This is a genomic window from Endozoicomonas montiporae CL-33, assembly GCF_001583435.1.
Lineage (GTDB): Bacteria > Pseudomonadota > Gammaproteobacteria > Pseudomonadales > Endozoicomonadaceae > Endozoicomonas_A > Endozoicomonas_A montiporae.
Window position 1 is genome coordinate 1,622,117 of the sequence record NZ_CP013251.1, and the last position, 110,718, is coordinate 1,732,834.

Sequence of the window (110,718 nt, forward strand, 5' to 3'; positions counted from 1 at the left end):
CAATCTGTCGCCGGACAGATCACTTTTCAGATGTTTGATGAAGTTCTCATCCTGTCCTCTTGGACAGTAAAGCTCTTCATAAATTACCTCTGGAGAAGCTTCCTTCATCGACGTCACAATGAAACGAGGGTTGTCGCCTTTTTGGTTGACCTCCGCCTTGTAAATTATCCGGGTATCGAGACCTTTCCAGCTCTTGGCCTGGTATTCTGCTTCCCCGTAAAGTCTGAGCCGATCAGGTTCTGGCATGTTGTTCAGTCTTGCCAGCTCAGTCTTGACCTTCAGAGCTTGACGCGCTTCATCCAACAACTCTTTGGCTTTTGGCCGCAAAGCCGTTTTGTGGCCTGCACCTTTGCCCAAGACATAATCCGAATGAGGGGCATTCTGAACCACCCACATTAACTCTGGTTGAGCGAAGTGGCTGTCTCCCCGAACCAGTAGATGGGTTTTCGGCCACTTTTTCCGAAGCAGCCGAATGACCCGTTCGAGAATAGCTGCATTTTCCTTGCCCGTTGGGGTTTTCCCCGGACGAAGAATCGCCGTAATCAGCTTGCCGCTGAGTCCCTCAAAAATCATCAGGGGCAAGTAGCAGTAGTCCTGATATTTGGCATTAAACAGGTTCATCTGCTGGCCACCATGAGTAATGGCCGGTGTATGATCAAGATCGATAACGATCACCGGAGGTGGCAGCTTGTAACTGCTGATAAAGTGATGCACAAATGCTTCAGCCATCCTGTAAATGTCGGAGCGGGTCATAGATTGTCCCAGCCGGGTAAAAGTGGGCGCTGATGCGAGATGGTTATCGCTGTCCAACGGATTGCGACCAGTGGCCAGTTTGAACATAGGGTCTTTACGCAAACGGTTACTGTCGTTGGCATCTTCATAGCCGCAGGCCATTTGCAGAACCCGCTGAACCAGAAGTTCTTTCAGGGAGTGGTCGATATAGGATTGATGGCGTCTGTCATTGATGGCATCAGTCATTTTGCAGATAAGACCGCTCTGCAGAATGGTTTCCCGTAGCAGCAGAGTGCCAAAGTCAGAAGATAACTCCCCACCATTGAAGTCTGCCCGGATGGTTTTTCCATTTGAGGGATGAAAACGAAGCTGTTCTTGTGTAGATTTGGGCATGGCAAGTTCCGGTTTGCTTCTTCCGAAGCTTTCTTTTGGTCGACCCAATTATATCAAGTGATTGGGCGGAACTTGCCTCCTTTTATGAAATATTCGGGCTAGCGAAGCACAAGGTTTGTATCGCGAGGTGCAGACTGAAGGCAGTGTGGAGCAAAACTGCGAGCTGACGAATAGAAATCGGATATGAGGCTGTCTGCGTGAGGACGAGTCAGCATGTGATGACGAAGTCCCATACTCATCCGGACACTCGGACAGTAAATCCGGCAGTTGTGCAGGGAAGGCGGTGTAACTTACCTCGGGAGGTCTGTCTGGTGTCTGATATTTCAGACTGAGGTCATCGTAAGATGTCCTGATCGCCATACAGAAGTCAGCAGACGGCATAGTAGCTGGCGAAGTCAGTGAAGGCCTGAACGGTTAGAGCGGTGATTAGTTTCTGTTTCTCGATATATCGGACGCAGACAAAGGCCAGCAAACACTGGTGCTCATGCCAAGCGGTGACGGCGGAACCGAAAGCTGCAAGGTCATAAGAGCTGAGACTATATCGGCATTACAGGATTACAAAAGCCCGGCGGGTGGTGTGAGTCATATGTCTTGTATCACTGACCCTTCCATTGTCATGTTTGTGCTGATGGTAGACGCTTAACTAACCGAAACGCCCAGTACGGACCCGTACGCTGGGTGTTGTGGGAGGAGTGGAGCCGCGAGGCTCCACCCTATCCCGATTAATCTGGGCAAGGCCATTTATTCAAGTCTGCTGAACTGGGGGAGAGCCATTTTAGGTACAGTGCCTTTTGTCTGGCTTGTTGCACACTGGTATGGCGCTATTGGTGTTCTTCTCGGGCAAGCATTTGGTGGCGTTGTTTTTGCCATTGTCTCTTTAGTGTGTGGTTTTCTGTATATTCGCAGGGTTGAACGTAAAGTGCTTTCTGCACAGGCTGAGGAGTCAGCCGTATTACCTTGCAGTATGAACCTGATGTCATCGGAATGCTCACAGGTTGGTCAGCTTGCAGAAGAAGCTGAGCTGATTGAGAAGTGCCATTCAGAAGCTATTACTGCCCGATAAGCGGCTTATATATAGATGAAGCAATACGCTCAACATCAGTAAAAGGGCACTGATCATCTGAATTATTCATTTTTTTCGGTTAATACTTTTGTAATACGTAAATCATTTTGATAGATTAGCCGCCGTTGTCGAGCAGGGCTTGGTTTCTGAAGACAAATACGGGGTATAGCGCAGTCTGGTAGCGCGCCTGCTTTGGGAGCAGGATGTCGGGAGTTCGAATCTCTCTACCCCGACCATTTTCTCTTTCCGGGATTACTCGTGGTTCGAGTTTAAATAAACCGCACAATTCGGGGTATAGCGCAGTCTGGTAGCGCGCCTGCTTTGGGAGCAGGATGTCGGGAGTTCGAATCTCTCTACCCCGACCACTTTCTCTTTCCGGGATTGCTCATGGTTCGAGTCTAAACAAACCGCACAGTTCGGGGTATAGCGCAGTCTGGTAGCGCGCCTGCTTTGGGAGCAGGATGTCGGGAGTTCGAATCTCTCTACCCCGACCATTTTCTCCTTACGGGATTACTCGTGGTTCGAGTCTAAATAAGCCGTACAATTCGGGGTATAGCGCAGTCTGGTAGCGCGCCTGCTTTGGGAGCAGGATGTCGGGAGTTCGAATCTCTCTACCCCGACCATTTTCTCTTGCTGAGATTGCTCGTGGTTCGAGTCTAAATAAGCCGTACATTTCGGGGTATAGCGCAGTCTGGTAGCGCGCCTGCTTTGGGAGCAGGATGTCGGGAGTTCGAATCTCTCTACCCCGACCATTTTGAAAAGCCTGCAGTTTTGCAGGCTTTTTTTATGCCTTACGTTCAAGTTTTGCCTTTCGCTCCTCTCTAAAAAGATTGATACGTATCTAGTGCCTGTCAGAAAACCTCTGAAAAATGGCAGTCGTTCCTGGCCGACAGAAGTTGATAACGGCTGGATTTCAGTTACCAGACGAACAAAGGATGTTTTTTGTACTGCGCTGCTCAAAATACAACCTGATTCGACTATCTACGAGCACAGTAATCTCTCATGCTTGGCATGATCAAAAGTAAACTGACGGGAGCCTGACTGAAAGGCTACTGACGATCTCTGGTCAGCAGAATTTTACCCAACCGCTTCAGGTTGCTGGCGACAACAGCCAGTGCGACATACCGCTCAAAGCCTTCTATCCCTTTATCCGGGCATTTGTCGAGACCATTCGCTTCCAGTGCGTTGATATCGGATTCAACGGCTGAGTGCTTCCTTCTTGCCCGGATAAATTCCGGGTGGCATTCCCGTTTTTTGTCATTGGCTGACAGCCTGCCTTTCTTGGGAAGAACTGAATGCTCCAGAAGAACTTCCAGCTTTTCAAGATTGCCCGGACTCCAGAAGCCTTTGTCGTAGCTCACCTGGCTTAATGTCGGGAACCGCTTTTTGGCAGCCTCGGCCATAGGTACTGTAACCTGGTCGTCTGTTTGTTTTTGCATGACCTGATGATGCAAAGTAAAACCGAACTGATCCTGCAACACGCAGACCCGTAACCCCAGTTCAACCGGAGTTCCGGCTTTGCCTTTGCTGATCCATTCTGTATGAGGCTCAAAGATTGAGAACACCTTCTCATTATGGGGAATCTGCTCATGTTCTATCACCCGTCGGTAAATCAGGTTTATCTGGTGACGGCTGTGGGCTATGTGGTATTTGAGGTTTTCCAGCCTTGGCTCATCCGGTTGTTTTTTTCAACAGCAAGGACAAGGTCGTTTCAGCTTTGCGGACAATTGAAAGGCTGTACTTTATGTACTCAAGGTGAGCCATTTCAATGTCGTGCTGCCGCTGCTGTTGTTTCAGTTCACAGGTTGCGCTGGAATGCTTCAGGTTTCGAGCCTTGTTGTAGCGTTTGCGATGCTGGTCTTTAAGATATTTGCTCTGACGCCAGCCCGGAAGCTGGTACTGATTGGAGAGAGCGTATGCAAACTCAATGCTTTTACGGCAAGCGTCGCTCAGAAGGCTGATATCCGTGGGGAAATGGACATCGGTTTTGACTACGAAGGAATCGGCACGGCCATGTAGCGGCTCATCTTTTTTTTAACCAGCTGGTGACCTGCATCCACCGTGACCTGGTTAATCTGATCCAGTATCTCCGGTGTGAAGAGGCTGATGTTATCCTGCAATGTTTGTATGTGGTAGGAATGGGTACAATATGGGCCGTGACCGAGCATTTTCCGTAATGTCCCATGTTCATTAGCCAACTCTTGCAAGCGGTCATAGTCACAATTAGTGACAAGGCGCAGAGTGCCGAAAACCAGAATGTTCCAGAGGTCCATACCGGGACGACCGTTGTGCCGACTGGCAGGAATCATGTTCTCAAGCACCTGAAAAACCCTGTGTCGCAGATCAGGTGTTATCCAGATATGTTGCAGCCCCCGAAGCAGACGGGGAATGTCGTCTCTGGACTTGGGATTAAACGTGATGGCGGAGATATCAACTTCGCCCAACTGCATTTGTGGGTTGATGGTTTGGCGCATAAATGTGGAAACAGCCTGTTTTGGAAAATCTTCGAGTACTATATGGGGCTACAGGCTGCTGTTTTCAAGTGTTTGTGGGTTTTCGGACAGGCACTATCTACTCCATCCCTTTTTTCTTCTGCAACTGGTCTTTCAGGGTCGTCAACGGATTTTATTAGGCGTTACAATGCACCGAGCTGATCATCTGTCTCTGGAGTTGTTTGTGGTAGCGCTCGTTGCGTTTGTAGCGATTGCCCTGGTGGTATCGTTTTTCTGTTCCGTGTTCGAATCGGTTCTTCATCATCTCACCCCGGCTTACGTCATTAATCTGGAAAAAAAGCAAAGCTGCTGGGCTGGCAAGGTCAGATGGTTGCACGATAATCTGGATCGTTCTCTGGCTGCAGTGTTGACCCTTAATACCATTGCTCACACGTTTGGTGCAGCCGGGGCAGGGGCGCAGACTGCCACCGTGTTTGGTGATGCATCCGTAGGCTTGTTTGCTGCGATTCTGACAGTGCTGATTTTGTTTGTGTCGGAAATTATCCCTAAAACCCTTGGCACCAACGGCTGGCATAAGCTGGCACCTTATACTGCTGTCTGTGTCGGTTTTCTGGTCAAGTTGCAGATGCCGTTAATCTGGCTGGCAGAACAGGTGACCCGGCAGTTGACGCCTAAGCACAAAAAGAACGATTACCTGCGCGAAGAAATCAGCGCCATGGCTGATATTGGTGAGGAGGAAGGGGCGCTTCTGGGCACCGGGTCGGATTTGTTGAAAAACATGCTTCGGTTCAGGGATCTGAAAATCATTGAGATCATGACGCCTCGCTCTGTGCTGTTTACTCTGCCTGAATCTATGGATGCAGAAACCTATTTGCAAACTTGTCCTGATAATGCGTTCTCCAGAGTCCCTGTCTATAGCGATGAGCCGGATGACATCAATGGCTTTGTTATGAAAAACGATATTCTCATGGCCTATCATCAACGCGGTGGAAGCATAACCCTGGGTGAGCTCAAACGCCCGATCATTGCCGTACTGGAAAACGAATCCCTGCCCAGACTGATGTCGACCTTGCTGGAACAGCGCAACCATATTGCCATGGTTGTCACGGAATACGGCGATATCAGGGGTATTGTCACTCTGGAAGATATGATCGAAACGCTGCTGGGGCGTGAAATTGTTGATGAAAGCGATGAAGTGGTGGATATGCAGCAGGTGGCTCGACAGAAATGGGCAGAGCGCCTGCCGTCGCAGTTGCACTGAGTCAATATAACATGCACATTCAGGTAGCCTGTCTATAGTTGTGTAGTGATTATCTCGGGAAACTGGCAGAAGAATACAAATGGCTTTATTACAACTGGTGGATGAGTCTCACCCCAACCTGAGACGACCGACAAAACCTGTTTCGGACTTTGGCGCAGACCTTCAGCAGATCATCGATGACATGCTGGAAACCATGTATGAGGTGAATGGTGCCGGTCTGGCTGCCACCCAGGTGGGGCTGGATATCCGTGTTGCAGTGATTGATGTAACCTCTGATCACACTCAGCCACTGGTGCTGGTTAATCCCGAGATCATTGATTCAGCCAGTGAACAGACGATGGAGATGGGTTGCCTGTCTCTGCCTGGTTGCTGGGCGGCGGTCAAGCGGGCCGGTTGGGTTAAGGTTCGGGCGCAGGATCGTCATGGTGAGTTTTATGAAATGGAAGGGGAAGGTATTCTCGCTGAAGCTTTTCAGCACGAAATAGATCATCTCGACGGCATACTCTTCATTGACAAGCTATCCCCTCTGAAACAGAAAATGGTGCGTCAACGTGCTAAAAAAGCACTGAAAAAGCAACAGCGACGCAGTTGATATCAGTATCTGGTTGCAGCAATAAGGGAAGGGCAAGCCCTTCCTGTGCATCTCAGGGCTTCAGGTGACGTTTAAAAAAATCAGAAAGCCGTTGGTAGCTGCTTATCCAGGGCTTGTGGGTCAGAAATGTATGAACTTCGTCAGGAATCGCCAGCCCTTCGACTTCAACATTCCGTTCTCTCAAGGCGTGATAAAGCCTTTGAGACTCTTCAAAATGGACACTGCGATCATCATCCGGATGAATCAGCAATGCCGGCGATGTCCAGCCGTCAAGGTAGTGCCAGGGCGAGCTTTCCAAAGCACGCTGTGATCGGGCGCGAATCTCATCCATATCCTCCGGTGCGGTCAGCTCAAACTTGCTGGAGTTCCAGTGTTTTTGCCGAAACTCCCGGGGGAAGTGATGGCAGCCTTCAATATCGACTCCGGCTTTAAACAGATTGCTGTTTCGAGCCAGTCCCATAGCGGTAAGATAACCGCCATAGGATTTCCCCCACAAACCAATACGGTTAGCATCTATATTGCCCTGCCTGCGAGCCACTCACCGGCCGCCACAATATCCTGATATTCAGAATTGCCGTTCCAGCAATAATTGACAGGGTGTCTGAATGCTCTGCCGTAGCCTGAACTGGCGCGGTAGTTTACCGCCAATACGGCAAACCCCCTGCTGGCAAGATACTGGCAGCAGGCGTAAACATAAGATAAGCCAACCTAGGAGCCTGTCGGACTTACCACTGACCTACTGCGAAAAAGCCGGATTTGGCCATTTTTGACGATCCTTTTCGTTGAATAGCTCGCTATTCGCCTCAAATGATCGTCAAAACTGTCTCAAACCGGTCTTTTTCTCGCTACGGTCGGCTAAGTCCGACAGGCTCCTAGTTGCTGAAACCGGTCAGAGTCTGACACCAGGGGCCGCCATGCATAGTCACCAGCCCTGGGAAAGGGCCTGCCCCTTGCGGCATAAACAGCTGACAGGGAATCTCAAGGCCATCTCTGGAAGTAATGCTCAGCCCTTCGACGTCGGTAAAGCGTGTGCAGCCAGATTCATAAACCGGTTGCCCAAAACGTTGCAGCGATGATTCATCCATTTTAACAACAGAGGCAATCAGTGGTTGTCTGGGACCCGACAGGATAAAACCAAGGGCAGAGCCCGAAGCGACGGGTGTGGGATTAAATACAATGCTGTTATCGGGCAGCATGGAATGCAGGCTTTCAGTATGTCCGGAATTCAGGTTCAAACGGGACAGGCAGTAACCATGCGGCGTGTTGTCGTTATGGGTGAAATACAACCAGCCGCTGTTCCGGTCAGCTGCGTAACTGTGCACCAGATATTTGCCACAGGTCAGGGCTGCAACTTGCCGTCGGTCGAGATCCAGGCGGTAGACATGGTCCCAGCCGCTGGCTTCGTGGCTGAATACCAGCTGAGTGTCGTTAATCCACAGGAGAGGTCGGCTGCCTTCCTGCAGAGATAGGCCATAGCCTTCGGGGCATTGCCAGTAAGACCGTGTTTTCATGGAATTGATATTAGCCACCATCAATTCGAAACGATCAGGGGCATCACTGAGCCAGAAATCAACAATATCGGGCTTGGTGCCATGACAGCGAAGAAAGGCCAGCTGTTGACCATCAGGTGACCAGACCGGATTAATATCACGGTCAAAGCTTGGGCTGAGCCATTGAATAGCCTCCTCATCCGGATAATGCAGCCCAATGAAGCCGTGACGATAGCGGTTGATCACCATAGCCAGACAGTCCCCCTGTTCCGACCAGCTCAGCTCTGCAATGGTTCCACGGGTTTCCAGAACCTGCTCTGGTTCTGTTGCTTCTGACTCCGGGTTTATGCGCATCAACTGGCGCTTGTTGTGGGTGTAATAGAGATAGGCAGAGCCGGGGCGAAAGCAGGCAAGCCCGGTTTCTGTCAACGCTTTCGGAGCGCTGTGGTTGTCTGACAGATTCAGGTACCAGAGAGTTTGTACCGGGGCTTGATTGAGCGATAGAGGGTTGGGGTATTCATTCAGCTCATTTTTGCCTTCCCCTCTGATAAACAATAATGCAGAGCCGTCGTCAGCCATCTGCAGGCTGACTATTCTCTGTCCGTCGTCTTCTCGAAAGGCAGTCACCTGAACAGGGTTATAGTCCGGTGAGGAGGCGACAAACACGTTGCGAATGCCCTTATTCATCTGAACCCAGGCGAAAGTGTCCCGGTGTCGGGCGCTGATCATGTGTTCGGTAAAGGTAAAGCTCAGGAACTCTTCAAGGCTGTGCATAGCCACTGACTCCTGCTGTTGGTGGGCAGAGATCCATTAGAATAGAAGCTCTTTCAGGGTTTTACCGAACGGGTCAGTTCCTCTTTCCAGAGTTGTTGCGCCATTACGGTAACATCGTAAGGCGTCCAGAAACCATGGGGCTTGTGAATGCCTTTGTGGTGCTGCTCTGGCAAGCCTGCCAGAAGCAGGTTGCCGACTTTGGTAGAGCAGTTATAACGGGTGAGGTTGTACCCTTTGTCCTTGGTTGAATTCATATGGCTGACCATTTTGTCCCGGTCCAGCCCTTTCAGCTCGACCACATAGTCAGGAATACCGAATTGCACGCAATCTTCCTGAAATGTATGACTGGCAGCCGTAATTGAAGAGCCGGGGAGGGTAGCTTTTATACCACTTAGTGCAGACTCCCTCATCCCCAGGTGTGAGACATACTGCGGCTTATTTCCTTGCCCACCTTTTCCTCCAATGACCAACGCTGCATGGCCGGAATTTTCCGGCGACCCATCCTGAAAAACGACAACATAAACAGATTCAGGGTTTGACAGCTTTTCACTCATCCTGACTAAGGCTTTGGTGAAAGCGGGGATATCATCAATTTTATGTCGTTTTGCTTTGCCATTAAATCGCCTTTTCTGTCCGGAGATAAGCTGACGTGTGCCTTTGAGTACACCGTGTTTTCGGGGAATAACAAGATTATCCTGCGTATGGAAATTTATCATTTCAGAAAGCGTTGCCCGATTGATCATAGCATTCATTGCAGTCAGTTGTTGCTCGGTTGTTTTGTTTTTTACAGGTTTTATTGTGAAGTCCGTGCGCTCTTTGTCTGAAGGTGTTGTATAAACTGCTAAACCATTAGCCACCAGAAAAGCGGAGGCTATGTTCTGGCTTTGTTCCTTTGAAAGGAAATAGGGGGTTTTGCTTTGTATCGTTGCTGTAGTTTGCTCCAACAGCTGTTTGAACGTTGTTTTGGAATTTGACGGATCAGTTTCAACCTTTGTGATTTGGTAAGAGCGAACAGGGCGCGAATTGCGAGAAGGTTTTATCTGCGGAAGAAATTTTTTTGCGAAAGAATCAAGCTTTATACGCCACCCTTGCCACCCTGCTTTTTTGGACTGAGCGCTTTTATTGGCTTGCTCTGGTGTTGGAGGCGTTTGTGTCGTCTGTAATGGCGCTTTTGGTTCTGTTTTCATTGGCTTCCCTGCCAGTCGTGTCTGATTTAAGCGTAGCTGGGGTTGGGAAGTGAGAGTATTTTGCGGGTGTTGTGTTGAGTGGCTGCAGCAATGTCTGCTGCTGTTTCAGAGCGAAGCTCTGCCAGAGCATCAAGTACTAAAGTCAGCCTTGTGGGTTCATTTCGTTGTCCCTGAAAGCCGTGCAGTGGCATATCGGGTGCGTCAGTTTCCAGTACTATGGCACTTAAAGGCAGGGAAGCTGCCAGAGCTCTTATTTTGCTGGCTCTGGGGTAGGTGATGCTGCCACCGAAGCCAAGACAGAAGCCCTGTTCAATGTACTGGTAAGCCTGTTGTTCACTGCCGGAAAAAGCATGCACAATGCCGCCCTGTTTGACCGGGTTTAGTCTCAGTTGTTTCAGTATCTGGTCGTGAGCTTTGCGGGCATGAAGAATCACCGGGCGACTGAATTGTCGGGCCAGTTCCAGCTGTTTACAGAACCAGACGGTCTGAAGGTCATGGCTGACGGTTTGCACGGCAAAATCCAGCCCGATTTCACCCACGGCAACAATCTGAGGGTTGGTCTTGAGGTTTTTTTCCAGCAGGAGCAGGTCATCCGGCTGATGCTGTTCCACAAACCATGGGTGTATTCCCAGTGCCGGAAAGAGTTGCACCGGATGCCTGTTTTCATGGCACAGCTGTAACAGTGATGACCAGCGTGCTGACTCAGTACCCGGTATGCAAATGCCCTTAATGCCTTGTTCAAAGGCGTTCGTGATGACTTGCCCCCGATCCGGATCAAATTCAGAAAAATCGAGATGGCAGTGGCTGTCGATTAAAGCGGGTTGCTGGTTCATGGTCGTTTAATGTTATGGGTATTTGTGCGTATAATCTACCGCATGAATTATAAGCAGTATGGATGTGCACTGCTGGTGCTGGCTTCGATGGCAGCGCTGGTGGTGGTTCCCGGATTATTACAACAACGAACACTGTTATCGTCAGAAGATAAAGCCAGAGAGTTCCACCGTACTTTCTGTCGTGTCTCGGCAGGATGCCGGCTGGATATTCATGATGGTACCATCGAACTGTTCATTGAGCCTTATACTATGCCAGTACTCCAACCCTTGCAGATTGATGTGAAGATTGTTGGGGTCAAGCCTGAATCGGTGAGTATGGAGTTTATTGGCAGGGATATGGCTATGGGGCTGATGCCTCATAATCTTGAGCTTCTGGAGCACTCCACAAATTTCTGGTTCTACAGGGGCGAAGCAATGATCACCTTTTGCCCCGTTGACCGGAATATGGTCTGGCTGGCTCGGGTAGTGGTGGAGTCCGATCAATTAATAAGAACAATGGTTTTTGAGTTGGAGAATCAGTAAATGATGGGTCTGGTTGGTTTATCTCGCTTTGTAAAAGCCTCCCTTTTGGGAATGCTGTTTTCTGTGTGCATCAGCTCGGTTAACGCTGCAGATGTGGTGATTTTAAATGCTATGGCCAGAGCTGTTCCGCCGACTTCAACCAATACCGCAGCGTTTATGACGCTGAAAAATGTTGGTAAAGACGATATCAGGCTGGTCAGTGTGGACAGTAGTGTCGCCGAAAGAGTGGAGATTCATGGTCATCGCCATGAAGGCAATAAGATGATGATGTATGAAGTAGAGGATTTGGTACTGCCAGCTGATAAAGTGGTGAAGCTGGAGTCCGGTGGGTATCACATTATGATCATGGGGCTGAAAAAGACATTGAAAGAGGGCGAGAAAGTGCCGCTGACACTGCATTTCTCAGATTCAGATGCCATTGATATTCTCGCGCCGGTCAAGCCGCTGATGGAGACGCTTTCCAAAGATCCTCATGGACATATGTCGCACTGATTGCCTTCGATTGAGGTGTGCGAAACGATCTCCCAACAATTTCCCAGCAATCTCTCAACAAGGTGAACGTCATAGAACACCTTGTTGAGAGTGACGAGAATGGTTTTGTGTCTTAATAATCAGAACAGGCTTTGGGTCAGCAGATAAATGTATCGGGCAGCAACACCGGCACAGAGTCCGCCAACGGTGTGAGCAATAATGGCTTTTGATGTCAGGTTTCGAAAACCCAGAGTGTCCAGCATGGCAGTATGAGTACTCAGGTAACCACTCCAGCACATGCCCATGGCGGTAAACACAGCAATATCACTTTCACTGATGATGCCCTGGGAAATAAAGTTTGGCACCAGTGACATGGCTGCACCCACGGCACCCAGCGAGGTAATCGGGAAGGCTACCAGCTCGGGGTGGTCAAAGCCGAACAGCAACTGGAACAGCCAGGACAGTTCGCCTGCCAGCTTAGGCAGCAGGGCAACCCCTTCGTAAGCAGCACCGGTATAACCTTCCGCAGACGGGCCAAAGGTCAGAACCATGACAACAGTACTGATAATCAGTACGCCGGGAATAATGGCCATGCCCATTTCCACGCCGCTTTTACCGCCGTCCAGAATGGAATTCAGACCACGCAGCCAGACAGGGCTGTTGTTGTGTTCTTCAAGCAACTCGGATTTTTGTGACTTCAGCTCATCCAGCTTGATGGCTTTTACGTCAGAAGCGGTCAGGCGTTGCATCAGACGGGTGGAAATGATGGCGCCGACCATAGCGCCTGCCAGTCCCACCAGGGCAGCCTGCAGGAAATTCTGATCCGAACCGCTTTCCAGCGTTGCCATAAAGGTGATGACGATCAAACCCATACCGAAAGCGGTACCAAAATTGGTCAGTGAGATCAGCTCGTGAGGTTTGAAGCTATTGCTAAAGCGTTTGTCTTTGGCAAGACTGATGATGGCCGGGTTGTCAGAAAAGAAGGTCATCATGGCGGCCATGGCGGCCCGGCCGGGTAAGTTGAACAGGGGGCGCATCAGTGGCATCAGCAGTCGCTCCAGCAGACCGATGACATGAAATTCAGTCAGGAGCCGGCTCAGGGCTCCGGCCAGAACGGTGATACCCATCAGGAACAGAACGGTATGCAGCAACAGGTCGTGGGCCGTGCTGAACAGCGTGTTGAACATATTGGTGAGACCCATTTCTGAGCCCACGTAACCGAAAAACAGAACCAGAAACAGTAGCAGGCCTAGCGGTTCGATGATCTGGCGAGCACCAAGGTTACTCGATTGGACTTTGTCTTTATCAGACACCGAGACAAATTCATTCATATAGGCTCCGGGAGGGGACTGGAGAGTAAAGATTAGGTGAAAACAGTCAGTGACGCAGAGTTTTGAACAGTTGTACTACATAAAACCATTATTGAATCAGTCAGGAACAGGCAGGAAAAGCCAGCCTGTTCCCTGCCATTATCAGTGCTCGCGAGTCGTTCGGAAGTTAACGTCCGGATAGCGCTCCTGCGACAGAGACAGGTTAACCCGTGTAGGTGCCAGGTAAGTCAGGTGTCCACCACCATCAATGGCCAGATTCTCGGCGCATTTGCGTTTGAATTCTTCCAGCTTCTTTTCATCGCTGCATTCAATCCAGCGTGCAGTATTAACATTCACCGGCTCGTACAGGGCTTCTACCTTGTATTCATCTTTCAGGCGACGCATAACCACATCGAACTGCAGAACACCCACCGCACCCAGAATCAGGTCATTATTATTGACCGGCATAAACAGCTGGGTGGCACCTTCTTCCGACAACTGCTGCAGACCTTTCTGCAACTGTTTCAGCTTCAACGGATCTTTCAGGCGCACCCGGCGGAACATTTCCGGAGCAAAGTGAGGAATACCGGTGAACTTCATCAGTTCACCCTGACTGAAGGTGTCACCAATCTGGATGGTGCCGTGGTTGTGCAGGCCGATGATATCACCGGACATCGCTTCTTCGACATGAGAACGGTCACCCGCCAGGAAGGTCACAGCGTCGGCGATTTTAACGTCTTTGCCAATACGCACATGCTTCATCTTCATGTTGCGGGTGTACTTACCGGAACAGATACGCAGGAAGGCGATGCGGTCACGGTGTTTCGGGTCCATGTTGGCCTGAATCTTGAAAACGAAGCCGGAGAATTTGTCTTCCGCAGGTTCAACAGCACGTTCGTCGGTATGACGTGGCAGCGGCGCGGGAGCCCAGCGGGCGAAGTCATCCAGCATTTCACGCACACCAAAGTTCGCCAGTGCGGTACCAAAGAAGACCGGTGTCATGCGGCCAGCCCGGTAGGCTTCCAGGTCGAATTCATGGCTGGCGCCCTGAACCAGTTCGATTTCTTCCACGAAGTCGTCGTAGATTTCATCCAGCAGTTCACGGGCTTCATCACTGTCCAGTCCCTGAATGCGGATGTCTTCCGGCACCGTGTGACCCTGACCGGGAGTAAATACATGAATGGTATCGGTGTAAAGGTTATAAACACCCTTGAAACTCTTGCCCATGCTGATGGGCCAGGTGATCGGCGCGCACTGGATTTTAAGGATGCTTTCGACTTCGTCCAGCACTTCGATCTGATCCCGTACTTCACGGTCCATCTTGTTGACGAAAGTGAAAATAGGGGTGTCGCGCAGTCGGCAGACTTCCATCAGCTTAATGGTGCGATCCTCGACACCTTTGGCGCCATCGATCACCATCAGGCAGCTGTCAACGGCTGTCAGTGTGCGATAGGTGTCTTCCGAGAAGTCTTCGTGCCCCGGTGTGTCCAGCAGGTTGACGGTGCAACCTTTGTAGGGAAACTGCATCACCGAGGTGGTGATGGAGATGCCGCGCTCCTGCTCCATCTTCATCCAGTCAGAAGTCGCCATACGTCCGGATTTTTTACCCTTAACGGTGCCTGCCATCTGAATAGCTCCGCCGAGAAGCAGCAGCTTTTCCGTAATGGTGGTCTTACCCGCATCAGGGTGGGAGATGATAGCAAATGTGCGTCTAAGCCTTATTTCATCGGCTAATGAGGTATTTGACATGACTCTAAATTCATACTGTGTACACAGGTATGTACACATAAAAAATATGAGACAAACCTGAAAAGAAAATTGGGCGCATATCTTATGAAACACGCCAGCTTCCGGCAAGAACTCATTTACGATCAGAGGCAAATGGCGATAGTAACTGCTTGCAAATACACCTTAACTCGTTGGCTCTTGGTCTTCGACACATATCTTTACTATCTTCGTGAGCCTTGGCTTCCGACTCTAATTCTCTTGCAGCTATTTTTAACAGGAATTCCATGCTCTCAATATAAATACTGAGACTCTTGGTATCCAACCGTTCGGCGCTATTATTATCCATCCTGTACTCCTGTTTTACCGAAACTACTGTATATAAAAACAGTATTATTTTCTACATTCTGTCGTATAACTTCGAATTGCTACCACTATCTCACAAGTTTCGAATCTATCAAGTTTTGACTATTTCTTAGTCAATTTGTAACTGAAGCCATAGTCACTATCACACATTCCCAGTTCAACCGACTGATCAAACGAGTCTTATTTTCCAGATTTCCCCGCCCATCTGGTTCTAAAGGGTTTTAGGGAAAACCTGATTTCACTTTTTACAAGACAAGCCTTCGGCGGCTCTCTAACAAGGCGTTAGAAAATTTCTCATCAATTAAATTAAGCTACCCTTGACGACTGTTTGGCCTATGCGCCAAACTGGCTCCCATCACCCCTGCGCTGCTGATAACAGTTGCTGGGTGGGAGCCACCCATCAGGACAAACGGCACTCTATGCCGGGCGTCCATGGATAAAAAACCGTGAACGGTGGGTCAAGCCGTGCCTTGCTGCTTTGCAGGGAGGCGGAAAGCAGTGGGGAGTGCTAGCAACTCTTATCAGCGTCCCGGCACCACTTTCTAACCAGCTCTGTTCCCCAGAGCTGAGGCTCCATGTTGAATACGATATGGACATCAGAACCGCACTCTTTGAGCTGCGGTTTTTTCGTTTCTGGAACATACGACACCTGTATTTGTTATGACGTCAGTGTCGCGAGGCCTGCGCGTAGTTACAGTGTGTCAACAAAGGAACGGAGAAATATTGATGTGAGTCAGTTTTCAAATCGTAGTTGCCAGGTTGGCAACTTTGGTGAAAAAGCTGACCCAGATCAAAGAAGAAAGGCAGTTCAGCCATTGACAAGACCATGTTTCCAAAAATAACAGATGGGGGCGGAGCTATGAATGTACAAACCGTTTACGCTGTCACTAAGAGTTATAATTCGGTCACGGAACTGGGAAGATCAGGATTTAGCCGAGGAGATAAACGTGGAGAAATCAACCGTTTCACGGTGGCTCAATGGAGAGAGAGAACCAAAGAACCTGACCGAGCTGGTTAAACTGGCTGATAGCCTTGACATTTCTCTGGACGAGCTGGTCGGGCGGGATCGGGAAAGGGCTAAGGCGATGAGTCGCTTGAGGCATATGGATAAGGGTATGTTTCGCAAGGCGAGGGAGTTGTTCAGTTATGCGGTTCACTTGCCTGATAAAGATCTGGCAGTATTGCTGGACAAAGCAAAGGCAATTCACGTGGAAGCCATGAACCTGGAACAATTAGACCAAAATGAATTCAAGCAACGACTGGCGATTTCACCGGGGCTGAAGCGAGATATCTCTGACGCGCCAGCTGTCATCAAATATCTAACAGCCGACGGCATCGTCAGGGCAGAGATCAGGCGGGATTACTGCATTATCAGGCAGGCATTCAAAGAACCAAGCTACTGGTTTGAAGAGTGGGTGGAGTGAGGAAAGGCCGGGCAGGATGCCCAGCGTTACAAGATGGGATCTTGCCGATTGGTGCCAACCTTTTCCGGTTTCAACAGCTCGTGCTTGCCATTAAACAGGTCTGAAGCAATGTAGCGGATAATGGCGTAGGTGTAGATCAGGCTGCCATTGATGAAGAAGCCGAATACCCAATTACTTAGCTGGAAGCCGAATGGTCTGAACCCTTGACATAACATAAGCAACATCAGGAAGCCCACTTGTATGCAGAGCAGGACGTAGATTTTTTTATCGAATTTTTCTCGGTGCTTCCTTCTGGATCGATGCCATTCAAGCTGTTCTTGCTGGATGCTTTTTAGTTCTGTTGATGCTTCTGCTTGAGCATTCTGTATCAGAGAGGTTCTGGCAGCTTGTGACTGTCTCTTAAGAGAAGAGAATAACGTATCCTTGTCGTTTACCTCAGCCAACCTTGGCCTCCTTAAAATTACATCAAACCGAGTACTCTGGCTCTTACTTCTGCAGCATATTCACTGACTGCAAAGTCGGCTGCTACCAGAGAAGCAATTCCAGACCAATGAGCCCAGCTGTTTATGAAATGCTGCTCTGGCATAAGCAGCTCAGCTGCAAACATATCAGCTTCTTTCTCTCTGGTGTTTTTTGGTCCGGGCGTCCGGTAGTCAACAAAGTTCTGGTCAGGATTGGTTGGATCAAAATGCAAGACAATGTGACCCAGCTCATGAGCAAGGGTGAAAAGCTGTCTACGGGCTGAGTCCTCATCATTGAGGTAAATCATTTTTTGCGAGTGGCTGACAGCACCAGCAACATTTCTGGTTGACTCATCAGGTAAGAAATTCTCGTAACCATATCCAAGGCGAGTTGCAACTTGTTCTATTGGAACGGGAATCTGATCGCCGATATCAAGGCTACGTATTAAACCGTTAGCCCGCTCCTTAATTTGCTCTCTTGTATAACTCATCGTACTCTCCCCAGGAAGGGCTATAGTACTTATAATTCTTCGACCGTCAATAATAATCCTTCCGAATTCAACTTATCAGCTTGACTTATTTCCTGTCTAGGATTATCGGCGTGAATTATTAAGATTACAGATTTCATTCAACAACCTCATCCGTTATGGTTGTAATTTGAACAGAAGGAAGGAACCTGACAATGAACCCAACTCAAATCATGGACAAGATTTACAAGCTGCTGGATCGAGTGGGTTTTCTGGCAGACAAGGCTTATCAGGAACATCTGAAGGCAGAAGAAGCAGCTGGTCAGCCAGTGGCGTTCAATATCAGTAAGGAAGCTGAAGAGGTAATCGCTTCATTCAGTCAGGAAGATGTTTCGAAAGTGGTTGAGCGTAAGAAGCGGTTGTACGGGTTGGGTTAAATGGAAGAGACACCGAAATGAATCACAAAGAGTTTGATACAGAGCTTTTGAAAGAGCTAAAAACTCTAAAGTCTATGTGGGCTAAAACCCTTGATAAGGTTGAGGCAACGGCTAAGAAAACTGAAAAAAGCAAGCAGCTTGATTGTTAAAAAGAAGCCCGGTTAGTTCCGGGCTTTTCTTTAACCCACACTCTCCGCCCGTATCGAAGTCACGAACCCACTCCTCCCCAGTTTATGTGTCACTTGGTTAATAACCCACTCCCCATCAACCCCATTGCGGAATCCTGTCAGGGTCAATTTCCCCTCTACTCGCAAAGATGGATTCCCCGGCAAGGTCAGGCTTGCAGTTTGGGTACCGCGCTGAAGGCTGTCCAGCTTGGAGCGGGCGGCTACTTTTGCCGCTTCTTCGTCAGGGTGCTGGCCTCTCAAGGTGTAAACGGGCTTGGTGTCCGGCTCTCCCACTCTAACGGGTACCCGTTGAGCCGTGGCGCTGTTATGCCAGTGTGCGATGACGGCAGTGTACTTGCCCCGGTCGGTCATGGTGAAGCGGTAACGGGTGAGTTGTTCGGGTGTCAGGCTAATGGCAGGCAGGTCTTTACCACTGGCGGTGCGGCCTTGTCCTTTGGGAACAAACAGTAATCGTCCTTCTTTTATTGTGCTGACCGCGTCGTACTGTCTGGCCAGTCGGGTGAGGAAGTGTAAGTCCGACTCTTCAGTCTGGTCGATGTGGGCAATGGTTTTGTCTTTCAATGTTTCAGCAATCACCGGCTCAAGTTGATGGTTGCCGGCAATGGTGCGGGTTAAGTCATCGAGGGTGACGTTCTCCCAGCTTCGGGTATTCTGGGATTTGAGGCTTTGTCTGAAATCAGCAGCCCTTGCCCGGATGGTGAGCGTGTCAGGTGGGCCTTCCATGTTGAGCTCGTCCACAATAAACAAACCCATCGGGCTGAGCTTGTCGTTACGGTAGCCCAGATGCAGGAACAGTTCGGCACCGGTTCTCGGTAAGCGTACAGATCGGTCACGGTCATCGAGCTTGATTTCAAGTGTGTCAGACTGGATACCTGATTCGTCTGTCACGCTCAGGGAGATAAGCCGATCCTTAATGGCATTGGTAATGTCCTGACGGTCGGCTTCAAGAGTAAATACGGGCTGCATCAGTCCCACAACCTCACTTCTTTCTCAGCTTTCGGCGCGGCAATATTAGGCAGGTTAATAACAACCCCTGCCGGCAACACAGCCCCCATCTGCGCCAGTCTGGGATTAGCCGCCAGCACTTGTGGTAATACGTCGGTGCGCTGGTAATACTTCAGGCAGATGTCGTCGAGCATATCGCCGTCGCGTGTACGGTAACGCATGGGGAGTCCCTGTAATTAATGGGTTTTCTTTTTACTGCGGCTTTTAAGAGACCGGTTCTTGTAGGCGTCGTGGGTCTCGACTGAAAAGACCTGATAGTGATTTTCTTCCAGCTTTCTGAGGTGTATTCGCCAGTAGAGGTTTACCCGGATTGTGTAACATTCAGGAAAACCGGTCATTGACTCAAAATTAAGGGAAGGGTATTGAGGGTTGGCAACAAATGTCTTCAACTTGTCTTTGACTTTGCTGTGTAAGCTTGAGGGTACGTGCTTCTTTAACTGCTTCTGAAACCTTGGATGAAAATCAAGTTTGATCATTGTTATAAGGAGTCAAATACTTCGTCAAAGTTGTCCCCTTCCCTGAAGGTGGCAACGGGAGGGTGGTCTTTTTGTCGTTCTGAAAGCACGCAAACAAGAGCCATTCGAGTATCCCGCATAATCTCAACAATGGAATAGCTATGGCTTAGGAAGTGGTTTAAAACAGACTCAACTTCCCCGCGTCGATGAGGACTATAAGAGGCAGCTTTGACTAATTTATTCTCTGCCCTTTTGCGAAGAGGCTTATAGGCCTTGTTGATCATCTTCTCATTGGCTTCAAGGTCATCAATCCTTTGCTCCAGATCCTCGTCAGATAGAACCGGAATGCTGATCATCAGGTTCTCAAGGCTGGATGTCATATGACGGTAGAAGTCCTGACAGGTATTGATCACATCTTCACTACGAGTCAGGTCGCCACCGACAAAAGCGGCAAAGTTATGCTCGAACCGTTCAAAGCGTTGTTGTGTATTCATAGTCATGAGTCTAAACCCCATTAGCTCCCTTGTCGATCCTCCCCATACTCCACCAGTTCCAGTCTGAACCGAATATGCCGGGGCGCGCCATTGGCTAGCAGGTCGCCCCGGGTTTCTTCGATGCGGGTGATACACCACTTGCCCCACACGTTACCCAAACCATCGGTCATGATTAAAGGCTCGCCCTTGCCTGCCTGTTCCCGCATAGCGTCAATCTGTTTCAGGCCGCCTTTATAGTGGGGCAGTATTTCACCTTCCAGGTGAACAGTGTCAGCATCGGGTCCGGTGAACTGTTGGGCGGGTTTCCGGTTGACTCGCTGTTGTGCCTGCCACTGGTAACGGCTGGAACGTTGCAGAGTTTTGTACGCTGCCGTGTTTACGCTGAAACGGTACTCGCCCAGAGTCATTAGTACATCACTCATCGTGCTGGGCTCCCTGTTCCTGATAGGCGTTCTTCTCGTCGATCCGTTCCATAATGCGCTCGGTCAGGGCTTCGGCGTCTTCGTCCGGTCGCTGGTAAATCTGGATGCGTTCGACGGTGGTCATTTGCTGCTGGGTAATAGGTGCTGGTGCAGCTACAGCGGGTGTTGCCACCAGTGCAGCGGTGACAGCTGCGGCGGCTCCCGTTTTGGGTAGATTACTGGCAACGGCTTTTTCAGGTTCGGTATCATCGCCGGTAAACAGACTGCCCACTTTATCACCCAGCATACTACCGCCAACGCCACCAATGATGGAGCCGAGTACGCCACCAACAGCAGTACCGATGCCGGGGGCGATGACTGTTCCCAAAGCGGCACCCAGTTTCGCACCACCTAAAGCACCGCCAATACTGCCTGCCGTGTTGCTAACATCGGCGGCTTTTTCTCCGGCACTCAGGTTGCTGTTCATCAGAGTAGAGCCAACACTTAACGCTCCAATCCCTGCGCCGACCAGTCCCAGTTTGCCACCCATGGCTTTACCGGCACGGGCAAGTCGCCCGCCTTTTCTTGCCTTGCCGCCAGCAGAGCCTATCCCTCCAACACCAGCCCCGCCCATTTGCAGACTGGCTTTTTTCGCTGTGAATCCGAGCATCGCTACTGCACCAGTCAATGCAGCAATGGCGGTAATCACCGGGGCAGTGATCAGGGCAATGGTACCAATGCCCCCGATCAGGCTGACAATACCTGTGGTCATGCCGGGGCTTTCTTCCACAAATTTGTTGATGCCTTCAATAATGTTCTCAATCTTGGGCATCAATCGTTCCAGTACCGGCAGCAGGGCTTGTCCGATGCGCTCCTGCAGGGCTTGCCAGCGTTGCTGCATCAGCTGGATCTTGTTGCCAGTAGTGTTGGAACGGTTATCAAACTCCCGCTGCATACTACCGGCAAACTGTGTTTCATCATTGGTTAGCCGGACGGCTTTTTGGTACTGCTCAAGGCTACCGGTTAGCAGTGATATGTCGTCTGCGTATTCGGTACCAAACAAGTTAGCCAGTACGCCTGCCCGTGACTGGTTATCCAGTTGTGACACGCTTTCCAGAAAATCACTCAGCGCTCCTTGAGCATCATCACCAATGGCCATTGACAAGTCGCTGGCCGAATAGCCCAGTTCTGCCAGTCCGTCCTGAAACTTTGCGCCCTGTTGCTCTGCTGTCTGGAGTTTAATTAACAGAGCATTGATAGCCGTACTGGCCACTTCAGGTGGTTTGCCCAGGGCAATAAAGGCATCGGCTAACGCAGCCGCTTCCCGGGCAGACAAGCCAAAGGTTTTTGCTGTACCACCAATACGCTGGAGTGCAGGCACAATATCGCGGGCTTTCGCTGCCGTGTTATCCGACAGGTGATTAATAACATCACCCAGCTTATCCATTTCAGAAATAGGGATCTGGTAAACGTTAGCCAGCTTCGCCATGGCGTCGCCTGCTTCTTCCGGCAGCATGTCAAAAGCGGTGGACATTTTCGCCACGGTTTCAACAAAGGTAGGCAAAGCATTGCGATTCACACCCAGCTGACCACCGGCGGCGGCAATCTCTGCCAAGCCTTCCTTGGTGATGGGAATGGTTTTGCTCATTTCCTTGAGCTGATTACCAAAGGCTTTAAATTGCTCCGGCGTGTCAAAGTCTACCACCTTGCGCACGTCTGCCATCGCCGACTCAAAATCAATGGCTTGCTGGAGTGGTGCTCTAAGAATGTTGGTAAAGCTTTGCCCGACACGCCTTGTAGCCTCTCCCACAAACATCATGTTGGCAGATCGTTGCAGACCACGGTCGTATTTCTCGGCGGCTTTGCTCAGGGCTTTGGATCGTTGTTCAATGGCCTTCATTCGGTCGCCGAGCTTACCCATTTTACCGGCGACCTGTTCGTTGGCCTGACCCAGATGTCGGGTGTCGATGCCTGCGCTGCGCAACTCGCCGCGCATCTCCCGGGTTTCATTGCGTAAGGTCTGGTGCAGCGTCGCCAACTTCTGGCATTTCTTCTTGGAGCGTTCAAACTCTTGCTGAAGTTTCTTGGTGGGCTTGCTGGTTTTTTGTAACTCTTTTGCCAGCTGCGAGGTTCTCAGTCGCGCCTTGTCCAGTTCCGACGCTGTAGACCCTAGCTTGCTCTGGAGTGCTTTCAGGGCATCAATGTTTTTTTGATGTCCTTTCAGTTGTGACAAGGCCTTTGTCTGCTTGCCCAGACTGTCAGAGAACTTGTCGGTACTGCGGGTAATTTTCCGAATTGGAGCCGTGACTTTATCCACCGCCTGAATAATCACGGAGAGCTTGGTATCGGCCATGCTATAATAATCCCTTAGTGTTCAGGCTCGTATTCAAACCTCGTATCAGACAAGGATGCCCGATGAATAAAGTGCTGACTGTCATTCGTTTTTTGTTCACCGTCGTTGCGGCGTATTTCCTTCTCTATGGCTTCAAGGAAATTGACTTCCTGTTTATTGTGTTGGGCTTTCTGGTTTATGGATTCGGTATTGGTTTGACACTGCTGGTAGACGGCAGCCTGAACGACGAAGGCTGTAAGGATCGAGGCGGGCCGACACACATTAGCCGATATTAACGATTGTGTTTTGGAGCCCTTTCCAGTGCCAGCTTGTGAAAGGCAACCAGTTCTTCCAGTGGCATCGACTTCATATCTGGCAGTGACCAGTGAAACAAGATCGCAAGGTTAGCCATTAATGGCCGGAATTCATCCGGCTTTAAACCAAAAAACCCGCCGCCTTTTCTGAGATTTTCTCAAAGTCAGCAACGTCCATGGTGCTCACTACTGCCGGTGGAATGTTCGCCAGCCTGGCGAGAATAGCTGTACCCCGTTTCAGTTCGTTTTTTTCATGCTCAACCGCTTCCAGATCCGCAACGGTCATCCGTCGTAAATGCAGAGTATCGGTTTCAATGCCATCCACTTCGATGGGGTATTGCAGTTTAAAGGCTTCTTTTTTGCTCATGTTGATAGTCTCGTTTAAAAGTAAAGAGAGATAGCTGCAATCACAGCCGCTGTACCAAATAACCAGGTGGACAAACTGACAATAAATCCAGCCCGGTCTGCGCCTTGGGGAGTCATATCGCCTTGTACCTTTAGTTGCCCGTTTGTTTTATACTCTTCCATATGGTTCATTCCTTTGGCTTGGAAAGGTTTGAATCAAAAGCCCGACTGTTTGCAGCAGCCGGGCTTTTGTTTTCAGGGTTTGTTAAATACCCAACGCGTCCCGCAACTCGGCGGTTTGATCCACACCATTGATAATGCAGACCAGGTTGACCGGATCAATCTCATGAATCACTTCACGATCAATGGTCAGCCGGTAGTAATGCAGGGTCATACCGACTTTCAGGGTGGTGTCGTCGCCGGGCTTCCAAGTACCATAGTCAGTTTCTTTGATCAAACCGCGCTGGGTAACAACGACCTTACCCTTGTTACCGTCCTGACTGACGGTTGCCCCACGGAATTCAAAAGGGACAGTTTCACCCGGTACCACTTTCAGCTGCTTCAATACCGAACGGCTGCAACTGTTGAGCGTGAACTCGCTTTCCATCTTTTCCACTTCACCAGTGGGAATATCCACCGGTGCGCCCATACCGCCCGCCATGTACTCCCGAAACTTCGGAGTGATTTTGGGCGGTGACAGTTCCTGCGCCTGACCGACGAAATCCTCGCCATCAAAGTACAGGTTCATATTGACCAGGATGTCCTTGATCATGCGACGATCTCCTCCAGGTAATCATTGTTCAGGTGGCTGCGGAAGGTAATGCGTTCTGCAGGGCTGAAAGGACCGAAGTCAAAGTCGAAGTAAACCTTACCCGCCTGAATCGATTCTTTGGTATTCAGTTCAGCATCTGCCCAGCACTTACCACCCTGAATGGCGCCCAATGCTTTCAGTTCACGCAGATAGGCATTGACGCCATCAGTGACGTTTTCCACATAGGTCTTGGTGATGTTGCGATCCACTGCCCACAGGTGCGCCCGCTGGATGCTGTCCTGAATAATGTCTGCCGTACGTCGTACAGACAGGAACGCCCACTGAGGATCAGCACCAAGAGTGCGGTTACCCCAGAGCCGGAAGCCGTTTTCACGGATGATGGTGCTGACGTTCTCTTCGTTCAGCAGGTTGGCCCGGCTGTTCACATCGCCCAACGCGAAATCAACCGGGCGGGCTGTGCCGATAATACCGCGCATTTCGGTATTGGACGGTGACCACCAGAAGCCGCGCTCGTTGTCGGAACGGGCAATCATACCCGCCACCCTGGCAGACGCAGGCTCAACGGTTTCGGCGTTCAGGCTGGTGTCCCAAACCCTTACCCACGGATCCACCAGATAAGCACGATGGGAGCCGAAGTTATCAGCGTACGTTTTGGCGGCTGCGTCGTCGGTGTTGGGTCCATCGATAATCGCTACAGCTCGCAAACGTTCTGCCACCACGACCAACTCGGCACCGCCAGCATCTTTATGGCTGAAGTTTGGCGCACAGAGAATACGGGGCTGAACACCCACAATACTCTTGGCACCCAGAAAGGCATGAACGCCCTCGTACTCACCGCCAGCACCTACACCGCCAATCACATTGGACAAAGTGTCAGCATCGTCTGACCCTTCTTCGACACGCACCACCACAACAGCAGCACCCACCTGATCGAAGATACCATCAATAGCAGACGGCAGTGTGCCACCGTCGCCCAGTGCGGCGGCTTCCGTGCGGTTACCGGCAATCAGTACCGGTGTATTGACCGGAAATTGAATCGGGTCGGCATTGGGCGCTGTACCAATCAGCCCGATCACGGAGCTTTTGACGGTGCGGATCGGCCGCGTTCCGCCATCAATCTCCACGACCTCAACGCCATGTAAAAAGTCCGTGGCCATAGGTTCTCTCCTTTGGAGTGTGGTTAATTCAGGACGACTTTCCTGAAGGCATAAAAAAACCTCCGGTTGGGAGGCTCTTCAATTCTGTGCAGGTAAAGCGAGCCTACAGCGCTCGCTTACCTTCATCTTCTTCTATGGATTTCTCGCAATGGTTGCTATCAAACCAGTCCAGCACCCGACACAGCACACAGCCCCAGCGCTGACCATTGCGGGCAGCTTTGGCGGCGCGGCTGCTGATGGTTTCGTCCGGGTCGCCTGCCAGCAGTGTGTTGGTTAACTGGTCGATGGCAATCAGCAGGTTCCAGAAATAACGGGTGATGTTATCCATCGGGGTTGAGTGCCTCCAGCTGCTCAACAAACGGCTGGGCGATGGCCATAAAATCGGCATCGTCCGGGGCGTTTTCTACCGCTTGTTTGCCTTTTAAACGGATGTTGCGGATCTCGTCCAGCTGGCTGAACCAGTAGTCGCCTGTCGCCTTGATGGTTTGGGCGGCGTCCTGTTCGGTTCTGCCGAAGGCTTCAGCGTCACTTTTGACGGGCTTGGGGGCTTCGCCCTGGTAGCCGGAATTGATCCACTGTACTGCTGTGTCGTAGGCGCGTTGGTATTCGGTTTCTATGAATGCTGAGTTGGTGGCGAATCGGGTTCTTGCGGCTCCGGCGGCGTTGTCGATGGCGGTGCAGGTAGATAGACGACGATCAGCTACCGAAGCAACTTTTTGTTGAGAGAGGATAGGCCGCCCTGTTTCAGATGCCTCTATCCGCTTTCCAGAGGACTGTCCTTCTAGTAAGGACTGGTACTCCTCATGTGTTATTTTAACCACATCATCCGGCATGTTGTTTCCATGCAGTACCGATGTGTAAAAACCGCCGGTTTGTTTACTGTAATAAGTATCCATATTAATGTCCTATCGCAAACCATCTTAATCCAATGATCACACCGCTGTTGTTACGTGCAATATAGAATTTGGCAGAAGTCTGAGTATATTCTCCGATTGATGTATACGTGTCGGTTGACACAAATCGCGCCTCAAATGAATTCATCAGTGTTATGAATGTGCTGGTAGGAAACGTAACCGGGAATGTGACAACTGATGTCCCGTCGGCACCTGTTACAGAAATCCCCCATTGAAAAATAAAACCACCCAACCACGACGGCAACGCCATGTAGCCATGATCACTCGAAAAATTGTAAGAAAAACCGGCACGCAACTTCTTTGGAGTGACGGCGTTACTGTCATTTGTTCCTGCATTCACTTCTGCCTGTGTGGCAATTTCCACAAACCCTTTTATGCTCTCTGTAGCATTACGCGCAAACGAATTTAACCGGCTCGCCAGTGTCTTAGGCGTCACCATCCGTGTATGAGTTGTTCCTGCATCCACCTCTGCCTGCGTCGCAATCTCCGCCTGCCCGCGTGTTGATTCTGTTGCCTGCCGTGTTCCGTCATCCCGTGCAACATCCACTGCTTTAGAAGTGGCAAGGGTTGTGCTTGATGTACTGGTTGCCGAGTCGCTGACGCCGGTGACCTTTGTGCCGCTGCTTAACTGGATACCGCCAAGTTTCAGGTTGGCGTTACCTTCCGAACCTTCCGACGCATCGGCAACCATGTGGAATTCATTGTCGCCATCGTCGTACCAAATGTGGTCTAAGTTGGTGCCAGAACCGCTGTAAACAATGGGTTTGCCGCCGGTGTTGATGCCTTCATTAAATTTTGGTCGTACATCGGTGCGGGCAAACTTCGACGTTAAAATGCTCCATAACTTCTTGGGTGTAATGATCCGACTGTCATCCGTTCCCGCATCGGCTTCTGCCTGTGTCGCTACTTCTGCCACGCCACGCCGACTTTCTGTAGCGGTGCGGCTGTTTAGCTTTTTAGGGGTGATGGCTTTGGTGTCATCGGTGCCGCCGTTCGCCTCTGTTTGAGTGGCGATTTCCACAAACCCCTTGATAGTTTCGGTAGCGTTTCGGGTGAACGACGCCAACCGGCTTTTCAGGGTTGCCGCTGTTATTACCCGACTGGTTGATGTGCCTGCATCGGTTTCTGATTGTGTCGCCAGTTCGACCACACCACGTCTGGAAGTGGTGGCGGTTCGGTTGTAGAGCTTCTTGGGCGTAATGAACCGGGTGTCGTCGGTTGATCCGTTGGCTTCGTCTTGTGTCGCAATCTCTGCCGTACCCAATAATGATTCAGTCGCCTGTGGCGCATAGATTGACACATCACCGGACGGCGCAACGGAACCCGGCGCGGCACTGAGGTTCAATTGTTCTGCCAGTATCAGGGTCGTGGTCGATCCTTTGCTCTGGATGACGGATCCGTCATCGTGCTGAACCGTGGCGAACAGCGCACCGCCATCGGTGATGAAGTCCATCTTTGTTACGTCGTAGCTTTCGGTGGTGCTGTCCTGGGCCACCACGTAAATGCGTGATGGTTCGATGACCTGAACGCCCACCAGGTCAAGCCGCTTTATTTTGTTGTTGCCATCAAACAGGTCAACGTAGCTGAGCGTCGCGCCCGAAAAGCCGTCAGCCTGAGCATTAATGGCCGCATCAATGCCGCTCTGGTGAATCATCATGCTCATTCCCATGTTCCTCTGTGAAGTACGGTGATTGATAGCTGTGACTGCAAATCAAACGGTGCGGTGTGAACTGTTCCGACGTTAAAAGTGAAGTCGCTGCGTAACGGCTTGGCCTGTTTGATGGCGTTGATGGTAGTGGGCCAGAACTGTTATATCGCGTGAATATTGACCCCAAACTCAACTTTATTAATCAATAATCCAATAACAATATCGTGCATCTTTTCGAGCTTTGAAAAACAAATTGTCTTTCTGGCCAACCGTTTAATCCAAGTCCGAAAATTAAGGTTTTTACGCTCTATCTTCTGAGTGTTTGCTTTACCAATAATATGCATGTTTTCATCAAGGTGTCGCTCATAGGCTCCCCAATCATCGGTGTAAAATTTATTAATACCAAATGGCTTCAGAAGTGTTTTGAGTTCTTTAAAAACTTCATCTTTCCGTTTTCCGAAAACATAAGCAAGCACGGTATTTGTAGCGTGATCAACAGCATACCAAAGCCAGCGTTGGTTCGATTTATCATGAACATACGACCACTGCTCATCTAGCTCAGCCTCTTGGCAGACAAGCCCTACATGAATAATTGCATCTGACTTGAGATCAATAGTTTGAATATTTGGGTTGACCTTTACCAGACCGCTTTCTTTTTTTTTAGAGTCTTTATTACTGTTGTCTTGCTTATTCCGAGTACTTTACTTGTATCCCTGATTCCGCTGCCATTTATTGCCATATCGATGATTTTTTCTTTAACGCCAGGCTCACAGGCCTTGTAGCGATATTCAAGCATGAAGGTTTTGATTTCACATTTGTCATTACAGCAATAGTATCGTGGAACATCATGAGTGCTGTATCCGAAAGGCCGAACTTGGTTACTGCCACATGTTGTACAGAGGACTTGCGTAAGGCACATTTTTAAACCGCATTTTTCAAAGTTGCCGAATGTCGTATTTTAGCAGACAGGGCTAGAATCACAGAACTGTGCCACTACCGCGTTGATGATGTCGTCCTGCAGGTCGGCGTCGGGTCGAAAGGCTGCGGTTTTGATGGTGCCGGGGGCGTTGTCGGGGACGGTTTCGCCTGCGTGGCTCCGGCTCCAGCCTTGTTTGCCGTTTTCAAACCGTGGGTTGGGGATTAGTTGTTTGTTTTCGAACAGGTCCCAGCATTCCAGTTCTGCGACCTGTGCGGTGCCGGTTCCGTCCCGGTAGTTGACGATAAACATGGGGCGTATGTAGGCCGTGCCGGGGCGAAATTCGTGATGGTCGTCACCAGTGCCGGTGATCTCGCCGTCAAACACCTGCCAGCCTGCAACGGTCAATTCATGACCACTGACCGCACAATAACGATAAGTACCTGCACCACCGCTTATATTCCTGAACGCCTTATCCAGCGTGGCAACACCTGCATAAACTTTATCCGGACCGGGACTGTCAACCGTCTGCCGAACCTTGAAACGTATGCGATAGACCCGACTGGTCTGCACGGGGATAGGTTCAGAACAGAACACCCATTCATCGTGGCCTGTACCGATTTCCAACACCGGCAACTGTCGCTCATTATCCTGCGCCGACAGATCCACGCTGAACGTGTGCGGTAATCCCTTCGGTGTTTGCTGCCACCACTCGGTAATGTTGGCCGTAGTACCGAATCGGGCAATGGCGTTTTCAACCGCTTTTAAACTGCCTTTAATGCGGTGTTGATAGAGTGCGTCTTTTAATGACTGGCGCTTGATGTGTTCCGGCCAGTCGTCGTTCCAGTCATCCACTGAGAACGCCCACGCGAGATAGGGCAAAAACTCAACCGGGCATTGATCAGGGTTCCAGAGCTGGCGGTAAATCACCGGCAACTGCTCAATGCGTTCGGTGACGCTGGCGAGAGCCCGTTCTTGTTGTGTAGCTGAAGGTGGTAGCAGGTCAGACACTTTCTGCTTCCTGCTTTTGTGTCAGTTCAATGGCTGAACAATAAGCCGCTTCGGTATCGGTCGGGGTGATGTCGGCTGCTGGTTCGTGCAGAACAACACGACTGACGCCTGCCTGTTGCAGTGCGCCGTAAATACCCGACACTGGCACAATAGCCCCGAGTCGGTGTCGCGTTTCTACAAACTGTTGAACCGCATCGCGGGCGGCATTCATTACCTGTTCTGCGCCTAAACCACTTTGGGTGTAGAGGTCAGCCCGGACACGGTAGGTGGTGATGGTCGCACCCTGTACGGTCAGCTCGTCAGTCAGCTGCCTGACGTGGGTCTGGTTTAAATGGTCGGTGACGGTTTGCAGCAGTTCGTCGGACGGTGTGCCGTCGCCCTGTCTTGAAAGGATGGTGTTGATAATGCTGGCGTCGCCCTGCCGTTTGGGTTGGGCGTCTTTCACCTGACCGTCTGCGCTGAGGCTTTGGAAGATGTACGAGCCTTCTGTTCCGGCGTTGGTTTGGCCTTCCATAGACAGTTGGATTCTGTAACGCAGATCGGTGTCACTTTCGTAGACAGGTTCACGGGGTGGTATGGCGTCCGGATCTCCGGCATCGATGACCAGCCGCTGGACATTCCAGAGTGCGCCCAGGTTGTCGAGGTCTGAACCGGTGGCATAAGGCAGCATCACCGCCTGTGCTTCGTCGTTGATCTTCGCCCGTAACAGCATTTCGCGGTAGGCGCAGACTTCGAGAATTTTGTAAGCCGGTTCGCTTTCCACCGGTGCATCAAAGTCGGGATAACGACGGCTCAACTCTGCCAGTATCTCGCTGAGGCTCTGCTCAAAGTCCAGCGCTTCCACCACTTTGGGCGGCGGTAACTGGCTGAGGTCGATTACCGTAAAAGCCATTAGATGATTAATCCTTCCAGTGTTACGGGTTTGCCATCCGGTAAATGTTCGCCTTCAATATCCAGCGTCACCTGACCACTGCTGACACTGACTACCTGTACTCTTTCGAGCTTTAACCGTGGCTCCCATTGATCAAGGGCTTCTGCCACAGCGGCATAGCATTCTGTTTTCCAGGCGGCGTTAACCGGCTCATCAATCAGGTCAAACAATCGGGAGCCGTAGTCACGTCGCATCACGCGGGAGCCGATAGGTGTTCGCAGAATGTCAGCAATACTCTGGCGCAGGTGTGCCTTACCGGACAGTGCTTTGCCGGTGTGTGCGTCGATGCCGTTCATGGTGTTTTATTGCTGCTGGCCAGTTGTGCCGGTAGTCGATGGACCGGACGCCACGCCGGAATGTTTATGGCTGTTATAAATGTCCCGGTCAGCCTGCATGCTGCGGGTCTGGTCGGTGATGTCTTCAGTGGCTTTGATATTGCCGTTTACGGTCAGGTCACCGGTAAAGTCGATGCCGCCAGTACTGACCAGTTCAGTGGTGGATCCGGACGGGAGCTGCACTTTCAAATGATGGTTTTTACGGTCGTACTCAAAGTGTGCGCCATCGGAGAAACGGTAAATCTCTTTATCGGGATCGCTGGACAATGCCGGTAGGTTTTCCTGATAACCACTACCCAACACCCACGCCTGCGCCGGATCGCCACAGGGGCACAACAAAATAACCTGTTCGCCCACTTCCAAGGGTTGCCAGTTGCGGTTATTACCTGCCCGCGAAGTAAGCCAAGGTAGCCACTGGGTTTTTAGCTTGCCAGTTTGTACTCGTACTTTTGCCTGCTGGTGATCCACTTCAGTAACAATACCCGGGCGTACGACGTTGGCTAACTGCCGTGCCAGCTCAACTACATCAAACGATTTGTTCATATTTATTTTCATTGTCTAAGCCGATGTCGGGATCAATGCCGACCATCACTGTGTCAGGCAGTAGGCTGTCGTCGGGTTCGGGTTCTCCGAGGTAGACGGTTTGTTCCCAACTGACGACCCAGGATTCGAAACCGGCTTTGCCGGGTTTGAAGTCGGCAGGCTGGGCACTGAGGTTATGAGGATGGCTGACTTCCGAACCCAGCCCCCAATGGTTGTAACGAATCTGGTGCAGAACTTCAGCGGCAAAGTTGGCAATGGCAATAGAGACTTTGTCAGCAGGTAAGCCCTTCTCCGGCAAAATGGCGCACAGTGAAAAGCTGCACTCGACAGCGGTGCGACCATCACCGGTTTCATTGCCACCGTTCATATGATCCAGAGCCAGAAGCAGTGCCGGTGCTTTGATGTCTTTCACCAGTGGACTGTGAACACGCAGCGTCTCGACTTTTTGGGCGAAAGGTTCCTGAAGGCTTTCAACAATAGCCTCGTGTACTTTGGTTAGGGTCAGACTCATATCAGCTTTTATCGTGATTCAATGCGTAGTTCAGTTCTTCATTGAGTCGGCTGAGGTAATAGCTTTCAGCTCTTTTTTCCAAACGTGCGATTACTTCAAATCCGGGCTCTTCAATATCAATCTGCACTTTTTCAATAGGAAGCCGTGATTCACCGGATCGTTTCCAGATATGAGGGGAGCCGCCATTAACAGAGGCTACAAAAGCACCGTCAAACCGATGCTTGCCAGCCCTTGCGCCGAACTTTGCCTGTTTGGGTTCTCCCGCCCTGCGTGCTGAAACAGGGTTAAGCCCGATCCATATGTTGCCGGTCAGATCACCGGCATCAAAGCTGGACATGACCCGATAGCGTATGTTCTTAAGGGGAATCAGGGTTTCTTTCGCAATGGCGCTGGCCAGCTGACGTGACAGCCAGTTATGGGTTTTACGCACAGCCCGCCGCATGGCCTTGGCCAGGGCAGAGCTTTTACTCAACATGAAGCCCTTTATTAAATCCTGATCTGCAGCAGACAAGTCGATATTGATCACAACCAGTTACCCGCCTCGGAAGACTGGGTATCAGCTAGCAGAATAACGGTGATGCCCGTACCATCAGGCAACTGTTTACCGGCTGTAAATTCTTTGCCCTTGATAACCAGCGTGTCGCTGTCGTTAATCAGGGCGGCATCTCCATCCAGTACAGTAATAACCGGAACGCTGTAATCCAGTTCCAGCTTGGCTAATTGACCTTCTTCGGTAGGGATGTCAAAGACACCTCCAATAACCTGACCGTCTGGCAGTTGTACTGGTGTTGAAAAGGTTTTGACTGACCGGCGGTTAGCACGGTCAGCCATTCTGTCCCAATTGGGCATCGTGCTTTCCCTTTACAGAGTCAGTTCGATGATGCCCTGGGGCATGGTGCACAGGTTAAGCGGGTTGGACTGGGCTTCCAGTTCAACACTCTTGCCCATGCGTCCCGGCTCCTGCTTGGCGTAGTAGGGCAAGCCATCGGTACCGACGGTTTCCATGTAATCCGCTGGTGCGAAATTGGTGACGAACATATCGGCTACACCTTCGGGTACCAGGTAGGCTTTGTCGTCTGCCACAAACTTCTGACCGTTGAGCTTGCCGCGATACTCTTCCCAGCGAACGTCCGCAAAGTCGAACCCGCCACGGGGATCGTTACGCAGCATTTCGCCCTGGTTGTAACGCTGGTAGGCATCGGCAACCGCCTTGTGATCGCAGAAGCTGTCAAAGAAAATACGGCCGCAGAGCGCCCGGTAGCCGTCAACGTTGGCTTCCAGCGCATCTTCACTCATGCGGATGCCTTCGCGCACCTTGGTGCGTACCTTGGTGGATTCGGTTCCCAGCTTCAGTGAATGGGACTGCTGAGTCAGACCGAAAGCGTCGTAGACATCGAGTAATACAGAACCGTCCGCATCCAAAATCTTGCCGATAATGGCGCCGATACGCTGAAACTCAATGGTGACATCGATGGCGTTACGCATCTTTTGCAGACGACGGTTGACCACCGCTTCAACCATCTCCTGATCGGTGGTACCAAAGGCACGCTTGCCAATGATTTCATCGGCAAGGATCTGCGCCACCAGTGGCAGGTGTGTGGTTTTAAAGGCAACTGCATTGGCTTTGTCACCCGTCACTGGTGTACCTTCAGCGCCACGGGCTTTGGCTGGAACAATTGCTAAACCGTTCTTGCGCTTTTCGATCATCACGGCAGTGGTCGAAATACCTTCTTCCATAAACAGCCCGAGGGAAGAAATACGACCCGGCTTGTAGGTCGTTTCGTTAATGCCCTTGGTCAAATTGATGACCGAAAAGGCGTCGTCATTAAAGACGTCCATAGTCAGAGGCATGGTAGTGCTCCGTATCCGTTGGATTTATTAAAGGTTGGAATACTTCAGAATTGGGTAAAACTACGACTCTGGTCGCTACGTTAAATAGCACCGCTGCGAACTTTGATACCTTTCGCCAGCAAGGCAGTAACCGCTGCATCTTTCTTGGCAGCAGTAATGCCATCAGGCCAGACCAGCAAGTCGTCAATCACTTGTGCATCCAGATCAATCAAAACCGCCTGCATATCACCTGCACTGGCATCGACACGGGAATACAAAACACCGGCTGCATTCTGGTTGCCATCCGTGCCAGAGGTTTTCAGGTCGGTGAATTTACCGTCGGCAGTCAGCTGCCCCATCACGGTACCGGCTTCATAGCTGCCACCAGTGACAGTGACCTGTGTACGGCTGCGGTCGCTTTCGGCTTCGGACAGGAGAAATTCGCCAGCCCGGGCTTGCTCTGTTTTCATGGGATTTCCTCGGAAGGTTTGGGAAGGTCAGGCGTAGCTAAACGTCAGCTACGGGTTAATCGTCCGAGCTGGACGGTTAATTGGTTTGACGGCTGTTTGTTTCGCTGCGGCGCTGGTAAATGGATGAGGCGTTAATCGTACCGCTGCCTTTACCATCGTCAGGATTTTGGTAACTGGACTGCTCCGGATCGGCAACCGCCTTGGTCTCGGTGATCGCAATGGCAATCGCTTTATGGTAGTGGCACAGTTCTGTGATTCTAGCCCTGTCTGCTAAAATACGACATTCGGCAACTTTGAAAAATGCGGTTTAAAAATGTGCCTTACGCAAGTCCTCTGTACAACATGTGGCAGTAACCAAGTTCGGCCTTTCGGATACAGCACTCATGATGTTCCACGATACTATTGCTGTAATGACAAATGTGAAATCAAAACCTTCATGCTTGAATATCGCTACAAGGCCTGTGAGCCTGGCGTTAAAGAAAAAATCATCGATATGGCAATAAATGGCAGCGGAATCAGGGATACAAGTAAAGTACTCGGAATAAGCAAGACAACAGTAATAAAGACTCTAAAAAAAAAGAAAGCGGTCTGGTAAAGGTCAACCCAAATATTCAAACTATTGATCTCAAGTCAGATGCAATTATTCATGTAGGGCTTGTCTGCCAAGAGGCTGAGCTAGATGAGCAGTGGTCGTATGTTCATGATAAATCGAACCAACGCTGGCTTTGGTATGCTGTTGATCACGCTACAAATACCGTGCTTGCTTATGTTTTCGGAAAACGGAAAGATGAAGTTTTTAAAGAACTCAAAACACTTCTGAAGCCATTTGGTATTAATAAATTTTACACCGATGATTGGGGAGCCTATGAGCGACACCTTGATGAAAACATGCATATTATTGGTAAAGCAAACACTCAGAAGATAGAGCGTAAAAACCTTAATTTTCGGACTTGGATTAAACGGTTGGCCAGAAAGACAATTTGTTTTTCAAAGCTCGAAAAGATGCACGATATTGTTATTGGATTATTGATTAATAAAGTTGAGTTTGGGGTCAATATTCACGCGATATAACAGTTCTGGCCCACTACCCGCTTTATGAACACCTTCAGCATGACCACAGTCTTTGATAATGGTTTCGGTTTTGTCCTCAAGACCGGCAGCGGTCAACACGTCACGAATTTTTCCGGCTTCGGCCAGTTCTGCGGTGGCCTGCTCCATAGTGGCGCCGGACTTGATCAGGCTGGACGCCATAAAACCAAACTGTTTGCCTTCGCACAGTTCCAGCAGTTCGGCGGCATCGGCTTTTTGTGGGGCTTCCGGTTGCGGGGCTTCGGGTGTTTCAACCGTTTGTTGTTGTGATTGTTCCGCAGGGTCTTTCACTGCGGGGGCTTTGGTTTCCTGAGTCATAATGGTCGCTCCTTCTGGCGAGTTAACGGTCAGGGTGGTCCCCACAGTGAGCAGGGATTGGGAAAACTTTTGGAGAACATCATCAGCAGGCATCACTTCATCCACCAGGTTGTGGGTGATGGCTTGACCGGCGGTAAAGATACCGGCTTCGGTATTCTTAACAGCCTGCTGAGTCAGGCCGCGATATTCGGCAATTCTCTGGGTGAACAGGTCGTAGGTTTCATCGACGGACGTTTGAATTCTGCTTCTGACCGCTTCTGGCAATGGCTCGTAAATATTGCCTTCGGTCTTGCGGGAACCGGCATGGATCAGGGTGATGTTCACGCCCATCTGTTCAAAGTTTTTGCTGTAGTCAGCATGAACCACCAGTACCCCGATGCTGCCTACCTTGGCGCTACTGGTGGCAATGATCCGGTTACAGGCAGACGCTAACCAATAAGCGCCGCTGGTCATCTGATTGTAGGCCATCGCCCAGACCGGCTTGGTGCGCGAGATTTCACGAATCAGGCGGGCTGTGTCATCCACATTGTCCACCATGCCGCCGGGGCTATTTACATCCAGCAGAATGCCTCTGACGGTTTCGTCTTTTTCGGCTTCTCTCAGCTGGCTGCGAAGGTCGGCATAAGTGGTCATATTCCAATAACGACCACGACTTAACAGCATGCCTTTTACTTTAATAATGGCGATGCCGTCGGTGGTGGTTTTGAAGTCGTTGTAACCATAGCGGCCTTCATAATCCACAGAACGCTTCTGGGTCTGGACGGCTAATTGTTCGGCATAATGGGGAGGCAACAATAACGGGCTGTCGTAGACGTCGGCCGCCAATGTTTGGGAGCCTTCGTATTCAGGTAATAGCTGCTCGGATAGTAGTTGTTCAGGCAATGGCATTAGTCGTCATCCTCATCGGGGTCTGGTTCCGTTTTGCTGCTCGTTGGTTTTGCTTCTGGAAGACCTTTCCGGTATTCCATTTTCCGGCGCTCGTATTCAGCCTGCTCCCTTGCTACTTCATCAGCATCGAGACCATCTTCAGCGCACACCTTCGGCATCGAGGTCAGACTGCCGTTAATGGCATTAATCTTGGCTTTCACATCTTGATCCGGGTTGTTGTACTTCCAGCCATCCGGACGGGCTTCGTGGGCAAGGTAGTCAATGCGATTCTGGAAGTAATCGCCGGGAGTGGTCACCGCTCCGGAAGCGATGGCAGCGTTCACAGCCCAGAGCCAGGCATTGCGGCACACCTGATAAATCAGCAAATGATCCTGAGCCATTTCAATGCCACGACGGTATTCATTCAACACACCCCGTAACAAACGATCGTTGACGTTTTTCCAGTCGCCGGTCAGTAGTTCGTAGGGAATGTTTTGACCGATGGCAATCAGCTTGGACTGCCAGCTCATGAAATCGTTATAGCCCTGTCCGGTATTGTCACCGTTGAATACTTCGATACGTTCAGTGGGCAGCAGGTTCAGGAAGGTTCCGGGGTCTACATGCGCTTCGGGCATATCACCGTTTTCAGGATCAAGGGACTTGCCGGTAATGGGATCGTACAAGAAGTCATCTTCAGTGACGTCCTGATCCCTGTAAATGGCGCCGGTGATGGGTGAACGAGTCTGCTTTCGGGTCAGTTCCGCATCGTCGTAACTGTCAAAGGTGTAAGCCTTCAGCAAGCTTTGAACCGGATCGGGTTCGCCACGAATCTGCCCGGGACGGGTTGGCATGTAATGATGGATCACCTGGCTGGCAGGAATCCGCATCAACTGCCCCATATCCAACGCATCAGCGTCTTCGCCCGGATGGGATTTATACATCCAGTACGCCACCCGACGACCTTTCCTAAACTCAACACCCTGACGAATCATGTTGCCGTTCGCCCGTACCTGGTTCAGATCCTGCGGGACAAATTCCGATTCCAACACCTGCAGCTGCATGGGAATCGCCAAACCTTCGGACAGGCTGCGGGCGCGCATTCTGATAAATACTTCACCAGCAGTACGACGCGAACGAACTGTCTGAGACTGCAAGCCGTTGAAGTCGAGAATACCTTCAGGGTCAGCCTGTTTTACCCAGAGTTTCCACAGGGTGTTCATCTGTTCCTGAAAAGTTTTATTCTGGGCAGTACTGCGAACAGTGACACCGGTTCCCACTTCGTTAATGGTGTTCTTTTCAATGCCGCTGTAGATCAACGGCATATTGCGATACGCCGCACGGGTACGGTTACGCAGAGTGTTTAATGTGTTTCTTAACGCACTGTTGGGACCGTGGGCAGGCGCATACCAGTAACGGGTACGGGGGCTTTGTTTAGCCGCCTCATAACTGTTCGGTAATGTCTGGCCAGACACTAACGGCTGACCATCCAAGCCGATAATGGGCGAAACTCTGCGTGCAGTCATTCTTGTTGTTATCCCTTGCAGGTCGTCATTCGAACCGCACGAATCCGGCGCTTGCCTGCCAGTCTTTGAGCCACAATACGACGGGCTTCTTTCAATTCTTTGATGGAGCGATAACGGACTTTACGACCATCGGCGAACGTGACTTCCAGCTCGCCCGCTGTGATCGCTTCGTCAAGGTCGTCGAGTTGTTGTTGGGTGAATGCCATTTATTGTTATCCGATTTTGAAACGGGTTCGTCGTCCGCTGCGTCTTCTTCTTGGGGGTACATTGGCCGGACTGCGTTCGTCAGTCAGAACTTCTGAATTCTGATCCAGAGGTCTTGCCCAGGCGGGAGCGTTATCCCAGTCCACTATCTTGTGAGCGCCTTTATGGATTGCTGCGGCAAGGCTGTAGCAACACAGGTCAAAGGCTTCGTTCGCACCCTTGCCCGGCTTTTCCCAGACACCGTTGGCGTTACGGACTTCGTAGGTCAGCTCATCAAAGAACCATTCACCCAACCAGTCCGGAAAGTGAATGTATCCCGGTCCCGGTGTTTCTCGACTCAGTGCGTTGGCAATCTGATCTTTCAGTTCGTTAGTAGCAAGCAGGTAAATAGGCACATCACCCGCCGCTGATGCTTTACGATCCTTACGGCGGGTATTATCCGGAAAGCTTTCTTTAATCAGGCTTTGTTGTTTTCCACTGGCACCTTTCACCAGCATGATCCGGCGGTGATGCCCGTTACGCTTTGCCCGGCGGTAAAACTTGTAAGCCTGGTCGGTGACACTGGTCTGGCCTGACGTGCCTTTTTCACCACCAATATCAATGGCGGCCAGTAGCGGGGCTAATCGTCTTCCAGAATCATCAGCCAATGGGTAGCTTTTGTTGATGACCTGATCAATCAATAAATCCCAGTCTTCGGGATAAGCCGACGGGTCGATGGGCAGAAAATTGCCGTCATCGTCTTTGCGCTCACTGTGACGGATGTTGTAACGATCAACCACCCACTTTTCCATGCCTTCACCGTAGGCATGAACCTGAACAACGAATCTTCTTTTCTTTCCGCCCTGAACATCCACCGATGCCGTTGAAAATCGTGCCCGTAATGGGATGGTGCGCTTTACGGTTTCTTCAGCCCGGTCTTTCAGGGAGTCGGATGTTCTGGCTTCGGCTCGTATATGGCTTAAGAATGGCCGCCCAATATCCGTATTAACCGCCAGCCTTAGCGGGCCTTCGTTATTGGTTTTTTCAAAAATCTGCAAGGCTGATAGCAAATTGAAAACCAGCTGTTGCCAAGTTTGAAACGCAGCTGCCGGACCTTCCATCCAGAAGCTGGCAAAATCACTGCGGCGGGGTTCACCTTCCAACTGTCCGAACTTGTCAACCTTGCAGCCTTCAGGCACCCAGACTGCGCTATTCATCATTCTGGCTTTTTCGCTGGGTGGGATGGCATTGGAACCGCAAATTCCACATATAGGACAGTTGCACACCACTGTTTCACTGGCTGCTTTGATATCCGTTTCTTCCTTGTCCCAGTCCAAATATTCAAACCGAGCCGGAAAGTACATCTGGCATTCAGGGCATTGCCAGTACAAAAGACGACGATCGCCAATATTGTAAAGGCTGAGAATACCCACAGTGGGTGGAGCTTCATGTGGATTTTCTGTTGTCGCTTTCCACTTTGGGTCGATCACCTCAAAACCTGGTGAACCTTCCGCTACACACATACCACGAGATCCGAACGTCTGGGTACGCTTTAGCGCCATTCCCCAGGCTTCACCCTCGCCGCCAATATCTCTGGGATGCTTGTCGTAATCAGTCAGAACAACCCGGCGAAAATCGGAACCGGAAAGAATCCGTTTTGACGGATGACCAATTTTCAGAAAGTTACCTGACCTGAAGCGACGGTCAAAAATATTATTGTCATGTCCTCTTGGACTAATGCATTCCCTTAACTTCGGGCTATTCTCAAGCATCGGAGTAATTCGGGTTTTAGAAAACTCGGAAGCCTTTTCCTTGCTCATCTGTACAATCAGGAATTGCGACGGGTCACACTTAACGTCATAACCAAGAAAACCATCGACGAGGGCGTTGGTTTTAGCTGTTCGGGCAGGACCAGCAAAGATGACACCCCGATATTTGCGGCTGTTAAGCAGGTCGAGAGGTTCAAGTATGTAGGGTGCAACCTCCGGATCCCAAGGCTGGTAATTTCCTGACGGCCCTTTTGTCCAGACGTACCGGGTAATGGCTTCACTGACCTTTAGTCGTTGAGGTGGCTTTAACAGCCCAGCAATGTCAAATCTGACTTTTTCGGCACTGCCGTGTTTAATCATCATCGACTAACTGCTCAGCTCCAGACATAACAGCACGGTGATACATCTGCTCACGAATAGCATCAACTTCTGACTGTACTCTTTCCAACACATCGCCCGATAGTCCGCATTTTCTCTCAAGTAAATCAGTCAGGCTGTCCAGAGGATCAACAATTGCGCTCACAAAATCGGCGTACCCTTCTGCGACTTCACTGTTTGGTATGAGCTGACCAACTTCTTTTTCCAGAGCAACTCTGGAACGCTCCGAATCAAACCAGTCCTTACGATCTTTAGGAGGCATCTTGTCAAGAGAATCGTAACCACCGTAATCACCATCAACACCCGGTGCCGGAGCAAACACGGCCTTGGCAGCATCAGCCACCAGATAAAGAGGCGCGTTCCGTTTCTGATCAACTGGTAGAACATTTGCCTGCTTCAAGCGTTTACGAACCGTATCCCGGGAAACTCCAAAGGCTTCTGCCAGCTGGGTGATGTTCCAGTGAAATCTTGCTTGGCCATCCATACCATTCAACGTTGCCCGAGCTGACGATGACAGCTTTCTTCAAATGTTTATTCTGATAAGGCTTTTCGTCAGCGTCGTCAGGTCTCAGCCCAGCAACCACGGGGAATACCCCCACCTGCTGCTGACGACCATAGAAACCCGAAATTTACTCAAACTCCGCGCTCTCCGTCTCCCCGTGGTGGTCACTGAGAGGGTAGGGTCCCATCGGTTAGTGGCTCGATCCATGTACGCATTGACACCTGCTGGCAGACTCTCGCGCCTTCTTTTACAAGGCAGCTTGTCTTTGAATCAGTCGCCAGCTCCATCGACTCTGGTGCCTTTCTAATGTCACCGGTGTAGATGCCCCAGCAGAGCAAAGCGATCATAATAGTGAGTAATGTGATTAAGACGTTCTTCATTAATTGCTCTCTATCAGTTCCGCTCAATCAACCGATCCAGCTTACTGTTCATCTTGTCGATGCTGGACTTGAGTTCTTTCCAGGCTTCCTTGTTGGCTTCCCAGTTGCGGTTCTGCATTTCACGAACCTGCTCAATATCCTTGGCGTTTAAATCAATACGCCGTTCAATGCCTCCACCCCAGACGAACAATGAGGCAATCACCATAACTGTGCTGATGATATGGGTGATGCTTACCTTGCGATCCAAGTGCCAGTGCTCCATTAGCTTTTACTCCTTGCTCTTATAATTCCCTCTGCTGTACCACCGGCAAAGTAGAAACCAAGGATGATGGCAAATGGTACACCCAATGTGTCGTTGTTCTTGTTGGCCAGCTCTTTGGAGATGTCCAGCACTGTGTTGCTTCTGCAGATCATTTCAGTGGCGCAAGGTTCCATGAAAGCCGCGATGACCATCATGAATGCACACACCAACCAGACCAGTACGTAAGGAATACCAACGGTGAGAGCCAGAAAACGCTGAGCCAGTTTGAAGGGTTCATACGCTTTAAGCAGTCTGAGGAAATGTCCGGCCTTTTCCTGGTTGGTGAAGATCGCTGCATCGATGCCGTTGTAAATGCCATCGGTTGCCTTCTTGATGACATTGTCACTACCGAACAGTTTGCCCCAGAAGCTCATGATCTAATCCCGTCCAATATCTTCAGGCCACTCACCAGTCGCCATCATTTTGATTAAACGTCCAGCACGGTTAGGTACCTGCTTAGCCCAACGGCTCTCAAGCATTTCTTTTGCAGCCAGACTGAAGTCACGCAGAGCCAGAGCATTGATCATCTTCCGGAACTGCGAAAACTTCGGCCAGCCAAGGTTGAAGCACATATCAACCAGCACAGTCTGACGCACACGATCCAACTGATCCCAGAACAGAAGGTTCCGAATCAGTACCTGCCGGCAATCGTAAACATCATTGGCTAACAACTGCTCTGCTTCGTCTCTGGTTATTCCGTTATCTTCAATATTGCGACCATAGCCAATAGTGAGTTTTCCAGCAGTGCAGCGATACGGACGCGAGCGAAAGCCTTCATGATGTCTGATCAAGTCTTCAGCTTTCATGGGTTGGGAGAATGCGGACATTTTTATTTTTTGAAGTGGGGGCGGGAGCTGGACTCGAACCAGCGACCTTCGGCTTATGAGACCGACAAGCTGACCATCTGCTCTATCCCGCCAAAACGAAAACGCCCCGACAGGTTTAAAACTGTCAGGGCGTAAAAATCGGGAGTATGGGGTTATATTGGTTTATGGGTTTATGAAAGTCAACAGTCATGATTAACCAGGTCCGCTAATGCCAGAACGAATTCAGCCCGTTTGGTGGCCAGGTCGATTAGTTGTCTAACAGCTTTCCGAACTTCCCATTGTTGGTGGTCGATGGTTCTCTGATTCTCATCATCCGATGCCTGGAACGGCTGTAGCACTATGTCAGGCCGCAATGCTCTCAATGCCATGTACTGCAATCGCTTTTCGTTCGCCAGCACACTGCCACGAACAAGCCCCTGATCGATTAACCCTTTCCGGATTACTGGCCAACCCTCCTGCAGAGCATCACGCAGGTTATCGGTCATCGCCAGTCGTAACCGGTAGTTGCCGGTTTTTATCGGGTTGCCGTCGTGCGTGTAACGAACTCTCAGCAGTTGGTACGACACCGGATCCAGCTGGTGACGTAACAGGCCAGCGGTCATGCCTGCCTGAGTTGCCCAGTCCACCCTGGTCAATCGATCCTTGTCGAAGTTTGGATCCAGCTGAACGGGTATATCCAGCTCCGGATACTTGTCCGAAAGCTTGGATGCCAGAAGTTGCCATCCTGCCGATTTGTAGCTGTCGAACAGGGTCGGGTTGAATGCGTTGATCAGAGCTCCTCCGGTGGACGGGTACATGCTCATGAATTCACCTCCTGTGAGAGCGTCTGAATCTCCACCATCGCTACGCCATCGGGTGGAATCTTGTCACCGCGAACAATCGCCAGCTGGTCGATCTGGCTGTCATCGAGCCACACTCCGGCGTGGGTCAGACTGTCCAGCAGGGCTTTCATGCGGTTGTCGATGTCGGATCTGCGGTTGGTGGGGAAGTGCAGCCGGACCGAGACCCTGAGTTTTCCGGTCAGCTTCCGGTTGTGGATGCCCTGTTCCATGCAGGCCGCCTTGACCAGTGTCCGATAATTTTTCCCTTCGTCGGTCATGTAGACACTGGGGATATGCTTTCGGCCTTTCCGGATGACCCTGTGTTTCCAGACATGGTTCACGGTTGGCGGTAAGGGGAGAATTATTCTCATGCCTGACCTCCAGCCCTCGCCTTCCTCCGGTGGTTTCCCCTAAAGGGGAAAACCACCCGAAAAGGAGGAAGAGGCTCGTAAGGGCTCAAACAGATCGGAGGAAAACCGGAGGTAGAACCGGAGGAATCACTAAACCCTTTATTTTTAAGGGTTTGAGTGTTTTTTAATAACTTCGGAGGATGACCGGAGGAAGCACTGGAGGAAAGAATATTCTTTAAATTCTCCAAACGACCGGAGGATGTCATAACACATTGAAAAATAGGCATTTTACCTTTTTGTCTCCTCCGGTCTTTTTCTCCGGAGGAAGCAATTAAGGAGAAAGAGTGAGCTTTAAACATTGTTTACGTCCTCCATGAGATACACATAGTGTCCATCAATTCTTATGAGCCCAGCTGCAATCATGCGATCCTTTGTGCGACCAAAGTTTTTGTGTGATTTGAGCGGCCTATCAACTCCTACACATTCTTTTTTCCAGTGATCTGTTGCGACGTTAGCTTGATTTGCATCAGACCCACCGTTGGATAGGTTAAGCCTGTACTGCGCGTACATTTCTGCAAGAATCTCAAGGCAGCCAACTTGCTCAGCGCTTGGTCTTTTTCCGTTCTTTCTGGCTTGATTGACAATGTTCTTAACAACAGGCGCCTCGGTATTCTCCAGCACACAACTGGTCTGAACCTCGCCATCCTCATCACGCCAGGGCAGTTCTGTAATCTTGAGATTGAATTGCTTCGGATCGGGCTCGTCAGCGTCTTTCATCTTCTTGGAAGTAACCGTTACACTGTCGTCGTTTTTGACAACTGCGTATTCGGCATCGAGCGCAGCCTTTAAGGCAGAGTTTCCACGGGCCCGATCCTGATTACTGGTGCCGGTGTGATGGACGACAAGAACACAGCAACCCCATTTTGTTCTGAAGTGTTCGTCCAGATGCCGGACAAACTGGTTCATGTCCTGTGTGCTGTTCTCGTCTGCACCGCCGAAGTTACGGGCGAGGGTATCCACCACGACAACAGAAGGTACGATTCCGCCATTCTGTTCAATGATCTGATCAACGGCCTGAGTGACCTGTACTGCACTGGAAGCGTCGTACAGGCTCGCCGATGCCTTGCTGACATAGATGGGAGCGTTTGCCAGTGACGTGCTGTTCTCCATCTCCCACGCTTTGAACCGTCGGGACAGACCGTTGATACCTTCACCCGCCAGATAGAAGACTGCGCCTTGTCGTTTGATTTCCTGTCCGTGCCAGGGTTTGCCGGTTGCGATGCAGCACGCCATATCGATAGCTACAAATGATTTACAGCAGGCTGGTTGACCGAACATTAACGCTAAGGAATCAGTCTCCAGAAAGCCCTTGATAAGCCAGCTTATGGGCTTGGGCTGACTGATCATTTCCCCAACAGGCAGGAAGCTGAAACTGGAGGGCATAAAGCCGGTTGGGCATTTAAGTTGTTCCAGTAACAGATTAGGCGCTACTTGCTTTAGGTCGTTGAAGTCTGTGCCAGTGGTGCCGGGTGGAAACTGGGGAAAGACGACGGTTGCGCCGATTGCTTCAGCTGCCTTCATTGCGCAGGTAAGGCCGGGATTACCCTGCGTCGCACTGTCGTTGTCTGCTGCCATCAGAACGCTTTTGCCGGTCTGTTGCAGACGACGGGCGACGGCTTCAAGGTTGCCTTTGTCGAAGGCCACTACAGCACCGCAACCGGTTTCTTCGTGAATGGTTGCGGCTGTTGAGTAGCCTTCCGCTTCGTACAGAGTGTCGGTGAGCTCACCGATCAGGTGGAGGCCGCCGGCTTTTTTTCCGCCCGTCTTGTAACGCTTCTGGAACTCGCCGTTCTCGTCTTGCCAGATGTACTGGAGGCTACAGATATTGTCGTATTCATCGTGGATGGGGATCAGCAGGGTCTGTTCACGTTGTCGTATGCCGTGGGGCTTTACGTTTTTCAACATAAGATACGGGTGGTCGGGATCGGCGGCCCGGGCTTGTTCCCATTGTTCCTGACAGACTTTGGCGGCTTCTGCCCACACCCATTGTTGTTCCCGTTCCCGCTCAGCTTTGAGGAGTGCCATAACGCGCTCTTGCTGCTCGCGTTCTTCCGGTGTTAGCTCGCGACTGTCGTGCATTGACCAGACGTGTTTGTCGCCGCTCTTCCAGCTGCCAAAGGAACCAGCCGGATAACGCCCGCCATAGAGAACGTACCAGCCATTCTTTTTACCGGGCTTGTCACCTTCCACATGAAAGCGTTGAATTTTGCCATCGGCTATCAGGTCATCACGGCAAACAAGCCCTGCATCCTGCATAGCATTAGCGAACTGTTGGGCGAAGTCAGGCGATGCCCCGAACAAGATGGCCATGCTTCCCCCCTGATACTGAATAGGTCATAATGATCCCTGTTGATATGTAAAACCCCGTAACCTGTTGGCGCTGGTGCGGGGTTTTCTTTTTGTCTTTCTTATTCAGCTGAAGGGGTGCTGATCAACTGCTTTCTGCTAATCCTGCCGTCAGTTGCTTTTTCTATTTGAGTTGCGTAGCTGGTTTCACCAGTCCACTCAGTTCTAGGTAGTCGTCCTCTCTTCTCCCACTTCTTAACGGCTTGGTAAGTGACACCGCACACTGTGGCCAGCTTCTGCAGTCCGAGCATTTCAATAGCTTCAGTGATCCTGTTGTTTTTCATATTTCCACCTAGAATAAAACTATTGGTTATATAAATTATCAATAGAGATAACTGATAGTCAATCCTATAGTTTGAGAACATATAACTTTCAGTATTTAACGAGGGTGGTAACAGTGACTGCAAATGGCAGTGATGAGAGAGCCGATTTTGCCAAACGGTTAAACCAGGCTTTAGACAAAATTAACTTTCCGGTGAAAGGTAAAGGTAGGCAGCTGGAGCTGGCAAAAATGTTTGGCATATCTCAGCACGCTGCCAGAAAATGGCTTGAGGGTGAATCCATGCCTAATACAAAACGCTTGCCAGAGCTTGCAGGTCGGTTGCAAGTGACAACTGAATGGTTGCTTAGCGGTCGCGATCTGGGCCCATCCAAAACTGGAAATCTTTCTACTGTTGGAATCAACTTTGAGATAGCGCACAGTGTACCAATAATAAGCTGGGTTCAGGCTGGAGCCTTCTGTGACAGTGGTGGTCCTTGGGTAGTAGAAGACGAGACAACACAGCATGTAGCGCATTTCGGAAAACTGAGCGCCTCAGGTTTTGCTCTGGAGGTGCGTGGAGACTCAATGGTTAATCCTCATGCAGGGCAAGTGTCGTTTTTGCCTGGCTCTTTTGTCATTATCGAACCAGCTAAGGAAGCGAGTCCCGGCAACTATGTGGTTGTAAGGTTGCCAGGAACAAACGAGGTGACACTTAAGCAGCTTGTTAGTGATGCCGGTGAGTTATATCTAAAGCCGCTGAATCCACAATACAGTACACAAAAATTTCCTAAAGACGGGCATGTTTGCGGTGTGGTTGTAGGCATGCAGACAAATTTTTAGACGATAACCAGCCACCTTCTCCTGACTAAAGCGCCCTGCCACGGGCGTTTTTTTTGCGCAAAATACCCACCATCAACCAAAAGTATTTTTATTTCAAAAAAAATATAACCAAAAGTATTGACTGTAAAAATAACTAACAGTTATATTTATTTTCACAAGGTAGGCAGACAGACATCGGGAAGCAAAAGTCATGAAAAGGGATAAGGTTATTGGTCAGCTGAAAATTTACGCTAAAAAGGAAGCGGCTATTCAGTCAGTCATAAAGAGACTTAAAAGCGATATATCTGAACTTGAGCAGGAAGCTACCCAAATTAAAAACGATATCCTGATCAGGCATTCTGAGTTTAACACGCGTCTGTGGGAGTCTTTGCCAGTCGATGAGCAGGGTTCCTTCGAAGAAAAAATGCTTCCATTTTCATTCTATGCAGATGGCATTCTGGTTGAACTGACTGAAGATTATGAAGTTGCTGGAGATGTCGCTATCACTGCGATTCCAAATTTCTCCACTTCTGAAGAAATCACAATCATTGAAACTATTGGTAGTCGAATTACCCAGCTAAGAAAAGCTAAAGGCTGGAGCCAGTCTCATCTTGCAGGTGTTATTGAAATATGTACTGACACAAAAATAACTCAGCAAAGCATTCAGCAAATTGAAAGCGGAGAAACAAAGAATCCTCGCCATCTGGAAGACTTTGCGACGGCATTGGATGTATCTGAAAAATATCTTCGCTTTGGTGAAGATTGATTAAGTCACTAAAGCAGTAACCAAACCACAACAATAAAGGGAAAACCCCAAATGTCAAAAACAGACCTTGATTGTCTGGAGGATGCCTTCGTGCCTGAAAAAGACGAAGAGCGCCTTCAATTAACCGCTTCTACCCTGCTGGGGGATTTGATGGGGCTGGTAACGGATGAAGTTAAAGCCCTGCCTGATGTATGGCAAAAGCTTTCCGAACTCCAGCAGCAGGAAGTGATTGTTCGGGTTAAGAAGCAGTGTACAAACGCTGTCGCCCAAGCGGTTCGCATTATGGCAACCGGTGACCGTGTTTCTCTGCTCGCCACTGTAGACACGGTGACGTTTAAGGATGGTGTGAAGGCCGTTTTTAAAATGCCTGGTAACTCTCCCGGTCGCCACGATCTGGCAGACGCGGAAGGCGAAACCGTGATGATCGTCATTCCTGACACAGATGCCTATATGGGCGGTGAAGAACCTGAAGCGGATCCGGATCAGCCAGCTTTTGATTTGGATGGAGAAGACGTCAGCCAATTTACTCACTGATTAGAGCAAACCAAAGAAAACAATAAGCGCAGGAGCGTAAACCATGGAAGAGAAGAACGAAGTTCATATTCTGGATAAGCTGTCTTGGCAACTGGAAGAGGCCAAGCGCCATGAAAGCATGGCTCGTCAGGCTCGTCTGGAAGTTGAAGCCAAGATTCTGGAGACCGTCGGCGTGAAAGAGGAAGGCAGCGCCACGATCAAAAGCGACTTTTATAAGGTCACCACCACTGGCGGCATCACCCGCAGTCTGGACGCCAAGAAGTTTGAAGACATCAAAGGTCGTTTGCCACTGCATGTGGCTGAAAAGGTGGTTCGCCTGAAGCCCGAACTGGATGTTCGTCAGTTCAAAGCATTGAAAGATCTGAGTCCTGACCTGTACGCCATTATGGCGGAAGCCGTCACCAGCAAGCCCCGCAAAGCGTCTGTGAAAATTGAACGGCTGGAGGCGTCTGCATAATGGCTATCTCCCTTAACTCCATCAGTCGCGCCGCTGGCCTGAGTGCGCCCCGGGTGCTGATTTATGGCGATGCCGGTACCGGTAAAACGACAGTGGCCGCCGGTGCACCTGCCCCCATCTTTCTGCCCACTGAAGACGGCCTGGGAAAGCTTGTGGTTGATGCCTTCCCGATGCTCACCAGCTGGAGCAGTGTCATCGAAGCGTTGTCTGCTCTCTATCACGAAGAGCACCAGTTCCAGACCCTGGTGCTGGATAGCGTTGACCACCTGGAGCCGCTGATCTGGCAACAGGTCTGCATGGATCACAACAAAAGCTCTATCGAGGAGTTTGGTTACGGCAAGGGCTACGTGGAAGCCCTGACCCACTGGCGCACCCTGATGCAGTGGCTGAACGCCCTGCGTAATGAGAAAGGCATGGCCATCATTCTGATCGCTCACGCGGAGATCAAGCGGTTTGAGTCACCGGAAGTCGACAGCTTTGACCGCTACCAGATCAAGTTGCATAAGCGAGCCTCTGAACTGGTTCAGGAAAGCATGGACTGTGTCCTGTTCGCCAACTACAAGACAGTCGTCCAGAAAGAAGACAAGGGGTTCGGGCAGACCAAGAGCCGTGGTGTGTCCACTGGGCAGCGTTTACTTTACACCGAAGCCCGCCCCGCTTTCGTAGCGAAAAACCGCTACTCACTTCCGACTGAGATTCCTATGTCCTGGGACGCATTTAGTCAGGCACTCGGTCACTCATCCAACCCAACCCAAAACAACCCACAACCACAGGGAGAATAACCATGGCAGGTTTAGGATTTAAGGCTAACGACTACAGTCCCGCGCAAGGGTTCGAGCCTCTTCCCAATGGTGATTACATCGCCATGATCACCGAGTCTGAGCTGAAGCACACCAGGGCAGGCACTGGCCAGTACATCAAGTTCACTTGGACGGTGATGGATGGTGAATACTCCGGACGCAAGATCTGGAGCAATCACAACATCATCAACCCCAACCAGACGGCTGAAAAAATTGCCCGGGAAGAGATCAGCGCCATCGCTCACGCCATTGATCGTCCTGAAGCACGCACCACTGAAGAGATGGAAAACATTCCTTGCTCTATCACGTTGACTATCAAGCAGGAAGACGGACGGGATCCTTCCAACGTCATCAAAAAATGGGAGGCCATTAACGGTGCGGGCTTTCCAGCCCAGCAAGCCCCAGCCCCTCAGCAACCAGTGCCCGGACAGCAGCCTCAGCCTACAGCGACTCCAACAGCTCCACCGCAGCGAATGGCGCCAGCGCAAACGGCTCCTCAGCCCGCCACGCAAGCGCCGCCGGTAGCGCCTGCACCACAGGCACCGGCACAAACCACAGCACCGGCAGGTGCGCCCCCATGGGGACAGCGACAGTAACGGACGACGCCCCTCTGATATTCAGAGGGGAAACCCCAATTAATGAAGGACTGCACCACCATGAAAATTCCAGAAGCTGACAGCACCATTAAGCGCATCTACCGGCACTACGAAGCCAATGCCGACAGCGGGTTCCGTCCACACCTTGGAGCCTCTTTAATCGGTAAGCCTTGCGCCCGTGCGCTCTGGTATGACTTCCGGTGGTGTACGCCTGCCAGTTTTGAAGGTCGCATGTTGCGGCTGTTTGAGACTGGGCAGGTTGCAGAGCCACGGTTCGTTAAGAATCTGGAAGGAGCTGGTGTAAAGGTCTACGAAGTGGATCCACAAACCAACCAGCAGATACGGGTGAGTGCTTGCGCTGGGCACTTCGGCGGTTCCATGGATGGTGTCGGTATTGGCTTTGTGGAAGCGCCCAAGACCTGGCACGTCATCGAGATGAAGACGCATTCCGAGAAGTCGTTCAAGGATTTGCAGAGTAAAGGCGTTGAGGAGTCCAAGCCCCAGCACTACGCACAAATGCAGGTGTATATGCACCTTGCTCACGATGGTCCCCTGACCAGAGCCTTTTATATTGCCGTGAACAAGAACACCGACGAGCTGTACGGCGAGCGCATTAAATACGACAAGAATAAGGCAACCGAACTGGTCAACAAGGCCGCCACCATTATCGCCAGTGACAGACCACTGGATAAATTGAACGAAGATCCTACTTGGTATCAGTGTAAGTTCTGTGATCATTCACCGGTTTGTCATGGTCAACAAGCACCAGCGGTTAACTGTCGAACCTGCCTGCACAGTACACCCGCAGACAATACCCAGTGGCACTGCGCCCGTTACAAGTGTGCCATCCCTGAAGAAAACCAGCGTACTGGCTGCCAGTCACATCTTTATATACCCGATCTGTTGTTTGGCTTCGCTGACGTAGTTGACTCCGGCGAGTACTGGATTCGCTACAAGCTGAAAAGCACTGGTCAGGAGTTTGTGACAGGTGAAGCACCAGAGCAGTTGAGTTCCTGTGAGATTAAGGCAGTGGAGCAGAAAGAGTTACTGGGTGATCCGAACGTGCAGGGTCTTCGGGAGACGTTTCAGGCTGAGATTGTAAAGCGATAAATCACAACAATAAGGATAAGCAACCCATGCGATTAAGTATCAAATTAAAAGACGACATGCTGACCAATGCGCTTGAAAGCATCTTTGGTAAAGAAATGGATCGGCTTAATAAGCGGCTGTTGAAAATGGTGGAATCAATGCTTCCACTGCATGAAAAAAGCATTGGTCCATGGAAGGAGATTAACAACGAATTTATCTCGCTTTCTCAAAATGCCAGTCTTGAGACTGAGAACAAGAACGGATATCACAAAACCCTTGAACTTAGGTTTGTAGATTCTGGATGTCGTAAGATTCGATACAGAGGTAATCCTGAAAACCTTTTAACCGATACTGTTCCATTACCTTACGCGGTTCCTTACCGAATCAGATACAGCAGCAGGGTTTACCTGCGACTAAGCACCCTTCTAAAGAAACATCCTGCCAAGCTTCGAAACATTGAAGAGCATACCAAGAAAGTTGAGCAGCTGATGGAACGGTTCAAAGAAACCCGCTTTGAACTTATCCAACTGATGAACTCCTGCAAAACTGTCAAACAACTTCAGGAAGCATGGCCTGAAGGTATTGAGAAAGGAATCATTGAAATTCCCCAGCCACAGCAAACCCCGAACCTGCCAATCGCAGTACACAACCTGAATGAAATGGTGTTTGGCAATGACGGTAAGCGCGGAACATGAGTTCCTGCGCTGGATCGACGAACAGGACGAATTAGAAAAACAACACGTTATCAACAGGCTATTCAGGGATAAAAACAATGAACAGAAAGTTCGAAGGCATTACACAGATTATCGAGGGGTACGGGTTCCATTCCGGCAACGTCAAGCCAGAAAAAAAGGGCGAGTTTATTGGCTTTTCTATCGAAAATGGCATCTGTCTGACAATGTTTGTCGAAGGCCGGTTTTTTCCGGAGGTCGATTACTGGTTGCCGATGACGGGGATCAATAACGCGGTGACTCATCCCGAAGGGCTGGAGGATAAGTTTGCTGGTCAGGCGTTGTCAGCATTGCTAGGTCAAAGCAACCCCTTATTAAATTACTGCGAAGAGTTCTCTGAAAGAGAAGTAGCCAAGTTCGCTTTTGGTTATGCAGATGCGATGCTCGCTGAGCGCAAGGCCAGAAAGGAGCAGGACAATGGCCTTTAATCTGCGCTGGTACCAGGGCGAAGCCATTGCGGCGATCTATGAGTACTTCGCCAGAGCGCAGGGCAACCCGCTGGTGTGCGTCAGCACCGGCGGGGGTAAGTCGGTCATTATCGCTTACTTCATTCAGCAGGTGATGGAAGCGTGGCCCAACCAGCGCATTCTGGTATTGGCTCATGTGAAAGAGATTCTGGAACAGAACTTTGACAAGATCACCAGCATCTGGCCATTGGCTCCCGCTGGTGTTTACTCCGCAGGCCTGAACCGTCGTGATACCGATTCCGCCATTCTGTTTGCGGGTATCCAGTCAGTTCACAACAAGGCGTTTGATCTGGGTGCGTTTGATCTGGTGATCGTGGACGAGTGCCACCTGATCAACGCCGACAAAGACGACACCATGTACACCGGTTTCTTTCGGGATATGAAGCTGATGAACCCGAACGTTAAGGTGATTGGTTTTAGTGCTACACCATACCGGATGAAATCAGGACTACTGACTGAAGGTGACAATGCCCTGTTTGATGAAGTGGTGTACGAAACTGATATTCAGCGGCTCATTGATGAAGGTTTTCTGTCACCACTGGTGACAAAGGGTGGTACTGAAAAAATTGATATGACCGGTGTTCGTACCCGTACCGGCGAGTTTGTCACCAAGGATCTGGAAGACGCTGTTCATAAAAACGATGTCACCGAGAAAGCCGTGACCGAGATCCTTCACTACGGGAAGAACCGTAAAGCCTGGTTAATCTTCTGTGTCAGTGTCGCCCATGCGGAGGAAGTGAAAGAGCTGCTGGAGTATGAAGGCATTACTACTGAATGCGTCCATGGTGCTACACCCGCCATCGAGCGCGAGCGCATTCTCAGGGATTACAAAGCAGGCAAGATTCAGGCGCTCACCAGTCAGGGGGTTTTAACCACCGGTTTTGATGCGCCACTGACGGATATGATTGCTCTGTTGCGTCCTACCAAGTCGCCCGGCCTGTATGTGCAGATTATGGGCAGAGGCCTGCGGATCAGCCCGGAGACTGGCAAAACCGATTGTCTGGTTCTGGACTATGCCGGCAACGTCGAAAGACACGGCCCCATTGACCGTATCAACGTAGACAGCATTCGTCGTAAGCGTAAGGGTGTAAAAGGTGAAGCCCCTATGAAGGAATGCCCGGAGTGCCACACCTTTGTACTGGCATTCGTTCCTGCTTGTCCGGATTGCGGTTATGTCTGGCCACAAAAGCCCCAGCATGAAGAAACCGCTTCGAATGCTGCCGTACTGGCTGACCAGGTAGAGGCTGAATGGCACGACGTAGAAGACGTGTTCTACGACAAGCACGAGAAGAAAGACAAGCCGCCATCGTTGAAGGTGACATACCGTTGTGGCTTCGACTCTTTCAGTGAGTGGGTCTGCTTTGAGCACACAGGCTATGCCCAAAACAAGGCGCAGGTGTGGTGGTTCCAGCGAGCAGGCTTTCAGGCACCTTGCCCCCGTACCGTGGATGATGCCGTTGACCGGATCAGAGAACAACAAATTCCATTCCTGGCACCCAGCCGGATACAGGTCAAACCCGAAGGCCGTTTTCAGCGCATTCTGAATGGGTGAAAGTCTCATACTGACCATTTTTTCTGGGCTTGCCGTCCGTGGTTTATACAGCAGCTACAAATTTTCTCTGGACTTACATAGGAACGGCCAAACACCGCTATGATCGTTACTGTAAAAGATACCGCAACAGTGAAAGGCCGCCCCGATGCAAGTATGTCAGCCACTAGCTGAAGCCGCCAATTTTTCTTGTCATGCTATCCAACAGCTTGAGCAAAAACTGGCCGTTCTTCGTCAGGAACACAGCCCAATCAAGCACTTTGAAGACTATGAAGGTGAGATCCATAAACTCTTTATCGAAGCAGAGCAAAGCGTTCTGGCAGAAGACCTGACCGGGCTTGATATTGACGTTCCTGCGATTGAGGTAAGCGGTGTCTGTTACCATCGGGTGTTGCGATCTTCAGAAACTTATCAATCCGCTGTCGGCCCTGTCCGGGTTTTGCGTACGCTCTATCGTAACGGTAAGGATCACTCTATCATCCCTTTGGAGCTACAGGCAGGTATTGTAGAGGGGTATTGGACACCAAAAGCAGCTAAACAAGCTGTCTGGATGGTTGCGCAAATGCCTCCCGGAGAGGCTAAAAGCCTACTTGATCTGATAGGGAACATGACGCCCTCGGAAAGCTCTCTGGCCAGACTACCCAAAAAGTTCAATGCGCAGTGGGAACCCAATAGGGAAGCCTTTGAAGACTTTCTCTGGGAAAGCGTCAAGGTTCCTGAAGAAGCTGTGACTGCCGCCGCTTCTCTTGATGGCGTCATGTTGCCGATGAAAGATGGTAAACGTCAGGAAAAGCGGGAACAGAATAGAGTCGATGGCAAGCGAACCCGTGGCCCTGCTGGCTGTCAGGAGGCCAGTTGTGGAACATTGTCGTTTTACGATGCACAGGGTGAACGCCTCTCAACGGTCAGGATGAGTCGAATGCCTGAAAGCAAGAAAGTGACTTTGAAACAATCACTCTCCGCACTCCTGAGCGAAGCTCTTCGACAGAGGCCAGATCTGACGCTTGTTAAAGTCGCTGATGGGGCAAAAGACAACTGGACCTACCTTGCCAATGAACTCCCTGAAGGTCACGAGGTTGTAGACTTCTATCATGCCGCAGAGCACCTGAAGAAAGCGTTTGACCTGTCCTATGGTGAAAACAGCAACAAATCCAGAGAAAAGTTCATCACCTATCGCCACATCCTCAAAGAGGAGCCCGAAGGTGTTGAAAAAGTCATCAAAGCTCTGGCTTACCAGCATAAACGACACCCTCGTCGATCGAAGTTGAAAACAGAGCTGGAGTACTTCAGAAGTAATCGAACCCGCATGAACTATGCTGAACACTTGTCGCACAACTTGCCAATAGGCTCAGGGGTTATTGAGGCTACTTGTAAAACCTTGGTAACGCAGCGAATGAAGTGTTCTGGAATGAGGTGGCGGCATCCCGGAGGCCAAGGTATTTTGACAGCAAGGTCATTAATTCAGAGTGGCATGTTCGACAATGGCTGGAAGTTACTGGCGGTGACCTACTGCGCCAAGGTCACGGAAGTGGGTATGGACAATGTCATCCCATTCCCCATGCAGAAAGGTGACTTGGAATTATAGTACCAGTCAATATGAGACTTTCACCCTTCTGAATCACGATCTGACACCTGTTATCGGTACACCCAGCGAGTGGAACGACAACCCAGCCACTAAACCCAAACAGATGGACATCACTCCTGCAGAGGATGAATTTGCAGACGCCCGGGCAGCCTTGGGTGATGACGACGATGACGAGTGGAACAAAACCATGGACGACCTGTGGAGTTCAGCCGGACAGGTTGTAGAAGACGACAAGGTACCGTTTTAGGAGTTTCGGATTATGGACAGCAAGAAAATAAGACAGGCTTTGCAGCTGGCGCAGGAATACATCCTGATGCCGGAAGGCCACAAACCCAATCGGCAGGTAGTGATCAGGGAGTTAAGAGCCGCCATCGAGGAAACCAAGAAGCAGGAGAAGGATCATGAATAACCGAAACGCACTCCAGAACATCGCTGAAGATCTGGTTCGTATGGAAGGCATCAGCCGTTCAATCGTTAGCGATAACCAGAGAGTATGGCGAGAAGGTTCAGTTCTGATTTTCAGTTCAGGGCCTAATCGAATTTATCTTGCCAGCAGTTGCTCGGCTGCAGACCGGGCAATTAAAAAGCTCATCGCGGCATCACGGTAGTTGAGTATGGACGTACCAGTGTTTGCCACCAAACGGGACCTGGATCTGATCCATGTACGGAAGCTGGCGAAGAACTTCCGCAAAGACCAACTGTCTGATGCTGACGGCGAACAACTGGCTGGCGATCTGGAAGCGTTAAACCGGTTAAAGACCAGCAGCCTGATCAGTAACTACGAGTCGATTCGATGTGAGAAACGGATCTACAAACGTTATCAGGCATTGGTTCGGGAGTATGGGCATAAAGTCAGGAAGCAGGCAGATGGAAATAACGTATGACAAACACGGGCGGATGAATTATCACCCGGACTTTCATTTTAATCAGAAGAAACCGTGGACGACGACAGACGAAAAATTCCTGATTGATATGTACGAAAGAATTGGTCCTGATCAGGTTTCTTTGTATTTGGGTCGCACTATTCACACGGTTATGACCAGGGCGTATCAATTAAGAAAAAATGGATTGATGCCAAAAAGGTCAATTAAGAAGCATTTTCCCAGGAATGGTAATTGAGGATCAAATAATGAAAATAGAGTTAAAGGAATGTCCGCTTTGTGGGAGTAAGGCGTATTTAGATAGAAAAACATCAGCTGTTCATTGCTCCAACTGTTGTACAAGATATCTGGCCTCTGCTGTTAAATACCCGGACTTCGATCAAGCTGCTATTGATCATTGGAATAAACGTTATTTCCCGGAAGGTTGTACACCAGCTGATGCCAGACACTTGCGGGAGGCTAATTGGGATTTGGCTAAAGAGAAAGAAAAGATGGAGTTACTTCTTTTTAAGTTTGTAACCGAGTACGGCGAGCGTGAAACAGAGAAAAACTCAGACGAGTTAAAGCCAGTAGGAAAACAACGCTGTTTAATTATGCGTCAGTGTATGCGTGAGTTGGGGATCAAATAATGAAAACACCTTTCAATCCAAGCACTAGAGCAGCCAAACGAGTTAAAAACCCATTGCCAAAACCGGAGAGCTGTAATTGTTGTGGTGGTTCCGTTGAGATTGTTCGTAACAGTGAAATATACAACGGTCGTAGCTTTGGTCAATGGCCGTGGGTTTATCTCTGCCGCAGTTGTGGCGCTTACGTTGGCATGCACCCGCTGACAGATATTCCATTAGGCACACTGGCAAATAGGGAAACACGCATAGCCAGAAAGCGCAGCAAGGCACCTTTTGAACTTCTGCATAAAACCGGAAAGATGACCCGGTCTGAAGCCTACCGTCGTCTGGCTGAAAAACTGGGTATTGAAAAAGGGCAGTGCCATTTCGGCTGGTTTGATGTGGCGATGTGTGAGCGGGCTGAAGTGGCAGTCAGGGAAATACTTTTGGATTAGAGCTGGAGAGAAGCCTGCCCTTACCCGATTTATCTGCCGATTGGCAGGGAGCTGAAAACATGGACACCAACAAACCGAGAAACGTAGATCATGCGTTCATCACGAACGGACAGGAGAACCCCGACGAGCTTATTACTCTTTTGAACGATGCAGCCAAGCAAATACGAGAATTGGAGCAAGAGAATAAGCAGATAAATGAAAAGATCGAGAATGCAAAGAACTGTCTGGTAGCTGCCGCTATCGGTGATCCGTTTGAAGTTATTCAGATAACTTTGGACATACTCGAATAAGGCAGATAACGCCGTTTTCACCTGCCGCCGGAGGCGGTCTGGTGGAAAACTTTGGTAGGTGGCTGATTGGTACAAAGTAGAGGGTAGAATAGAATGGAACAACGAATAGTTTGTGCAGCAGTTGAGATTGACGGCTTTATTGTTACTGGCTACAGGCATTACGATCAGATAATGAATGCAGTTATCGACAAAGTTTTTACGGAAAAACAATTTAATCAGTTGATGCGTGATGATCTGATACGTGATGGCTTCATTGATAATCGTGGTGCATTTCTTGACCGAAAAGCAGCATGGGAAATTGCATTAAAAAATAAACAGATTATTAGAGACTTGCCAAGCGCAGGTGCGTTGTTTAGTGAAAACCTTTATTAAGCCACATACCGCCGTTTTCACCTGCCGCCGAAGGCGGTCTGGTGGAAAACTTTGTTATACGCAAAATGACAAACCCAATGGGGAAAACATGGAAAGAATTGAAGGTAGTGTGCAAGTAAAAGTAATGCCAGGAATGAAAGCAAGAATTAACCCTGAAGAAATTGAAGGAAAGAAGAACAAAGGCAAAGAGTTTGTAATTGCCAGTGAGCCTAGAAACCTTTGCGGAACTATAATTGTCGCATTAGATAATTTAGACGGGAGTCGTTTCAGCCCTGCATATGATTTGTCGATGCTTGAGATAACTGACGCAAGCGTATAACGCCTGCTTCAGCCGCCGAACGAAGTGAGGTCGGGTGAGCGCAGCGAACGAACTGGAAGCATTTGTTAGGTGCTTTGGCACGATGCCTGAAAATTAACGGAAAAAATTATGTTTGATCTTGATCTTGAACCCGTCGAAGAAGCATCTATCAATGAGGATGCCGCTAAAATCATTATGCAACTTGAAGCATGGTTTGAGTCTCGAACTGACAAACTTCAGGAGATTGCCAGAAGTCAGCCAGACACAGTAAGGATCAATGACTTTGAAAACAGCGACCCTGATTTTATCAATGGTTTTAAAGCTGGACTCATTGCAGCAGTGGAAGTTATGGGAAAATTCCCTGTAAACGTGGAGTAGCGGGAGGCACATAACGCCTGCTTCAGTGGCGTGCCGTAGGCACGTCCGCTGGAAGCATTTGTTAGATGCATGGCAGAGGACTTAATTAGGGTGAAAAATGAGCAAACTGCTTGGTAAATACGACTACTGGATTGTAGATCAAGACGATGAACTTGTTTGGCAAGGAGAATGTCGGGATCAAGCCAGAGAGGTCATCGACCGCATTATTGATAGGGAAGATGGGTATTACTATCTGTGTGAACGGGACGTGGGAATAATTATGGAAGGTGGCGACCTTGATAAAGAACCGGAACCCATCAGTAGCAACTAACGCCTGCTTCAGCCGCCGCCGAAAGGCGGTCGGGTGAGCGCAGCGAACGAACTGGAAGCATTTGTTATGTGCATGGTACGGAGTAAAGGAGAAGAAAAATGAAATTGGTTGCAGGTACAGATAGAGTACATGATGATTTTTTGCACGAATCTTTATTGAAAGCCTTTGTTTGGGGAGCTGTCGATGAAGGCAAGGCCGTTGGTCAGTTAGTTCTAACTGAAGAACTGGGTATTGATCCTGAATATGATTACCCTCCTGGTTCAATTCTTCCGGGTGTATGTATGTATCAATTTAACTTGGATGAAGTGGTTGAATCTTTCATTGAGCTATATGAAGTTTTGCCCGACGGGAAGTTCCAAGACAAAAACCACGATAAAGCAAAACAGATGATTGCTAATTTAAGAAAGCTGGCAGACGAAGTAGAAACCCGAATAAGCACATAACGCCGTTTTCACCTGCCGCCGAAGGCGGTCTGGTGGAAAACTTTGTTATACGCAAAATGACAAACCCAATGGGGAAAACATGGAAAGAATTGAAGGTAGTGTGCAAGTAAAAGTAATGCCAGGAATGAAAGCAAGAATTAACCCTGAAGAAATTGAAGGAAAGAAGAACAAAGGCAAAGAGTTTGTAATTGCCAGTGAGCCTAGAAACCTTTGCGGAACTATAATTGTCGCATTAGATAATTTAGACGGGAGTCGTTTCAGCCCTGCATATGATTTGTCGATGCTTGAGATAACTGACGCAAGCGTATAACGCCTGCTTCAGCCGCCGCCGAAAGGCGGTCGGGTGAGCGCAGCGAACGAACTGGAAGCATTTGTTATGTGCATGGTACGGAGTAAAGGAGAAGAAAAATGAAATTGGTTGCAGGTACAGATAGAGTACATGATGATTTTTTGCACGAATCTTTATTGAAAGCCTTTGTTTGGGGAGCTGTCGATGAAGGCAAGGCCGTTGGTCAGTTAGTTCTAACTGAAGAACTGGGTATTGATCCTGAATATGATTACCCTCCTGGTTCAATTCTTCCGGGTGTATGTATGTATCAATTTAACTTGGATGAAGTGGTTGAATCTTTCATTGAGCTATATGAAGTTTTGCCCGACGGGAAGTTCCAAGACAAAAACCACGATAAAGCAAAACAGATGATTGCTAATTTAAGAAAGCTGGCAGACGAAGTAGAAACCCGAATAAGCACATAACGCCGTTTTCACCTGCCAGCCGAAGGCTGGTCTGGTGGAAAACTTTGGTAGGTTCACGAATTGCACGAAAAAAAAGGAAAACAAAAATGCCAAAATATAGAAAGAAGCCTGTTGTCGTTGAAGCAAGCCAGTGGTTCAAAAATGGCGACCATCCAAATGACAACTGCCAGATACTTGAAACAGGACAGATATTAACTGAGGGTCATGTGGTTCGGGGCTACCGAACTCCTGATTTAGACGCAGAAGTTGATTGTCAATACTGCAACAACATCATGGAAGTTCACGGCTGGATAGACACAATGGAAGGCGGTCACATTGTCTGCCCTGCCGACTGGATTATTACTGGCATTAAAGGTGAATATTATCCTTGCAAGCCAGACATATTTGAACAAACGTATGAACTCGCTGAGTGAACATACCGCTTAGTAGTTACCCAAGGCAGGAATTACAGTTATTTATCCGTATTTCCTGATCAGGCAACATAACGCCTGCTTCAGCCCATACATGGATAATGCACGTCATTATCCATCAGATATAATCATGGATAAGCAGTCGTAATCCGGAAGGTTATAATTCATTGCCAGATGGGGCGGTCAATGCCATCAATATTTTCTGAAATCTGCATAAGCCTGCACCACCATTTAGAATAAGCCTCGGCCTGTTCATCAATGTATAGGTGTTGGTCATAGGTTTGCCACTCACCTGGGAGCTTATGCCCAAGCATGATCTCGGCAACATGGGGAGCGGTCAGAGTAGACCACTTGGTACGGGCTGTTTTCCTGAGGTCATGTACTGACCAGTGCTCCATTTCAATGTCCTTATTTTTTCTAAGCCACTGCATAATGTTGTATGGAAGGGGTAGGGGTGAGGATTTTCCCATCATTTTGTTAGAGCCACTATTAGTGAACACATAAGAGCTATCCTTGCTTAGCTGTACTGCTTGCTCAATCAATGGCTTTATTTCCGGGATGATGGGACGGATAAGTGGCATTCCCGTACTGGAACCTAATTTGTGATCACTGGGCGGTACAGTCCAGATCATATTATCAAGGTCAAATCCACTCTTCTTGCTCTTTCTAAGCTCACCGTTTCGGCACCCAAAAACGAGACACAGTATCAAGAATAATTTGTTCTTATGGGACATTCTTGATTTGTGAATAGCTTCCCAGACCTGTCTGATCTCACTATCAGAAAGAGAGCGCTTTATAACGCCTTTTTTGATCTGAAGATCAGCTTTAGCGTTAATAGCGGCTAAAGGATTTGTGTCGATAATGTGTCTGGTTACAGCCCAGTTAAGCATCTGTTTGGCGTTTACCAGTATCCGTTCAGCGATGGCCGGAATGGTTTCAACAAGCTTTTCCAGAATATTCAGCCAGTCCATGGTTGTAACTTGCTTGGCTGGAAGGTGTCCGATTTTTGGAAGAATATGGATTTCAAAGGATCGGTTAATTTCGATGTGACTCTGTTTGCTTTTCTTGCAGTAGCTTTTGTACCAGAGGCGGTAGAGATTCTCCAAAGTGGTTGCGGTAATGATCGCTTGTTTCTCTAACTGTCGTACCACTGCGGGATCGTGACCTTGTTCCAGCTTTCTCCTGAGCCGAGTATTTTCCTCTCTGGCTTCCTTTAAAGTGATTAAGGGGTAACTGCCAATATCCAAGCGCTTAGGTTTACCTGCATAGCGATATCGTATTTGAAAGACAATTTTCCCTTGCGGCGTCACCCGTACACTCAGCCCGTCTCTGTCTGCGACTTCGTCCCGCTTGTCTCTTTTCTTGCCGTTATTGGCTTTAAGCCAGGTGTCCGTGATAGCCATGTACATACTCCTGATGTGTACATATTTATTTTTTTCTTAAAATCACTCATTTATGTACACTGCTGTGTACACAATAATCATAGCTTGGCTTGGTTTTAGATGCTTTGGGTTGCGTCAATCGAATGGTCAGATTAGAGGCTTTTTGCCTGTTTTTCTAGGCTTAAATGCATTTTGTTGAACTGTGGTGCTGTTTAGGTGGTTGTCAGGGTGGGAGATGATTGCGAAAGTACGGCGATTTGCCACTTCCTGAGCCAGTGCGCTCATTGATACCTGCCAAGAATACTCGAAAAAAACTGGCTGCATTATATAGGCTCTGGCGGCTAAAACCAGTGATCTGTTTTGAACGATCCATTTCAGGCAGGCTGTTTTCTTCAATACTCACGCCGATAAGCTGTTTAATTAAAGTGAGTAAAGATAACGCATATCCATGGACAATCTTCAGAGATTGCTATCCCCCGCGGTCAGTGGTGTGCCCGACCAGACTGAAATTCAGCCTGCCCCGTCTGGTGTCTGGCTGGGGCGTGACGTCCGGCCTTTACCTCTGGGACGGGAGCTTGGGCTCAGGGAAGGAGAGGTGATTGCAACGGAAAGAGTCACCGGTCTGATTGAAGAGCGTTATGGTCCTTATGTGAAACGTGAGATTGACCAGTATCTTGGGGGTATAAAAACGCTGGATGAGCGCGATGTCGTGGTGGTGGATAAGCAGGCCAGAAAGATATTTCGCTCGATCAGGGAAGACAACCGGGAGATGGTGAAATCTCAGGTGGATGCCCGGCAAGTTGGCACCATATTTGAACATTTACAGATCGATTTTGAAGGCGCGCAGCCTGACGAGCCAGGAGTCAGTTGGAACTATCTGCCTGAACATGAACAGCAGTTTATGCTTGAGTCGGTCCAGACAAGAATGCTCTCCAGTCAGAGTATGCTGACGTTTAATGAGATTCCGGGTGAGGTTGCAGAGCATATTGAGTCTCATCAAACACTGTTTTCTGCTTCAGCTCCCCGGGTTTCTGACTTTCTCGAAGATCATATGGAGCTCAGGACACCGGTTAAGCCCGGAGATCTGAGGAGGTTGGGAGAAGGGTTGTATTACGACTTTGAATCTCCCCAGGTCAGTCGTCGCGGATTGGGGCTTATGCGTAACGTCGATATTTTCACTAATCGAACGGCAAGAATGCTTTATAACTCCCCCCTGGAAATCATGTCCGAAAAGCCTCTGGGTATACAGATATTGGAAGCGAGGGCGCACGCGAGGGATCTGATGCGAGGGCTGTCAGCCGTCAGCAAGTACGGTGAACACCTCCCCAGCGCTTTAGAGGATGCAATGATAAAGGATTTGCGCAGTCAGTTTTATGCCACACTTGACCATATTCATCAGTTGGGTGTGATGGAAGCGAACAACCCGCTCAGTCATAGTCACTGGCAAAAATGCAAACAGGATGAACTGGTTGCCGCTCTGGATGTGCTATTTACTGAAGAACGTAAACTCGGGAAAAAATTTGGTGCGGATACAGGCGAAATAAAAGGCTCCAAAGCTCGTTTTTACAACCGGATTCATGATTTGACTGACGAGTTTGCCGATCTGGCAGAGAAGGTTGAGGGCGATGAGGATGGTGATTTGCTGCCCAGTGGTATGAGATCGGGAAGATTGGGGCTTGAAACTCTGGGCAATCATCCTGTACAGGATGCCGAGCGTTATGCCCGCCTTATTATCCGGCGCCTGAAAAGTATTGGGATAAAAAAGGCCGAGAAAAAGCTCAGTGAAGCCCGGACGCGCAGAATGGCCAATGTTCAGTGGGAGACGGTTGAAACACGGTTGGAGCCCCGTATCAACAACAGAACATTGAATCTGAAAAGCAGGATTATCCCGGCGGCTAAATTTCAGGTGCATATGGGGCGTCCGGGGAATGTTGATATTTTTCCTGCCCACCTGCACGGTAAGGGTAAACCTTCTTCAAAAAGGGACGAAGCAGACAACGCCGTTAATTTGGGGGAAACGCAGCTGTTGGTTGAGCAGGGCGGTAAATCGAAGAGCCTGTTCAGAGGACTGCGTTCCGGTACATTCATGGCCTTTGGCATATCAAATAAAAAAAAGCGTGAGCAGGCCAATGATGCCCGGTGTTATGATTTGGCGATTGCCAGTCTGAAGCAGGTTCTGGACGATGATCCGGGGGTGCTGAACCATCAGCCTGTTCCCGTGAAGCTGTCAACACTTCAGCTTCTTACCCCGGATAGAGGGCGGCACTATTCTCATATCCACGATGATGAACTGAAAATGCAGCGTGAGCAGATGGAAGCGCTGCATCGGTTAAAAGACAGACTGGATGACGGTGAGCCGCTCGTGTTTGCCGACAGCAGTGGGCGCCTTCATGAGGTTGATGTAGAGTTCGACTTTGCGGCTACCAATTTTGGTGTGAATAATCTGGCGCTGGAGAAAAAGTGGCGATTTACAGGCCCGTGGGGAGCGGTCAGGGATGCCAACCGGGAAGGGTTGGAGAAGTTGATGGGGGGCGTTGAACCGGGGGATGAGGTTGGCGGCTGGGCACAGGACTTTTTAAATGGACCGGCCTCTGAAAAAGACAAGGAAATTGTGATGCAGTTAATCGAGCAGATTCGTGACCTTTATGAGTCAGAAGACTACAAGAATGAAGGCGAAGACGCCTATAAAATGGTTGCCCGGGTGTTGCTGCTGTCTTACAAACTGGGTCTGATTACGCATTTCAACTGCAAAAGCGGTAAAGATCGCACCGGTGAAGCTGATGCCGCTGCAAAACGTCTGGCAGCGGAAGTAGAAGCACTGGGCTATGTGCCTGATCCAAGGCAGGTGGCCAGTCAGGAGGAGCGAACGCTATCCCAACTGTTTGCCCTGGAAACCGGAAATGTACGCTGGCAGCAGATGAATATTAACCGTCCGGGGTATAAAACCACCACGGGTATTAAACGACTGGGTAAGAAACTGTTCAGAATGATTCATGTCTGAATCTCTTTGCGTCTCGGATAGCCTGCTAGTCATCGGTCAGGTTGAAATCCTGCTTCCAGATAGTTTGTATGACCATAAACAGCATGGCTGTGCTCCAGCCGGAAAGAATAATGCCATTAATCGACTGAATGCCCGTAAGAAGACGTGTATCTCCGGCCAGAACAATATCGCCATAACCCAGTGTCGTGAATGTCACCATGGAGAAGTAAATCGCATCCGGCCATGAGAGAATCTCTTCGACCTCCGGTAACACATAGTAAGCGGCTGCCCAGACAATGATTTCTGCAAGATGCAAGAACAGAACAATCAATGTGGTGACGGTCAGAATGACCAGATGGGATTTCATAGAGGCCAGTAGTCGCGGGCTGGATTGATGCAACTTCTGCAGGCCTTTTAGCCATAGAGTTGTGCCGACTGCGTGAATCAGAACGGTGATCGTCACCATTAGTGAACCGTACAGGGACGCTTGCAGTAACATAGAATTTCTTTCCCGGAGCTTTATCGAAAAAGCCCCGGTGAATAAGGTGAATGAATCAGTAGGTGCGGGCGACGGCGAAGCGAGCCAGATCTTCCATGGCTGAGCGATAGGGCGATTCTGGCAGGGCTGACAGGCTGGCTATGGCCTTCTGAGCCTGCTCTTGCGCTCGCTGGGCGGTGTAGCCCAGAGCGCCACAGTCGCGCACGGCAGTCATGATCGCTTTCATATTATCCAGACCATTGCCTTCTTCGATGGCCTGGCGTACCAGTTCTTTTTGTTCCGGTTTGCCTTCTGACAGGGTGAAAATCAGCGGCAGGGTGGGTTTGCCTTCGGCCAGATCGTCGCCCAGATTCTTACCCATGGCTTCAGCATCGCCGTCGTAATCCAGCAAATCATCGACCAGCTGAAAAGCCATACCAAGATGATTGCCGTAATCGCACAGAGCCTGTTCGGTTTTTCTGTCCTGACCGGACAGGATGGCGGCCGTATGAGTGGAGGCCTCAAACAACATGGCGGTTTTGCAGCGAATCACTTCCATATACTGGGCTTCGGTGACGCTGGAATCGTTGATGTTCATCAGCTGCATCACTTCGCCTTCAGCAATCACATTGGTGGCATTGGCCAGAACGTTAAGCAGCCGCATGTTCTCGAGCCCCACCATCATCTGGAAAGCTCTCGAGTAGAGAAAATCGCCCACCAGAACACTGGGTGCGTTACCCCAGAGTGCATTGGCGGTATCACGACCGCGGCGTAGGTCTGACTGATCAACTACGTCATCGTGCAGCAGGGTGGCGGTGTGCAGGAATTCGATAATGGCAGCCAGCGGAATGTGGTGCTTGCCTTTGTAGCCACAGGCATTGGCCGTCAGCAGCACCAGCAGGGGGCGCAGGCGCTTGCCGCCAGACTGGATGATGTACTGGCCGATTTTGCTGACCAGTGCGACATCGGAATGCAGCTGTTCACGAATGCACTGGTCTACCAGGGCGAAGTCGTCACGGACAACAGCTTGGAATGAGGGTTGTTTGCGATCAGGCATAGGGTTGCTGCAGAAGCTTTAAATGGCTGCATCCTATGGAGTGCGTGTACTTCTGTCAATAGCCGCTGGAGAGATAGCGGCTTATCCGGATTCCAGAGAGGTCAGGGCGTACAAGCGTGGGTAGTCGAGGTCAGGCTCATACCCGCGATACATTCTGGCGCAAAGAAAGTCGATGGGCTGGCCTCCAAAACTGTGTACCAGATGACGGGCATGGGGGTTGGTTTCCGGTATGTCGCAGAATACGGGTTGTCCAAGGCTGTGCTGTAGCAGTGCCTGCATCAGATGCTCGGCGATCACGGGCGTATCGGCAAACAGCGGGCCGATTCGGTAACCGGTCATGCAGGGACGCAAAACGCCAAAGCCTTTAATATGGCAGTGGTCACGAAAACAGAAAGCGCTGGATCCGGGCTGTGTGACCCAGGCTTTCAGAAGTGCCTTGCGCTTGCAGGGAAACAGGTTTTTTTCATATTCGAGCAGCTCCAGTAGCCGGACGTTTTTCAAATTGATGACGTTGGGGTGAAGTTTGTCCGGAGCGTGCTGCCAGTTGATCTCAAAGCGCTGGTTGAAGTAGGCCGTTCGAAAGCCGACAGAGCGATATATTGCCTGATTTTCAGGTGCAGCGTCCAGAGAGATGTTGCGATAGCCCGCGATATTGAGCCGCCTGCGAGTCATTAACAGGCCAAAACCTTGCCCGCGATACTCTGGTTTGACAAGGTAGTTGCCAAAACAGGCGTATCTGGGGCTGTGTTTAAATACAGAGGACACACCGACAAGCTCATTGTCCTTCTTGACTCCAATCAAGCCCGTAGGAAAAGCTTTGTAGAACGTCTCGGCATCATGGAGGCCGGGGTTCCAGCCCGCTTCAGCAATCCATTGATACATGATACGAGCTTCGGTTTGGTCCAGAATGTCGATCTTGACATTTCTCTGCATGGCTGTGCCTCATCATTATGTGTTTGCATTTATATAGCTCAGAAAATGCGAGATGTCTGAACGCGATCGCTTGCTCCATCAAGAGGTAAGGGCTTGATAAACAGGTCATTAGTGCCTGTACCTATAAGGACCGAGTCAATTAATAACTAAGAGAATAGACAAACCTACTTGCCAGATGGGCTGGCATTTCTTAAAATTTGCGCCCCTATCTGAGAATCCGGTGCGGTGTGCCATTTTGTTATGAATCTCAAACCCTGTTTTAAACAGCAGTTTTGAGGTTTATGAGGTGCCGCTCTTGTGAAGTGATTTTTAGGTAGCTAATGAAAATTCCGCCAGAGCTTTTGTTTCTTAGCGATGGTTCTTGAGCGGATGCCTTTGACAAAGAGGCTTACAGGATTTTCGGAGATTAATATGTACGCTGTTATCAAGACCGGCGGCAAGCAGTATCGCGTTGCTGAAGGTACCACCCTTAAAGTAGAAAAGCTGGACGTAGCTGCTGGCGAGAACGTTGAAATTACTGACGTTCTGCTGATCGCTAACGGTGAAGAGCTGAAAGTTGGCGCGCCAGTGATCGAAGGTGCCAAGGTGACTGCTGAAGTCGTTGCTCACGGTCGTGGTCCAAAGATCAAGATCATCAAGTTCAAGCGTCGTAAGCACCACCGCAAGCAGATGGGCCACCGTCAGTGGTTCACTGAACTGAAGGTTTCCAGCATCGCTGGTTAATTTCGGTTTTATAACGCTGATGGGTTAGATTTAACTCATTTTATGTTTAGCAGCCATGAGCGTAAAATTCAGTGTACTGAATTTTCATGGTGATAAGGTGAGTGTCTGGTTTGGTCGCTGGCCACTTCACCGGGTTAAAAGGAGAGCATAATGGCTCACAAAAAAGCTGGCGGTTCTACCCGTAACGGTCGCGATTCAGAAAGTAAACGCCTTGGTGTCAAGCGCTACGGTGGTCAGGCAGTAATCGCAGGTAACATCCTGGTTCGTCAGCGCGGTACTCGTTTCCACGCTGGTGAAAACGTTGGTATTGGCAAGGATCACACCCTGTTCGCCAAGGCTGACGGCAAGGTAGTATTTGAGGTTAAAGGTCCTCAGAAGCGTAAGTACGTTCGTATCGAAGCTGCTTAATCGCTACTGCTTTTTACCGGATGCCCTGACTGATTCAGCAGTGGCTATCCGGTAAACAGAAAGCCCCGCTTTAATGCGGGGCTTTCTCGTATCTGAGATATATTTAGTCAGTTGCAATAAATATTGCATAAATGCAGCGAAATAAAGGTCTGATGCTTTGATGGTTCTGATGAGCTCTGATGAACTCTGATAAAAAGGTGTCTGGAGATAAGTTTTTCGAAACGAAGAATTTATGTGCAGGCATTGCCATTGGAGCGAATGCTGCAGGAGGTTGTGAATGAAGTTTGTCGATGAAGCCACTATCTGGGTTCAGGCAGGTAAGGGCGGAAACGGTTGTCTGAGTTTCCGTCGGGAAAAATACATCGCCAAGGGTGGTCCTGATGGCGGTGATGGTGGTGACGGCGGCAGCGTTTATGTGGAAGCCAGAGATGACCTGAATACGCTGGTGGACTATCGCTATACCCGCCGTTATCAGGCAGAAGCCGGTGCACCAGGACGTGGTCGGAATTGTTCCGGTAAAAAAGGTGAAGACATTATTCTGCCGGTGCCGGTGGGTACAACGGTAGTGGATGACGACACCGAAGAAGTCATTGGTGACCTGATGGAAACCGGTCAGCGCATCATGGTGTCGCACGGTGGCTGGCACGGTCTGGGTAATACCCGTTTCAAATCCAGTGTTAACCGTGCACCCCGCCAGACAACACCTGGTTCTGAAGGCGAAGCGCGTAACCTGCGCTTTGAGCTGAAGGTGATTGCGGATGTGGGTCTGCTGGGTATGCCTAATGCGGGTAAGTCTACTTTTATCCGTTCTGTGTCCCATGCCAAGCCCAAGGTGGCGAACTATCCGTTTACCACGCTGGTGCCTAACCTGGGTGTGGTGAGTGTAGAAAAGCATCGCAGCTTTGTGGTGGCGGATATTCCGGGTCTGATTGAAGGCGCGGCTGAAGGTGCTGGTCTGGGCATTCGCTTCCTGAAGCATTTGTCCCGCTGTCGAGTGTTGCTGCACCTTGTTGATGTAGCACCCTTTGATGAGACCGATCCGGTAGAAACGGCTAAAGCGATTGTGAAAGAGCTGGAAAACTTCAGCCCGGCTCTGGCTGAACGTGAACGCTGGTTGGTGTTGAATAAGGTAGACTTGCTGCCGGAAGACGAGCGCGAAGTGGTGTGCGAACGTATCGTTAAGGAACTGAACTGGGAAGGTCGTGTATACCGCACTGCGGCGATTGCCGGGCAGGGTACCGATCTGCTGTGTCAGGAATTGATGACCTACATCGAAGAGCGTAATCAGGAAGAAGCGCAGGACGACAGTATTGCGGCTCAGGAAGAAGAGCATCGTATCAAGATGGAAGAAGAAGCCCGTAGTCGTATGCGTGAAGTGGCAGAAGAACGTCGTCAAAAGCGTCTGGCTCAGAAAATGGCTCAGTTTGAAGACGAAGATGACGATGACTTTGATGGAGAGGATGATGTAGAGGTATTCTACGCCCCTTAATTGTTTTTATAATGACCGCCCTGAACAGGGCGGTTTTTGCATCTGATTGAAAATAACACTCATGCAGTTGAAGGAGAAAGAATGAGTGAGCGAGGCAGGTTGAGTTCGGCAAAACGCTGGGTCATAAAAATTGGCAGTGCTTTGTTGACCGACGAAGGTCGTGGTCTTGATGTTGAGCGCATTGATAACTGGGTGACCCAGATGTGTCGTCTGAGACGTGCAGGCATCGAGATCGTTCTGGTTTCATCCGGAGCGGTGGCTGCCGGTATGGAGAAACTGGGGCTGGATGAGCGACCGTCTGCCTTGAATGAGCTTCAGGCCGCCGCTGCGGTAGGGCAGGCAAGACTGGTGCAGGTCTGGGAAGAGAGTTTCCAGAAACACGGTTTTCAACCCGCGCAGATATTGCTGACCCATGCGGATCACAGTAATCGTCAGCGTTATCTGAATGCCCGCAGCACTCTGAATACCCTGCTGGATATGGGGGTGGTGCCGGTGGTCAATGAAAACGATACGGTGGCCACTGAAGAGGTGCGTTTCGGCGATAATGATACGCTGGGTGCTCTGGTGACCAATCTGGTGGAAGCCGATATGCTGGTGCTGATGACCGACCAGGATGGTCTGTTTACAGCCGATCCACGCAAAGACCCGACAGCACAGCTGATGGATAATGTCCGGGCTCAGGACAAACGTCTGGATGCTATGGCCGGTGGCGGCAGCGGCCGTCTGGGACGGGGCGGTATGCAAACCAAGTTGCGCGCAGCTCGTCAGGCTGCGGCATCCGGTGCGGCAACGGTGATTGTTGGTGGACGGATGGAATCTGTGCTTGAGCGACTTTATGCTGAGGAAGCACTGGGTACCTTGTTGTTGCCGGATCACGAGCGTATGGCAGCTCGCAAGCAATGGTTGCAGGGCCATATGCAGACATCGGGTGAACTGGTTCTGGATGCTGGCGCAGTGGATGTGCTGGTGACTAAAGGCAAGAGCCTGTTGCCAGTTGGTGTTCGTGAAGTACGCGGGGCGTTTCAGCGAGGTGAGATGGTGTCTTGTCTGGATGAGTCCGGTCAAGAAGTCGCGCGCGGGTTGATTAATTACGGCGACAAGGATGCCCGAAAAATTATTGGCAAACCCAGCGAGCTGATTGGTAATCTGCTAGGCTATTCCGGCGAACCTGAGTTGTTGCACAGGAATAATATGGTTCTGGCTGGATGAATACTGTTTAATCACCCATGTTCAGCTGTCAGAGTTTTTGGTAGGGCACTACCGGCATGCATTTGATTCAAGCGATTAATGTTCGTCTAAGAAGAGTCAGGCTTGTTATGGTTGGTCTGGTTTTGTCTTTTTCTCTGATGCAACTGGCTTTTGCCAGGCCGGTTAAGTTTGCAGACTATTATCGAATGGTGTTTAACGGACAGGACGTGGGCCATTTGAGCCGGTTCGTTAGCCCTGCTGGAGAAGCTGAAAATAGACATACCGAGATCTACCTTACATTGCAGTTGAACCAACCCCCCGATTTTAATCCTCAAGCCTCCCCTTTGCCTTCTTCGGCCACTCTTCTGGAACACATACAAAGAATGGTTGCGGAGAATAATGTGGAACACATACAAAGAATGGTTGCGGAGAATAATGCGCATTTACCTCGGATGCCCTGTGTCTTAACGCTGATAGAGCAATCATTGATTATTGAGCTTGGTCATCCTCCTGATCTGGACTGTCTTATCTGGCAGGTAAACCTCAATAACCCTGCCAACTTGCGGCGGTCGGCAATACTAGAAAATGGTAATGTTGTTGAGCGGCAGATTGTTGAGCATCAAGGTGCCTGTCAAGCTGGCCCAAGTGTCGAAGTGGATGAAGCGCTTCGGCAGGATGTGCCTCTGACGTTATTGGGTGGTCTCAAGGATATGGCTTTAAGAGTAGCGCCACAGGCACAGGCGACTATTGAGCATGTCTATATCTTTGGTGCAACAATGGAGTATGTGTTTGAGCGTCTCATGGCGTGGCAGCGGCAGGGCAGGTCCCGAACGTTAGAAAATCCCGGATTATTTTTGTTTATCAATCCGTTCACTGCTTCTGTTAACCGGTCAAGTAATATCCCAAGTATTCAAGCATCTTCACAAATTCTGCGATACGATCCGCTGACCAATACCATTTTTCAGGAAGAGCATAAGGGCGATCCCCATCCGTCTCATGAACGCTGGGAGTATCAGCTGAATAAAGCCGGGGATCAGGTAATAAAGATCACGTTTGTCAGGGAAGAGCCTGACGGGGAAAATAATTACTCCTTCACCTTTTCTTCTGAGCCGGAGTCCAATGAAGCTGCAGGTCAGGCGGGCAGGGTCTCTAATTCATCAAACGAAGATCCTGACGAAGATGATGGTCATGTTAAACAATAGTTGTTAAGGGTACGTGAACTTGTGCTGAAATACGGTAGACGGCAATGAGTGCCCTGGCGGGTGGTGCTTATGGCGAGATTGATGCAGTAAGACGGAGTAAGAGGACCCCATCTTACCGGATTATTCTGAGCAGAATCTCAGAAATTACGCAGTCAGGGCTTTAACCTGGGCGTTCAGGCGGCTCTTGTGACGAGCGGCCTTGTTCTTGTGGATAATACCTTTGTCGGCCATACGGTCGATAACAGGTACAGCCGCAGCGTATTCAGCTTTAGCCAGTTCAACGTCTTTAGCTTCGATAGCACGTACTACTTTCTTGATGGAAGTACGAACCATGGAACGCAGGGAAGCGTTGTGGGTACGACGCTGTTCAGCCTGACGGGCGCGCTTTTTAGCAGATGGAGAGTTAGCCATTCTGGTGCTCCTAAAATCGAATGTGTGTACTGTATTCAATTGCAGGGCGGCTTCGGGCACCCTGTGATTGGAGTATGGAGTTGCCGCAGTTACTGAAGAGTTGCTCCCGGGCAAGAGAACCATTCAGTGCCATACCCATACAGTCAAGTCGCGGAATCATGCCGTGTTCAGACTATATTGTCAATACGGCGTCCTGCCTGCGCTTGACTGTAGTGTCCCCATCCCGCCATCATCTGGTGTAAGGTGCTCGTTATCGTTAATATCGACGCCTTTTCTGAAGCCGGAATTGAGCCCCTGAATGTCTGAACAACCTTCTGATAACGATGAAAACACTGATAAAGGTGTCAAAAAGCCCCGTTCTCACAGTTTACTGAGATCCAGTCTGGTGGTCGGCGTTATGACCATGCTGTCCCGGGTGCTGGGACTGATCAGGGATGTGGTGGTCGCCGGATATTTTGGCTCATCCATGGCGGCTGATGCGTTCTTTGTGGCGTTCAAAATCCCCAATTTTCTGCGGCGACTGTTTGCCGAAGGCGCTTTTTCCCAGGCATTTGTGCCGGTGTTGTCGGAATATCGCACCAAAAAGCCGTTTGATGAGGTGCAGGTTCTGGTCAGTCGGGTCAGCGGGACACTGGCTGGCACATTGCTTATGGTGACGGTGCTGTGCATGCTGGGCTCGCCTCTGTTGATCAGGTTGTTTGCCCCCGGCTTTATGGATGAGCCGGAAAAACTGGCATTGGCTGGCAGCATGTTACGAATCACCTTTCCTTATTTGTTGCTGATCTCCCTAACGGCACTGGCCGGTGGTATTCTCAACAGCTTCAGCCGGTTTGTGGTGCCTGCTTTTACGCCGGTATTGCTGAATCTCAGCCTGATTGGCTCTACTTTATTATTAACGCCTTACTTTGCCGAGCCGGTGATGGCGCTGGCCTGGGGTGTGGTGATTGCCGGTGTATCCCAGCTGTTGCTGCAGCTGCCTTTCCTGATGCAGATCCGGCTGTTGCCGATGCCCCGCTGGGATCGCCAGCACGAAGGCGTTCGACGCATCATGAAACTGATGATTCCTGCCCTGTTTGGTGTTTCGGTCAGTCAGATTAACTTGTTGTTGGACACGGTTCTGGCGTCTTTTCTGGAAACAGGCAGTGTGTCCTGGCTGTATTATTCCGACCGATTGTCGGAACTGCCACTGGGTGTTTTTGGTATTGCCATTGCCACGGTGATTCTGCCCAGTCTGTCCCGTAAACACGCTGATGATTCCAAAGACCAGTTTTCCAAAACGCTGGACTGGGCGCTTCGTCTGGTGCTGCTGATTGGTATTCCTGCGGGATTGGCTCTGTTTATTCTGGCAGAGCCGCTCATTGCCACCCTGTTCCACTACGGCGAAATGCAGGATCGGGATGTCATTATGGCGGGTATGAGTCTACAGGCCTATTCGCTGGGGCTGGTGGCCTTTATGTTGATTAAGGTATTGGCACCGGGGTATTTCGCCCGTCAAGACACAAAAACACCGGTGCAGATTGCCATCAAGGCTATGGTCGCCAATATGGTGTTTAACCTGATGCTGGTGTTCTGGTTGCAGCATGTAGGGCTGGCATTGGCAACGGCGATGTCGGCCTTTTTGAATGCCGGTTTGTTATTCCTTGGTTTGAAGAAAACCGGCGTATTTAAGCCGCAGGCAGGCTGGAGGCTTTATGCACTGCGCCTGTTGTTTGCCAATGCAGTGATGGCGGCTGTGCTGATGTTGATGGAAGGTGATGTACAGTTATGGCTCGACTGGTCACTGTGGCAGCGAGTCAGTCAGATGTCGTTAACCGTAATAGCAGGACTGGCTGCCTATGGGCTAAGTTTGCTGGTGGCCGGTATTCGACCTGCGCAGTTCAGGCATTGATTGTTCTTCTGGCAAAGGGATTTGCCAGCATCGTAGGCCCGAGCGTATTACTCGTCCTGCTCTTTGTCAGCAATTCCCGACGAATTAATGCGAAGCCTTGGGTCTAATTCCCCGCAGCTTGCTGCGAACTACTCAAGAGCTAACTTGATACCCCGGAGCTTGCTCCGGGGTAGTTCATGTGTGCCGAGCATGTTGCACAGCTTGGGGGTGAAAGTCCCCTGCCCAGCCAGATGAGGGCGAAGGGCTAGCGAAGCACAAGGTTTGTATCGCGAGGTGCAGACTGAAGGCAGTGTGGAGCAAAACTGCGAGCTGACGAATAGAAATCGGATATGAGGCTGTCTGCGTGAGGACGAGTCAGCATGTGATGACGAAGTCCCATACTCATCCGGACACTCGGACAGTAAATCCGGCAGTTGTGCAGGGAAGGCGGTGTAACTTACCTCGGGAGGTCTGTCTGGTGTCTGATATTTCAGACTGAGGTCATCGTAAGATGTCCTGATCGCCATACAGAAGTCAGCAGACGGCATAGTAGCTGGCGAAGTCAGTGAAGGCCTGAACGGTTAGAGCGGTGATTAGTTTCTGTTTCTCGATATATCGGACGCAGACAAAGGCCAGCAAACACTGGTGCTCATGCCAAGCGGTGACGGCGGAACCGAAAGCTGCAAGGTCATAAGAGCTGAGACTATATCGGCATTACAGGATTACAAAAGCCCGGCGGGTGGTGTGAGTCATATGTCTTGTATCACTGACCCTTCCATTGTCATGTTTGTGCTGATGGTAGACGCTTAACTAACCGAAACGCCCAGTACGGACCCGTACGCTGGGTGTTGTGGGAGGAGTGGAGCCGCGAGGCTCCACCCTATCCCGATTTCAGCCCAACAGTACCAAGGTCTGAGAAGGACCCATAAAAAAGCAAATTCCTGAACTTTGAGCTAAATTTCATGCAGTACTCATTCACTGTCGTATTTCTATGCCTGCTAAGCAAGACAAAATTTTGGTCGATCGGTTAATCAATACTGTTCGCCAGCAAGCATCCCTAATACCTGATCATCGTCCCAATAATTGCAAGGAAAAAATTCTTCTCTCTGATGCAATAATGTCCGGTCTGGCTGTGATGCACATGAAATGCCCTTCACTTCTGAGCTTTGAGCATGAATGTAAAAATCCAAGGGTTGTTCACAACCTGCGCCAGATGTACGGCGTTCAGCGTATTCCCAGTGACACCCATCTGCGGGAGATACTTGACCCTATTGAAACTGATCATTTCAGGCCATTTTTCAAGTCACTCTTCTCTTACGTCCAGAGTTCGAAGTGGCTAAAAAAGTTTCAGTATTTTGAAGAAGGCTATCTGGCTCCAGTGGATGGTACAGGGCATTTCGCTTCAGGCAAGATTAGCTGCCCTGAATGTTGTATCAAAAAAGCCGATACTGATACCCCCCAGTATTACCACCAACTGTTGGCTATATGTCTGGTCAAGCCCGGACAAAAAGAGGTCTTGCCTCTGATGCCAGAGCCTATTACCAAGCAGGTCAATGCTTCTAAAAACGATTGCGAAAAAACCGCACTAAAGCGGTTGCTGGAAAACGTCTACAGAGAACATCCCAAACTAAAACTGGTACTGACATTTGATGACCTGTATTCAGATGGGCCGACGATAAAAATGGTCAAGTCTTATGGGTACAGCTTCATTATGGTGGCCAAGGACAGCGACCATGCGTCATTGGTTGAGGCGGTTGATACTCTGGATGCCAGGGGTGAGGTTAACCGTTATGAATACGTTGATGAGGACGGCTACCGGCACTGGTTCAGATACGTCAACAACGTTCCCATCAACAAGAGTCACAAGGATGTTCTGGTCAACTATCTGGAATATGTTGAGATTAGCCCCAAGGGCGAGAAATACACCAATGTCTGGGTAACAGATATCCAACTGACTGACGACAGCGTCACCAGAGTGATGCGCGGAGGCCGTGCGAAATGGAAGATTGAAAATGAAACCTTCAACACGCTCAAGACACAGGGTTACCACCTCGAACACAACTACGGACACGGCAAGGAGCATTTGGCTACAAACTTTGCCTGCCTGACGTTTACCGCCTTCCTTATTGATCAGATAGAACAGTTAGGGTGTTGCTTGTTTCAGAAAGCCTGGACGGCAAGCCACTCTAAAAAAGCGCTTTGGGAGCATATGAGAAGCCTGTTTCAGTGGTTTTTCATTGACTCTTGGCGAGACTTTTTTATGGCAATAATCTCAAGAACCTCTGAAGGAGTTGGTCATAATATCCGTTCTGTTATTCCAGATACTTCATAGCTGCCGGGGTGAGCCTGTGTCTGAGCGAAAAATTCATCCAGAATGTCAGCTTTGGGCTGAAGGTTGTTTGCTGCAAATCCGAAAAATGGTTCACCCTGCAGCAGGGTATACGTCTTAAGGCGTATATTTGTCGGGAATTGCTGGCTCTTTGTTATTACACGGCACTCGTCTATAAGTAATACCAATCTCAATAGAATAGCTAATTATTTGCCTCGTCAGTAAAATCTGTGGGTCACTTCTGGTTCGGGTAGCTTGCCAAGCGCATGATATAAAGCGATTTCTGCACATTTATAAGTTCTGAAGCCGTATGGCTTTCTCGTAGTGAGTTTTATCTTGGTATTCAGACCCTCTACAATGCCGCTGGAGAATGCTTTTTTTGCCCTGAACCAGTTCAGGATAAGAGGCCTGTGTCGTCGAACGGTTTTAGCTACTTTCTTCATTGGCTCTATCTTTGATCGCATAACCCTTGTACACCAACGATCCAGATATTTTCCTGCCCAGTGTGGTGAGATGTAGTCCCGGAATGCCTGAAACTCTTCTTTGAGCAGGTAGGCTCTGACGCTTTTCAGGTTGTACTGAAGCACGGTGTTTAATAGTTGTAATTAGCTTAGGATTTGTCTGAAAATAAGTTCCGTATTTCACTATCGCTTACCTCAAGCCATTACTGGCTGATGATTGCAGCAAATCGGGAAGTTATTTTTAGACGATTCCTTAGATAATTAATGGCTTTTAAATAAGAGTGTAAGATGTTGTTACAATGCAGGAAAGATTGCTTTAAATAGTTGCTTCAGGTCAAAGGAATGATGGCACTGGATTGTTGAGTTAGTACTACGGTGATAGTTTGCGGCTTTCTGTTATTTAATTGAAAATAATTGAGAGCACGATGCTTCCTTTATTAAAACGCACTCTTCCTGCTGCTGCGGCCAGTTTGATGCTGGCGACCAGCCCGGCTGTATTAGCTGAACAAACTCAGGACACTGAATCATTAAACTTTATCTGGATTGTTGCTGACGATCTTGGCTATGGTGATACGGGTTTTAATGGCTCTACTGAAATCCCGACACCGAATATGGATCGAATTGCCGATGCCGGTGTGGCGATGACCACTGCTTATGTGTCTGCGCCAGTGAGTGGACCTTCACGGGCAGGTTTTCATACCGGTCGTTACCAGCATCGCTGGGGATATGAAGGTAATGTTGGCCCTCAGGATCCGGATCTGCGCGGAACACCGACCGATATTCTGATGATTCAGGAATACCTGAAAACCCGGGGTTATCACACTGGTCTGGTGGGTAAGTTCCACGACGGTAAAGGCGAGCATTTCCAGCCATATAACCGTGGTTTTGATGAATACTTCGGCTTTAATAACGGTGCTTCTGCTTACTGGATGCAAACCAACAGGAACAATCTGATTTATCGTAATGATCAGCCTGTTGATGGCGAGCCTGAATACCTGACCGATGCCTTTGGTCGGGAAGCCGTTGATTTCATTAAGCGCAACCATGATAAACCTTTCTTCCTGGAAGTGTCGTTTAATGCCCCGCACGCACCGATGACAGCTCCTGATGATTATATGGAGAAGTTCGATCATCTGGGCAACCGTCAGACGCTGGCAGCCATGATTTCCAATATGGACGACAACATCGGTCGAATTCTGGATAAGCTGGAGAAAAAAGGCATTGCTGACAAAACCATGATCGTGCTGTTCTCTGATAATGGCGGCAAGTGGGAACATGGTGGTACCAACGGGCCTCTGCGCGGTGAAAAAGGTGGTACTTTTGAAGGTGCTATCCGGGTGCCGTTTACAGCCAGTCTGTCGGGTGTCATTCCTGCCGGAACCCGTTCCGATACGATGATCAGTGCGCTGGATCTGTTCCCGACCACTGTCAAGCTGGCAGGCGGCGAGATTGATCCGGAATGGAATCTTGACGGCAAGGATATTCTGCCGGTACTGAGCGGTGAAACGACTGAAAGCCCGCACGATCGACTGTTCTGGCGTTATAGCGACAGCTGGGCACTGCGTGAAGGCGAGTGGAAGCTGGTTCAGCACCGCCGTGAAGAGGCTGGTTTGTATAATCTGGCGGAAGACATTGGCGAGGAGAATAACCTGATCAATGAGTTTCCGGAAAAAACACGACAGATGCGTCAGACCTGGCAGGAAATCAGTGAAGAAGTAGGCGCTGCTGCCTGGGGACGTTTCCGTGGCAGAACGGATCGTCAGATGAGAGAGGGTTAATGGTTATCGTCTGCGAGCGGTTGCTTCTGCAACGACTCGCAGACGAATTAAAAGTCAGGTGACTTTTGACAGGTTAACTTTGGTGCTTAGTTGGACACTCTTTCCCAGGCATCCTTCCAGTAATTGCCTTTTCCGGGCATATAGTGTCGGGCACTTTGACCACACCAGCCGCTGAATGGGAACGGCTTGCATTCATAGTCTTTGCCATCAACAGTAACCCTTGATCCGCCATGGTAGACAGTGCCTTCTTTCCATGCAGGATAGTGCCCGCCGGAAGGCTGAACAGTGATGTGTTTGGTGGCATTACCCTGATTGCCCTGATCATCAGTGACTTCGAGACAAACCTGTATATCAAGGGAACTACTGGTTTCAGGACCTGTAAGAGTGATCGAATGCTTGTCATCTGCCACTGTGTAATCGACCCCTTTGGTGGCGATCCAGGCAAACGTCAGTTTATCAATGTCTGCATTCTCAACCTCTGCAGCAATAGATAATTCCTCTCCCGGAACAACTACATCGTCTCCCGCCAGAGAAACTTCAATATTACTTGAGCCGTTGTAAGGCTCAACAAGCAGGTTCATACCGTCCAGACTCTCGCGACCATGCGTGTCGGTAACGCGCAGCTGGAACCCATAACTTTTTGTTTCGCCTGTGGTTCTGGGGGGAACAATCACTTTGGCAATGGCTTGCTTATCGTCCTGAAGCTGGAGGTCTGAGTTGGCATCAATCATTGTCCATTGATACGCTAGCGTGTTTCCTTCACCGAAGGCTTTGGAATTACTGCCATTCAGCATAACGTCCAGAGGAGTGTTTTCATTGGCCATAACACGTTTGTCTTCACCCGCATCGGCGACAGGAGGAATATTGCCATCATCGTCTTTAATGACAACATTGAACTTGTCTTTCACGCATCTCATGTAGTCGCCTTCAACGAAAGCGCTGTACGGGGTCTGATAGCTCACCGGCTGACATTTGTAAGATAAGCCGTTGGGGTTTTCTCCGTCCCAGCTCCAGTCTTCTTCCCAATAGATGGCAATGGCACCGGAGCTTCGGGCATCAAACTGCCTCATGCCTTTGCATCCCAGTACTTCGCCACTAATGTCTACGCCGAATAGTTTGGCGAATTTTTTGTAATATTCAATGCGGTTTTTGGATTGCTGGACTTCTTCGCTGCCACCGCATTCAACACCGCCATTGATGATCATGGTGGTGGTACCAAAGCCTTGGGTCAGTCCGTTAATGTCATCCTCTTCACTGGGGATCCATTCACGATCGACCACACTTAACATATTAGGTTTGGGTGGCTGCGGAAATACATAAAAGAAAATCGCGCTGGCAAGGTTCAACCAGGTGTCTGCCACTTCTTCAGGGGCATTCAGCAGGTTATGTACATCGCCGAAGATAGACTGGGAAAAAGAACCATAGTTATAGTTGTAACTAAGCTGCTTGGCTCCCCGGCCAAAATAGCTTTTGTAGTTTTTTCCATCTGGAAATTTACCGCATGGGTAGGCTTTACCCTGCCATGTGTCTGGTGAACAGATGCCATAGCCATTCGCCATGCTTTCTGTCCAGCCCAGTTCTCTCAGGTAGTAGAGACCTTGTTGCCATTCTTCATATTTTCCCTGATTGGGTATATGCCCACCAGTCTCCTGAGTGAAGTGGGCAAACATGGTGACGAGGGCTCGTTTGCATACTGTATCAGACACTGATTCATGCTTATCTGTATAGGTTCTGCAGAAGGCAGGATACTTGCCAATGGCCATCAGGAAGTTTTGATAAGTGTATTGAGGGTTTCTCATCGGGAAAATATCTTCCCACACTTTGGCTGTGATGAATTTCTCTACCCGCTTCACGTTCTCCGGATTATCTGCATTGCCGGGTCTGATAGCATTCACTTGATCATTAGGTAGTGTCTGGATGGATTCTCTTGCCAGGCGAAACATCTTCTTCTCTTCCGCAATGGCAATTATGTTTCTTTCATCTCTTTCGATTTCTGATTTATGAATCTCATGAGGCTTGTCACTTGCAGCCTTATGCTTGCTGAGCAGGTATTTGTATTCCCGCTTTTTTTCTGCATAGCTTTTTGTCAAAGCAGTAAGCAGTCTGCCGGTGAGAGCCGCATGCATTGCGGTCTCATCATGCAGGTCAATAATGGGTCTGGTTTGTCGTCTTGTTGTCTGTGCAGTTGGGTCCCCGCCCAGCTCCTCTTTTCTCTTGGCGAAAAACTTTCCCATCTCATCTGAAACAACTTTGACAAGAGAGTCTATGTTGTAGGGCTCGGCACTAGACGTTGTTTGTTGATTGCTTTGAGACTCAAAAGTCTGTTGCAGCGAACCGCTGACGAGTCTTGCTTTTGCTTCAGTATGTATCTGGTGGATCAGAAAGTTATGCGCCTGTTGAAAGGCTTGTTCTTCCGTCAGTTGATAGCTACGCCCCGGGGCAGCGTAGGCTATGGGGTAGGTAAGCAGATACAGACATAAAACGGTAAATGCTTTATGCAGTGTAGAGAGGGATATATTCTTCATAAGAATACCTGAAAACAGAAAACCTGACTATCGCGTACAGATCAGTAGCGGGTTACTTGGTATCAATGATTTCTGACAGACTGAACAAGGTGCATTTAAGGACTGGTGATGAATTGTAATTGAACGGTTGAAAAGTGCACCGCTGTAAAATGTTCAAATCATGAATCAGAAAAAAATAGAGACATAGAACCAACTACATTATCTGTTTGATAAGCCAGTCAACATTGAAAATGTCTGGATGAATTGAGAATCTTTAACATTTCTTCACAAATGCAGTTCTTATTCTAGTCGCCATTTATGACCTGTTTTTTTTTCTCTGGCGATTCAATGTACTTTTTTTTAATTAGTTTATTTATTTGTCGAATCAATTGAGCATAAAAATATTAATATATATTTTTATTTATATTTTTGATTGTAGGAGGTAGTAAAAGGTTCAAGGTATACAGACATTGAACCTTGTAGGGTCGTTTATTTTAAAATTTAAAAAATAAAGTGAGCGAACAGAGTAATAACCGGCAGTGTAATAATGGTTCTGAGCAGGAAGATTACAATCAGTTCCATCAGGTTCAGAGGAATCTTGCTACCAAGGATAACGGCACCGGTCTCGGACATGAAAATCAGCTGGGTGACGGAGACGGCTGCAATCACAAAGCGGGTCATATCGCTGTCAATGGACGCTGCCAGAATGGACGGCACATACATATCGGCAAAACCCACCAGAATGGTCTCGGAAGCGGCTGCGGCTTCTGGCAGTTGCAGCATTTCCAGCAGTGGAATAAAGGGTGTTACCAGCAGGCTGAACAGCGGTGTGCTTTCGGCAATGATCAGGCCGATGGTACCGATGGTCATTACGGCGGGCAAAACACCAAACACCATATCCAGTGCGTTCTTCAGACCATGACGGGCAATGTCGCCCAGGCTGCTGATACTGGCGGCTCGTTTCAGTGCCAGTTCCAGACCGTAACTGAAAGCTATGTAACCTTCTGGAATCAGTTCGCTATCGGCATCACGAGAGGTGCCGTCTATAAACAGATCTTTCTTGTTGCTCAGAGGTGGAATTCTCTGCAGAACAATGGCAGCCAGAACACCGGACACACAGATAGACAGGTAGAACGGTACAAACAGATGTTGCAGACCAACCTGTGTCAACACCACCAGAGAGAAGGTGATACCCACCGTTGAGAACATAGAGGCAACAACAGTGGCTTCGCGCTGGGTGTACTGTTTATCTTCATACTGTTTATTGGTCAGCATGACGCCTACGGTGCCATCACCGAGCCAGGACGAAAGACAGTCTATTGCAGCCCGACCCGGCAGCCGGAATAACGGGCGCATGATTTTACTCAGTAGCGTGCCCAATAGTTCCAGAAGACCAAAGTTAAGTAACAACGGCAACAGCAGCCCTGCAAAGATAAAGGTCACAAACAGGGAAGGGAGGAGGTCGTGTAAAACCATGCTGCCGGTATCGGCTCCCCAGATCATTTCCGGCCCCCACTGGTTTAAAGTGGCAAGGGCAAACACCGCGGCAAGAACCCGAATCAGCAGCCATGCCGGTGATGTATTGAACAAGCTGTTAAACAACGAAGATCGTCTGGTCAGTTCTGGTTTCAGCAGGGAAGCCCACAGGGATACGACGGCTGTCAGGGTAATAACACCCGTCACCAGAGGCAACATGGCATCACCCAGCAGGCTTTTTAGTGTCTTTGCCATCAGAGCCAGGGGGAAACTCATTGCACCATCAATAAAAACCGGTGCCATAAAAAATAAAATGCCAGAAAAAGAAGGAATCAGGAACATCAGCATGTTCCGGCCTTCTGCGGCAGGTACTACATGATCACTCATTTATACGTCCGTGGAAGTGTGCTTCAAATCTGCGTGAATAAATATGCAGAAAAAATAGTTAAATATGTTGAGGTGGGCGATCATATAATTTGCCTTTAATGCTTTGCAATAATGGGAAGTATCGTGTTTTTAGAGTTGTTCAGTTTTTGTTTAATTATGCTTTTTTGTTAACAAAATAAGTTCACGTATTATCGTTTTAATACACAAATTTTCGGGAAAATGACACGCATATTTGGTTTAACTGCATGCTTTTGATCGAAGGGGTCTCTATGCATTCGCTGTAAAAGCGCATAAACAGTTCCGTATCAAAAACGTCTGAATAAGCCGCTTTGGTATGTGCGATCTGTTTGCACTCGTCTTCATCGCAGGAAAACAGTTTTCTCAGGTGCACCTCTACCGGCTCGAGAGCATCGTTGTTCGAAATCGCACGACCAAGTAGTTGCAGAAAGCGAGTGATGATCAGGTGCTCGTCACTTTCTTTCCAGTTCTCGGGAGGCTTATTGATGAAGTCTCGCCCTGGCAATAAATCGAACCATGCCGGTTTAAGGGCAGAGTGTGTAATTCGAGCAGCTTCAGGAAGGGGCGTGTTACTGATTTGAGAAACATATTGGTGCCACTCTTTATAGCAGGTGGTGGTAAGGGTGCTTAAGTCCTTATAGGATTTACTTTCTGCCAGAGGAGGCTGTGCTTTTTCTTTCAATACTTTTGAAATGACCTGATCCAAACCCAGAAAAACTTCCGTGGTCAGCTTATGATAAAGCATCTTAACCTCGTCGCTTAACTCGGGAGCGGCCATTGTCGGGCAGGGAAACAGTAGCAGATAAAAGCTGCAAACCATGTTTGCAGCGAAAATAACGGCATTTGCTTTGCTGGGTACTTTCATATTACCTCTAAACCTATTAATTTATGCCTCGTTAAGCATATCCCCCTGTGACCATTCAACCAGCTGGGATATAATCGACCATTTGCCAGCCTGAACGAGAAAAAGCCGCCCAATGCAGTTGATCCGCGGATTGCACAACATCAGACCAGAGCACCGGGCCTGTGTCGCGACCATAGGGAATTTTGACGGTGTTCATCTTGGGCATCGCACCATTCTGGAAGCACTGCGGCAGCAAGCCTTTGAGCTGGGTGTCAGGGTCTGTGTCATTACCTTTGAACCACAGCCCAGAGAGTTTTTTCAGGGGCATAACGCCCCTCCCAGGCTGACCAGCCTGCGGGAAAAACTGTCACTGCTTGAAGATTGTGGAGTGGATCAGGTGCTGTGCCTCCCTTTTGGACATCGCCTCCAGAACATGACGCCGGATGAATTTGTCATGGATATTCTGGTAGAAGGACTGGATGTTCGCTACCTGATCGTGGGCGATGATTTTCGCTACGGACTGAATCGGGCGGGTGATTTTTCTCACCTGCGGGCAATGGGCGACCGACATGGCTTCGAGGTTTGTGATACCCGCACTGTGACCCATGATCAGAATCGCATTAGTAGTACCAAAGTTCGAGGAATGCTGGCAGAAGCAGATCTGAACGCTGCTGAGCAGCTGCTTGGGCGACCATTTGCTATGTTTGGGCGAGTGGTGAAAGGGCAGCAGTTAGGACGTACGTTGGGTTTTCCAACGGCTAATATCCGGGTATGCCGGAACCGTCTGCCGCTGCAGGGTGTTTTTGCGGTTCGGGGCTGGCTGGAGTGTCATGGCTCCCTGAAAAGCTATGATGGTGTAGCGAATCTGGGCACGCGGCCAACCGTTGATGCTACAACTGCCCTGCTGGAAGTGCATCTGCTGGACTTCAAGGGTGACCTGTATGGTCAGACGCTGCGGGTTGAATTTGTTGAAAAGATTCGTGATGCCCGAAAATTTGAATCGATCGAGGCATTGCAGGCAGCTATCAATAATGATGTCACCACTGCCCGTGGCATTTTAGCTGTTTAAATAGCCCTGAGCTATTTAGAAAGCCTTGAGCTATCTAGAAAACCATGAGCGGAAAGCAGTCACCATGGAAATGAGCAACTGCTTCCTTAGTAATTATTCAAGCTTTAAGAATCCCTCTTAATGCTGACTGATGTGATGGTGAGATTCCGGTAACAAGACTATGACCGACTACAAGCACACATTGAACTTGCCAGAGACTGATTTCCCGATGCGCGGGAACCTGGCCAAGCGCGAGCCGGAAATGCTCAAACGCTGGTACGACATGAATCTGTATGAAGAAATTCGTAATGTCAGCCAGGGGCGTGACAAGTTCATTCTGCATGATGGCCCTCCTTACGCCAATGGTGATATCCATATTGGTCACGCCGTTAACAAGATTCTCAAGGACATCATTATCAAGTCCAAAACCCTGAGTGGTTTTGACGCACCTTATGTGCCGGGCTGGGACTGTCATGGTCTGCCCATTGAGCATAAGGTGGAAGGCATGCTGGGTAAGGCCGGCGATAAGGTAGACTTTAAAACCTTCCGCAAGAAGTGCCGTGAGTACGCTGCCAAACAGGTAGACGGCCAGCGTGAAGACTTTAAACGCATGGGTATTCTGGGTGAGTGGGACAAGCCTTACCTGACCATGGACTTCCAGACTGAAGCCGACATTATTCGTGCGCTCGGTAAAATCGCTGACAATGGTCATCTGGTCAAAGGTTACAAGCCGGTTTACTGGAGTGTTGTGGGTGGTTCTGCACTGGCTGAAGCCGAGGTGGAATATCAGGACAAAACATCGACTCAGGTGGATGTGCGTTATGCCGCTCTGGATGAAGCGGATTTGCTGTCAGCCTTTGATTTTGAACAGGGCGAACAGGGTGAAGGTGAAGTTGCTGTTGTGATCTGGACCACAACACCATGGACTCTGCCGTCTTCCCAGGCGGTAACGCTGGGTGCTGAACTGGGTTATGCCCTGGTGCAGTGCGAAGTGAATGGTGCACCTGCCCGCCTGATTCTGGTTGAAGAACTGCTGGAAAGCGCCATGGAGCGTTACGGCATGGAAGACTTCACCATTATCGCCCGTACGGTGGGTGCGAAGCTGGAAGGCAAGAAAGTAGCGCATCCGTTCTATGATCGTGAACTGCCGCTGATTCTGGGTGATCACGTGACCACCGATGCCGGTACCGGCTGTGTTCATACGGCACCTGACCACGGTGTAGACGATTTTAATGTCGGTAAAAAATACGGCATTGGCACCCTGAACTATCTGGACGACGCCGGTGTATTCCGCAGCAATGTAGAACGCTTTGCCGGTGAGCATGTTTACAAGGTCGATCCGCTGGTGGTTGATGTTCTGGTCGAGAACAGTCGTGTACTGGCTCAGTCCAAATTCCAGCACAGCTACCCGCACTGCTGGCGTACCAAAACGCCACTGATTTTCCGTGCTACCCCTCAGTGGTTTATCAGCATGGAAAAGGAAGGTCTGCTAAAAACGGCACAAGAATCCCTGAAAGATGTGAAGTTTACGCCGGACTGGGGTCGTAACCGTATGGAATCCATGCTGTCCCAGAGCCCGGACTGGTGTGTGTCCCGACAGCGTACCTGGGGTGTACCTATTGCACTGTTTATTCATAAGGAGACCGAAGAGCTGCATCCGGATACTTCGGCACTGATTGAACAGGTGGCTTTGAAGGTTGAGCAGGAAGGTATGGATGCCTGGTTCGATCTGGAACCGGCTGAAATTCTGTCTACAGAAGATGCGGATCAGTACGTTAAAGTCACCGATACTCTGGACGTCTGGTTTGACTCGGGTGTCACCCATTACTCGGTTCTGGATCGTCGTGAAGGCCTGCAGTCGCCAGCTGACGTTTATGTTGAAGGTTCCGACCAGCATCGAGGCTGGTTCCAGTCTTCCCTGAAGACCGGCATTGCCACAAAAGGGGTACCTCCTTACAAGCAGCTGCTGACCCATGGTTTTACGGTAGACGCTAATGGTCGCAAGATGTCCAAGTCTCTGGGTAATGTCATTGCTCCGCAGAAGGTCTTCAAGTCTCTGGGTGCCGACATCCTGCGTCTGTGGGTATCAGCTACTGATTACACTGCAGAAATGACGGTGTCGGATGAAATCCTGAAGCGTACGGCTGACAGCTATCGTCGTATTCGTAATACTGCACGATTCCTGTTGTCTAACCTGAGCGGATTTAATCCGGAGACCGACCTCGTTGAATGGGATGATATGCTGTCTCTGGATCGCTGGGCGGTGGATCGTGCCCTGAAGCTGCAAAGCGAAGTGATTGAAGCCTACGACAGCTTTAACTTCCTGAACGTGTATCAGAAAGTTCATCACTTCTGTGCGCTGGATCTGGGTGGTTTCTATCTGGATATCATCAAGGATCGTCAGTACACGACTCAGGCCAACAGTCTGGCTCGTCGCAGCTGTCAGACCGCGATGTATCACATTGCCCAGGCATTTGCCCTGTGGATTGCGCCAATCTGTACCTTTACTGCCGAAGAAATCTGGCAGGCGATTCCGGGTGAGCGCAGCAAGCATGTGCTGTTGGCTACCTGGTATGAAGGTCTGCAGGCATTGACTAACAGCGATGTGGACTGGGATTCTATTCTGGCCGTTAAAACCGCTGTGAACAAAGCACTGGAAGACACCCGTAAGGAAGGTGTGATCGGTGGTGGTCTGGAAGCGGAGGTCACTCTGTTTGCCAGTGATGAGCTGCTGCAGAAGCTTGGCCAGCTGGGCGAGGAACTGCGATTTGTTCTGATCACTTCCGAAACAGAGCTGAAGCCACTGGCAGAAGCCAAAGATGCCATGGGCACCGAGGTGGATGGCCTGAAAGTAGCTGTTGCCAAGTCTGAGCATGAGAAGTGTGAACGCTGCTGGCATCGTCGTGAAGACGTTGGCCAGATTGAAGCTCACCCAAGCCTGTGTGGCCGCTGTGTTGAAAACGTGGATGGTCAGGGCGAAGAGCGCCGTTACGCCTGATACCTGAACAGGTTATTAGCTTGTAAAAATGCCGGATAGCTTGGGCTATCCGGCATTTTTTTGCCTTGCTGAACTTTCTTTCTGAACCTTCTTTTTGAACTATGTAGCCTGAAGTCAGTCCTGGATGAGTGGATTTCAGTGCAAAAGCTGTGCTGAAAGTGGTTCATGGATGGTTACAGCGAACCCAAGTTTTATACCAATTCCGTCTTCTAAACATGAATTGCGCAGCCATTCCAAACCGCTGGTTCTGCGTCAGAACTCCTCGCAATAGCCAGTTATTACTCGTCGATCTTCCTTGCCCAGCGATTTGGATTGGCTTGCTCATGGTCATATTTAGAAAACGGAATTGGTATTATCGCTTCCAACGTAAAACTCCTTAGTTTGAGAGGGTGTCGCAAAACCCTCCATAAGCCGGTAATCCGGATTATAAAGTAGCTTTACCGGCTTTCGCATGATGACAAGGCCACAAATAAAGATTAACACTGCCCCACAGCTTGATTCTCTGGACTTTATAGTCATCAGTTTTTGATAAGAATTGTTCGCAAATTTGTTTTTCTTTGTAAACCCATTTACATTGCCACACAAAAACAGGTCAGGCTTTTCGGTTAATAACCATATCAGACAGGGAAAACTGACAATACTATAAAAAGTTATCTATTGCTCACTCATACGCTGGCAGGACAAGGGCTTTATGAAAGAAAAATCGACGGGAATGGTGCACTGGTTATGGTTGAGCCTGATTGTGGTGGTATTGGATCAGTTGTCCAAATACAGTGTGGTTGACAATTTTTACCTGTATGAACAGTTAACCGTTATTCCTTCCTTTTTTTCTCTGACCCTGGCCTATAACACCGGTGCTGCCTTCAGTTTTCTCAGCAATCAGGGGGGCTGGCAACGGTGGTTCCTGTCCAGTGTGGCGGTGATTGTCAGCCTGTTTCTGGTCAGCTGGTTACGCCGGATGGAAAAGGGGGAAGGTTGGCAGGCTTGTTCCATGGCTCTGATCCTGGGGGGAGCGCTGGGTAATCTGTACGACCGTGTTGTTCATGGTTACGTCGTTGACTTCCTTCTGGTGTACTATAAGGACTGGTATTTTCCATCGTTCAACGTGGCTGATGTTGCGATCACCATAGGTGCAGCTATGTTGATTCTGGATATGTTTCGTGATCTCTCCGGTCAGGAACGGAAAAAATCTGAAAATAACCCTTAACAGCCTGTGTTGAAGTGCCCGGTCAGAGCTGGGCGCTGGATGACCGGGCGGGAATGATAATAACAATGTCAGAAGTCTCTGCATTAGCAGTAGGAGCAGGTCGCCGGGTCACCCTGCATTTTGCACTCAAACTGGATGACGGTCAGGTAGTCGATAGCAATTTTGACGGGCAACCTGTTACTTTTGTTGTTGGCGATGGCAACCTGCCGGAAGGTTTTGAACAGGTCTTGTCAGGCATGAGTGCCGGGGACGAAGGGGTTTTCAGAATTCCTCCATCCCGGGCTTTTGGTATGCCCAATCCCACAAATCATCAAACGTTTCCACGCTCCCGTTTTGCCAGCGATATCGAACTTCAGAACGGTCTGGTGATGTCGTTTAAAGACGCTGCCAACAGTGAGCTGGCCGGTGTAGTCACCGATTTTGATGATGAACGTGTCAACGTAGATTTTAATCACCCTCTGGCAGGCAAAGAGTTACTGTTTCAGGTGCGGGTGATTCAGGTAGAGAATTCATAATGAAAATCAGGCTGGCTAACCCCCGTGGCTTCTGCGCCGGTGTCGATAGAGCCATTGATATTGTCAATCGGGCGCTGGATGTGTTTGGTCCCCCTATTTATGTGCGCCACGAGGTCGTGCATAACAAATATGTGGTGGAAAACCTGAAGCAGCGCGGCGCTATTTTTGTTGAAGAACTGGATCAGGTGCCGGACGATGTGATCGTCATTTTTAGCGCCCACGGTGTGCCTCAATCGGTTGAAGAAGAGGCAGATCGTCGTGGACTCAAAGTTTTTGATGCTTCCTGTCCACTGGTTAAAAAAGTCCATATGGAAGTGGTGCGTTATTCCCGTGCCGGCAAAGAGTGCGTACTGATTGGTCACGACGGCCATCCGGAAGTGCAGGGCACTATGGGACAGTACGACGGGAACAAAGGCGGCAGAATGTATCTGGTCGAAACCGCTGATGATGTCGCCGGTCTGGAGGTTCAGAATCCTGACCACCTTGCTTATGTCACACAGACCACTTTGTCCATGAATGATACGGCTGTTGTTATTGAAGCACTGCGCGAGAAGTTTCCTGATATTCAGGGCCCACGCAAGGATGATATCTGCTATGCCACCCAGAACCGGCAGGATGCGGTGCGGGCACTGGCCGACGAATGCGATATGGTACTGGTGGTCGGCTCGGTGAACAGTTCCAATTCCAACCGGCTGCGCGAGCTGGCTGAACGTTCCGGAGCCAGTGCCTACCTTGTGGACGGTGCTGATGACATTGATCCGGCCTGGTTGCAGGGTAAACAGGCGATTGGTATTACCGCAGGGGCTTCGGCACCGGAGGTTCTGGTTCAGGGTGTGATCAATCGTTTACAGTCACTCGGGGCAGAGATGCCAGAAGAACTGGAAGGTGAAGAAGAGAATATTGTTTTCACCATGCCCAAAGAGTTGCGTTTGGTAGAGGTCAGTTAAATACCTGTTATTCATTGATTTGATAGATTATTTATCTGTTGGGCTGGCTGGTGTTGGTTTTTATTGCGGTTTTGTAACATTTGCCTGAATCTTGATCGGATTGAATCGCTAATTGATCAGAGTAGGTGTTAATCCGTAGTTTCATTATCAAACCGACCAAGTACATTGATGCCGGTCAATAATGAACACATGGGAATTGAGGAACTCCAGCAATGGAAGGAACGCAAATTACTCAGAGACTGATTAATAAAATAGCAGTACTGGATATTGAGAATGCTTTTGCCCGTGCAGTGGTTTCCCTCCATGGTGGCCAGGTATTGAGCTTTCAGCCTCATGGCGAAGAGAAAGTATTGTGGCTGAGCCCGGATGCAGCCTATGGCGAAGGCAAAGCGATTCGTGGCGGTATTCCGATTTGCTGGCCGTGGTTCAGTAAACGTGCTGAAGGCGGGCCGAATCATGGTTTTGCCCGTACTAACCTCTGGCGTTTAAAAGAACAGAATACTCTGCAAACGGGTGAAACACGTCTTCTGTTGTCTTTACCGGAGACGACACATGCCGCCTGGGACGGTTCTGCCAGTCTGGAAACCGAAATTATTATCGGTAAAGAGCTGAAAGTCAGCCTGATTATGCAGAACATTGGTGATCAGCCGGTGGCGATCAGTCAGGCACTGCATACTTACTTTAATGTGTCGGATGTGGAAGCGGTTACCGTGGAAGGTCTGGCAGGCAGACGTTATCTGGACGAAGCGGATAATCAGAAAGCCTATGTTCAGCAGGGTGATGTGACGCTGCAAGGTGAAGTGGACAGGGCTTACCTGAACACCAGCGATACCTGCACCATTATTGATCCGGGTCTTAAGCGCAAAATTGTGATTCGCAAGTCGGGCAGTAACGGTACCATTGTCTGGAACCCCGGTGCAGAGCTGGCTCGCCAGATGGCGGATGTGCCTGATGAAGGTTACCGTCATATGGTCTGTGTTGAAACGGCGACACTGCCCGCTTTGGCCGTGCAACTGGAGCCGCAGCAAACCCACACCATTTCTACCTGTATTTCGGTGGTTCGCTGATTTTTAAAACCAGTGACATTGGGCACGAGCGGAATGTGTTTGTGCCCTTTAGAGGAACTCACAGCATGGTGACTTTCTGATAGGGTAAAAATACCTGTCAGCAGGCTCACCGTGTTGGGAGCTTACCCTGAAGGGCATAAACGCTTCGCTCATCCCAGTTTACAGCTCTTGGTCTTCAGGGGGGAGTTCAGAGCAGGTTTCGCCCTCCGGGCAGGTAGAATCCTTGAACACTTCAAACGTCTTTTTTCCTAGCGAATCAACAGAAATCCAGTGATCGACTTTTACTGTGCCGGTTGGCGTGGCTGACAGGCTATAGCTGGTGGCATCGGCGGATGCAATGGTCAGGGTAAAGTCAGCAGTGCCGTTTTCCGGGCTCTGTGTAGCATAAATGGCTGGGACGCCAATGGCGGAGACATCGCCATTTTCATCCAGTGCCGCCCCCGCATAGGTTCCCGTTTGGGCTCTGTGACGTTCCATTGCCAGTGCCAGTCCGGCCAGTGCAGCTTCGGCACTGTGAGTGGCAGTCGTCGCCACATGTTGCTGGTAACTGGGTATGGCGATAGACAACAGTATCCCCAGAATCACCACAGCGATCATCATCTCAACCAGTGTAAAGCCCTTTTCCGGACTGTTGTCATTTTTATGTTTACGCGAAGACCGACTTTTAACAGGTAGGGCAGAAATTACTACTTTACGGACGGACGATAAGTTATTTTTTAAACACCAGCCCTTTCATGGCGGAGATCAACTTTTCAAGCGGCTATGAAGTTCTCGAATTGAATAGCAGGCTTCCCTGCCTGCACATTTAGGAACACGCCCACGTTATAGGCCAGCAGCTTGCGGGCTATCCGTGCGGTCATATGCCACATGTTACGACAGCCGCTGTACTCAATATCGAAGTAATGCGCCAGCTGCCCTATGACTGTTTCAACCCTGCGCCGAACTCGCATAATCAGTTTTACGAACTTTTTGGGACGGCTATCCTTCATGTTTTCCCCCTGTGTCAGCATAGTTGTCACCTCTTCTGATTTTTAAAAATCTCACAGGGGGCGGTCAGTGAGCAATCAATGGCCAGCTATTCAGAAGAGTTGAAGCAGTCCGTCATTCAGAAGATGATGCCACCTAATAATACGCCTGTATCGCAGTTGGTTCGTGAAACAGGTATCTCTAACTGGACTCTATACAGTTGGCGAAAAAAAGCGTTATCGCAAGGAGTGCCCGTGCCTGGCAACGGTAAAAATCCAGACCTATGGACACCTGAAAATCAGTTAGCTGTCATCATTGAAACAGCGGCATTAAATCAAGCTGAACTGGCTGAATACTGTCGTAAGAAAGGCCTGTTTGCTGAACAAATCCAACAGTGGAAAGAAGGCTTTATCAATCGTAGCCCGGCACAACCTGAAAGTCAGTCGAGTCAGCGTAAAAAGCTGTCTGACGAACACAAAAAAGACAAGCAAACGATTAAAAAACTGGAACGCGAACTCAAGCGCAAGGACAAGGCGTTAGCAGAGACTGCTGCCTTGCTGGTACTCACAAAAAAGGCCCAAGAGATCTGGGGGGAGCCAGAGGACGATTAGTTTCCCTTCCGGATCGACAGAACGCAGTAAAACTGATTGAGCATGCCGTCAGTGATGGTGCTCGCCAATCAAAAGCTTGTCAGGTTGTCGGGCTGTCAGAAAGAACCATTCAGCGATGGACGCAGGAGGGTACAGTGATACCTGACAACCGAAAAAATGCCGACAGGCCAGAACCAGCGAATAAGCTTTCAGATGCTGAGCGACAGGCGATCATAGATGTCTCTAACAGCGAGCGTTTCAAGAGCCTTCCTCCCAGTCAGATTGTTCCTGCACTGGCTGATGAAGGTGAGTACCTTGCGTCTGAGCGGACATTTTACCGAGTGCTCCATGAAGCGGGCCAGCAGAATCGCCGTGGGAAGGCTGCCAGACCTAATCGACATAAGCCGACCTCTTATTGTGCAACAGGCCCTAATCAGGTGTGGACCTGGGATATCACGTATTTAAGGTCTCCGGTAAGGGGCCAGTTCTACTACCTGTATCTCGTGATAGACATCTATAGCCGTATGATTGTCACTTGGGAAGTTCATGAAGTTGAGTCAGCTGAGTATGCATCCGAAATGATCACGAAAGCTTGTATAAAACGGGGTATCGGGGCGATGGAGTCACCGTTGGTTTTACACTCTGATAATGGCAGTGCAATGAAGGGCGGAACGATGCTGTCAACGCTGCAAAGTCTGGGCGTGGTGACCTCTTTCAGTCGCCCACGGGTCAGTGATGACAATCCATATTCTGAGGCTATATTCAGAACATTGAAGTACCGGCCTGGTTACCCCCGAAGTCCGTTTGCAGATCTGGAAGCTGCACGCAACTGGGTACATGGCTTCACTCAGTGGTACAACGAAGAGCATAAGCACAGCGGGCTGAAATTTCTGACACCAGCCCAGAGACACAGGGGAGAAGCGAATGAGCTTCTAAATAATCGTAAAGAGGTTTACGAACTTGCAAAGCAGCGTCATCCGGAGCGTTGGGGAAAGCGTTCAACAAGAGACTGGAATCTTGACTGTGAAGTCTGGTTGAATCCGGACAGGTCGATCACTGGTCAACAAAAGGAAGTTGCGTAAGATGAGGCGACAACTTTGTTGACAAATACCGGGAGCAAAACTGCGAGCTGACGAATAGAAATCGGATATGAGGCTGTCTGCGTGAGGACGAGTCAGCATGTGATGACGAAGTCCCATACTCATCCGGACACTCGGACAGTAAATCCGGCAGTTGTGCAGGGAAGGCGGTGTAACTTACCTCGGGAGGTCTGTCTGGTGTCTGATATTTCAGACTGAGGTCATCGTAAGATGTCCTGATCGCCATACAGAAGTCAGCAGACGGCATAGTAGCTGGCGAAGTCAGTGAAGGCCTGAACGGTTAGAGCGGTGATTAGTTTCTGTTTCTCGATATATCGGACGCAGACAAAGGCCAGCAAACACTGGTGCTCATGCCAAGCGGTGACGGCGGAACCGAAAGCTGCAAGGTCATAAGAGCTGAGACTATATCGGCATTACAGGATTACAAAAGCCCGGCGGGTGGTGTGAGTCATATGTCTTGTATCACTGACCCTTCCATTGTCATGTTTGTGCTGATGGTAGACGCTTAACTAACCGAAACGCCCAGTACGGACCCGTACGCTGGGTGTTGTGGGAGGAGTGGAGCCGCGAGGCTCCACCCTATCCCGATTCAGGGTGAAGCCTTTTGTCTTTACTGGCATGACAAGGCACCTCCCATTCTTGGCTGCCCTGAACCATTTAGAAGAATGCCTCTGGCAAAGTTGATTCCCCGTTCATCACACAGGCTGATTGTATTGGTTGTTGCACTGCCATCGGCACTGAAGGTAATAGAAGGCGTATTATGAAGAAAGTGTCCGTCACTCAGCTCTTGATATGTTTGGATAGTCTCATTAGCTGTGTTATCGCGGATAATAAAACCATTACTCCAGTCGCTGTTGTCTTCACAGGTGTCCAGGGTTATTGAGCCGCAAACAACCACATCAGAATGCCTTGCCGCCGCTTCACTGCGGGCGTATAGAATGGCACCGTAAATCTGGTTGATCTCTGCTGTCAGGTTGCGATCCTGAATGCTGGTTTGAAAACTGGGATAGGCAATCGCTGCCAGAATAGAAAGAATGGCGATGGTGAAAAGCAGTTCCAGCAGAGTGAATCCTTTAACTCTGAACTTATTCATGACATCCATGTAAACGACGCTTTATTGTTTTTCTGGTGGTCAGGTTTGAGCGATTCCAACACAGTTAATGAAAAGGTGTTATGTATTCCCGACAAACGGCATGATCAGGTCGATAAACTGCAGTCATCGGTTTGACACGAAACACTGAACAACGGCGACTTCCTCTCATCCCGTGATCTGCACCACTGGTGCCAGCTGTAGTGTCAGTACCAGAAAGTCAGGGCTAGATTGGAATTAGGAACACAGACTATTCCACGGACAGGATTATGCAGTACGTGTCTGGGCAGTCGGGCCTTACCCTTCCCGAAGTCGTTATTACACTGTTGATTTCAGCCATTCTGGTTTCAATGGCTTCCCCTTCTTTAAAAAATCTCGTTGTCAGCCAGCGTGTTTCTTCTGTTGCCCAGGAAATTTATACCAGTTTTGCACTGGCTCGCAGTGAGGCGGTAAAGCGTCGTAGTGCGGTATCTCTTTGTGCTTCCAATGATGGTGTGATCTGTAACAGCAGTGGTGATGACTGGAGTTCCGGCTGGGTCATTTTTACTGATGCGGATGCTGATGGTGTGTTGGAAGCCGGTGATCAGCGATTAAGGGTTTTTCCTGCACAGCCTGACAGCCTGTTTCTGGAATGGAACCAGGGGGTGAATGCCGGTTTCAACAGCAAAGGCTATGCCCGCAAGGCGGGTACTTTTACGTTATGTGAGGCAGGTCTGGGCGGTGATCAGGTCAGACAGGTGGTGGTCAGTCTTACGGGTCGGGTTCGGGTCACGGAACCTGACAGTTGCTGATTGAAAGCATAAGGAGCGTGTTATGCCGGTAAGCAAACGTTCATATAACAGGTCATCAGGTGTCGGACTGATCGAAGTGCTGGCAGCCATGCTGATTATTTCCATCGGTGTGCTGGGTATTGTCGGGCTGCAAACCAAAAGCCTGCAACACAATCAGATGGCTTATCTACGCTCGCAGGCAGTGATTATTGGAAATGACATGATGGACCGGATTCGGGTTAATCGTAGTCTGTCGTCAGTCTCGGACAACTATGTTGTTGAACTGGAGCAGTTAACCACGGATCGATGTGAGCCGGAAGCTTACCCGGATGGTTGTGAGTCAGGCAGCTGTACACCCGCTGAGCTGGCTGAATACGACATCAGGCAATGGAAGTTTCAGTTGGCCTGCCTGCTACCTGACAGTGATGGCAGCATCGCTATTGAGGCGTCCTCTTCCGGGCGCATCTATGTGATTACCATGCAGTTTGATGAAAGCAGGGGACAGCAGCCTGTTCGTGAAGTAGTAATAAGGAGTGCGCTTTGAAACGCTGTGCCGGTGCTTCACTGGTTGAACTGTTAGTCGCCATGGCGCTGGGACTGTTTCTGATAGCAGGCATTGGTCATCTGTTTCTGAGTGCAAACCGTACCTACATGCTGCAGGATGAGTTATCAAGGATTCAGGAGAACGCCCGCTTTGCGATGGATCTGCTCTCCCGTGATATCCGCATGGCGGGTTATACCGGATGCCCTGAAGCAACGTCGCTGGCCAATGTGCTGTTTACCAGTACTGACAGCCGGGAATGGATGACGCACTTCGATAAAGGCATTCTTGGTATTTCGACAGCCAACAAAAGCCGTATTGACAGTTCTGCCATTTCAGAAGCCATTGTCATTCATAAGCTGGATGCTGAACAGGGGCTGACGGTTAACAGTCATTCTTCCTCATCGGCCCTGTTGAATGTTACCAGTCATGGTTACGATCAGGGCGATGTTCTGGCGCTGGTGCATCCCGGTTGTGATCAGATCTCGGTTTTTAAAGCCATGGAGGCTACCAGTGGTTCATCAATCTCGCACGCTGCGGGTTTGTCCGGTTCGCTCTATAACTGCACCTCGCAGCTGAAGGGAGACTTTAACTGTATGGACAGTGCTTCGGCAGCTGAGCCATACAACCATAAAGGTTCGATGCTGTTTCCTGTCCGTTCTGTGGCGTACTACCTGCGAACCAGTAATGGCCGGCCCAACCTTTATCGTAAATTTGCCGGTGAATATACCTCCGGGAGTGCCCGTTATGCAGAGTCTCTTCTGGAAGGCATCGAAGGGTTGTCGTTTCTGTATGGCTATGACTCCGATGGTAACCGGACTCCGGACCAGTATCGGACAGCAGATTCTATCGGCCTGTTCAGTGCTGACTGGATGAATGTGGTCAGTGTTCGCCTTGAACTGCTTGTACGGAGTTTGTCGGAAATTACTGAAGAACCCCAGCCGTATCTGTTTGCCGGTACGGAAATAACGCCAACAGATCATTACATACGTCGTAACTTTGTGATGACCATCGAGCTGAGAAACAGGGTGCAACCATGAGTAGCGGGACAGGGACGTTAAAAGTGGCAACCGTCATTTCCGCTGGAAAAGAACAGGGCAGTGTATTACTGGTGAGCCTTGTGTTGCTGTTGATTCTGACCATCGCGGGATTGGCATCCATTCGGGTCACCAGTCTTGAAGAGAAAATGACCGGTAACTACCGCAATGAACAGTTAGCCTTCCATTCTGCTGAAGTGGGAGTGCTGGAGGCTGAGTCCTTTGTGGCAGGGACATTGTTGAATGTGTCAGATTTCACATCAACCTGTAACAACGGTTTGTGTTTTGATGGTGTTAATCATTCTGATCCCGGCACCTGTTCTGCCAATGTGTCATCACCCTGGCAGGAACAGGCTTTGTGGAGTGATCCGGATCGTTACCGGACAATGACAATATCTCTGGATGGAATCGCAGCACCGGCAAAATATATTGTGGAGTTTCGTTGTTATCTGCCCAGAGAGACAGAAGGTCCGGAGGCGGATCCAACAGTTTTTGATGACTGGGCCCAGTTCTTTCGGATTACGGTATTGGCAACCGGCGGGTCCGGCGATGCCAGGGTCATGCTACAGACAACCTATAAAAAGAATCTTTAACTGATAAACACTCTGATTCAGTGAAGCCAGATATCAACGCAGAGAAGGAGTACTGCGATGATGAAGTATCTAAAAAATCGTACGACGATATTTTTGTGCGGACTGCTTGTTTCTTCACTGTTTTCCTCTGCACAAGCAGCACCGACATCACAGCTTTATTCCGCGGTTCCCCCGTTGTTAAGCAAAAGTGCCGAGCCTCTGGTGATGCTGGTGATGTCGGTTGATCATGAATTGTTCAAGAAGGCTTATCCGGATTACTCCGATCTGGATGGCGATGGACAACTGGATACTACCTATAACGACCGGTTTGATTACCTCGGGTATTTTGAAAGTAACTGGTGCTATCGCTATAACTCATCATCAGGGCGCTTTGAGCCGGAGATTCTGGCAACGGGTGACAACCAGCATTACTGTGAAAGTTCAGCTTTACACTGGAGCGGTAATTTCCTGAACTGGGCGACCATGTCACGGATTGATATTCTTCGTCGTGTACTCTTTGGTGGTAAACGCTCTACCGACACCAGCAGCTCAACGGTTTTGGAGCGAGCCTATCTGCCCCGGGATATTCATTCGTTTGTTAAGGTCTATAGTGGCTCGAATATCGATAAGCTGACGCCTTATTCCAGTAGTGTCAGTTTGTGTAATCTGGCAACGTCGGAAAACGGTGAGCCTAAAGTCAGAATTGCCAACGGTACATGGAATCGCTGGGCATCGACAGAAGTCAAGCAGTGCCAGTGGGGGGCATCGAACAGTCCGTCAACCCCCTATAAACTGGCTGAGCTGACGGTCAGGGTGAATGCCTGTGTGAATGGTAAGGACGCGGGATCAGGGCGTTGCAGGGAGTACAGTTCAAATCGCTACAAGCCAACAGGTTTATTACAGCGTTATGGAGAAGACGGCAGTATTCGTTTCGGGCTGATCAGTGGCAGTTACGACAAGAATATTTCAGGCGGTCTTCTGCGACGTAATATTTCTAAAATGGGTGGGAACGCAAACACCAATGATAACGAAATAAATGTAACGGATGGCACATTTAATACATCTGTTCAAGGCATCATCCATCATATCAATACCTTTCGTATTGCCAAATACAGTTACAGCCAGAATAAATACACTGATTGCAGTACCTACGGAATTGGTGTCAGTACCTTCAAGTCAGGTCGTTCAACCTATTCTAACCGGCATTGCAGCAACTGGGGGAACCCGATTGCTGAAATGTACCTTGAGGCTTTAAGGTACTTTGCAGGGCGTTCAGCACCGACTTCAGCATTTAATACCAACTCAGATACTGCCTTTGTCAGTAACCTGGCTACTGAAAGCTGGTTAAATCCTATATCGGCTGCCAATGCCTGTGCCAACTGTTCCATCATTCTATTGTCTACCGGTCTGAATTCTTTTGATGCTGATGAGTTGGCCAGCAGTGCAGACTTGCCCGGGTTATCGGGCACTGCTTCTGTGAATACGAAAACGGATGAAGTGGGTAGTTATGAGTATGGCGGAAACTTTGCCGGAGAATACCTGGTGGGAGGTGCCGGTAATACACGGCAGTGTACAGCAAAATATCTGAACCGCCTGTCTGAAGCGAGAGGGCTATGTCCTGAATTACCACAACTGGAAGGCAGTTATCACGTTTCCGGTCTCGCATTCTACGGCAACCAGACAGACTTGAGAGATGATCTTGAGGGTGTGCAGAGTGTTAAAACCTATGCGATTCAGCTCGCAGAAAGCATGCCCGGGTTTACTCTGAATGCCGGTGGTAATCCGGTCACGTTTCAGCCGGTTTGCCATACCAGTTCAAACTTCGGCTCGGGTACAAATTTCTCAGGCAGTGGTAGCGATTGCACGCTGACTGATGTTGTTGTTGAAAACACGGTTCTGGATAACGAGGGGCATCCTGTTGAAGGCAGTTTGCTGTTTACCTGGGAAGACTCGCTATGGGGTAACGACTTTGACTATGATGCGTCATCACGAATCAAGTACTGTGTTGGTAACCAGTGTAACCTGACTTTGGATTCAACTCTGAAAACCACAGGTTTTCTCGCCAATGAGCTGCGCATAGCGGTTCAGGTTGATGGCGTATATGCGGGTTTGAACCTGCGATTCAGCTACACCGTGACAGGCACTTATGAAGACGGGCTCCAGGACGATTATGTTTACAAGGGTTCGTCAAACTTTAAAACCCATAGTTATGTTGCCAATAACAGCGCTGCGGGCGTTTTGCCAAAACCTTTGTACCTTGCTGCCAAATACGGTGGATTCCTTGATATGGATGGCGACGGCACTCCGGCAAACAGTTCCGGTGATAGCCGTGAGTGGGATACCCGCAATAATACGACCGGTTCGATAGGGGCGGACGGGCTGCCAGATAACTATTTCTTTGCCCGCAACCCGGCTCTGCTGGAAGCCCAGTTGGGACAGGTGTTGCAGGATATTGCCAGTCGCGTGTCTTCTGCCACCAATACGGCACTTTTATCAAACAGCAATAACGGTACCGGCGTATTGTATCAGGCACTGTTTCAACCAACACTGGAATACAATGGTCGTACAATTACCTGGGGAGGGCTGCTGCACAGCCTGTTTGTAGACAGCAAGGGGTTGTTACGGGAAGACAGTAACGGTAACGATCAGCTTGATGATTATGCAACGGACTTTATTGTCGAGCTCAAGTTTGACCCTAATGCGAACCAGACTCTGTTGCAGAGGTATTCTACCGAAGATGAAGGAAAGACCCAGACTGTTTCAGGCACGCTGCAGCCGTTGTCTTCATTGAAAACGATTTGGGATGCCAGAGACCAGCTTGCCAGTATTCAGGACGTTGTGACCCAGCGGAATTACGAGTCCACTGCGGATAACGGGCGCTATATCCTGACCTGGCTGGATGAGAACAATGATGGTGTGGTGGATAGTGGCGAAACGTTGCCATTTTCAGCAAGCAGTTTTACTGGCAAGGAAGGTTATCTGGGCGTGCCTGCTTCGGAAGTAACGACCATCGTCAACTATGTCAGGGGTCAGGAGATGGATGGCACCCGGTCACGAACCATTGATTACAATGGCGATGGAATAAACGAAGTCTGGCGTCTGGGAGATATTGTTCACTCAACGCCTCAGCTGGTGGCTGCCCCCGGATCGCGTTTTGATGCGCTGTACAGTGATAAAACCTATGAAACGTTCCGGTCCCATTATCTGAAGCGTCGTCACGTGCTTTATACCGGTGCCAATGATGGCATGCTGCACGCGTTTAACGGCGGCTTTTGGGATGAAAACCACTACGCCTACAAGACTACAGCCGATAACAGTGAAGCCCGACATCCATTAGGCTCCGAATTGTGGGCGTACACACCGATGAACCTGTTGCCACACCTGAGGTGGTTACAGGAATTGAGTTATCCTCATGTTTATTACATGGATGGTGAACCGTTAATATTTGATGCCAATATTTTTGATGCAGACGACAGTAACTATCCCGGTGGCTGGGGAACTCTGCTGGTGGTTGGAATGCGCCTGGGAGGCGGCAACATTGACACTGAAATCGATGGCAACAGTCGTACTATGCGTTCCGCTTATGTGGTACTCGATGTTACCAACCCGGAGGAGCCACCCAGATTGCTGGCGGAAATCTCACACCCAAAACTCGGGCTGACTACGTCTAAACCAGTATTAGTGAAACGTCGTATTCCTGCCACTGACAGTAATGGTGAGGCTGACTGGGACAAAGAAGTACTGACCAATGAATGGCATCTTGTGTTTGCTTCCGGTCCTTACGGCGAAGGAGAAACAGGCATAAGAGCGGCTCTGGATTCTGGAAAGAGTGACCAGAACCTTCGGGTCTTCGCTTATGACCTGAAGCACAGAGCGTTTGTTTCTGGTCTAAACCCCATGGTTTCGAACTTTCCGTCGAGCTATGCCGGAGACATGACCGCGGTGGACTGGAACAATGACTATCAGGACGATGTGATTTACTTTGGCAGTGTGGAAACCAGTTCATTGGAACCCGGTGGCAGGTTGTTAAGGTTGCAGTTGTCTGAACAGATTGCTCAGTCTCAATTGTCCGTTCTGGCCAATAATGGGCAGCCAGTGACCGCAGCACCCTTGACGGTAAAAGATGATAATGATTACTGGGTGTATGCCGGAACCGGACGGCTATTGACGCACAGTGATAACAGCCTGTCTGCCCAGCAATATTATTATGGTCTCAAAGAGCCACTAAACAGCTCTCGGGCTCTGAGTTACAGTACTGTGGGTTTAAGTGGTCTGATCGACACAACGGATGTCGAAATTTTGTCAAACGGGAAGGTGGTTGAAAAGACAAGCACGGGCTACCGTGTGTTTAAGGTGGATGATACAGTCGTCAACAATTTTGACGGGCTCAGGTCGGTTATGCAGTCCAGCTCTGGCTGGAGTATACGACTTAAGCACGACGGTCAGAACCCTTCCGGTAGAAATGTGTCTACAACCAGTCGTTTATTCTCCATGCTGTTTTTTACTGAATACCAGCCATCGTTGAACAGTTGTCGTGCGGATGGGCGTAGTTACCTGAGGGGTGTTCATTATCAGACCGGTACGGCTACACCGGCTGACGTTATTGATTATGCCGAATACAGCGAAGCAGAGGATATTTATGTGTCATTGAATTCATTGCTTTTGGGGATTGGCTATGCGTCAGCGCCGGTGATTCATCAGGGGCAGGAAGGGCGTAGGTCGGCAGTGACCCAGGGAGCAGGTGGCAGTATTGACCGGCGGGTTCTGAATTACGGTTTCTCATCGTCTGGCCGGATGTCCTGGCGGCAGATTTTCGATATCCCCTGGTTAAGCCGGTAAACAGTTAACCTGAAGCTTGCAGCCAACTTCCAAGACTTCTCATGGGTTCAAGGGAATATTCAGTATCTTGCGCCAGGACTGACGACCAGAATCTCCCAAAGGCAAGCCAAGGTCTGTGGATATGATATTACCTGCACCACCTTGAGTGATAATCTTGATGCCGCCTTCCGGACTCGTCACTATTCTGGGGTTTGTAAACTGACCCGCACCTAATGAGAGTTTTTTCGTTGAAATATCAGTTTGTGAGAAACCTGCCTGCGTAAATACCCGCCTGTTACTTGCAGGGAATGCTGTACCTGTCTGAAAGTGAACACCATTCAAAAGACTGCTATCCAGTAAACTGCACTGGTTTGGTGGGGGGGTGTATTCCACAAAAAATATCTGTCCCTGTGTGCTGGCACTCTGGTTAACGCTTTTATTGTTGGGTAAGGCACCATTGTCACCAAGGCGGTTAATCCAGCCCGAACCATTGCTGACTGCACTAGCCAGAGCATCAAAATTACCTACCGTCAACCCTGGCCTGACCGTAAAGTTTCTGGAGAGATTGCCGTTTGCCAGTACTTCTATGTCTGTAGTGTCTGTCAAATCGGCAAAAGTTGCCGTGGTGCCTGAGAAAGAGGAACCTGATTTTGGCTCCTTGACACCGAAGTAATACTCCTGCTGTGTACTAATCCGGTCACTAAGTACCAGATCCCTTCCTGTTCCGGAGTATACCCAGCGTTGGTTATCAGTGCTGCGAAAAGCGAGGGGAGCTGCTGAAATTGGGCGTTGAGGGTTGGTCAAGGTGCCCAACGTCCACCCTGAAGGGGAAGAGCCACTTAAATCAAGCCTGAGCAATTCCCCGGACAGGTTGCCTGAAGTTCTGACTGAACCAAAGTAAATGGTGTCGTCACGACCGTCCCGTTCCCAGTCAGTCACAGCCATCTTTCCAGCGTAAGCATTTGGAATATTGGTTACCATGGGGTCAAATGGCGCAACAAAATGTTTATTCTTAAGGTCGTAAACGTAAAGATGCAAGTTCTGGTCACTTGTGCCATCATTCAGTGCCCGCCTTGTACCAACAGTTCCTGATCCAATAGGACCTGAGCCAAACACAAGATACCAGTCGTTTTGTGCAGGGGTTTCATAACTTCCGCTATTATCGGGTAGTCGCTGTTTAACAAGTACTGGTGCTGTAAGGGTAAAACCGAGATTTGGGGCGGTGACCTCTGCCATCAGGACTGGTGGCTTTTCGGGGTTGGTAATATCCATCACAATGTAAGACGAGCGCATAGTTCGGTTAGAACTATTCACAGTTACATCGATAGGGCCTCCCCCCATTCCCATCGCGGCCACCATAACCGTACCCCAGCCCTTGGGGTGATCAGGGTCATCTGGGAAGATATTCGCATCGAAAACCAACAGTTCACCATCCATATAGGGTACATGGGGGTAGTTAACTTCTGTTAACCATTGTAAATGGGGTAATAAAGCCATTGGGATATAAGCCCATAGCTCACTGCCAAGCGGGTGAGCGGTGGCACCACTATGGGAAAGGTCAAAACGTTGTGCTGATTCATTCCAGAACCCTCCATTAAAAGCGTGGATCATACCGTCATTAGCACCTACATAGACGACCTCTCGCCTGTTGTTGTAGTACTGTCTGAACTGATCAAAGGTTGTGTCCTGAGTATCATAGGGGGCTCCAAAAGTGTAACTTCCTTTCGGGGTAGCAACTTTTACAGGGCTTGAGTTAATGATGTCACCCAGTCGCCAGACTTCAGTGATTCCACTATTATCAAAATCGACCGAACGGGAGCGGTAGCCAGCCTGTTCTTCTCCCCGTATGAAATTAACCAGGCTGGTTTCTCCCCCTGTTGGGTTGGCAAGATAGCTGGCGTTGCTTCCTGAAAACGTACCGCTGACAAAAGGTTGCAATTCTCCTGAGTCAACGATTGCATCATTGTTGGTATCCAGCCAGGTAAGAATATGGCGACCCGTATTTGAAAGGTTTGAATAATTTCGCTGAGTGACCGGGTTGGTGACACTGGCTAACTGATCACGGGCATTCCATAGTGTATCCAGACCTTCTATTGTAAAGGAGCTACCCAAAGTTGTCAGTGTCTCCCCATCATCCACACTGTCCCAACGTTGAGCCGTTGTAGTGCCCGATGCAGCGTTGAAATTAAGGGTAATAATCCGGTCGGTACTGTAGTCATCAAGAGTCCGGTTGCCGTTTGAGTCTTCTCTCAGGTGTCCCTTTGAATCAATAAACAGGCTGTAAAGCCATCCTACCCAGGAAACAGTCAGGTTGTTGATGGTTTCCTCGGGGCGATAAAGAACCTGCACCAACGATCTGCTTCCGTCTGGCTCTGTTGTGACAGAGGGGGCTGACGATGAAGAGGTGCGATTGGCGAGATTTTCCAGCAGCTCGTTCAATTGCTCGTTGAGTCTACCGGGGTCATCGGAAAAAAAATAGTTATCAGGGATGCCATCAGATGGAGGTGCACCGGTGACATTGTTAAGCGTGTCCCATTCACGACTGTCGTCGTCTGGTATGCCGTCGCCATTACCATCAAAGTTTGGAGTGCCATCTGCATCCAGATCGGTAAAACTGCCGTATTTAGCCGTCAGGACCAGTGGGGAGGGCAGGGATTCCGAAAAGTTGGCAGAGGGCGTAAAATTTTTTGTTACCGTCTGGGGCGTAGCCCATGTACAGTCATTCAAACCGCTGCAATTATCTAGGTTGCCATCAAGAAAAGTTCCCTGCCATATGATAATGGCGGATTCGCTGTCGCCATCATCATAATTGTTATGAGTACCTTGATAGGACGAGTTGTAATCGGCATCCAGTACCTGTCCGTTATGACCATTCACTCCGGTTATCGAATAACCGACACGTATAGAATAGGCGGCTCTTTGCTCTGGGTCGCTGATAGAGACTTCAATGTTGTTAGTGGTGACGTTAACCGTGTAAACTGCTGCAAAGTCAGCATCACCATCCCCTCCCCATGGAAAGTCCTGCCAGAGTATCCGGAAGCTAATGGAAGCAAGTGCACCGTTAGCATCCGTTGAAAAGTCACGGATCTGCAACTTGAGGAAGCTGCATGGAAAAAACTCACTTTCATAGTTATTACCTGTTCCCGGTGTTGCCTGACACACAGGAGTGAGGCTCACGGTTCGGGTTGTCCCCCCGCCAACTGGCACTGCAAATCTGAGATCCGGTATGCTTTTGGCCAGTTCGACGACATAGGTACTGACATTTTGGGTTCCTGACAGACCTGATCGCAGGTCGTTGGTAAAAGCGAAATGGCTGAGACCGGAGACATAGTAACTTCCTTCCATCATGGGGACTTCCGGACAAATGCCCCTGGCCTGACTGAGGCGACTGATGGTTCGGGGCAGACATTGCCTGACACCACTGACCCCGGCAACCTCACCAACAACATAATCACCCGGAAAGTTTAATTCGGGCTCCAGCGTGCCTATTTGATCGGTCAAGGAACTGAGCTGGGTTAATCCTCCGGTGAGGATATCCCCAAGGTCTCCAAAATCATCGTGGTCATAAGAATTTTGCCCAGTCGAGAGCAGGATGATCGAACAGTTGGAGCAGGCGTTTCTCACGTTAAGGGGGTCTTGCCAGGCTGGCTTGGACAGCCCAAGGTCTGTACCCGTTGAGAAATCTGAAGAAGGGTTTGACTGACCGCTGAAATACCGAAGAGCCTCCAGATAAATTTCCGAGATTGGGTTGCCCCAGTCCCGACAGGGTAGTGGTGTCGTACGACAGCTAAAGGACAGACTTTGTAAATCGCCTACCGGGTAACAACCTGCTGGTGCTGTCCCGCCGCAGCTCATGAAATCGGTTGAATAGTCGTATTCTGACATTCTAAAGTCGTTAATATTGGCAACGATGCCATCATTGAGGATGAATTGCCCTGTAGACTGATTGATTTCATCTTGGGCTGAGCCAATGTTTTTCCTGACAATCCCGCCGCTGATATTGGCATCGAAGCTGCCGGTAATCAGTCCGAAATGAACATCTTCCTGTCGCCTTTGTATCAGGCCAACGGGTTTTTTGTTGCCGCCATAGTCTACACAGCCAACATAAGTAGAGGCACTGTGGCAGACCTCTACCCGTGCTTCCAGCGATGCCTGGGCAGTGCCACCGCAACGCAATTTCCCCCTTCCAGCCCACTCATCGACAGTATTGCTCCAACCTGCTTCATTTACGTAAGGGTTGGTGGCTGTGGCGGTGCGAATTCTTACACGCGGTGTGCCTGAAGCCGATGCTGTGGCATTGCACAAAGCAATGGCTGTGCCTGTGAAGGGGGTCAGCTCATTGAGTGAAGGCCACCCGGACTGCGGCTCGTAGACTTTGTTAAAAGCATGCCAGTCGTTGGGAATCTCACCCCGTTCCAGTATGGTCAGGGTCTGGGTGTCAGTAGAGCGCATGCCACCGTATATCAACTTTCGTACCAGATCGATGCGGCTCATCGTACCCCAGTTCAGAAAATTACCGCTCCAGGTAGCACCATTGCAGCTGTGTCCGTTAGTGCCTGTTGCTCTGGCTACAGGTCTGAAACGACTAAGACTGTGCGAATAACACCAGTCTGACTCAAAATAGCCAGCGTAATTGATGGTGTCCTTGTAGGTGATATCCATTAATCCGTCACCATCAAGATCGCTGTAGTCATCATACACTTTTTTGAACAGCTCATGGTCAAAAGACAGAGTCAGCATCACTTGTGGTATCCCGCGGGAGCTACCCTGAATCGGGCCAAAAGCGTAATTTGCCGAGGAAGCCAGAAGTCTTTGATGGTCTGAATAGAGAATGCAGATAAAAAATAAAATCAGTCCCGGTAACTTGTTCATCGGCGTCCCTGTCTGACGATTTTCCAGTGTCATTCAATACGTTATCTTATCGACAAGTATTTTGTCTTGTGCAATCTCTGAATGACTACAAAATAGGGTATCTATACCCATCGCCTTTCAAGATGCTACGTTGTTGTCAGCGTTCGCTCACCCCGATCACCTACTACTCGTAGGCTCACGGGGCTTCGCTCACTTGCCGCCTAGTAGCATCTTGAAATCCAATGGGTATAAGGTTGTTCAATGACGGAATAGAAAAAACAGAACATTACCAGCAATCAGTCGTGGCATTGCCACTGGCGTCAAAGCTTGCTCTTTCTCCGAGATGGTTCAAAGTGAGTGCCTGACAGTTAGTATCCATTGTCTGGGCACTACCTGATGCAGGGACTGCCCTCAGGGTGAATTGTTGTGGGGCTGCAGGTGGGGGGCTTCCCTCAGGGGTTGAGACTGAAATCGTATAAAATCCATTGATCGATGCAGTGCCACCAAGGTCATTGGTATCCATGGAGTAAGCGTAACTGTATGCATAAATACGCTCTTGGGCTGCTGCCGCAGAGGCCAGGGCAGTATGAGCGTCGCTACGACGACCCTCAATAACATATTGTTGGTAGGAAGGTGTCGCTACGGCAAGAAGAATGCCAATGATAGCCACCACAATCATAAGCTCGATAAGGGTAAAACCCTGTAAATTTTTTATCATTGGCAGTTCCTGTTGCTTATCTATCATTCTGCAGCTTTATTCTTACCGCTTAAAAGTACTTTGCAGCATCACATGGGTACTTGTGTTATCGACACGGGATAGAGCAGTTATTCGATAATATTTTGACCAGTCAGCAGGATTGGTCAGGTCAGGCTCCAAACCGGCGAGTATCCGTGGTGTGTAACAGATGAACTCAATGATATAGCGGGAGCTGGTTCCGCTTGGTGTACTTGATGCGTTAATCGTTCGGGTTGCACTTTTCCAAAGGTTGCTGTCCTGCCAGACTTTGGTATTACCACTGCGGCAACCAATAATGCTGTTGGCTCTCGTACCATTGAAACACAGCCCGTTGGAACAGGAACTGTCAAATTGGCTGATGTCATAGCAAGCACTTTGGTTGACGAGACAACGCTCAGCTTCAAGTAAAGCGGCTTCCGCTGCGACTTGTGCAATTTGATTATTGCGGTAACTGGCAGAAACCTTTTGTAACAAACTTGAGGATTGTATGGTAATTAAACCAGCAAATGCCATCAGACCCACAAACGTGATGGAGTAAAGCAGGGCAGAGCCGCATTGTCTGCTTGGCTTGTTATGCATAGCTAGTTCCTTAGTGCAACGGTCATCGTGTATTCCCTTCTCAGGTAACGATCTGCATCTCCAGAGGCATCTGGAGGTGGCGTTATGGTTGCTCCGTCAAAAAAATAATCAATAGGGGCTACATCTATTGGAACAACGGGTGTTTCACTGCGTACAAGAAGGTGAATTTTCACTGAAGTCACTGTGTGCCAGTCAACATGTCTGTATGTTCTGTCTCCTGCACCGATGTATTGGTTAGCCGCGCCATCATCATTGGTATCAAGACCATAATAAA

120 protein-coding genes, 6 tRNA genes and 3 pseudogenes (1 of these 129 running past the window's edge) are annotated in these 110,718 nt (G+C 49.6%); 65 read left to right on the forward strand and 64 right to left on the reverse strand.

Annotation, left to right across the window (positions count from 1 at the left end):
* Positions 1-1,173: IS1380 family transposase (locus tag EZMO1_RS07140; protein WP_222842209.1), on the reverse strand; the 1,173-nt coding region annotated here is incomplete at its 3' end.
* 436 nt (positions 1,174-1,609) lie between these two features.
* Between EZMO1_RS07140 and EZMO1_RS26580 the strand changes: the two genes are divergently transcribed.
* The 7 genes from EZMO1_RS26580 to EZMO1_RS07170 all read left to right on the forward strand — a co-directional run bounded on the left by EZMO1_RS26580 (position 1,610) and on the right by EZMO1_RS07170 (position 2,940).
* Positions 1,610-1,768 (forward strand): hypothetical protein, encoded by a 159-nt coding sequence (locus EZMO1_RS26580; RefSeq protein ID WP_160173990.1) that lies wholly within the window; start codon positions 1,610-1,612, stop codon positions 1,766-1,768.
* Between the two features lie 141 nt (positions 1,769-1,909).
* Positions 1,910-2,188: a hypothetical protein gene (locus EZMO1_RS07145; RefSeq protein ID WP_034874462.1), complete on the forward strand. Its 279-nt coding sequence runs from the start codon at positions 1,910-1,912 to the stop codon at positions 2,186-2,188.
* A 159-nt stretch (positions 2,189-2,347) separates the two neighbouring features.
* A tRNA-Pro gene (locus tag EZMO1_RS07150) sits at positions 2,348-2,424 on the forward strand.
* A 52-nt stretch (positions 2,425-2,476) separates the two neighbouring features.
* Positions 2,477-2,553 (forward strand) — tRNA-Pro (locus tag EZMO1_RS07155).
* Between the two features lie 52 nt (positions 2,554-2,605).
* A tRNA-Pro gene (locus EZMO1_RS07160) sits at positions 2,606-2,682 on the forward strand.
* Between the two features lie 52 nt (positions 2,683-2,734).
* Positions 2,735-2,811: transfer RNA gene (locus EZMO1_RS07165), tRNA-Pro, on the forward strand.
* Between the two features lie 52 nt (positions 2,812-2,863).
* A tRNA-Pro gene (locus tag EZMO1_RS07170) sits at positions 2,864-2,940 on the forward strand.
* Positions 2,941-3,237: 297 nt separating this feature from the next.
* Here EZMO1_RS07170 and EZMO1_RS25375 read toward each other — a convergent pair.
* Positions 3,238-4,662: pseudogene (locus EZMO1_RS25375) on the reverse strand (ISNCY family transposase).
* Between the two features lie 166 nt (positions 4,663-4,828).
* On the opposite strand from EZMO1_RS25375, the gene EZMO1_RS07185 reads away from it, so the two are divergent.
* Positions 4,829-5,902 carry a CNNM domain-containing protein gene (locus tag EZMO1_RS07185; RefSeq protein ID WP_051789713.1) on the forward strand — a complete coding sequence of 358 codons (1,074 nt, stop codon included), beginning with the start codon at positions 4,829-4,831 and terminating at the stop codon, positions 5,900-5,902.
* A gap of 79 nt (positions 5,903-5,981) precedes the next feature.
* The gene (gene def, locus EZMO1_RS07190; RefSeq protein WP_034874458.1) at positions 5,982-6,494 is read left to right on the forward strand and encodes a peptide deformylase; all 513 of its coding nucleotides are present in this window, start codon (positions 5,982-5,984) and stop codon (positions 6,492-6,494) included.
* A gap of 52 nt (positions 6,495-6,546) precedes the next feature.
* Here the strand turns inward: def and EZMO1_RS07195 are convergent.
* From EZMO1_RS07195 to EZMO1_RS07210, 4 genes and pseudogenes are all read right to left on the reverse strand, one after another.
* Positions 6,547-7,142, reverse strand: a pseudogene (locus tag EZMO1_RS07195) (alpha/beta hydrolase family protein).
* A 224-nt stretch (positions 7,143-7,366) separates the two neighbouring features.
* Positions 7,367-8,758: a S9 family peptidase gene (locus EZMO1_RS07200; protein WP_034874454.1), complete on the reverse strand. Its 1,392-nt coding sequence runs from the start codon at positions 8,756-8,758 to the stop codon at positions 7,367-7,369.
* Between the two features lie 53 nt (positions 8,759-8,811).
* Positions 8,812-9,945 carry a hypothetical protein gene (locus EZMO1_RS07205; protein WP_034874452.1) on the reverse strand — a complete coding sequence of 378 codons (1,134 nt, stop codon included), beginning with the start codon at positions 9,943-9,945 and terminating at the stop codon, positions 8,812-8,814.
* A gap of 26 nt (positions 9,946-9,971) precedes the next feature.
* Positions 9,972-10,778, reverse strand: coding sequence for a TatD family hydrolase (locus EZMO1_RS07210; RefSeq protein ID WP_034874449.1), 807 nt, complete (start codon positions 10,776-10,778; stop codon positions 9,972-9,974).
* Positions 10,779-10,820: 42 nt separating this feature from the next.
* Between EZMO1_RS07210 and EZMO1_RS07215 the strand changes: the two genes are divergently transcribed.
* Both EZMO1_RS07215 and EZMO1_RS07220 read left to right on the forward strand, forming a co-directional pair.
* A complete protein-coding gene (locus EZMO1_RS07215) occupies positions 10,821-11,300 on the forward strand; it encodes a hypothetical protein (RefSeq protein WP_145912519.1) in 480 nt (159 codons plus the stop codon).
* Positions 11,301-11,792 (forward strand): copper chaperone PCu(A)C, encoded by a 492-nt coding sequence (locus EZMO1_RS07220; protein ID WP_051789711.1) that lies wholly within the window; start codon positions 11,301-11,303, stop codon positions 11,790-11,792.
* A 119-nt stretch (positions 11,793-11,911) separates the two neighbouring features.
* Here the strand turns inward: EZMO1_RS07220 and EZMO1_RS07225 are convergent, their stop codons facing one another.
* Positions 11,912-13,102, reverse strand: a complete 1,191-nt coding sequence (locus EZMO1_RS07225) for a nucleoside recognition domain-containing protein (protein WP_034874445.1) — start codon at positions 13,100-13,102, stop codon at positions 11,912-11,914.
* A gap of 141 nt (positions 13,103-13,243) precedes the next feature.
* On the reverse strand, positions 13,244-14,830 hold the full coding sequence (locus EZMO1_RS07230; RefSeq protein ID WP_034874443.1) for a peptide chain release factor 3: 1,587 nt from the start codon (positions 14,828-14,830) through the stop codon (positions 13,244-13,246).
* Between the two features lie 1,289 nt (positions 14,831-16,119).
* Here EZMO1_RS07230 and EZMO1_RS07240 point away from each other — a divergent pair.
* Positions 16,120-16,596 (forward strand): helix-turn-helix domain-containing protein, encoded by a 477-nt coding sequence (locus tag EZMO1_RS07240; protein ID WP_236631990.1) that lies wholly within the window; start codon positions 16,120-16,122, stop codon positions 16,594-16,596.
* A gap of 26 nt (positions 16,597-16,622) precedes the next feature.
* Here the strand turns inward: EZMO1_RS07240 and EZMO1_RS07245 are convergent, their stop codons facing one another.
* Positions 16,623-17,039 carry a hypothetical protein gene (locus tag EZMO1_RS07245; protein WP_034874439.1) on the reverse strand — a complete coding sequence of 139 codons (417 nt, stop codon included), beginning with the start codon at positions 17,037-17,039 and terminating at the stop codon, positions 16,623-16,625.
* Between the two features lie 17 nt (positions 17,040-17,056).
* On the reverse strand, positions 17,057-17,548 hold the full coding sequence (locus EZMO1_RS07250) for an ImmA/IrrE family metallo-endopeptidase (RefSeq protein WP_051789708.1): 492 nt from the start codon (positions 17,546-17,548) through the stop codon (positions 17,057-17,059).
* A gap of 191 nt (positions 17,549-17,739) precedes the next feature.
* Between EZMO1_RS07250 and EZMO1_RS07255 the strand changes: the two genes are divergently transcribed.
* Entirely contained in the window at positions 17,740-17,961 is a 222-nt protein-coding gene (locus tag EZMO1_RS07255) for a hypothetical protein (protein ID WP_145912520.1), read from the forward strand.
* Between the two features lie 17 nt (positions 17,962-17,978).
* Entirely contained in the window at positions 17,979-18,110 is a 132-nt protein-coding gene (locus EZMO1_RS27765; protein WP_269077863.1) for a hypothetical protein, read from the forward strand.
* Between the two features lie 30 nt (positions 18,111-18,140).
* Here EZMO1_RS27765 and EZMO1_RS07260 read toward each other — a convergent pair whose 3' ends face one another.
* The 6 genes from EZMO1_RS07260 to EZMO1_RS07285 are packed head-to-tail and all read right to left on the reverse strand — an operon-like array spanning position 18,141 to position 22,857.
* Positions 18,141-19,115 carry a contractile injection system protein, VgrG/Pvc8 family gene (locus EZMO1_RS07260; RefSeq protein WP_034874435.1) on the reverse strand — a complete coding sequence of 325 codons (975 nt, stop codon included), beginning with the start codon at positions 19,113-19,115 and terminating at the stop codon, positions 18,141-18,143.
* A complete protein-coding gene (locus EZMO1_RS07265) occupies positions 19,115-19,315 on the reverse strand; it encodes a tail protein X (protein WP_034874434.1) in 201 nt (66 codons plus the stop codon). Before EZMO1_RS07265 ends, EZMO1_RS07260 begins: the two co-directional genes overlap by 1 nt.
* Before the next feature lie 15 nt (positions 19,316-19,330).
* Entirely contained in the window at positions 19,331-19,630 is a 300-nt protein-coding gene (locus tag EZMO1_RS07270) for a type II toxin-antitoxin system RelE family toxin (RefSeq protein ID WP_034874432.1), read from the reverse strand.
* 2 nt (positions 19,631-19,632) lie between these two features.
* Entirely contained in the window at positions 19,633-20,109 is a 477-nt protein-coding gene (locus tag EZMO1_RS07275; protein ID WP_145912521.1) for a hypothetical protein, read from the reverse strand.
* Positions 20,110-20,123: 14 nt separating this feature from the next.
* Positions 20,124-20,525, reverse strand: a complete 402-nt coding sequence (locus tag EZMO1_RS07280; RefSeq protein WP_034874428.1) for a phage tail protein — start codon at positions 20,523-20,525, stop codon at positions 20,124-20,126.
* Positions 20,518-22,857 carry a phage tail tape measure protein gene (locus EZMO1_RS07285; protein WP_061509340.1) on the reverse strand — a complete coding sequence of 780 codons (2,340 nt, stop codon included), beginning with the start codon at positions 22,855-22,857 and terminating at the stop codon, positions 20,518-20,520. The genes EZMO1_RS07280 and EZMO1_RS07285 overlap by 8 nt, the downstream gene beginning before the upstream one ends.
* A gap of 62 nt (positions 22,858-22,919) precedes the next feature.
* Here EZMO1_RS07285 and EZMO1_RS07290 point away from each other — a divergent pair, with 62 nt between their 5' ends.
* Positions 22,920-23,132: a hypothetical protein gene (locus EZMO1_RS07290; RefSeq protein WP_061509342.1), complete on the forward strand. Its 213-nt coding sequence runs from the start codon at positions 22,920-22,922 to the stop codon at positions 23,130-23,132.
* Here EZMO1_RS07290 and EZMO1_RS25385 read toward each other — a convergent pair.
* The 18 genes from EZMO1_RS25385 to EZMO1_RS07375 all read right to left on the reverse strand — a co-directional run bounded on the left by EZMO1_RS25385 (position 23,129) and on the right by EZMO1_RS07375 (position 34,533).
* Positions 23,129-23,248: a GpE family phage tail protein gene (locus EZMO1_RS25385; RefSeq protein ID WP_082211852.1), complete on the reverse strand. Its 120-nt coding sequence runs from the start codon at positions 23,246-23,248 to the stop codon at positions 23,129-23,131. The two genes, EZMO1_RS07290 and EZMO1_RS25385, sit on opposite strands and share 4 nt — an antisense overlap.
* 23 nt (positions 23,249-23,271) lie before the next feature.
* Positions 23,272-23,517: a phage tail assembly protein gene (locus EZMO1_RS07295; RefSeq protein ID WP_034874424.1), complete on the reverse strand. Its 246-nt coding sequence runs from the start codon at positions 23,515-23,517 to the stop codon at positions 23,272-23,274.
* A gap of 14 nt (positions 23,518-23,531) precedes the next feature.
* Positions 23,532-23,678: a hypothetical protein gene (locus EZMO1_RS26585; protein ID WP_160174037.1), complete on the reverse strand. Its 147-nt coding sequence runs from the start codon at positions 23,676-23,678 to the stop codon at positions 23,532-23,534.
* An 82-nt stretch (positions 23,679-23,760) separates the two neighbouring features.
* Complete coding sequence (locus EZMO1_RS07300; RefSeq protein WP_061509344.1) at positions 23,761-24,267, reverse strand: phage major tail tube protein; 507 nt, start codon at positions 24,265-24,267, stop codon at positions 23,761-23,763.
* Complete coding sequence (locus tag EZMO1_RS07305; RefSeq protein WP_034874420.1) at positions 24,264-25,424, reverse strand: phage tail sheath subtilisin-like domain-containing protein; 1,161 nt, start codon at positions 25,422-25,424, stop codon at positions 24,264-24,266. Before EZMO1_RS07305 ends, EZMO1_RS07300 begins: the two co-directional genes overlap by 4 nt.
* Positions 25,425-25,527: 103 nt before the next feature.
* Positions 25,528-25,752 (reverse strand): hypothetical protein, encoded by a 225-nt coding sequence (locus tag EZMO1_RS07310; RefSeq protein ID WP_061509347.1) that lies wholly within the window; start codon positions 25,750-25,752, stop codon positions 25,528-25,530.
* Positions 25,745-26,320, reverse strand: a complete 576-nt coding sequence (locus tag EZMO1_RS07315; RefSeq protein WP_061509349.1) for a hypothetical protein — start codon at positions 26,318-26,320, stop codon at positions 25,745-25,747. Before EZMO1_RS07315 ends, EZMO1_RS07310 begins: the two co-directional genes overlap by 8 nt.
* 1 nt (position 26,321) lies before the next feature.
* A complete protein-coding gene (locus EZMO1_RS07320; protein WP_061509351.1) occupies positions 26,322-28,001 on the reverse strand; it encodes a gp53-like domain-containing protein in 1,680 nt (559 codons plus the stop codon).
* Between the two features lie 146 nt (positions 28,002-28,147).
* A protein-coding gene (locus EZMO1_RS28025) for an IS1 family transposase (protein WP_420809906.1) occupies positions 28,148-28,905 on the reverse strand; the annotation gives its coding sequence in 2 pieces (ribosomal slippage) (positions 28,148-28,638 and positions 28,638-28,905; 759 coding nt in all).
* Positions 28,906-28,944: 39 nt separating this feature from the next.
* Complete coding sequence (locus tag EZMO1_RS07335) at positions 28,945-29,913, reverse strand: phage tail protein I (RefSeq protein ID WP_061509353.1); 969 nt, start codon at positions 29,911-29,913, stop codon at positions 28,945-28,947.
* Positions 29,906-30,805, reverse strand: a complete 900-nt coding sequence (locus EZMO1_RS07340; protein ID WP_061509355.1) for a baseplate assembly protein — start codon at positions 30,803-30,805, stop codon at positions 29,906-29,908. Before EZMO1_RS07340 ends, EZMO1_RS07335 begins: the two co-directional genes overlap by 8 nt.
* A complete protein-coding gene (locus EZMO1_RS07345) occupies positions 30,805-31,140 on the reverse strand; it encodes a GPW/gp25 family protein (protein ID WP_034874414.1) in 336 nt (111 codons plus the stop codon). Before EZMO1_RS07345 ends, EZMO1_RS07340 begins: the two co-directional genes overlap by 1 nt.
* Before the next feature lie 6 nt (positions 31,141-31,146).
* A complete protein-coding gene (locus EZMO1_RS07350) occupies positions 31,147-31,722 on the reverse strand; it encodes a phage baseplate assembly protein V (protein WP_034874413.1) in 576 nt (191 codons plus the stop codon).
* Positions 31,706-32,233 (reverse strand): hypothetical protein, encoded by a 528-nt coding sequence (locus EZMO1_RS07355; RefSeq protein WP_034874410.1) that lies wholly within the window; start codon positions 32,231-32,233, stop codon positions 31,706-31,708. Before EZMO1_RS07355 ends, EZMO1_RS07350 begins: the two co-directional genes overlap by 17 nt.
* A gap of 1 nt (position 32,234) precedes the next feature.
* On the reverse strand, positions 32,235-32,708 hold the full coding sequence (locus EZMO1_RS07360) for a phage tail protein (protein ID WP_222842210.1): 474 nt from the start codon (positions 32,706-32,708) through the stop codon (positions 32,235-32,237).
* Between the two features lie 47 nt (positions 32,709-32,755).
* Entirely contained in the window at positions 32,756-33,082 is a 327-nt protein-coding gene (locus tag EZMO1_RS07365; RefSeq protein ID WP_034874407.1) for a head-tail joining protein, read from the reverse strand.
* 12 nt (positions 33,083-33,094) lie between these two features.
* Positions 33,095-34,084 carry a major capsid protein gene (locus EZMO1_RS07370; RefSeq protein WP_034874405.1) on the reverse strand — a complete coding sequence of 330 codons (990 nt, stop codon included), beginning with the start codon at positions 34,082-34,084 and terminating at the stop codon, positions 33,095-33,097.
* Between the two features lie 80 nt (positions 34,085-34,164).
* A complete protein-coding gene (locus EZMO1_RS07375; protein WP_034874403.1) occupies positions 34,165-34,533 on the reverse strand; it encodes a head decoration protein in 369 nt (122 codons plus the stop codon).
* 313 nt (positions 34,534-34,846) lie between these two features.
* On the opposite strand from EZMO1_RS07375, the gene EZMO1_RS28030 reads away from it, so the two are divergent.
* Positions 34,847-35,604 (forward strand): IS1 family transposase gene (locus EZMO1_RS28030; RefSeq protein WP_420809906.1). Its coding sequence is split into 2 segments (ribosomal slippage): positions 34,847-35,114 and positions 35,114-35,604, totalling 759 coding nucleotides; the frame shifts between segments, so codons are not numbered across the junction.
* Here EZMO1_RS28030 and sppA read toward each other — a convergent pair.
* The 13 genes from sppA to EZMO1_RS07455 all read right to left on the reverse strand — a co-directional run bounded on the left by sppA (position 35,557) and on the right by EZMO1_RS07455 (position 46,612).
* Positions 35,557-36,828: a signal peptide peptidase SppA gene (gene sppA / locus EZMO1_RS07390; protein ID WP_051789701.1), complete on the reverse strand. Its 1,272-nt coding sequence runs from the start codon at positions 36,826-36,828 to the stop codon at positions 35,557-35,559. The genes EZMO1_RS28030 and sppA overlap by 48 nt on opposite strands.
* Positions 36,828-38,330 carry a phage portal protein gene (locus tag EZMO1_RS07395; RefSeq protein ID WP_051789700.1) on the reverse strand — a complete coding sequence of 501 codons (1,503 nt, stop codon included), beginning with the start codon at positions 38,328-38,330 and terminating at the stop codon, positions 36,828-36,830. The genes sppA and EZMO1_RS07395 overlap by 1 nt, the downstream gene beginning before the upstream one ends.
* 8 nt (positions 38,331-38,338) lie before the next feature.
* On the reverse strand, positions 38,339-38,536 hold the full coding sequence (locus EZMO1_RS07400; protein ID WP_034874401.1) for a phage head-tail joining protein: 198 nt from the start codon (positions 38,534-38,536) through the stop codon (positions 38,339-38,341).
* 6 nt (positions 38,537-38,542) lie between these two features.
* Complete coding sequence (locus EZMO1_RS07405) at positions 38,543-40,645, reverse strand: phage terminase large subunit family protein (RefSeq protein WP_051789698.1); 2,103 nt, start codon at positions 40,643-40,645, stop codon at positions 38,543-38,545.
* On the reverse strand, positions 40,635-41,144 hold the full coding sequence (locus EZMO1_RS07410) for a DUF1441 family protein (RefSeq protein ID WP_034874399.1): 510 nt from the start codon (positions 41,142-41,144) through the stop codon (positions 40,635-40,637). The genes EZMO1_RS07405 and EZMO1_RS07410 overlap by 11 nt, the downstream gene beginning before the upstream one ends.
* A 411-nt stretch (positions 41,145-41,555) precedes the next feature.
* Positions 41,556-41,804, reverse strand: coding sequence for a hypothetical protein (locus EZMO1_RS07420; RefSeq protein WP_034874393.1), 249 nt, complete (start codon positions 41,802-41,804; stop codon positions 41,556-41,558).
* Positions 41,804-42,217: a hypothetical protein gene (locus tag EZMO1_RS07425; RefSeq protein ID WP_051789696.1), complete on the reverse strand. Its 414-nt coding sequence runs from the start codon at positions 42,215-42,217 to the stop codon at positions 41,804-41,806. Before EZMO1_RS07425 ends, EZMO1_RS07420 begins: the two co-directional genes overlap by 1 nt.
* Positions 42,218-42,220: 3 nt before the next feature.
* On the reverse strand, positions 42,221-42,649 hold the full coding sequence (locus EZMO1_RS07430; RefSeq protein WP_034874391.1) for a glycoside hydrolase family protein: 429 nt from the start codon (positions 42,647-42,649) through the stop codon (positions 42,221-42,223).
* 36 nt (positions 42,650-42,685) lie between these two features.
* A tRNA-Met gene (locus EZMO1_RS07435) sits at positions 42,686-42,762 on the reverse strand.
* An 87-nt stretch (positions 42,763-42,849) separates the two neighbouring features.
* Positions 42,850-43,473, reverse strand: coding sequence for a hypothetical protein (locus tag EZMO1_RS07440; protein ID WP_034874388.1), 624 nt, complete (start codon positions 43,471-43,473; stop codon positions 42,850-42,852).
* Positions 43,470-43,862, reverse strand: a complete 393-nt coding sequence (locus EZMO1_RS07445; RefSeq protein WP_034874386.1) for a RusA family crossover junction endodeoxyribonuclease — start codon at positions 43,860-43,862, stop codon at positions 43,470-43,472. Before EZMO1_RS07445 ends, EZMO1_RS07440 begins: the two co-directional genes overlap by 4 nt.
* 330 nt (positions 43,863-44,192) lie before the next feature.
* Entirely contained in the window at positions 44,193-46,211 is a 2,019-nt protein-coding gene (locus EZMO1_RS07450; protein WP_051789692.1) for an AAA family ATPase, read from the reverse strand.
* Between the two features lie 98 nt (positions 46,212-46,309).
* Positions 46,310-46,612 carry a YdaS family helix-turn-helix protein gene (locus EZMO1_RS07455; protein ID WP_201772162.1) on the reverse strand — a complete coding sequence of 101 codons (303 nt, stop codon included), beginning with the start codon at positions 46,610-46,612 and terminating at the stop codon, positions 46,310-46,312.
* A 32-nt stretch (positions 46,613-46,644) separates the two neighbouring features.
* Between EZMO1_RS07455 and EZMO1_RS07460 the strand changes: the two genes are divergently transcribed.
* The 26 genes from EZMO1_RS07460 to EZMO1_RS07585 all read left to right on the forward strand — a co-directional run bounded on the left by EZMO1_RS07460 (position 46,645) and on the right by EZMO1_RS07585 (position 61,100).
* Entirely contained in the window at positions 46,645-47,349 is a 705-nt protein-coding gene (locus EZMO1_RS07460; protein WP_145912522.1) for a LexA family protein, read from the forward strand.
* Between the two features lie 190 nt (positions 47,350-47,539).
* A complete protein-coding gene (locus tag EZMO1_RS27255; protein ID WP_051789688.1) occupies positions 47,540-48,094 on the forward strand; it encodes a helix-turn-helix domain-containing protein in 555 nt (184 codons plus the stop codon).
* A gap of 51 nt (positions 48,095-48,145) precedes the next feature.
* Positions 48,146-48,628 carry a hypothetical protein gene (locus EZMO1_RS07470; protein WP_034874385.1) on the forward strand — a complete coding sequence of 161 codons (483 nt, stop codon included), beginning with the start codon at positions 48,146-48,148 and terminating at the stop codon, positions 48,626-48,628.
* A gap of 43 nt (positions 48,629-48,671) precedes the next feature.
* Positions 48,672-49,085, forward strand: coding sequence for a DUF7173 family protein (locus EZMO1_RS07475; RefSeq protein WP_034874383.1), 414 nt, complete (start codon positions 48,672-48,674; stop codon positions 49,083-49,085).
* Positions 49,085-49,867 carry an ATP-binding protein gene (locus tag EZMO1_RS07480; RefSeq protein ID WP_034874381.1) on the forward strand — a complete coding sequence of 261 codons (783 nt, stop codon included), beginning with the start codon at positions 49,085-49,087 and terminating at the stop codon, positions 49,865-49,867. The genes EZMO1_RS07475 and EZMO1_RS07480 overlap by 1 nt, the downstream gene beginning before the upstream one ends.
* Positions 49,868-49,869: 2 nt before the next feature.
* The gene (locus EZMO1_RS07485) at positions 49,870-50,481 is read left to right on the forward strand and encodes a DUF669 domain-containing protein (RefSeq protein ID WP_034874379.1); all 612 of its coding nucleotides are present in this window, start codon (positions 49,870-49,872) and stop codon (positions 50,479-50,481) included.
* A gap of 60 nt (positions 50,482-50,541) precedes the next feature.
* On the forward strand, positions 50,542-51,591 hold the full coding sequence (locus EZMO1_RS07490; RefSeq protein ID WP_145912523.1) for a PD-(D/E)XK nuclease family protein: 1,050 nt from the start codon (positions 50,542-50,544) through the stop codon (positions 51,589-51,591).
* A gap of 26 nt (positions 51,592-51,617) precedes the next feature.
* Positions 51,618-52,265 (forward strand): Nmad5 family putative nucleotide modification protein, encoded by a 648-nt coding sequence (locus EZMO1_RS07495; RefSeq protein WP_034874377.1) that lies wholly within the window; start codon positions 51,618-51,620, stop codon positions 52,263-52,265.
* A gap of 77 nt (positions 52,266-52,342) precedes the next feature.
* Positions 52,343-52,729 carry a hypothetical protein gene (locus EZMO1_RS07500; RefSeq protein WP_034874375.1) on the forward strand — a complete coding sequence of 129 codons (387 nt, stop codon included), beginning with the start codon at positions 52,343-52,345 and terminating at the stop codon, positions 52,727-52,729.
* Complete coding sequence (locus EZMO1_RS07505; protein ID WP_034874373.1) at positions 52,719-54,320, forward strand: DEAD/DEAH box helicase; 1,602 nt, start codon at positions 52,719-52,721, stop codon at positions 54,318-54,320. The genes EZMO1_RS07500 and EZMO1_RS07505 overlap by 11 nt, the downstream gene beginning before the upstream one ends.
* Positions 54,321-54,465: 145 nt before the next feature.
* The gene (locus tag EZMO1_RS07510) at positions 54,466-55,902 is read left to right on the forward strand and encodes a hypothetical protein (RefSeq protein ID WP_034872942.1); all 1,437 of its coding nucleotides are present in this window, start codon (positions 54,466-54,468) and stop codon (positions 55,900-55,902) included.
* Positions 55,886-56,149: a hypothetical protein gene (locus EZMO1_RS07515; protein ID WP_034874367.1), complete on the forward strand. Its 264-nt coding sequence runs from the start codon at positions 55,886-55,888 to the stop codon at positions 56,147-56,149. The genes EZMO1_RS07510 and EZMO1_RS07515 overlap by 17 nt, the downstream gene beginning before the upstream one ends.
* 12 nt (positions 56,150-56,161) lie before the next feature.
* On the forward strand, positions 56,162-56,311 hold the full coding sequence (locus EZMO1_RS26605) for a hypothetical protein (protein ID WP_160174036.1): 150 nt from the start codon (positions 56,162-56,164) through the stop codon (positions 56,309-56,311).
* Entirely contained in the window at positions 56,304-56,510 is a 207-nt protein-coding gene (locus EZMO1_RS07520) for a hypothetical protein (protein WP_034874365.1), read from the forward strand. The genes EZMO1_RS26605 and EZMO1_RS07520 overlap by 8 nt, the downstream gene beginning before the upstream one ends.
* A gap of 6 nt (positions 56,511-56,516) precedes the next feature.
* Positions 56,517-56,786, forward strand: coding sequence for a hypothetical protein (locus EZMO1_RS07525; RefSeq protein ID WP_034874363.1), 270 nt, complete (start codon positions 56,517-56,519; stop codon positions 56,784-56,786).
* Between the two features lie 245 nt (positions 56,787-57,031).
* Positions 57,032-57,412, forward strand: coding sequence for a Lar family restriction alleviation protein (locus EZMO1_RS07535; RefSeq protein ID WP_160174035.1), 381 nt, complete (start codon positions 57,032-57,034; stop codon positions 57,410-57,412).
* Positions 57,412-57,843, forward strand: a complete 432-nt coding sequence (locus tag EZMO1_RS07540) for a zinc-finger-containing protein (RefSeq protein ID WP_082211850.1) — start codon at positions 57,412-57,414, stop codon at positions 57,841-57,843. The genes EZMO1_RS07535 and EZMO1_RS07540 overlap by 1 nt, the downstream gene beginning before the upstream one ends.
* Before the next feature lie 59 nt (positions 57,844-57,902).
* Positions 57,903-58,133, forward strand: coding sequence for a hypothetical protein (locus EZMO1_RS07545; protein ID WP_034874357.1), 231 nt, complete (start codon positions 57,903-57,905; stop codon positions 58,131-58,133).
* Positions 58,134-58,226: 93 nt separating this feature from the next.
* On the forward strand, positions 58,227-58,505 hold the full coding sequence (locus EZMO1_RS07550) for a Y16D family protein (protein ID WP_034874355.1): 279 nt from the start codon (positions 58,227-58,229) through the stop codon (positions 58,503-58,505).
* Positions 58,489-58,824 (forward strand): hypothetical protein, encoded by a 336-nt coding sequence (locus tag EZMO1_RS07555; protein WP_152557022.1) that lies wholly within the window; start codon positions 58,489-58,491, stop codon positions 58,822-58,824. The genes EZMO1_RS07550 and EZMO1_RS07555 overlap by 17 nt, the downstream gene beginning before the upstream one ends.
* A gap of 108 nt (positions 58,825-58,932) precedes the next feature.
* Positions 58,933-59,181, forward strand: coding sequence for a hypothetical protein (locus EZMO1_RS07560; RefSeq protein WP_034874351.1), 249 nt, complete (start codon positions 58,933-58,935; stop codon positions 59,179-59,181).
* A gap of 97 nt (positions 59,182-59,278) precedes the next feature.
* Entirely contained in the window at positions 59,279-59,491 is a 213-nt protein-coding gene (locus tag EZMO1_RS07565; RefSeq protein WP_034874349.1) for a hypothetical protein, read from the forward strand.
* 98 nt (positions 59,492-59,589) lie between these two features.
* Positions 59,590-59,934: a hypothetical protein gene (locus tag EZMO1_RS07570; RefSeq protein ID WP_034874347.1), complete on the forward strand. Its 345-nt coding sequence runs from the start codon at positions 59,590-59,592 to the stop codon at positions 59,932-59,934.
* A 79-nt stretch (positions 59,935-60,013) separates the two neighbouring features.
* The gene (locus EZMO1_RS07575) at positions 60,014-60,244 is read left to right on the forward strand and encodes a hypothetical protein (protein WP_034874353.1); all 231 of its coding nucleotides are present in this window, start codon (positions 60,014-60,016) and stop codon (positions 60,242-60,244) included.
* Positions 60,245-60,342: 98 nt separating this feature from the next.
* Positions 60,343-60,687: a hypothetical protein gene (locus EZMO1_RS07580; protein WP_034874347.1), complete on the forward strand. Its 345-nt coding sequence runs from the start codon at positions 60,343-60,345 to the stop codon at positions 60,685-60,687.
* 86 nt (positions 60,688-60,773) lie between these two features.
* Positions 60,774-61,100 (forward strand): hypothetical protein, encoded by a 327-nt coding sequence (locus EZMO1_RS07585; RefSeq protein ID WP_034874345.1) that lies wholly within the window; start codon positions 60,774-60,776, stop codon positions 61,098-61,100.
* Positions 61,101-61,261: 161 nt separating this feature from the next.
* Here the strand turns inward: EZMO1_RS07585 and EZMO1_RS07590 are convergent, their stop codons facing one another.
* Together EZMO1_RS07590 and EZMO1_RS27260 are read right to left on the reverse strand one after the other, a co-directional pair.
* Positions 61,262-62,500, reverse strand: coding sequence for a tyrosine-type recombinase/integrase (locus tag EZMO1_RS07590; protein ID WP_034874343.1), 1,239 nt, complete (start codon positions 62,498-62,500; stop codon positions 61,262-61,264).
* A 202-nt stretch (positions 62,501-62,702) separates the two neighbouring features.
* Complete coding sequence (locus EZMO1_RS27260; protein ID WP_034874341.1) at positions 62,703-62,882, reverse strand: hypothetical protein; 180 nt, start codon at positions 62,880-62,882, stop codon at positions 62,703-62,705.
* A gap of 45 nt (positions 62,883-62,927) precedes the next feature.
* Between EZMO1_RS27260 and EZMO1_RS07600 the strand changes: the two genes are divergently transcribed.
* Entirely contained in the window at positions 62,928-65,480 is a 2,553-nt protein-coding gene (locus EZMO1_RS07600; RefSeq protein ID WP_034874339.1) for an inositol phosphate phosphatase SopB, read from the forward strand.
* Between the two features lie 25 nt (positions 65,481-65,505).
* On the opposite strand, the gene EZMO1_RS07605 is transcribed toward EZMO1_RS07600, so the two are convergent.
* The 3 genes from EZMO1_RS07605 to EZMO1_RS07615 all read right to left on the reverse strand — a co-directional run bounded on the left by EZMO1_RS07605 (position 65,506) and on the right by EZMO1_RS07615 (position 67,927).
* Entirely contained in the window at positions 65,506-65,958 is a 453-nt protein-coding gene (locus tag EZMO1_RS07605; protein WP_034874337.1) for a potassium channel family protein, read from the reverse strand.
* Positions 65,959-66,013: 55 nt separating this feature from the next.
* On the reverse strand, positions 66,014-66,994 hold the full coding sequence (ispB, locus tag EZMO1_RS07610; protein ID WP_034874335.1) for an octaprenyl diphosphate synthase: 981 nt from the start codon (positions 66,992-66,994) through the stop codon (positions 66,014-66,016).
* Between the two features lie 81 nt (positions 66,995-67,075).
* On the reverse strand, positions 67,076-67,927 hold the full coding sequence (locus EZMO1_RS07615) for a GNAT family N-acetyltransferase (RefSeq protein WP_051789683.1): 852 nt from the start codon (positions 67,925-67,927) through the stop codon (positions 67,076-67,078).
* 411 nt (positions 67,928-68,338) lie between these two features.
* On the opposite strand from EZMO1_RS07615, the gene rplU reads away from it, so the two are divergent.
* The 5 genes from rplU to EZMO1_RS07640 all read left to right on the forward strand — a co-directional run bounded on the left by rplU (position 68,339) and on the right by EZMO1_RS07640 (position 72,937).
* Positions 68,339-68,650: a 50S ribosomal protein L21 gene (gene rplU / locus EZMO1_RS07620; protein WP_034874334.1), complete on the forward strand. Its 312-nt coding sequence runs from the start codon at positions 68,339-68,341 to the stop codon at positions 68,648-68,650.
* Between the two features lie 150 nt (positions 68,651-68,800).
* Entirely contained in the window at positions 68,801-69,058 is a 258-nt protein-coding gene (gene rpmA / locus EZMO1_RS07625) for a 50S ribosomal protein L27 (RefSeq protein WP_034874332.1), read from the forward strand.
* A 277-nt stretch (positions 69,059-69,335) separates the two neighbouring features.
* Positions 69,336-70,547 (forward strand): Obg family GTPase CgtA, encoded by a 1,212-nt coding sequence (gene cgtA / locus EZMO1_RS07630; RefSeq protein WP_034874330.1) that lies wholly within the window; start codon positions 69,336-69,338, stop codon positions 70,545-70,547.
* Between the two features lie 81 nt (positions 70,548-70,628).
* Positions 70,629-71,756, forward strand: coding sequence for a glutamate 5-kinase (gene proB, locus EZMO1_RS07635; protein ID WP_034875446.1), 1,128 nt, complete (start codon positions 70,629-70,631; stop codon positions 71,754-71,756).
* Positions 71,757-71,812: 56 nt separating this feature from the next.
* Complete coding sequence (locus tag EZMO1_RS07640; protein ID WP_145912524.1) at positions 71,813-72,937, forward strand: hypothetical protein; 1,125 nt, start codon at positions 71,813-71,815, stop codon at positions 72,935-72,937.
* A 144-nt stretch (positions 72,938-73,081) separates the two neighbouring features.
* Here EZMO1_RS07640 and rpsT read toward each other — a convergent pair whose 3' ends face one another.
* Complete coding sequence (gene rpsT / locus EZMO1_RS07645; RefSeq protein ID WP_034874327.1) at positions 73,082-73,348, reverse strand: 30S ribosomal protein S20; 267 nt, start codon at positions 73,346-73,348, stop codon at positions 73,082-73,084.
* Between the two features lie 298 nt (positions 73,349-73,646).
* Between rpsT and murJ the strand changes: the two genes are divergently transcribed.
* The 3 genes from murJ to EZMO1_RS07655 all read left to right on the forward strand — a co-directional run bounded on the left by murJ (position 73,647) and on the right by EZMO1_RS07655 (position 77,547).
* Positions 73,647-75,236 carry a murein biosynthesis integral membrane protein MurJ gene (gene murJ / locus EZMO1_RS07650; RefSeq protein ID WP_082211847.1) on the forward strand — a complete coding sequence of 530 codons (1,590 nt, stop codon included), beginning with the start codon at positions 73,647-73,649 and terminating at the stop codon, positions 75,234-75,236.
* Between the two features lie 630 nt (positions 75,237-75,866).
* A complete protein-coding gene (locus EZMO1_RS26610; protein ID WP_160173990.1) occupies positions 75,867-76,025 on the forward strand; it encodes a hypothetical protein in 159 nt (52 codons plus the stop codon).
* Positions 76,026-76,206: 181 nt separating this feature from the next.
* Positions 76,207-77,547: a transposase gene (locus EZMO1_RS07655; RefSeq protein ID WP_145912517.1), complete on the forward strand. Its 1,341-nt coding sequence runs from the start codon at positions 76,207-76,209 to the stop codon at positions 77,545-77,547.
* Positions 77,548-77,762: 215 nt separating this feature from the next.
* Here EZMO1_RS07655 and EZMO1_RS07660 read toward each other — a convergent pair.
* Positions 77,763-78,128: pseudogene (locus tag EZMO1_RS07660) on the reverse strand (transposase); the annotation flags it as partial.
* 302 nt (positions 78,129-78,430) lie between these two features.
* Between EZMO1_RS07660 and EZMO1_RS07665 the strand changes: the two are divergent.
* A complete protein-coding gene (locus tag EZMO1_RS07665; RefSeq protein WP_034874322.1) occupies positions 78,431-79,783 on the forward strand; it encodes a sulfatase-like hydrolase/transferase in 1,353 nt (450 codons plus the stop codon).
* Between the two features lie 86 nt (positions 79,784-79,869).
* On the opposite strand, the gene EZMO1_RS07670 is transcribed toward EZMO1_RS07665, so the two are convergent.
* The 3 genes from EZMO1_RS07670 to EZMO1_RS07680 form a co-directional block, all read right to left on the reverse strand.
* Positions 79,870-82,308 (reverse strand): chitinase, encoded by a 2,439-nt coding sequence (locus EZMO1_RS07670; protein WP_051789682.1) that lies wholly within the window; start codon positions 82,306-82,308, stop codon positions 79,870-79,872.
* Between the two features lie 480 nt (positions 82,309-82,788).
* A complete protein-coding gene (locus tag EZMO1_RS07675) occupies positions 82,789-84,150 on the reverse strand; it encodes a YjiH family protein (protein WP_034874320.1) in 1,362 nt (453 codons plus the stop codon).
* Positions 84,151-84,346: 196 nt separating this feature from the next.
* Positions 84,347-85,033, reverse strand: a complete 687-nt coding sequence (locus EZMO1_RS07680) for a hypothetical protein (protein ID WP_034874318.1) — start codon at positions 85,031-85,033, stop codon at positions 84,347-84,349.
* Positions 85,034-85,145: 112 nt separating this feature from the next.
* Between EZMO1_RS07680 and ribF the strand changes: the two genes are divergently transcribed.
* The 6 genes from ribF (at position 85,146) to EZMO1_RS07710 (ending at position 92,794) form a co-directional block, all read left to right on the forward strand.
* Positions 85,146-86,081, forward strand: a complete 936-nt coding sequence (ribF, locus tag EZMO1_RS07685; protein WP_034874316.1) for a bifunctional riboflavin kinase/FAD synthetase — start codon at positions 85,146-85,148, stop codon at positions 86,079-86,081.
* 160 nt (positions 86,082-86,241) lie between these two features.
* Positions 86,242-89,058: an isoleucine--tRNA ligase gene (ileS, locus tag EZMO1_RS07690; RefSeq protein WP_034874313.1), complete on the forward strand. Its 2,817-nt coding sequence runs from the start codon at positions 86,242-86,244 to the stop codon at positions 89,056-89,058.
* A 691-nt stretch (positions 89,059-89,749) separates the two neighbouring features.
* On the forward strand, positions 89,750-90,265 hold the full coding sequence (gene lspA / locus EZMO1_RS07695) for a signal peptidase II (protein WP_034874311.1): 516 nt from the start codon (positions 89,750-89,752) through the stop codon (positions 90,263-90,265).
* A 14-nt stretch (positions 90,266-90,279) separates the two neighbouring features.
* A complete protein-coding gene (locus EZMO1_RS07700) occupies positions 90,280-90,780 on the forward strand; it encodes an FKBP-type peptidyl-prolyl cis-trans isomerase (RefSeq protein ID WP_476700504.1) in 501 nt (166 codons plus the stop codon).
* Positions 90,780-91,727 (forward strand): 4-hydroxy-3-methylbut-2-enyl diphosphate reductase, encoded by a 948-nt coding sequence (gene ispH / locus EZMO1_RS07705; RefSeq protein WP_034874309.1) that lies wholly within the window; start codon positions 90,780-90,782, stop codon positions 91,725-91,727. The genes EZMO1_RS07700 and ispH overlap by 1 nt, the downstream gene beginning before the upstream one ends.
* A 212-nt stretch (positions 91,728-91,939) precedes the next feature.
* Positions 91,940-92,794, forward strand: coding sequence for a D-hexose-6-phosphate mutarotase (locus EZMO1_RS07710; protein ID WP_034874307.1), 855 nt, complete (start codon positions 91,940-91,942; stop codon positions 92,792-92,794).
* A gap of 159 nt (positions 92,795-92,953) precedes the next feature.
* Here EZMO1_RS07710 and EZMO1_RS07715 read toward each other — a convergent pair whose 3' ends face one another.
* Positions 92,954-93,394 carry a type IV pilin protein gene (locus EZMO1_RS07715; RefSeq protein ID WP_082211844.1) on the reverse strand — a complete coding sequence of 147 codons (441 nt, stop codon included), beginning with the start codon at positions 93,392-93,394 and terminating at the stop codon, positions 92,954-92,956.
* Between the two features lie 152 nt (positions 93,395-93,546).
* A complete protein-coding gene (locus EZMO1_RS07720) occupies positions 93,547-93,783 on the reverse strand; it encodes a transposase (RefSeq protein WP_145912525.1) in 237 nt (78 codons plus the stop codon).
* Positions 93,784-93,861: 78 nt separating this feature from the next.
* On the opposite strand from EZMO1_RS07720, the gene EZMO1_RS07730 reads away from it, so the two are divergent.
* Both EZMO1_RS07730 and EZMO1_RS26615 read left to right on the forward strand, forming a co-directional pair.
* A protein-coding gene (locus EZMO1_RS07730; RefSeq protein WP_145912526.1) for an IS3 family transposase occupies positions 93,862-95,432 on the forward strand; the annotation gives its coding sequence in 2 pieces (ribosomal slippage) (positions 93,862-94,336 and positions 94,336-95,432; 1,572 coding nt in all).
* 368 nt (positions 95,433-95,800) lie between these two features.
* The gene (locus tag EZMO1_RS26615; protein ID WP_160173990.1) at positions 95,801-95,959 is read left to right on the forward strand and encodes a hypothetical protein; all 159 of its coding nucleotides are present in this window, start codon (positions 95,801-95,803) and stop codon (positions 95,957-95,959) included.
* A gap of 101 nt (positions 95,960-96,060) precedes the next feature.
* Here EZMO1_RS26615 and EZMO1_RS07735 read toward each other — a convergent pair whose 3' ends face one another.
* The gene (locus EZMO1_RS07735) at positions 96,061-96,543 is read right to left on the reverse strand and encodes a GspH/FimT family pseudopilin (protein WP_160174144.1); all 483 of its coding nucleotides are present in this window, start codon (positions 96,541-96,543) and stop codon (positions 96,061-96,063) included.
* 266 nt (positions 96,544-96,809) lie between these two features.
* Between EZMO1_RS07735 and EZMO1_RS07740 the strand changes: the two genes are divergently transcribed.
* Genes EZMO1_RS07740 through EZMO1_RS07760 form a run of 5 tightly spaced genes read left to right on the forward strand, consistent with a single transcriptional unit; the run spans position 96,810 to position 104,299 of the window.
* Positions 96,810-97,331: a GspH/FimT family pseudopilin gene (locus EZMO1_RS07740; RefSeq protein WP_051790814.1), complete on the forward strand. Its 522-nt coding sequence runs from the start codon at positions 96,810-96,812 to the stop codon at positions 97,329-97,331.
* Between the two features lie 22 nt (positions 97,332-97,353).
* Complete coding sequence (pilV, locus tag EZMO1_RS07745) at positions 97,354-97,854, forward strand: type IV pilus modification protein PilV (RefSeq protein WP_051790812.1); 501 nt, start codon at positions 97,354-97,356, stop codon at positions 97,852-97,854.
* On the forward strand, positions 97,851-98,891 hold the full coding sequence (locus EZMO1_RS07750) for a PilW family protein (protein WP_034880270.1): 1,041 nt from the start codon (positions 97,851-97,853) through the stop codon (positions 98,889-98,891). Before pilV ends, EZMO1_RS07750 begins: the two co-directional genes overlap by 4 nt.
* Positions 98,888-99,481: a pilus assembly PilX family protein gene (locus tag EZMO1_RS07755; RefSeq protein ID WP_051790811.1), complete on the forward strand. Its 594-nt coding sequence runs from the start codon at positions 98,888-98,890 to the stop codon at positions 99,479-99,481. Before EZMO1_RS07750 ends, EZMO1_RS07755 begins: the two co-directional genes overlap by 4 nt.
* 57 nt (positions 99,482-99,538) lie before the next feature.
* Entirely contained in the window at positions 99,539-104,299 is a 4,761-nt protein-coding gene (locus EZMO1_RS07760) for a pilus assembly protein (protein ID WP_061509359.1), read from the forward strand.
* A 39-nt stretch (positions 104,300-104,338) separates the two neighbouring features.
* Here the strand turns inward: EZMO1_RS07760 and EZMO1_RS07765 are convergent, their stop codons facing one another.
* The 4 genes from EZMO1_RS07765 to EZMO1_RS07780 all read right to left on the reverse strand — a co-directional run.
* Positions 104,339-109,150 (reverse strand): pilus assembly protein, encoded by a 4,812-nt coding sequence (locus EZMO1_RS07765; RefSeq protein ID WP_034874302.1) that lies wholly within the window; start codon positions 109,148-109,150, stop codon positions 104,339-104,341.
* A gap of 265 nt (positions 109,151-109,415) precedes the next feature.
* Positions 109,416-109,874, reverse strand: a complete 459-nt coding sequence (locus EZMO1_RS07770) for a type IV pilin protein (protein ID WP_082212004.1) — start codon at positions 109,872-109,874, stop codon at positions 109,416-109,418.
* A 15-nt stretch (positions 109,875-109,889) separates the two neighbouring features.
* Positions 109,890-110,444: a pilus assembly PilX family protein gene (locus EZMO1_RS07775; protein WP_034874299.1), complete on the reverse strand. Its 555-nt coding sequence runs from the start codon at positions 110,442-110,444 to the stop codon at positions 109,890-109,892.
* Positions 110,445-110,446: 2 nt separating this feature from the next.
* Positions 110,447-110,718, reverse strand: the final stretch of a protein-coding gene (locus tag EZMO1_RS07780) for a PilW family protein (protein ID WP_082211835.1). The gene runs 823 nt beyond the window's last position; the window shows 272 of its 1,095 coding nt (coding positions 824-1,095); its start codon lies off the right edge, out of view — the gene reads right to left on this strand; it ends in the stop codon at positions 110,447-110,449.

Bases quoted from the DNA above. Each gene is read 5' to 3' on its own strand.
- ispH (WP_034874309.1), top strand. From the start codon at position 90,780: ATGAAAATCAGGCTGGCTAACCCCCGTGGCTTCTGCGCCGGTGTCGAT.
- EZMO1_RS07510 (WP_034872942.1), top strand. From the start codon at position 54,466: ATGCAAGTATGTCAGCCACTAGCTGAAGCCGCCAATTTTTCTTGTCAT.
- proB (WP_034875446.1), top strand. From the start codon at position 70,629: ATGAGTGAGCGAGGCAGGTTGAGTTCGGCAAAACGCTGGGTCATAAAA.
- EZMO1_RS07670 (WP_051789682.1), bottom strand. From the start codon at position 82,308: ATGAAGAATATATCCCTCTCTACACTGCATAAAGCATTTACCGTTTTA.
- EZMO1_RS07655 (WP_145912517.1), top strand. From the start codon at position 76,207: ATGCCTGCTAAGCAAGACAAAATTTTGGTCGATCGGTTAATCAATACT.
- EZMO1_RS26580 (WP_160173990.1), top strand. From the start codon at position 1,610: ATGCCAAGCGGTGACGGCGGAACCGAAAGCTGCAAGGTCATAAGAGCT.
- EZMO1_RS07715 (WP_082211844.1), bottom strand. From the start codon at position 93,394: ATGATGATCGCTGTGGTGATTCTGGGGATACTGTTGTCTATCGCCATA.
- EZMO1_RS07300 (WP_061509344.1), bottom strand. From the start codon at position 24,267: ATGATCAAGGACATCCTGGTCAATATGAACCTGTACTTTGATGGCGAG.
- EZMO1_RS07355 (WP_034874410.1), bottom strand. From the start codon at position 32,233: ATGAGTCTGACCCTAACCAAAGTACACGAGGCTATTGTTGAAAGCCTT.
- cgtA (WP_034874330.1), top strand. From the start codon at position 69,336: ATGAAGTTTGTCGATGAAGCCACTATCTGGGTTCAGGCAGGTAAGGGC.
- EZMO1_RS07400 (WP_034874401.1), bottom strand. From the start codon at position 38,536: ATGGCATTCACCCAACAACAACTCGACGACCTTGACGAAGCGATCACA.
- lspA (WP_034874311.1), top strand. From the start codon at position 89,750: ATGAAAGAAAAATCGACGGGAATGGTGCACTGGTTATGGTTGAGCCTG.
- EZMO1_RS07310 (WP_061509347.1), bottom strand. From the start codon at position 25,752: ATGGATAACATCACCCGTTATTTCTGGAACCTGCTGATTGCCATCGAC.
- EZMO1_RS07185 (WP_051789713.1), top strand. From the start codon at position 4,829: ATGCACCGAGCTGATCATCTGTCTCTGGAGTTGTTTGTGGTAGCGCTC.
- EZMO1_RS07770 (WP_082212004.1), bottom strand. From the start codon at position 109,874: ATGATAGATAAGCAACAGGAACTGCCAATGATAAAAAATTTACAGGGT.
- EZMO1_RS27255 (WP_051789688.1), top strand. From the start codon at position 47,540: ATGAAAAGGGATAAGGTTATTGGTCAGCTGAAAATTTACGCTAAAAAG.
- EZMO1_RS07590 (WP_034874343.1), bottom strand. From the start codon at position 62,500: ATGGCTATCACGGACACCTGGCTTAAAGCCAATAACGGCAAGAAAAGA.
- EZMO1_RS07675 (WP_034874320.1), bottom strand. From the start codon at position 84,150: ATGAGTGATCATGTAGTACCTGCCGCAGAAGGCCGGAACATGCTGATG.
- EZMO1_RS07485 (WP_034874379.1), top strand. From the start codon at position 49,870: ATGGCAGGTTTAGGATTTAAGGCTAACGACTACAGTCCCGCGCAAGGG.
- EZMO1_RS07370 (WP_034874405.1), bottom strand. From the start codon at position 34,084: ATGCCTCTGACTATGGACGTCTTTAATGACGACGCCTTTTCGGTCATC.
- EZMO1_RS07505 (WP_034874373.1), top strand. From the start codon at position 52,719: ATGGCCTTTAATCTGCGCTGGTACCAGGGCGAAGCCATTGCGGCGATC.
- ispB (WP_034874335.1), bottom strand. From the start codon at position 66,994: ATGCCTGATCGCAAACAACCCTCATTCCAAGCTGTTGTCCGTGACGAC.
- rpmA (WP_034874332.1), top strand. From the start codon at position 68,801: ATGGCTCACAAAAAAGCTGGCGGTTCTACCCGTAACGGTCGCGATTCA.
- EZMO1_RS26585 (WP_160174037.1), bottom strand. From the start codon at position 23,678: ATGGAAGAGTATAAAACAAACGGGCAACTAAAGGTACAAGGCGATATG.
- EZMO1_RS07440 (WP_034874388.1), bottom strand. From the start codon at position 43,473: ATGAGCATGTACCCGTCCACCGGAGGAGCTCTGATCAACGCATTCAAC.
- EZMO1_RS07365 (WP_034874407.1), bottom strand. From the start codon at position 33,082: ATGCCCAATTGGGACAGAATGGCTGACCGTGCTAACCGCCGGTCAGTC.
- EZMO1_RS26610 (WP_160173990.1), top strand. From the start codon at position 75,867: ATGCCAAGCGGTGACGGCGGAACCGAAAGCTGCAAGGTCATAAGAGCT.
- EZMO1_RS07495 (WP_034874377.1), top strand. From the start codon at position 51,618: ATGCGATTAAGTATCAAATTAAAAGACGACATGCTGACCAATGCGCTT.
- pilV (WP_051790812.1), top strand. From the start codon at position 97,354: ATGCCGGTAAGCAAACGTTCATATAACAGGTCATCAGGTGTCGGACTG.
- EZMO1_RS07360 (WP_222842210.1), bottom strand. From the start codon at position 32,708: ATGTTGAGTAAAAGCTCTGCCCTGGCCAAGGCCATGCGGCGGGCTGTG.
- EZMO1_RS07455 (WP_201772162.1), bottom strand. From the start codon at position 46,612: ATGTTCTCAAACTATAGGATTGACTATCAGTTATCTCTATTGATAATT.
- EZMO1_RS07640 (WP_145912524.1), top strand. From the start codon at position 71,813: ATGCATTTGATTCAAGCGATTAATGTTCGTCTAAGAAGAGTCAGGCTT.
- EZMO1_RS07340 (WP_061509355.1), bottom strand. From the start codon at position 30,805: ATGGCTTTTACGGTAATCGACCTCAGCCAGTTACCGCCGCCCAAAGTG.
- EZMO1_RS07470 (WP_034874385.1), top strand. From the start codon at position 48,146: ATGTCAAAAACAGACCTTGATTGTCTGGAGGATGCCTTCGTGCCTGAA.
- EZMO1_RS07760 (WP_061509359.1), top strand. From the start codon at position 99,539: ATGATGAAGTATCTAAAAAATCGTACGACGATATTTTTGTGCGGACTG.
- rplU (WP_034874334.1), top strand. From the start codon at position 68,339: ATGTACGCTGTTATCAAGACCGGCGGCAAGCAGTATCGCGTTGCTGAA.
- EZMO1_RS26605 (WP_160174036.1), top strand. From the start codon at position 56,162: ATGGACAGCAAGAAAATAAGACAGGCTTTGCAGCTGGCGCAGGAATAC.
- EZMO1_RS07230 (WP_034874443.1), bottom strand. From the start codon at position 14,830: ATGTCAAATACCTCATTAGCCGATGAAATAAGGCTTAGACGCACATTT.
- EZMO1_RS07755 (WP_051790811.1), top strand. From the start codon at position 98,888: ATGAGTAGCGGGACAGGGACGTTAAAAGTGGCAACCGTCATTTCCGCT.
- EZMO1_RS07450 (WP_051789692.1), bottom strand. From the start codon at position 46,211: ATGGCCATCTTGTTCGGGGCATCGCCTGACTTCGCCCAACAGTTCGCT.
- EZMO1_RS07525 (WP_034874363.1), top strand. From the start codon at position 56,517: ATGGACGTACCAGTGTTTGCCACCAAACGGGACCTGGATCTGATCCAT.
- EZMO1_RS27765 (WP_269077863.1), top strand. From the start codon at position 17,979: ATGAATCACAAAGAGTTTGATACAGAGCTTTTGAAAGAGCTAAAAACT.
- EZMO1_RS07215 (WP_145912519.1), top strand. From the start codon at position 10,821: ATGAATTATAAGCAGTATGGATGTGCACTGCTGGTGCTGGCTTCGATG.
- EZMO1_RS07720 (WP_145912525.1), bottom strand. From the start codon at position 93,783: ATGAAGGATAGCCGTCCCAAAAAGTTCGTAAAACTGATTATGCGAGTT.
- EZMO1_RS07560 (WP_034874351.1), top strand. From the start codon at position 58,933: ATGTTTGATCTTGATCTTGAACCCGTCGAAGAAGCATCTATCAATGAG.
- ribF (WP_034874316.1), top strand. From the start codon at position 85,146: ATGCAGTTGATCCGCGGATTGCACAACATCAGACCAGAGCACCGGGCC.
- EZMO1_RS07270 (WP_034874432.1), bottom strand. From the start codon at position 19,630: ATGATCAAACTTGATTTTCATCCAAGGTTTCAGAAGCAGTTAAAGAAG.
- EZMO1_RS07445 (WP_034874386.1), bottom strand. From the start codon at position 43,862: ATGAGAATAATTCTCCCCTTACCGCCAACCGTGAACCATGTCTGGAAA.
- EZMO1_RS07475 (WP_034874383.1), top strand. From the start codon at position 48,672: ATGGAAGAGAAGAACGAAGTTCATATTCTGGATAAGCTGTCTTGGCAA.
- EZMO1_RS07570 (WP_034874347.1), top strand. From the start codon at position 59,590: ATGAAATTGGTTGCAGGTACAGATAGAGTACATGATGATTTTTTGCAC.
- EZMO1_RS07665 (WP_034874322.1), top strand. From the start codon at position 78,431: ATGCTTCCTTTATTAAAACGCACTCTTCCTGCTGCTGCGGCCAGTTTG.
- EZMO1_RS07405 (WP_051789698.1), bottom strand. From the start codon at position 40,645: ATGATGATTAAACACGGCAGTGCCGAAAAAGTCAGATTTGACATTGCT.
- EZMO1_RS07520 (WP_034874365.1), top strand. From the start codon at position 56,304: ATGAATAACCGAAACGCACTCCAGAACATCGCTGAAGATCTGGTTCGT.
- EZMO1_RS07225 (WP_034874445.1), bottom strand. From the start codon at position 13,102: ATGAATGAATTTGTCTCGGTGTCTGATAAAGACAAAGTCCAATCGAGT.
- EZMO1_RS07315 (WP_061509349.1), bottom strand. From the start codon at position 26,320: ATGGATACTTATTACAGTAAACAAACCGGCGGTTTTTACACATCGGTA.
- EZMO1_RS07250 (WP_051789708.1), bottom strand. From the start codon at position 17,548: ATGAGTTATACAAGAGAGCAAATTAAGGAGCGGGCTAACGGTTTAATA.
- EZMO1_RS07550 (WP_034874355.1), top strand. From the start codon at position 58,227: ATGGAACAACGAATAGTTTGTGCAGCAGTTGAGATTGACGGCTTTATT.
- EZMO1_RS07575 (WP_034874353.1), top strand. From the start codon at position 60,014: ATGGAAAGAATTGAAGGTAGTGTGCAAGTAAAAGTAATGCCAGGAATG.
- EZMO1_RS07585 (WP_034874345.1), top strand. From the start codon at position 60,774: ATGCCAAAATATAGAAAGAAGCCTGTTGTCGTTGAAGCAAGCCAGTGG.
- EZMO1_RS07320 (WP_061509351.1), bottom strand. From the start codon at position 28,001: ATGAGCATGATGATTCACCAGAGCGGCATTGATGCGGCCATTAATGCT.
- EZMO1_RS07765 (WP_034874302.1), bottom strand. From the start codon at position 109,150: ATGAACAAGTTACCGGGACTGATTTTATTTTTTATCTGCATTCTCTAT.
- ileS (WP_034874313.1), top strand. From the start codon at position 86,242: ATGACCGACTACAAGCACACATTGAACTTGCCAGAGACTGATTTCCCG.
- EZMO1_RS07710 (WP_034874307.1), top strand. From the start codon at position 91,940: ATGGAAGGAACGCAAATTACTCAGAGACTGATTAATAAAATAGCAGTA.
- EZMO1_RS07480 (WP_034874381.1), top strand. From the start codon at position 49,085: ATGGCTATCTCCCTTAACTCCATCAGTCGCGCCGCTGGCCTGAGTGCG.
- EZMO1_RS07580 (WP_034874347.1), top strand. From the start codon at position 60,343: ATGAAATTGGTTGCAGGTACAGATAGAGTACATGATGATTTTTTGCAC.
- sppA (WP_051789701.1), bottom strand. From the start codon at position 36,828: ATGCCATTGCCTGAACAACTACTATCCGAGCAGCTATTACCTGAATAC.
- EZMO1_RS07350 (WP_034874413.1), bottom strand. From the start codon at position 31,722: ATGAACAAATCGTTTGATGTAGTTGAGCTGGCACGGCAGTTAGCCAAC.
- EZMO1_RS07295 (WP_034874424.1), bottom strand. From the start codon at position 23,517: ATGAGCAAAAAAGAAGCCTTTAAACTGCAATACCCCATCGAAGTGGAT.
- EZMO1_RS07265 (WP_034874434.1), bottom strand. From the start codon at position 19,315: ATGCGTTACCGTACACGCGACGGCGATATGCTCGACGACATCTGCCTG.
- def (WP_034874458.1), top strand. From the start codon at position 5,982: ATGGCTTTATTACAACTGGTGGATGAGTCTCACCCCAACCTGAGACGA.
- EZMO1_RS07425 (WP_051789696.1), bottom strand. From the start codon at position 42,217: ATGAGCTTCTGGGGCAAACTGTTCGGTAGTGACAATGTCATCAAGAAG.
- EZMO1_RS07605 (WP_034874337.1), bottom strand. From the start codon at position 65,958: ATGTTACTGCAAGCGTCCCTGTACGGTTCACTAATGGTGACGATCACC.
- EZMO1_RS07740 (WP_051790814.1), top strand. From the start codon at position 96,810: ATGCAGTACGTGTCTGGGCAGTCGGGCCTTACCCTTCCCGAAGTCGTT.
- EZMO1_RS26615 (WP_160173990.1), top strand. From the start codon at position 95,801: ATGCCAAGCGGTGACGGCGGAACCGAAAGCTGCAAGGTCATAAGAGCT.
- EZMO1_RS25385 (WP_082211852.1), bottom strand. From the start codon at position 23,248: ATGGCTAACCTTGCGATCTTGTTTCACTGGTCACTGCCAGATATGAAG.
- EZMO1_RS07345 (WP_034874414.1), bottom strand. From the start codon at position 31,140: ATGAACGGCATCGACGCACACACCGGCAAAGCACTGTCCGGTAAGGCA.
- EZMO1_RS07430 (WP_034874391.1), bottom strand. From the start codon at position 42,649: ATGAAAGCTGAAGACTTGATCAGACATCATGAAGGCTTTCGCTCGCGT.
- rpsT (WP_034874327.1), bottom strand. From the start codon at position 73,348: ATGGCTAACTCTCCATCTGCTAAAAAGCGCGCCCGTCAGGCTGAACAG.
- murJ (WP_082211847.1), top strand. From the start codon at position 73,647: ATGTCTGAACAACCTTCTGATAACGATGAAAACACTGATAAAGGTGTC.
- EZMO1_RS07565 (WP_034874349.1), top strand. From the start codon at position 59,279: ATGAGCAAACTGCTTGGTAAATACGACTACTGGATTGTAGATCAAGAC.
- EZMO1_RS07255 (WP_145912520.1), top strand. From the start codon at position 17,740: ATGAACCCAACTCAAATCATGGACAAGATTTACAAGCTGCTGGATCGA.
- EZMO1_RS07305 (WP_034874420.1), bottom strand. From the start codon at position 25,424: ATGGCCACGGACTTTTTACATGGCGTTGAGGTCGTGGAGATTGATGGC.
- EZMO1_RS07280 (WP_034874428.1), bottom strand. From the start codon at position 20,525: ATGAGTGATGTACTAATGACTCTGGGCGAGTACCGTTTCAGCGTAAAC.
- EZMO1_RS07420 (WP_034874393.1), bottom strand. From the start codon at position 41,804: ATGGAGCACTGGCACTTGGATCGCAAGGTAAGCATCACCCATATCATC.
- EZMO1_RS07775 (WP_034874299.1), bottom strand. From the start codon at position 110,444: ATGCATAACAAGCCAAGCAGACAATGCGGCTCTGCCCTGCTTTACTCC.
- EZMO1_RS07290 (WP_061509342.1), top strand. From the start codon at position 22,920: ATGAATAAAGTGCTGACTGTCATTCGTTTTTTGTTCACCGTCGTTGCG.
- EZMO1_RS07275 (WP_145912521.1), bottom strand. From the start codon at position 20,109: ATGACTATGAATACACAACAACGCTTTGAACGGTTCGAGCATAACTTT.
- EZMO1_RS07395 (WP_051789700.1), bottom strand. From the start codon at position 38,330: ATGACTGCACGCAGAGTTTCGCCCATTATCGGCTTGGATGGTCAGCCG.
- EZMO1_RS07260 (WP_034874435.1), bottom strand. From the start codon at position 19,115: ATGCAGCCCGTATTTACTCTTGAAGCCGACCGTCAGGACATTACCAAT.
- EZMO1_RS07205 (WP_034874452.1), bottom strand. From the start codon at position 9,945: ATGAAAACAGAACCAAAAGCGCCATTACAGACGACACAAACGCCTCCA.
- EZMO1_RS07540 (WP_082211850.1), top strand. From the start codon at position 57,412: ATGAAAACACCTTTCAATCCAAGCACTAGAGCAGCCAAACGAGTTAAA.
- EZMO1_RS07220 (WP_051789711.1), top strand. From the start codon at position 11,301: ATGATGGGTCTGGTTGGTTTATCTCGCTTTGTAAAAGCCTCCCTTTTG.
- EZMO1_RS07735 (WP_160174144.1), bottom strand. From the start codon at position 96,543: ATGAATAAGTTCAGAGTTAAAGGATTCACTCTGCTGGAACTGCTTTTC.
- EZMO1_RS07680 (WP_034874318.1), bottom strand. From the start codon at position 85,033: ATGAAAGTACCCAGCAAAGCAAATGCCGTTATTTTCGCTGCAAACATG.
- EZMO1_RS07375 (WP_034874403.1), bottom strand. From the start codon at position 34,533: ATGAAAACAGAGCAAGCCCGGGCTGGCGAATTTCTCCTGTCCGAAGCC.
- EZMO1_RS07545 (WP_034874357.1), top strand. From the start codon at position 57,903: ATGGACACCAACAAACCGAGAAACGTAGATCATGCGTTCATCACGAAC.
- EZMO1_RS07200 (WP_034874454.1), bottom strand. From the start codon at position 8,758: ATGCACAGCCTTGAAGAGTTCCTGAGCTTTACCTTTACCGAACACATG.
- EZMO1_RS07285 (WP_061509340.1), bottom strand. From the start codon at position 22,857: ATGGCCGATACCAAGCTCTCCGTGATTATTCAGGCGGTGGATAAAGTC.
- EZMO1_RS07535 (WP_160174035.1), top strand. From the start codon at position 57,032: ATGAAAATAGAGTTAAAGGAATGTCCGCTTTGTGGGAGTAAGGCGTAT.
- EZMO1_RS07615 (WP_051789683.1), bottom strand. From the start codon at position 67,927: ATGCAGAGAAATGTCAAGATCGACATTCTGGACCAAACCGAAGCTCGT.
- EZMO1_RS07490 (WP_145912523.1), top strand. From the start codon at position 50,542: ATGAAAATTCCAGAAGCTGACAGCACCATTAAGCGCATCTACCGGCAC.
- EZMO1_RS07600 (WP_034874339.1), top strand. From the start codon at position 62,928: ATGGACAATCTTCAGAGATTGCTATCCCCCGCGGTCAGTGGTGTGCCC.
- EZMO1_RS07210 (WP_034874449.1), bottom strand. From the start codon at position 10,778: ATGAACCAGCAACCCGCTTTAATCGACAGCCACTGCCATCTCGATTTT.
- EZMO1_RS07410 (WP_034874399.1), bottom strand. From the start codon at position 41,144: ATGGATGGCCAAGCAAGATTTCACTGGAACATCACCCAGCTGGCAGAA.
- EZMO1_RS07500 (WP_034874375.1), top strand. From the start codon at position 52,343: ATGAACAGAAAGTTCGAAGGCATTACACAGATTATCGAGGGGTACGGG.